Origin of the sequence: Pseudomonas sp. AE27 (assembly GCF_037113495.1) — a bacterium.
Lineage (GTDB): Bacteria > Pseudomonadota > Gammaproteobacteria > Pseudomonadales > Pseudomonadaceae > Aquipseudomonas > Aquipseudomonas palmensis.
The window spans coordinates 4591583-4706925 of the sequence record NZ_CP146966.1 but is presented as its reverse complement, the minus strand read 5'-3'; the positions used below and the strand labels follow the sequence as shown (position 1 = coordinate 4706925).

Annotated in this window: 92 protein-coding genes, 3 tRNA genes and 4 rRNA genes (2 of these 99 running past the window's edge); 55 read left to right on the top strand and 44 right to left on the bottom strand. The window is 64.8% G+C overall.

Annotated elements, in window-relative coordinates; all coding sequences use genetic code 11:
- The 4 genes from V9K84_RS21535 to zur form a co-directional block, all read right to left on the bottom strand.
- Positions 1-651, bottom strand: the 5' portion of a protein-coding gene (locus V9K84_RS21535) for a PA5502 family lipoprotein (protein WP_043862291.1). It extends 63 nt beyond the left edge of the window; only the first 651 of its 714 coding nucleotides appear in the window; its start codon is at positions 649-651; its stop codon lies beyond the left edge, outside the window.
- Positions 652-795: 144 nt separating this feature from the next.
- Positions 796-1578 (bottom strand): zinc ABC transporter permease subunit ZnuB, encoded by a 783-nt coding sequence (znuB, locus tag V9K84_RS21530; protein WP_043862292.1) that lies wholly within the window; start codon positions 1576-1578, stop codon positions 796-798.
- Positions 1571-2350 (bottom strand): zinc ABC transporter ATP-binding protein ZnuC, encoded by a 780-nt coding sequence (gene znuC, locus V9K84_RS21525; RefSeq protein WP_043862293.1) that lies wholly within the window; start codon positions 2348-2350, stop codon positions 1571-1573. The genes znuB and znuC overlap by 8 nt, the downstream gene beginning before the upstream one ends.
- Complete coding sequence (zur, locus tag V9K84_RS21520; protein ID WP_043862294.1) at positions 2350-2832, bottom strand: zinc uptake transcriptional repressor Zur; 483 nt, start codon at positions 2830-2832, stop codon at positions 2350-2352. Before zur ends, znuC begins: the two co-directional genes overlap by 1 nt.
- Positions 2833-2898: 66 nt before the next feature.
- Here zur and V9K84_RS21515 point away from each other — a divergent pair, with 66 nt between their 5' ends.
- On the top strand, positions 2899-3819 hold the full coding sequence (locus V9K84_RS21515; RefSeq protein WP_088514213.1) for a zinc ABC transporter substrate-binding protein: 921 nt from the start codon (positions 2899-2901) through the stop codon (positions 3817-3819).
- A 99-nt stretch (positions 3820-3918) separates the two neighbouring features.
- Here V9K84_RS21515 and V9K84_RS21510 read toward each other — a convergent pair whose 3' ends face one another.
- Both V9K84_RS21510 and V9K84_RS21505 read right to left on the bottom strand, forming a co-directional pair.
- Positions 3919-4869 carry a homoserine kinase gene (locus tag V9K84_RS21510; RefSeq protein ID WP_043862339.1) on the bottom strand — a complete coding sequence of 317 codons (951 nt, stop codon included), beginning with the start codon at positions 4867-4869 and terminating at the stop codon, positions 3919-3921.
- Positions 4870-4933: 64 nt separating this feature from the next.
- Positions 4934-5221, bottom strand: coding sequence for a DUF2782 domain-containing protein (locus V9K84_RS21505; RefSeq protein WP_043862296.1), 288 nt, complete (start codon positions 5219-5221; stop codon positions 4934-4936).
- A 74-nt stretch (positions 5222-5295) separates the two neighbouring features.
- Between V9K84_RS21505 and polA the strand changes: the two genes are divergently transcribed.
- Entirely contained in the window at positions 5296-8076 is a 2781-nt protein-coding gene (polA, locus tag V9K84_RS21500) for a DNA polymerase I (protein ID WP_088514214.1), read from the top strand.
- A 289-nt stretch (positions 8077-8365) separates the two neighbouring features.
- Here the strand turns inward: polA and yihA are convergent, their stop codons facing one another.
- Positions 8366-8998 (bottom strand): ribosome biogenesis GTP-binding protein YihA/YsxC, encoded by a 633-nt coding sequence (gene yihA, locus V9K84_RS21495; protein WP_054916024.1) that lies wholly within the window; start codon positions 8996-8998, stop codon positions 8366-8368.
- 417 nt (positions 8999-9415) lie between these two features.
- Here yihA and V9K84_RS21490 point away from each other — a divergent pair, with 417 nt between their 5' ends.
- The 6 genes from V9K84_RS21490 (at position 9416) to V9K84_RS21465 (ending at position 16190) form a co-directional block, all read left to right on the top strand.
- Positions 9416-10033, top strand: a complete 618-nt coding sequence (locus V9K84_RS21490) for a c-type cytochrome (protein WP_043862299.1) — start codon at positions 9416-9418, stop codon at positions 10031-10033.
- 164 nt (positions 10034-10197) lie between these two features.
- Positions 10198-10830: a thiol:disulfide interchange protein DsbA gene (gene dsbA, locus V9K84_RS21485; RefSeq protein ID WP_043862300.1), complete on the top strand. Its 633-nt coding sequence runs from the start codon at positions 10198-10200 to the stop codon at positions 10828-10830.
- A gap of 11 nt (positions 10831-10841) precedes the next feature.
- Positions 10842-11696 carry an endonuclease/exonuclease/phosphatase family protein gene (locus V9K84_RS21480; protein ID WP_043862301.1) on the top strand — a complete coding sequence of 285 codons (855 nt, stop codon included), beginning with the start codon at positions 10842-10844 and terminating at the stop codon, positions 11694-11696.
- Positions 11697-11719: 23 nt separating this feature from the next.
- A complete protein-coding gene (locus V9K84_RS21475; protein ID WP_088514215.1) occupies positions 11720-13654 on the top strand; it encodes a GGDEF domain-containing protein in 1935 nt (644 codons plus the stop codon).
- Positions 13655-13718: 64 nt separating this feature from the next.
- Entirely contained in the window at positions 13719-14495 is a 777-nt protein-coding gene (locus V9K84_RS21470; RefSeq protein WP_088514216.1) for an N-acetylmuramoyl-L-alanine amidase, read from the top strand.
- Positions 14496-14570: 75 nt separating this feature from the next.
- Positions 14571-16190, top strand: coding sequence for an EAL domain-containing protein (locus V9K84_RS21465; protein ID WP_088514217.1), 1620 nt, complete (start codon positions 14571-14573; stop codon positions 16188-16190).
- A gap of 42 nt (positions 16191-16232) precedes the next feature.
- Here the strand turns inward: V9K84_RS21465 and V9K84_RS21460 are convergent, their stop codons facing one another.
- A complete protein-coding gene (locus V9K84_RS21460) occupies positions 16233-18008 on the bottom strand; it encodes a KinB sensor domain-containing domain (protein ID WP_173925029.1) in 1776 nt (591 codons plus the stop codon).
- An 8-nt stretch (positions 18009-18016) separates the two neighbouring features.
- The gene (algB, locus tag V9K84_RS21455; RefSeq protein WP_043862306.1) at positions 18017-19363 is read right to left on the bottom strand and encodes a sigma-54-dependent response regulator transcription factor AlgB; all 1347 of its coding nucleotides are present in this window, start codon (positions 19361-19363) and stop codon (positions 18017-18019) included.
- A gap of 207 nt (positions 19364-19570) precedes the next feature.
- Here algB and V9K84_RS21450 point away from each other — a divergent pair, with 207 nt between their 5' ends.
- The 6 genes from V9K84_RS21450 (at position 19571) to V9K84_RS21425 (ending at position 25046) form a co-directional block, all read left to right on the top strand.
- Positions 19571-20404, top strand: a complete 834-nt coding sequence (locus V9K84_RS21450; RefSeq protein ID WP_088514218.1) for a BON domain-containing protein — start codon at positions 19571-19573, stop codon at positions 20402-20404.
- Between the two features lie 173 nt (positions 20405-20577).
- Positions 20578-20859: a hypothetical protein gene (locus tag V9K84_RS21445; protein WP_043862308.1), complete on the top strand. Its 282-nt coding sequence runs from the start codon at positions 20578-20580 to the stop codon at positions 20857-20859.
- Between the two features lie 57 nt (positions 20860-20916).
- Positions 20917-21081 (top strand): DUF1328 domain-containing protein, encoded by a 165-nt coding sequence (locus tag V9K84_RS21440; protein ID WP_009401691.1) that lies wholly within the window; start codon positions 20917-20919, stop codon positions 21079-21081.
- A gap of 2 nt (positions 21082-21083) precedes the next feature.
- The gene (locus V9K84_RS21435; RefSeq protein WP_058542001.1) at positions 21084-21554 is read left to right on the top strand and encodes an inhibitor of vertebrate lysozyme family protein; all 471 of its coding nucleotides are present in this window, start codon (positions 21084-21086) and stop codon (positions 21552-21554) included.
- Positions 21555-22282: 728 nt separating this feature from the next.
- A complete protein-coding gene (gltP, locus tag V9K84_RS21430) occupies positions 22283-23614 on the top strand; it encodes a glutamate/aspartate:proton symporter GltP (RefSeq protein WP_054916020.1) in 1332 nt (443 codons plus the stop codon).
- A gap of 202 nt (positions 23615-23816) precedes the next feature.
- The gene (locus V9K84_RS21425) at positions 23817-25046 is read left to right on the top strand and encodes a spore maturation protein (protein WP_043862311.1); all 1230 of its coding nucleotides are present in this window, start codon (positions 23817-23819) and stop codon (positions 25044-25046) included.
- On the opposite strand, the gene V9K84_RS21420 is transcribed toward V9K84_RS21425, so the two are convergent.
- The 9 genes from V9K84_RS21420 to V9K84_RS21380 all read right to left on the bottom strand — a co-directional run bounded on the left by V9K84_RS21420 (position 25028) and on the right by V9K84_RS21380 (position 35214).
- Positions 25028-25636 carry an ABC-type transport auxiliary lipoprotein family protein gene (locus V9K84_RS21420; protein WP_338792431.1) on the bottom strand — a complete coding sequence of 203 codons (609 nt, stop codon included), beginning with the start codon at positions 25634-25636 and terminating at the stop codon, positions 25028-25030. The genes V9K84_RS21425 and V9K84_RS21420 overlap by 19 nt on opposite strands.
- Entirely contained in the window at positions 25633-26571 is a 939-nt protein-coding gene (locus V9K84_RS21415) for an MlaD family protein (protein ID WP_043862313.1), read from the bottom strand. Before V9K84_RS21415 ends, V9K84_RS21420 begins: the two co-directional genes overlap by 4 nt.
- 1 nt (position 26572) lies before the next feature.
- On the bottom strand, positions 26573-27367 hold the full coding sequence (locus V9K84_RS21410; RefSeq protein WP_043862314.1) for an ATP-binding cassette domain-containing protein: 795 nt from the start codon (positions 27365-27367) through the stop codon (positions 26573-26575).
- Positions 27364-28521: an MlaE family lipid ABC transporter permease subunit gene (locus tag V9K84_RS21405; RefSeq protein ID WP_173925070.1), complete on the bottom strand. Its 1158-nt coding sequence runs from the start codon at positions 28519-28521 to the stop codon at positions 27364-27366. The genes V9K84_RS21410 and V9K84_RS21405 overlap by 4 nt, the downstream gene beginning before the upstream one ends.
- 43 nt (positions 28522-28564) lie before the next feature.
- Entirely contained in the window at positions 28565-29587 is a 1023-nt protein-coding gene (locus V9K84_RS21400; protein WP_054916017.1) for a DUF5924 family protein, read from the bottom strand.
- A gap of 158 nt (positions 29588-29745) precedes the next feature.
- A complete protein-coding gene (locus V9K84_RS21395) occupies positions 29746-31116 on the bottom strand; it encodes a pitrilysin family protein (RefSeq protein ID WP_088514219.1) in 1371 nt (456 codons plus the stop codon).
- 37 nt (positions 31117-31153) lie between these two features.
- Entirely contained in the window at positions 31154-32812 is a 1659-nt protein-coding gene (locus V9K84_RS21390; RefSeq protein WP_043862318.1) for a Na/Pi cotransporter family protein, read from the bottom strand.
- Between the two features lie 245 nt (positions 32813-33057).
- Entirely contained in the window at positions 33058-33831 is a 774-nt protein-coding gene (locus V9K84_RS21385; protein ID WP_043862319.1) for a TerC family protein, read from the bottom strand.
- A gap of 75 nt (positions 33832-33906) precedes the next feature.
- On the bottom strand, positions 33907-35214 hold the full coding sequence (locus V9K84_RS21380) for a CitMHS family transporter (RefSeq protein ID WP_043862320.1): 1308 nt from the start codon (positions 35212-35214) through the stop codon (positions 33907-33909).
- Between the two features lie 295 nt (positions 35215-35509).
- Between V9K84_RS21380 and V9K84_RS21375 the strand changes: the two genes are divergently transcribed.
- Positions 35510-35911, top strand: a complete 402-nt coding sequence (locus V9K84_RS21375; protein ID WP_043862321.1) for a GFA family protein — start codon at positions 35510-35512, stop codon at positions 35909-35911.
- A 6-nt stretch (positions 35912-35917) separates the two neighbouring features.
- Here the strand turns inward: V9K84_RS21375 and V9K84_RS21370 are convergent, their stop codons facing one another.
- The 15 genes from V9K84_RS21370 to V9K84_RS21300 form a co-directional block, all read right to left on the bottom strand.
- The gene (locus V9K84_RS21370; RefSeq protein WP_088514220.1) at positions 35918-36946 is read right to left on the bottom strand and encodes a hypothetical protein; all 1029 of its coding nucleotides are present in this window, start codon (positions 36944-36946) and stop codon (positions 35918-35920) included.
- A gap of 10 nt (positions 36947-36956) precedes the next feature.
- Positions 36957-40649, bottom strand: a complete 3693-nt coding sequence (locus V9K84_RS21365; protein ID WP_168186825.1) for a tubulin-like doman-containing protein — start codon at positions 40647-40649, stop codon at positions 36957-36959.
- A 110-nt stretch (positions 40650-40759) separates the two neighbouring features.
- A complete protein-coding gene (locus tag V9K84_RS21360; protein WP_054916013.1) occupies positions 40760-41164 on the bottom strand; it encodes a hypothetical protein in 405 nt (134 codons plus the stop codon).
- 15 nt (positions 41165-41179) lie between these two features.
- Positions 41180-42655, bottom strand: coding sequence for a hypothetical protein (locus tag V9K84_RS21355; RefSeq protein WP_043862324.1), 1476 nt, complete (start codon positions 42653-42655; stop codon positions 41180-41182).
- Positions 42643-44094 (bottom strand): hypothetical protein, encoded by a 1452-nt coding sequence (locus tag V9K84_RS21350; RefSeq protein WP_088514222.1) that lies wholly within the window; start codon positions 44092-44094, stop codon positions 42643-42645. Before V9K84_RS21350 ends, V9K84_RS21355 begins: the two co-directional genes overlap by 13 nt.
- A gap of 184 nt (positions 44095-44278) precedes the next feature.
- Complete coding sequence (locus V9K84_RS21345) at positions 44279-46234, bottom strand: DUF4105 domain-containing protein (protein WP_338792421.1); 1956 nt, start codon at positions 46232-46234, stop codon at positions 44279-44281.
- Complete coding sequence (locus V9K84_RS21340; RefSeq protein WP_043862327.1) at positions 46231-46551, bottom strand: DUF2388 domain-containing protein; 321 nt, start codon at positions 46549-46551, stop codon at positions 46231-46233. The genes V9K84_RS21345 and V9K84_RS21340 overlap by 4 nt, the downstream gene beginning before the upstream one ends.
- 27 nt (positions 46552-46578) lie before the next feature.
- Positions 46579-46872, bottom strand: a complete 294-nt coding sequence (locus V9K84_RS21335; RefSeq protein ID WP_054916009.1) for a DUF2388 domain-containing protein — start codon at positions 46870-46872, stop codon at positions 46579-46581.
- 114 nt (positions 46873-46986) lie between these two features.
- Positions 46987-47304, bottom strand: a complete 318-nt coding sequence (locus V9K84_RS21330; RefSeq protein WP_043862329.1) for a DUF2388 domain-containing protein — start codon at positions 47302-47304, stop codon at positions 46987-46989.
- A gap of 238 nt (positions 47305-47542) precedes the next feature.
- Positions 47543-47758 carry a DUF1127 domain-containing protein gene (locus V9K84_RS21325; RefSeq protein WP_043862330.1) on the bottom strand — a complete coding sequence of 72 codons (216 nt, stop codon included), beginning with the start codon at positions 47756-47758 and terminating at the stop codon, positions 47543-47545.
- Between the two features lie 319 nt (positions 47759-48077).
- The gene (locus V9K84_RS21320) at positions 48078-49571 is read right to left on the bottom strand and encodes an acetyl-CoA hydrolase/transferase family protein (RefSeq protein WP_043862331.1); all 1494 of its coding nucleotides are present in this window, start codon (positions 49569-49571) and stop codon (positions 48078-48080) included.
- A 178-nt stretch (positions 49572-49749) separates the two neighbouring features.
- Entirely contained in the window at positions 49750-51186 is a 1437-nt protein-coding gene (locus V9K84_RS21315; RefSeq protein WP_043862332.1) for an NAD(P)(+) transhydrogenase (Re/Si-specific) subunit beta, read from the bottom strand.
- 2 nt (positions 51187-51188) lie between these two features.
- Positions 51189-51506 (bottom strand): NAD(P) transhydrogenase subunit alpha, encoded by a 318-nt coding sequence (locus V9K84_RS21310; protein WP_043862333.1) that lies wholly within the window; start codon positions 51504-51506, stop codon positions 51189-51191.
- Positions 51507-51517: 11 nt separating this feature from the next.
- Complete coding sequence (locus tag V9K84_RS21305) at positions 51518-52639, bottom strand: Re/Si-specific NAD(P)(+) transhydrogenase subunit alpha (RefSeq protein ID WP_043862334.1); 1122 nt, start codon at positions 52637-52639, stop codon at positions 51518-51520.
- 409 nt (positions 52640-53048) lie between these two features.
- Positions 53049-53975, bottom strand: coding sequence for a LysR family transcriptional regulator (locus V9K84_RS21300; RefSeq protein WP_054916008.1), 927 nt, complete (start codon positions 53973-53975; stop codon positions 53049-53051).
- 152 nt (positions 53976-54127) lie between these two features.
- Here V9K84_RS21300 and V9K84_RS21295 point away from each other — a divergent pair, with 152 nt between their 5' ends.
- The 8 genes from V9K84_RS21295 to rrf (V9K84_RS21260) all read left to right on the top strand — a co-directional run bounded on the left by V9K84_RS21295 (position 54128) and on the right by rrf (V9K84_RS21260) (position 62461).
- Positions 54128-55309: an acyl-CoA dehydrogenase gene (locus V9K84_RS21295; RefSeq protein ID WP_054916007.1), complete on the top strand. Its 1182-nt coding sequence runs from the start codon at positions 54128-54130 to the stop codon at positions 55307-55309.
- Positions 55310-55323: 14 nt separating this feature from the next.
- Positions 55324-56544: a CaiB/BaiF CoA-transferase family protein gene (locus tag V9K84_RS21290; protein WP_043862337.1), complete on the top strand. Its 1221-nt coding sequence runs from the start codon at positions 55324-55326 to the stop codon at positions 56542-56544.
- A gap of 542 nt (positions 56545-57086) precedes the next feature.
- Positions 57087-58623 (top strand): 16S ribosomal RNA (locus tag V9K84_RS21285).
- Between the two features lie 84 nt (positions 58624-58707).
- A tRNA-Ile gene (locus V9K84_RS21280) sits at positions 58708-58784 on the top strand.
- Positions 58785-58791: 7 nt separating this feature from the next.
- Positions 58792-58867 (top strand) — tRNA-Ala (locus V9K84_RS21275).
- 224 nt (positions 58868-59091) lie between these two features.
- Positions 59092-61981, top strand: a 23S ribosomal RNA gene (locus V9K84_RS21270).
- A 138-nt stretch (positions 61982-62119) separates the two neighbouring features.
- Positions 62120-62235, top strand: a 5S ribosomal RNA gene (rrf, locus tag V9K84_RS21265).
- Between the two features lie 110 nt (positions 62236-62345).
- Positions 62346-62461: ribosomal RNA gene (gene rrf, locus V9K84_RS21260) — 5S ribosomal RNA — on the top strand.
- The 16S, 23S and 5S rRNA genes sit together here with 2 tRNA genes alongside, the layout of an rRNA operon.
- A 140-nt stretch (positions 62462-62601) precedes the next feature.
- Here rrf (V9K84_RS21260) and V9K84_RS21255 read toward each other — a convergent pair.
- The 5 genes from V9K84_RS21255 to V9K84_RS21235 all read right to left on the bottom strand — a co-directional run bounded on the left by V9K84_RS21255 (position 62602) and on the right by V9K84_RS21235 (position 68704).
- A complete protein-coding gene (locus V9K84_RS21255; protein WP_088513908.1) occupies positions 62602-63780 on the bottom strand; it encodes a PepSY domain-containing protein in 1179 nt (392 codons plus the stop codon).
- An 86-nt stretch (positions 63781-63866) separates the two neighbouring features.
- Positions 63867-66371 (bottom strand): TonB-dependent siderophore receptor, encoded by a 2505-nt coding sequence (locus tag V9K84_RS21250; protein ID WP_088513907.1) that lies wholly within the window; start codon positions 66369-66371, stop codon positions 63867-63869.
- 92 nt (positions 66372-66463) lie between these two features.
- Positions 66464-67432 (bottom strand): FecR family protein, encoded by a 969-nt coding sequence (locus V9K84_RS21245; RefSeq protein WP_043861333.1) that lies wholly within the window; start codon positions 67430-67432, stop codon positions 66464-66466.
- Positions 67422-67919: a sigma-70 family RNA polymerase sigma factor gene (locus V9K84_RS21240; protein WP_054915945.1), complete on the bottom strand. Its 498-nt coding sequence runs from the start codon at positions 67917-67919 to the stop codon at positions 67422-67424. The genes V9K84_RS21245 and V9K84_RS21240 overlap by 11 nt, the downstream gene beginning before the upstream one ends.
- 95 nt (positions 67920-68014) lie before the next feature.
- A complete protein-coding gene (locus V9K84_RS21235; RefSeq protein WP_088513906.1) occupies positions 68015-68704 on the bottom strand; it encodes a GntR family transcriptional regulator in 690 nt (229 codons plus the stop codon).
- A gap of 211 nt (positions 68705-68915) precedes the next feature.
- Here V9K84_RS21235 and lapG point away from each other — a divergent pair, with 211 nt between their 5' ends.
- Positions 68916-69608 (top strand): cysteine protease LapG, encoded by a 693-nt coding sequence (gene lapG / locus V9K84_RS21230; protein WP_088513905.1) that lies wholly within the window; start codon positions 68916-68918, stop codon positions 69606-69608.
- Between the two features lie 9 nt (positions 69609-69617).
- Positions 69618-71555, top strand: coding sequence for a cyclic di-GMP receptor LapD (gene lapD, locus V9K84_RS21225; protein ID WP_088513904.1), 1938 nt, complete (start codon positions 69618-69620; stop codon positions 71553-71555).
- 76 nt (positions 71556-71631) lie between these two features.
- Here the strand turns inward: lapD and V9K84_RS21220 are convergent, their stop codons facing one another.
- Complete coding sequence (locus V9K84_RS21220) at positions 71632-71943, bottom strand: hypothetical protein (protein WP_043861329.1); 312 nt, start codon at positions 71941-71943, stop codon at positions 71632-71634.
- Between the two features lie 168 nt (positions 71944-72111).
- Here V9K84_RS21220 and V9K84_RS21215 point away from each other — a divergent pair, with 168 nt between their 5' ends.
- The 12 genes from V9K84_RS21215 to V9K84_RS21160 all read left to right on the top strand — a co-directional run bounded on the left by V9K84_RS21215 (position 72112) and on the right by V9K84_RS21160 (position 83051).
- Complete coding sequence (locus tag V9K84_RS21215) at positions 72112-73011, top strand: TauD/TfdA family dioxygenase (RefSeq protein WP_043861328.1); 900 nt, start codon at positions 72112-72114, stop codon at positions 73009-73011.
- A gap of 20 nt (positions 73012-73031) precedes the next feature.
- Positions 73032-74051 carry an ABC transporter substrate-binding protein gene (locus V9K84_RS21210; RefSeq protein ID WP_043861327.1) on the top strand — a complete coding sequence of 340 codons (1020 nt, stop codon included), beginning with the start codon at positions 73032-73034 and terminating at the stop codon, positions 74049-74051.
- A gap of 4 nt (positions 74052-74055) precedes the next feature.
- Entirely contained in the window at positions 74056-74919 is an 864-nt protein-coding gene (locus tag V9K84_RS21205) for an ABC transporter ATP-binding protein (protein ID WP_043861326.1), read from the top strand.
- Between the two features lie 15 nt (positions 74920-74934).
- A complete protein-coding gene (locus V9K84_RS21200) occupies positions 74935-75804 on the top strand; it encodes an ABC transporter permease (protein ID WP_088513903.1) in 870 nt (289 codons plus the stop codon).
- A gap of 90 nt (positions 75805-75894) precedes the next feature.
- A complete protein-coding gene (locus V9K84_RS21195; protein ID WP_088513902.1) occupies positions 75895-76707 on the top strand; it encodes a tetratricopeptide repeat protein in 813 nt (270 codons plus the stop codon).
- A gap of 97 nt (positions 76708-76804) precedes the next feature.
- Entirely contained in the window at positions 76805-77257 is a 453-nt protein-coding gene (locus tag V9K84_RS21190) for a MarR family transcriptional regulator (protein WP_043861339.1), read from the top strand.
- Positions 77254-79344, top strand: coding sequence for an FUSC family protein (locus tag V9K84_RS21185; protein WP_088513901.1), 2091 nt, complete (start codon positions 77254-77256; stop codon positions 79342-79344). The genes V9K84_RS21190 and V9K84_RS21185 overlap by 4 nt, the downstream gene beginning before the upstream one ends.
- Entirely contained in the window at positions 79341-79553 is a 213-nt protein-coding gene (locus tag V9K84_RS21180; protein WP_043861322.1) for a DUF1656 domain-containing protein, read from the top strand. Before V9K84_RS21185 ends, V9K84_RS21180 begins: the two co-directional genes overlap by 4 nt.
- Positions 79550-80425, top strand: a complete 876-nt coding sequence (locus V9K84_RS21175) for an HlyD family secretion protein (RefSeq protein ID WP_088513900.1) — start codon at positions 79550-79552, stop codon at positions 80423-80425. Before V9K84_RS21180 ends, V9K84_RS21175 begins: the two co-directional genes overlap by 4 nt.
- A complete protein-coding gene (locus V9K84_RS21170; protein ID WP_043861320.1) occupies positions 80422-81822 on the top strand; it encodes a TolC family protein in 1401 nt (466 codons plus the stop codon). The genes V9K84_RS21175 and V9K84_RS21170 overlap by 4 nt, the downstream gene beginning before the upstream one ends.
- Before the next feature lie 278 nt (positions 81823-82100).
- A complete protein-coding gene (locus V9K84_RS21165) occupies positions 82101-82343 on the top strand; it encodes a DUF2789 domain-containing protein (RefSeq protein ID WP_043861319.1) in 243 nt (80 codons plus the stop codon).
- Positions 82344-82412: 69 nt separating this feature from the next.
- Positions 82413-83051 (top strand): hypothetical protein, encoded by a 639-nt coding sequence (locus tag V9K84_RS21160; RefSeq protein WP_054915884.1) that lies wholly within the window; start codon positions 82413-82415, stop codon positions 83049-83051.
- 3 nt (positions 83052-83054) lie between these two features.
- Here V9K84_RS21160 and V9K84_RS21155 read toward each other — a convergent pair whose 3' ends face one another.
- Together V9K84_RS21155 and V9K84_RS21150 are read right to left on the bottom strand one after the other, a co-directional pair.
- Complete coding sequence (locus V9K84_RS21155) at positions 83055-83495, bottom strand: CBS domain-containing protein (protein WP_043861317.1); 441 nt, start codon at positions 83493-83495, stop codon at positions 83055-83057.
- 104 nt (positions 83496-83599) lie between these two features.
- Positions 83600-84226 carry a LysE family translocator gene (locus tag V9K84_RS21150; protein ID WP_088513899.1) on the bottom strand — a complete coding sequence of 209 codons (627 nt, stop codon included), beginning with the start codon at positions 84224-84226 and terminating at the stop codon, positions 83600-83602.
- A gap of 124 nt (positions 84227-84350) precedes the next feature.
- On the opposite strand from V9K84_RS21150, the gene V9K84_RS21145 reads away from it, so the two are divergent.
- From V9K84_RS21145 to V9K84_RS21110, 8 genes are all read left to right on the top strand, one after another.
- Positions 84351-85769 (top strand): PLP-dependent aminotransferase family protein, encoded by a 1419-nt coding sequence (locus V9K84_RS21145; RefSeq protein ID WP_088513898.1) that lies wholly within the window; start codon positions 84351-84353, stop codon positions 85767-85769.
- A 58-nt stretch (positions 85770-85827) separates the two neighbouring features.
- Positions 85828-87825 (top strand): TonB-dependent receptor, encoded by a 1998-nt coding sequence (locus V9K84_RS21140; RefSeq protein ID WP_256582752.1) that lies wholly within the window; start codon positions 85828-85830, stop codon positions 87823-87825.
- 367 nt (positions 87826-88192) lie between these two features.
- Positions 88193-89965, top strand: a complete 1773-nt coding sequence (locus tag V9K84_RS21135) for a ShlB/FhaC/HecB family hemolysin secretion/activation protein (RefSeq protein WP_054915887.1) — start codon at positions 88193-88195, stop codon at positions 89963-89965.
- Between the two features lie 8 nt (positions 89966-89973).
- Positions 89974-90492, top strand: a complete 519-nt coding sequence (locus V9K84_RS21130; RefSeq protein WP_088513897.1) for a toxin-activating lysine-acyltransferase — start codon at positions 89974-89976, stop codon at positions 90490-90492.
- Positions 90493-90532: 40 nt separating this feature from the next.
- Complete coding sequence (locus tag V9K84_RS21125) at positions 90533-99613, top strand: hemagglutinin repeat-containing protein (protein ID WP_338792383.1); 9081 nt, start codon at positions 90533-90535, stop codon at positions 99611-99613.
- A complete protein-coding gene (locus V9K84_RS21120; RefSeq protein ID WP_043861310.1) occupies positions 99613-100227 on the top strand; it encodes a GAD-like domain-containing protein in 615 nt (204 codons plus the stop codon). Before V9K84_RS21125 ends, V9K84_RS21120 begins: the two co-directional genes overlap by 1 nt.
- Before the next feature lie 4 nt (positions 100228-100231).
- Positions 100232-100537 carry a hypothetical protein gene (locus V9K84_RS21115; protein ID WP_088513895.1) on the top strand — a complete coding sequence of 102 codons (306 nt, stop codon included), beginning with the start codon at positions 100232-100234 and terminating at the stop codon, positions 100535-100537.
- A 57-nt stretch (positions 100538-100594) separates the two neighbouring features.
- A complete protein-coding gene (locus V9K84_RS21110; protein WP_043861308.1) occupies positions 100595-101500 on the top strand; it encodes a hypothetical protein in 906 nt (301 codons plus the stop codon).
- A gap of 69 nt (positions 101501-101569) precedes the next feature.
- On the opposite strand, the gene V9K84_RS21105 is transcribed toward V9K84_RS21110, so the two are convergent.
- A tRNA-Arg gene (locus V9K84_RS21105) sits at positions 101570-101646 on the bottom strand.
- Between the two features lie 262 nt (positions 101647-101908).
- On the opposite strand from V9K84_RS21105, the gene gabD reads away from it, so the two are divergent.
- The 3 genes from gabD to V9K84_RS21090 all read left to right on the top strand — a co-directional run bounded on the left by gabD (position 101909) and on the right by V9K84_RS21090 (position 106153).
- Positions 101909-103351: an NADP-dependent succinate-semialdehyde dehydrogenase gene (gene gabD / locus V9K84_RS21100; protein WP_043861307.1), complete on the top strand. Its 1443-nt coding sequence runs from the start codon at positions 101909-101911 to the stop codon at positions 103349-103351.
- Positions 103352-103533: 182 nt separating this feature from the next.
- On the top strand, positions 103534-104814 hold the full coding sequence (gene gabT, locus V9K84_RS21095; protein WP_043861306.1) for a 4-aminobutyrate--2-oxoglutarate transaminase: 1281 nt from the start codon (positions 103534-103536) through the stop codon (positions 104812-104814).
- Positions 104815-104950: 136 nt separating this feature from the next.
- Entirely contained in the window at positions 104951-106153 is a 1203-nt protein-coding gene (locus V9K84_RS21090) for a response regulator (RefSeq protein ID WP_088513832.1), read from the top strand.
- A 96-nt stretch (positions 106154-106249) separates the two neighbouring features.
- Here V9K84_RS21090 and V9K84_RS21085 read toward each other — a convergent pair whose 3' ends face one another.
- Both V9K84_RS21085 and desA read right to left on the bottom strand, forming a co-directional pair.
- Complete coding sequence (locus V9K84_RS21085) at positions 106250-107239, bottom strand: sensor domain-containing diguanylate cyclase (protein ID WP_058541701.1); 990 nt, start codon at positions 107237-107239, stop codon at positions 106250-106252.
- 150 nt (positions 107240-107389) lie between these two features.
- Positions 107390-108574 (bottom strand): delta-9 fatty acid desaturase DesA, encoded by a 1185-nt coding sequence (desA, locus tag V9K84_RS21080; RefSeq protein WP_043861303.1) that lies wholly within the window; start codon positions 108572-108574, stop codon positions 107390-107392.
- A 150-nt stretch (positions 108575-108724) separates the two neighbouring features.
- On the opposite strand from desA, the gene dibA reads away from it, so the two are divergent.
- The 7 genes from dibA to V9K84_RS21045 all read left to right on the top strand — a co-directional run.
- Positions 108725-110620, top strand: a complete 1896-nt coding sequence (dibA, locus tag V9K84_RS21075) for a phosphodiesterase DibA (RefSeq protein ID WP_043861302.1) — start codon at positions 108725-108727, stop codon at positions 110618-110620.
- A gap of 207 nt (positions 110621-110827) precedes the next feature.
- On the top strand, positions 110828-111010 hold the full coding sequence (gene oscA / locus V9K84_RS21070; RefSeq protein ID WP_007941032.1) for a sulfur starvation response protein OscA: 183 nt from the start codon (positions 110828-110830) through the stop codon (positions 111008-111010).
- 46 nt (positions 111011-111056) lie between these two features.
- Positions 111057-112064: a sulfate ABC transporter substrate-binding protein gene (locus V9K84_RS21065; protein ID WP_043861301.1), complete on the top strand. Its 1008-nt coding sequence runs from the start codon at positions 111057-111059 to the stop codon at positions 112062-112064.
- Positions 112065-112151: 87 nt separating this feature from the next.
- Positions 112152-112970, top strand: coding sequence for a sulfate ABC transporter permease subunit CysT (cysT, locus tag V9K84_RS21060; protein ID WP_043859898.1), 819 nt, complete (start codon positions 112152-112154; stop codon positions 112968-112970).
- Positions 112971-112984: 14 nt separating this feature from the next.
- Positions 112985-113857, top strand: a complete 873-nt coding sequence (gene cysW / locus V9K84_RS21055) for a sulfate ABC transporter permease subunit CysW (protein WP_043859899.1) — start codon at positions 112985-112987, stop codon at positions 113855-113857.
- 3 nt (positions 113858-113860) lie between these two features.
- On the top strand, positions 113861-114850 hold the full coding sequence (locus tag V9K84_RS21050) for a sulfate ABC transporter ATP-binding protein (protein WP_043859900.1): 990 nt from the start codon (positions 113861-113863) through the stop codon (positions 114848-114850).
- A gap of 245 nt (positions 114851-115095) precedes the next feature.
- Positions 115096-115343, top strand: partial view of a transposase gene (locus tag V9K84_RS21045; RefSeq protein ID WP_088513811.1) — the start only. It continues 688 nt past the right edge of the window; 248 of the gene's 936 nt are visible here — the first part of the coding sequence; it begins with the start codon at positions 115096-115098; its stop codon lies beyond the right edge, outside the window.

Sequence of the window (115343 nt, the reverse complement as noted above, 5' to 3'; positions counted from 1 at the left end):
CTGCTGCAAGGCGAAGCTCGCATCGCGCTTGCTTACCCGCTTGGCCAGCAAGGTCTGTAGCCACGGCGCGTCATCACGGCGCGGCACCTGGAACACCACGTCACACTGGTAATTCACTACATCGGTGGCGATGTCATCCAGTTGTCGGCGAAGTTCTTCTATTTTCGTGATTTTCAACGCCACTACGGTGCTTGGCGCCGTGGGGTCGATGACTTTTGCCGGTGGCTTGGCTTCCGCCGCCTTGAGCGCGGCCTCGGCCTTGTCCAGCTCGGCCTTGCGCGCCTGGGTGATGGCGCCATTTACGCCGCCGGTCAGCGCCGGGGCCTTGGGCATCAGCGCACGGGCACGTGCCAGCGCGGTGGCTGCGGCATTCACATCGCCCTTCTGCAGCACGATCTGGCTGCGCTGCAGGTAGGCTTCGGCCAGCTGGCGCTGCATGGGTTCGAGGCGTGCATCGTCCGGCGACTGGGCCTGCAAGGTGGCCAGCTGGTCTTCGGCGGTGGCCAGCTCGCTGCTGGCGATGTTCTGCTCCAGCAGTTGCCAGGCATCGGGCTGCGCGGGCGGCGGCGGGTCGACCGGCGCGCTGGAACAGGCGGCCAGCAACACGGAAAACGCGGCAAGGAGCAGATAACGGGAGGCGAACGGCTTCATTCCTGCGACTCTCTATTTGCGCAAAAAGCGAGCAAGTCTACACCCAGCGCGCTGGCGCGAAAATAACTCTTCAGGATGTAGCGGCGATTAAAATGTCGCAGGGCGCGACCCTGTCGGCCGCACCCTGCCCATGGGGCTGCGCGCTCAGCGCCGGGGCAGCGCCAGGCTCACCAAGAATAGCACTGCCGCACACACCACGATGGATGGGCCGGCCGGGGTGTCCTTGAACCACGACAGGGCCAGCCCGCCACACACCGCCACTACGCCGATCAGGCTGGCGCCCAGGGCCATCTGTTCCGGCGAGCGCGCATGCCGCTGTGCGGCTGCGGCGGGGATGATCAGCAGCGAGGTGATCAGCAGCACGCCGACGATCTTCATCGCCACCGCAATCACCACCGCGATCAGCAGCATCAGCGCCAGGCGCAGCGCAGCCACCGGCAGGCCTTCGACCCGGGCCAGTTCCTCGTGCACGGTCACCGCCAGCAGCGGGCGCCACAGCGCCACGATCAGCAACAGGACCAGCGCACTGCCGCCCAGGATCCATGCCAGGTCGCCCGGACTGATCGCCAGCAGGTCGCCGAACAGGTAGGCCATCAGGTCGATGCGCACATCGTGCATGAAGCTCAGCACCACCAGGCCCAGCGACAGCGTGCTCGGCGCGAGAATCCCCAGCAGGGTGTCGGAGGCCAGCGGCTGGCGCTGCTGCAGGGTCACCAGCAACAGCGCCAGCAACAGGCAACCGACGGTCACCGCCAGCGTCGGGCTGACGTCCAGCACGAAGCCCAGGGCCACGCCCAGCAGCGCCGCGTGGGACAGCGTGTCGCCGAAATACGCCATGCGCCGCCACACCACGAACGAGCCCAGCGGGCCCGCCACCAGCGCCAGGGCCAGGCCTGCAAGCAGGGCATACAACAGAAAATCAGCCATGCTTGCAGTGGTCTCCGTGCACATGCCCGCCAGGGGCCGGGGTGACCACCGACCCGTGCAGGTCGTGGGCGTGGTCGTGATGATGGTGGTAGATCGCCAGGCTTGGCGCGTTGTTGCCGAACAGCTCGACGAAGGCCGGGTCGCCGCTGACCTGCTCCGGGTGGCCCGAGCAGCACACGTGGCGGTTGAGGCACACCACCTGATCGGTGGTGCTCATCACCAGGTGCAGGTCGTGGGAAACCATCAGCACGCCGCAGCCGTAGCGGTCGCGCAGGCGCGTGATCAGGCTGTAGAGCTCGGCCTGACCGGCCACGTCGACGCCCTGTACCGGCTCGTCGAGCACCAGCAGTTCTGGCTTGCGCAGCAGCGCGCGGGCCAGCAGCACCCGCTGCATCTCGCCGCCGGACACGGTCTGGATGGGGCTGTCGATGACGTGTTCGGCGCCCACTTCGTTGAGGGCCGCCAGTGCTGTCTTGCGGTCCACGCCCGGCACCAGGCGCAGAAAGCGCAGTACCGACAGCGGCAAGGTGGCGTCCACCTGGATCTTCTGCGGCATGTAGCCGATGCGCAGTCGCGGCTTGCGCCATACGCTGCCGGTATGCGGCGCCAGCAGGCCGAGTACGGCGCGCACCAGAGTGGTCTTGCCGGCGCCGTTGGGGCCGATCAGGGTCACGATCTGCCCGGGCTCCACGCACAGGTCGATGCTGTCGAGCACGGCCTGGCCGCCGAAGGTGACGCCCACCTGCTCGAGGCGGATCAACGCGTTGCTCATCAGGCGCTCCGGCAGGTGCCGCACAGACCGACCACTTCGACGGTCTGGGTCTCGACACTGAAACCCACATCATTGGCGCTGGCCACGATGGCGTCGCTGATGGAGGCTTGCTCCAGTTCGATTGCCACGTGGCATTGGCGGCAGATCAGGAACTGGCCCTGGTGGGCATGCTCGGGGTGGCTGCAGCCCATGAAGGCATTGAGCGACGCGATGCGGTGTACCAGGCTGTTTTCCAGCAGGAAATCCAGTGCGCGGTACACGGTGGGCGGTGCGGCGCGGCGGCCGTCCTGCTCGCTGAGCACGGCAAGGATGTCGTAGGCGCCCAGCGGCTTGTGGCTTTGCCATACCAGCTCCAGCACGCGGCGGCGCAGGGCGGTCAGGCGCAGGCCCTGACGCGCGCACAGCGCATCGGCCTCGGCCAGCGCGCTGTGCACGCAGTGGGAGTGGTCGTGGGGACGGTTGGCCAGCGGGGTATTGGGCATGGGCAGCGACGGTTCTGTTGAGAGACGTTATTATGTTACCCGTTCCTGCCCCGATGAGTGCCTATCGTGTCCCGATTTTTTGCCCTTTTTGTCGCTTTTGTCACAAGCAGCCTGTTGATGACCCCGGCGCAGGCCGAGGTTCAGGTGCTGACCAGCATCAAGCCGCTGCAGCTTATCGCTGCAGCGGTGCAGGACGGTGTCGGTACGCCGGATGTGCTGCTGCCACCGGGCGCTTCGCCGCACCATTACGCCTTGCGCCCTTCCGATGTGCGCAAGGTGGGCCAGGTGGACTTGCTGTACTGGATCGGCCCGGACATGGAGGGTTTTCTGCCCCGTGTGCTGGGTAGCCGCAGCAAGCCGACGGTGGCGGTGCAGAGCCTGCCGGGCCTGACCTTGCGCCATTTTGGCGAGGACAGCCATTCCCACGCGCAAGACGCCGACGAGCACGACCATGACCACCGCCCAGGCAGCCTGGATGCGCATCTGTGGTTATCGTCGGTGAACGCGCGGGTGATTGCGGCGAAGATGGCGGCGGACCTGGGCGCGGCCGATCCGCAGAACCAGGCGCGCTACACCGCCAACGCCAAGGCATTCGGCGAGCGCCTGGATGCACTGGATGCGCGGCTCAAGGCGCGGGTGAGCGCTGTTGCGGGCAAGCCGTACTTTGTCTTCCATGAAGCCTTCGATTACTTCGAGGCGGCCTACGGGCTCAAGCACACCGGCGTGTTCAGCGTGGCGGCGGAGGTGCAGCCGGGCGCGCAGCACGTGGCCGCGATGCGCAAGCGCCTGCAGGAAGTGGGCAAGACCTGTGTATTCAGCGAGCCGCCGCTACGCCCGCGGCTGGCCGAGACGCTGACAGCGGGGTTGCCGGTGACGCTGGCCGAGCTGGATGCGCTGGGCGGCACGATGCCAGCGGATGCCAATGGCTATGAGCGGTTGCTGGAGAACCTGGGCAATGGGTTGGCGGGGTGCCTGGAAAAGCTCTGACCCACCGATCTGTAGGAGCCGGCCTTGCCGGCGAAGGGCTGCGCTGCAGCCCAACGGCTCCGCCGGCAAGGCCGGCTCCTACCACCTAGAGTGGCTCAGTTACAACGCGAACGGCAGGGCGATGTCCACCTGCTGACGCGCCGCCAGGCGCACCTCGAAATCCGCCGGGTCGTGAATCAGCACGTCCATCCCGGCAAACGACTCGGCCGCAATCAGCCGCGACAGCCAGAACCGCACGCAGGCCACCCGCAACATCACCGGCCACAGGTGTGCCTCGGCTGCGGTGAACGGGCGCAGCGCCGCATATGCACCCAGCAACGCCCGCGCCCGCGGCGGGTCGATCTGCCCGGCGTCGTCGCAGCACCAGTCGTTCAGGGTGATCGCCAGGTCATACAGCATCGGCCCGGAGCACGCATTGTAGAAATCGATCAGCCCGGTCAGGTGGGTGCCTTCGAACAAGGCGTTGTCGCGGAACAGGTCGGCGTGCAGGTTGGCCCGCGGCAGCGCCATGATCTGGCCCTGGTGCGCGACGATCTCGTCCAGGCAGCCCTGCAGCAGCGCCTGTTGCGTCGGGTTCAGGCGCGGCATCAGTTCGGCGCCGGTGGCCAGCATCCAGTCCAGGCCACGGTCGGTCTTGCGCTCCAGCACCTTGTGCTGGGTCGCGGTGTGCAGGTGGCCGAGCAGTTCGCCCACCTGTACGCAATGCTGGTTGTTCGCCACCTTGATGTGCTTGCCCGGCAGGCGCGGCTGCAGCAGCGCCGGCTTGCCGGCCAGCTCGCGCAGGGCCACGCCGTCGCGGGTGCGCAGCGCATAGGGCACCGGCAGGTCGGCCTCGTGCAGCACGTCGAGCAGTTCGATGAAGAACGGCAGGTCCTGGATCGGCCCGCGTTCGACCAGTGTCAGCACGAACTCACCCTGTTCGAGGCTGACGAAGAAGTTGCTGTTCTCGGTGCCGGCGGCAATTCCCTGGAAGTCCCGCAGGCGACCCAGTCCATAGGGCGCCAGAAAGGTTTCCAGCTCGGGCCGGGTCAGTGGGGTGAAGACAGACATGGTCAAAAACTGCTCATTCGGGCACTTCCCGCAGGAAGTGCCAGGTGGATGGTAGGGGCCCGCATTACCACTCGAAGATTTTCCAGGAAGGAATCAGCATGTCGGGTTGGTCGGAACGGATGAAGTTGCCTTCCGAGCCGTCTGCGCGCACCAGAAAGTAAGGCTTGCCCCCTTTGGGGGTGACCTTGATGGCATACAGGAAACCGTTCTGGCGGTATTCCTGGATGGTCTTGTCGCCTTCCGTGCGAATGGTTACATCCGGATCGGCCGAAGGCGCTTCATCCGCCGCATTGGCTACCAGTGGAGCGGCAGCCAACACACCGAGCAGCAACAGGCGATTTAGTCTACGCATGATAACCTTGTCCCTTTGTCGTCAATGTTCCGGACATTCTAGCGCCGGGCCCGTTGAAAAGGTTGATTCTGCTCATGAGCCAAGCTCCCCTCGTCCTGGTGGACGGTTCGTCCTACCTGTACCGCGCGTTCCACGCGCTGCCACCGCTGACCAACTCCAAGGGCATGCCCACCGGCGCGGTGAAGGGTGTGCTGAACATGCTCAGGAGCCTGCGCAAGCAGTACCCGGACAGCCCCTTCGCGGTGGTGTTCGACGCCAAGGGCGGCACCTTTCGCGACGAGATGTACGCCGAGTACAAGGCCAACCGGCCGAGCATGCCCGACGACATGCGCGTGCAGATCGAGCCGCTGCACGCCAGCGTCAAGGCGCTGGGCTTCCCGCTGCTGTGCGTGGAGGGGGTCGAGGCCGACGACGTGATCGGCACCCTGGCCCGCAGCAGCGCCGCGGCGACCCGCCCGGTGGTGATCTCCACCGGTGACAAGGACATGGCCCAGCTGGTGGATGCGCACATTACCCTGGTCAATACCATGTCGGGCTCGTCGATGGACATCGAGGGCGTGAAGGAGAAGTTCGGCGTCGCACCCGAGCAGATCATCGACCTGCTGGCGCTGATGGGCGACTCATCCGACAACATCCCCGGGGTCAAGGGCGTGGGCGAGAAGACCGCCGTCGGCCTGCTGCTGGGCGTCAATGGCGGTATCAAGGAGCTGTACGAGAATCTCGACCTGGTGCCGAGCCTGCCGATCCGCGGGGCCAAGACCCTGCCGGCCAAGCTGCTGGAGCACAAGGAGCTGGCGTTCCTGTCGTACCAGCTGGCCACGATCAAGGTCGACGTGCCGCTGGAGGTCGGGCTGGACGACCTGCACCTGGGCGAACCTGACCGCGAAACGCTGCTGCAGCTGTACACCGAACTCGAGTTCAAGGGCTGGATCGACGAAGTTCAGCGCGAGAACAAGCGCCTGGAGCTCGCCCCGCCCCCTGCCGCCACACCCGACGCCGAGGCGCCCCCGGTGGCCGTTGCCGAGCCGGCAGCCCCTGTCGAGGCCACCTATGAAACCATTCTGGACAAGGCACGTTTCGACGTGTGGCTGCAAAAGCTCAAGGACGCCGAGCTGTTCGCATTCGATACCGAAACCACCGGGGTCGATGCACAGCAGGCCCAGCTGGTCGGCCTGTCGTTTGCGGTCAAGCCCCATGAGGCCGCCTACATCCCGCTGGCACACGACTACGAAGGCGCTCCGCAGCAGCTGGACCGCGAGCTGGTGCTGAACGCGCTCAAGCCGCTGCTGGAAGACCCGAACAAGGCCAAGGTCGGGCAGCACGCCAAGTACGACATCAACATCCTGGCCAACTGCGCGGGCATTACCGTGCGTGGGGTGGCCTTCGACACCATGCTCGAATCCTATGTGCTGAATTCCACGGCCACCCGCCACGACATGGACAGCCTGGCCAAGAAGTACCTGGACCACACCACCATCGGCTTCACCGACATTGCCGGCAAGGGTGCCAAGCAGCTGACCTTCAACCAGATCCACCTGGACAAGGCCGGCCCCTACGCCGCCGAAGATGCCGACATCACCCTGCGCCTGCACCACAAGCTGCACGCCGAGCTGGCGGCGCTGCCAAGCCTGGCCAGCGTGCTGAGCGATATCGAGATGCCGCTGGTGCCGGTGCTGGCGCGTATCGAGCGCGAGGGCGCGCTGGTGGATGCCGACCTGCTCAGGATCCAGAGCGGCGAGCTGGGCGACAAGATGGACGCGCTGGAGCGCGAAGCCATCGAGCTGGCGGGCGAGCCGTTCAACCTGGGTTCGCCCAGGCAGCTGGGCGCCATCCTTTATGACAAGTTCGGCCTGCCGGTACTGAAGAAGACCCCCAAGGGCCAGCCGTCGACGGCTGAAGAAGCCCTCGAGGCGCTGGCCGAGGAAGGTTTCCCGCTGCCCAAGGTGCTGATGCAGTACCGCTCGATGAGCAAGCTCAAGAGCACCTACACCGACCGCCTGCCCGAGCAGATCAACCCGCGTACCGGGCGTATCCACACTTCCTACCAGCAGGCGGTGGCTGCCACCGGCCGCCTGTCGTCCAGCGACCCGAATCTGCAGAACATCCCGGTGCGTACCGCCGAGGGCCGGCGCATTCGCCAGGCCTTCATCGCGGCGCCCGGCTACAAATTGCTGGCGGCGGACTACTCGCAGATCGAGCTGCGCATCATGGCCCACCTGGCCAAGGACGAGGGCCTGCTCAGCGCCTTCCGCAACGGCCTGGACGTGCACACTGCCACCGCGGCCGAAGTGTTCAAGGTGGAGCTTGGCGACGTGACCTCCGACCAGCGGCGCAGCGCCAAGGCGATCAACTTCGGCCTGATCTACGGCATGGGTGCAAAGAAGCTGGGCAAGGACATCGGCGTCGACAGCAAGACGGCCAAGGCCTACATCGACGTGTACTTTGCCCGCTACCCGGGCGTGCGCGACTACATGGAGCGCACCCGCAAGCAGGCGGCCGACCAGGGCTACGTGGAAACGCTGTTCGGGCGGCGCCTGTACCTGCCGACCATTCACTCCAACCGTCCGCAGGAGCGCGCTGGCGCCGAGCGTACCGCGATCAACGCGCCGATGCAGGGCACCGCAGCTGACATCATCAAGCGCGCCATGGTCACGGTGGACAACTGGCTGGCGAGCACTGCGCTGGATGCCCGGGTGATCCTGCAGGTGCACGACGAACTGGTGCTGGAAGTGCGCGAGGACCTGGTGGAACAGGTGGCGCAGGAGATTCGCGTGCACATGAGCGGTGCCGCGCAGCTGGATGTACCGCTGGTGGTGGATGTGGGCGTGGGGGCGAACTGGGACGAGGCGCACTGAAAAGCGTGCTTGGCGCCTACCAAAAACAGAAATTTGCTGCGGCATAAGGTCGCGGCAATTCCTGCTTTTTCGGCCTATGGAAAATAGTTTCCCGCGCCGAGGAACTAAACCGGTGAACCACGACTCAGAGTAACTGAATGGCTGGTGAAGCCCTTCGATGCTCCTATGTTGTGTTAAGTGTTGGCAGATATCTGGACCCCGCCCTAGCGGTCCGGAACTTGAACCCCGAACTTCCCCCTCCCCATACGAAGTCCGGGGTTTTTTTTGCCCGGCATTTGCCGGGCAGCCCTTATTCTGCGGGCTTGTCCGGCAGTTGCAGCCAGCGAGCCAGTACCGTGTAGGCCTCTTCCAGCCCCTGGCGCTTGGGCGCCGAGAACAGCTGGATGGTCACGCTGTCGCCCCAACCCTTGCGGATTTCGGCCTGTACCTTGAGCAGCGTGCCCTTGGCCGCGCCGAAGGTCAGCTTGTCGGCCTTGGTCAGCAGGATGTGCATCGGCATGCCGCTGGCCACGGCCCAGTCGAGCATCATCTTGTCGAAGTCGGTCATGGGATGGCGCACGTCCATCATCAGGATCAGGCCCTTGAGGCTCTCCCGACTGCCCAGGTAGGCCTCCAGGTGGCGCTGCCAGTGCTGCTTGAGCGGGATCGGCACCTTTGCATAACCGTAGCCCGGCAGGTCGACCAGACGCCGATCGTCGTCCAGACTGAAGAAATTCAACAGCTGGGTACGCCCCGGGGTTTTCGAGGTGCGCGCCAGGCTCGCGTGGGTCAGGGTGTTGAGGGCGCTGGACTTGCCGGCGTTGGAGCGGCCGGCAAAGGCCACTTCGAAACCTTCGTCGTCCGGGCACTGGTCGACTTTGGCGGCACTGAGGGCGAATTTGGCCTGCTGGCAGAGTCCGAGGATGGGGTTTTTGACTTGCATGGTATTTCCGATTGGGCGTTGCTCGAGGGGGTCTCGGCAAGCGGTGTCGTTTCCGTTTCAGGCACGGGAGTATATAATGCCCCAGTTTTTGTGTGCGCATTATCCCAGCGTAGGAGGATGTGCACGGGAGCTGCTTGACCAAGCTTGCGCAGTAGACGCAGTGCAGCCCCAACCCTGAAAGGGTCGTATTCGGCGCTCAGGCTACACAGGATCCCTACAGCGTGGAAGTCACGCCTGACATAAGGGACCGCAGAGGCTGTCGAAGCAGCTCCCCAGGGTTTCAAGGCTATGCCGCCGCGTGGTTTGTGCATGGACTGCAGTAACGAGGACGATCAGGCCACCCTGACCGGGTGAGTCAACAAGACAGGTTGCCTCGATACATAACTCTTTCACCCTTAGCCGTAGTTGGATTAGCTGATGAACAAACTATTCGTGAGTCTGCTGTTGACCTTAGGCATCACCGGGGCTGCCAACGCTGCCGGCAATATCGTTGGGGATGCTGCTGCCGGTCAGGCAAAAACCGCTGTATGTGGCGCGTGTCACAACCCCGACGGCAACAGCATGGCGCCGAATTTCCCGAAACTGGCCGGCCAGGGCGAGAAATACCTGGAGAAGCAACTGCACGACATCAAGTCGGGCAAACGTACCGTGCTGGAAATGACCGGCATGCTGGCCGCGTTCAACGATCAGGACCTGGCCGATATCGCGGCCTATTTCGCCAGCCAGAAAGGCAGCGTGGGCGCCGCCGACCCGGCGCTGGTCGAGCGTGGTCGCGCACTGTTCAACGGCGGTGATCTGGAAAAAGGCCTGCCGGCCTGCACCGGTTGCCACTCGCCCAACGGCGCAGGCATTGCCGCCGCCGGCTTCCCGCACCTGGGTGGTCAGCACGCAAGCTACGTGGCCAAGCAGCTGACGGACTTCCGTGAAGGCAACCGCACCAACGATGGCGATGCCACCACCATGCGCACCATCGCCAGCAAGCTGAGCAACAAGGACATCGACGCGTTGTCCAGCTACATCCAGGGCCTGCACTGAGCCCCGGTTTAACGCTGGGTTAATACAGCGGCGCAAAAATGAAAAGGGTGGCCCGGGCCACCCTTTTTGTGCCCGCTGCCGTTACACTAACGAACTCGGGCCTGCCCCGGCCTGTCTGAACCCAGGTCGCGACGAGGCGACACATCACTGCTCAGGAGTAACGCATGCGTAATCTGATTCTCGGCGCCGCGCTGGTCGCCGCCAGCGCCTTCGGTATGACGGTCCAGGCCGCAGACCCTGTGATCGCCGGCAAGGAATATGTCGAGCTGAGCAACCCGGTACCGGTGTCCCAGCCTGGCAAGATCGAAGTGGTCGAGCTGTTCTGGTATGGCTGCCCGCATTGCTACAGCTTTGAACCGACGATCAACCCGTGGGTCGAAAAGCTGCCTGACGACGTGAACTTCAAGCGTATCCCCGCCATGTTCGGCGGCCCATGGGACGCCCACGGGCAGATGTTCCTGACCCTGGAAGCCATGGGCGTGGAGCACAAGGTGCATGCGGCCGTGTTCGATGCCATCCAGAACCAGCGCAAGCACCTGACCAAGCCTGAAGAGATGGCCGACTTCCTGGCCACCCAGGGTGTGGACAAGGACAAGTTCCTGGCCACCTTCAACTCGTTCGCCATCAAGGGACAGGTCAACCAGGCCAAGGAACTTGCCAAGCAGTACAACATCAAGGGCGTTCCGAGCATGGTCGTCAACGGCAAGTACACCTTCGACCTGGGCACCGCAGGTGGCCCGAACGGCGTACTGAACGTTGCTGACCAACTGATTGCCAAGGAACGCGCCGCCAAATAAGAGGCGAAACTATGCGCCGCTGGAAATCCGAGCGCCTCGTCGGCCTGCACGAACCGCAGGTCAACGAGCACCATATCGATGCAAGTGGTCTACCGTCCGACGGTCGCTTGCGTCTGCTCAGCTTCAATATCCAGGTAGGCATCAGCACCGAGCGTTACCGGCACTACCTGACCCGCAGCTGGCAGCACCTGCTGCCGCACATGGGGCGTGCCGGCAACCTGCAGAAGATCGGCAACCTGCTGGGCGACTTCGACCTGGTGGCCCTGCAGGAAGCCGACGGCGGCAGCTTGCGCTCAGGCTACGTCAACCAGGTTGAACACCTGGCGCAACTGGGTGCTTTCCCCTACTGGTACCAGCAGCTCAACCGCAACCTCGGGCGCCTGGGCCAGCACAGCAACGGCGTGCTCAGCCGCCTCAAGCCGCAACTGCTCGAAGACCACCCGCTGCCCGGCCCGGCCGGCCGCGGTGCGATCCTGGTGCGGTTCGGTGAAGGCGAGGATGCGCTGGTGGTGGTGATGATGCACCTGGCGCTTGGCGCGCGAACCCGCGCCCTGCAACTGGGCTACATCCGCGAGCTGATTGGCGGCTATCGTCACCAGGTGCTGATGGGCGACATGAACACCCATGCCACCGACCTGTTGCAGCACTCCCCGCTGCGCGACCTGGGCCTGATTGCGCCGCAGGTCGAAGCGACCTTCCCCAGCTGGCGACCACAGCGTTGCCTTGATCATATTCTGCTCAGCCCGAGCCTCACCCTGGAACGGGTCGAGGTGCTGTCCCAGCCGATATCCGACCATCTCCCCGTGGCGGTCGAGATTCGTTTGCCTGATGCCCTGACTGTCGATACCCTTCCGGCCTTGCGTTAGTCCCCTTATCTGCGGACCTTGGCATGACCGACGAAGCTCAACGCTGGAAAGAAAAATACCTCAAGAGCATCGAGCAGCAGGAAAAGCTCGAACGCCGGTGGGACGCCCGTCTCGACCTGCTACGCCGCGGCCTGGTGCGCAGCACCCTGGCGGCCGAAGGCAGCGACCGCGCGGTAGACCAGTGCATGAAGGAAATGCGCGAGGTCATCCGTACCGACAACATGGACGCCGCCCTGGCCGGGTTGATCCCGCGTCTGGAAAAGGCCGTGCTCGATTCCGAGCAGCGCCGTGAAACCCGGATCGCCCAGGTAGGCACCGCGCTCAACGCGCTGGTGGCCCAGTTGCAGAAGCTGCCGTTGCCCAGCGAGGTCAGCCGACCGCTGAAGAAATTTGCCAAGCAGCTGGATGCGCGGGCCAGCCAGTCACGCGAGATGCCGTTGCTGCTGAGCGAGCTCAGTGGCTTGCAGGGCAAGGCGCTGGCGGTGCTGGAGCACCCTGAAGAGGCGAGCAAGCCGGGGTTTCTGCAGCGCTTGTTTGGCGGGCGTGAAGAAGAGACGCAGGTCGCTCAACCCGAGGCGCAGGCCCTGGAGCCGGTGGCGCAAGCAGTGGTCGAACCTGTGCATGAGCAGCCTGCGCCGGCTGCGGCGGATGTGGATGAACTGCAGCCGTTGCCCGAGCCCCAAGCCTTGGTCGACACAGAGGACGCCGAGGCTGCTGCGCAGCCCATCGCCGGCAATGCCGGCTCCTACACTGTAGGCGCCAGCCTTGCTGGCGAAGAGGCCCCAGCGCTCACACCGCCACCCACGCCTGCCCCGGTGCTGACCGAACACGCGGACGCTGTCGAAGTCGATGGGGCACCCGAACCCACCCCCGAAGAACTCCTCTACGCCCTCCCCGACGGCACCGAGCCTTCCTATAGCTCCGTCGCCACCCATATCGAGCAGACCCTGCTCGGTTTGCTCGACGATCTGACCCTGCCCGAACGCCACAAGCCCCAGGCCCTGGCGGTGCGTCAGCGCCTGGAGCACGGGCTGAACTGGTACGAGCTGCTGCCGGTGCTGGATGACCTGGCGGTACTGATGCTGGCCATCACCGACAGCGGCCAGCATGAATTCGAAGCCTACCTGCAACAGCTCAACGAGCGCCTCGAGACGTTCCAGAGCCACCTGCAGGAGGCCAGCGAAGGGCATGCCGACAACAGCTCCGTCGCCCGCGACCTCAATACCCAGCTGCGCGAACAGGTCGATGGCCTGCAAAGCAGCGTGCAGGGCGCTGCCGACCTCGACAGTCTCAAGCACATCCTCGAGAACCGCCTCGAGGGCCTGCTCGGCACCATGGACGAGCACCAGCATCAGCGTGACCTGCGCGAGCAGGAACTGGCCAGCCGCCTGCAAGGCCTGGCCGAGCGGGTCGCGAGCATGGAGCAGGAAGCCCTGGGCTACCGCGAGCACCTTGAAGAACAGCGCCAGAAGGCCCTGATCGACCCGCTCACCGGCTTGCCCAACCGCGCCGCCTGGGCCGAGCGCCTGGAGCAGGAAATGCTCGCCTGGCAGGAAAACGGCGGCCACCTGCTGATGACCATGCTCGACCTCGACCACTTCAAGCGCATCAACGACAGCTACGGCCACCAGGCCGGCGACAAGGTGCTCAAGATCGTTGCCAACGAGCTGCGCAAGCGTCTGCGCAGCCGCGATTTCATCGCCCGCTTCGGCGGCGAGGAGTTCGTCCTGCTGGTGCCGCAGACCGCGCTGGGTAGCGGCATCGAGCTGGCCGAGACGCTGCGCGGCGCCATCGAAGCCTGCCCGTTCCACTTCAAGGGCGAACGGGTGACCATCACCCTGTCCATCGGCATCACCGCGTTCCGCTCCGGCGAGCGCAGCGACGCAGTGCTCAAGCGCGCCGACGAGGCGCTGTACCGCGCCAAGCACCTGGGTCGCAACCGCGTCGAACAGGGGTGAACGGGTTTGCGCAGGATACGTTATGCTATTGCATTACCGACTGCCCAGGCCCTGCCCCATTTCCATGAAAGCCTTCCTTACCGCGCTTGTGATGCTGACATTGGCCGGTTGCGCCACTGGCCTGAAGATCGACCGTAGCCACCCCTCGGTCAACCAGGACAACCGCATCCAGTTCGTGGTGCTGCATTACACCAATGCCAACCTCGAGCGCTCGCTGGCCCTGCTGACCCACGGTGAGGTCAGCAGCCATTACCTGATCGGCGACAACCCGGCGACCATCTATCAGCTGGTGGATGAAAGTCGTCGCGCCTGGCATGCCGGCGACAGCCAGTGGGAGGGCCGGACCTGGCTCAACTCCACTTCCATCGGCATCGAGATCGTCAACCCGGGCTTCACCGACACCCCCACCGGGCGCGTGTGGCACCCCTACAGCGAGGCGCAGATCCAGGCGCTGATCGTACTGCTCAAGGATATCGTGCAGCGCAACGGCATCCAGCCGCGACACATCATCGGCCACAGCGACATCGCGCCCCTGCGCAAGCTCGACCCGGGCCCGATGTTTCCCTGGAAACGCCTGGCCGACGCCGGCCTTGGCGTCTGGCCCAACGCTCAGGCGGTGGCGCAGCAGCGCGCGCGCTTTGACATCAACCCGCCAAGCATCACCTGGTACCAGCAGCAACTGGCGCGCTTTGGCTACGCCATCGAGCAGACCGGCGAGCTGGACGTGAGCACCCGGCATGTACTGGCAGCGTTCCAGATGCGCTTTCGGCCACAGCTGTTCGACGGCCAGCCGGATGCCCAGACTGCCGCGATTCTGCAGGTGCTGAACAGCCAGCGCTGAGCGGTACCGCCCAACGGGCAGGCTGATTCGTCCGGCAGTTGCTATACCTCATGGTATTCAACGGGATGATTCTTGATGTCGCCTGCCCTTGCCACGTTGCGTCGCCTCCTCTATCGACCCTGGCTGCTGGCCACGCTTGCGGCCACGGCGAGTGCAACCCTGTTGCTGCTGGCCAGCCTCGGCGTGGCCATGCACCAGGTGCAGCAGCGCGAAAGCGCGCAGATGAACGCCAAGGGCGAGCGCTTTCTCGAACGCCTGGAGCAGATCTTCGGCCAACTGCGCGAAAGCGTCGACGCCCTTCAGGCACAGCCCCTGCGCGGGTGCAGCAGTGCGATGCAGGCAGCCTTGCAGCAGGTGACCTTCGACAACCGCTTCGTGTTCGAGGCCACTTACCTCGACGGCACGCAGTCGTGCTCCAACCGGCTGGGCAGCAGCAACTTCGACCCGCTGCGGGCACCGGACATCCAGGGCCCCACCTACAGCTACTGGCTCAATACCACCACCGAACCCGACGACAACCGCGCCGCACTGGTGCTGGGGCGTGGGCACTTTCGCGTGTCGACGTCGCGCGGGCACCTGACCGACGTGGTCGACCTGCCGTCCGGTGGCAGCCTGCTGGTGGTGCTTGACCACGGCGCGCGTGCCGTGCCGGTACTGGGCCCGGAGCAGCCGTGGCCGCCCGGCGATCAGTGGCCGCCACCGCCCAGGGTGGACCTGATGGAACTGCCCGATCGCCTGGTTTACCGCATGCCCACCAAATCGCCTGACTACCAGCTGGTGCTGATCACCCCGCGCGAAAGCCTGTCGCTGAAGATGAATGGCGTGCTCTGGCTGCTGTTCCCCGGCAGCCTGCTGTTGGCCTGGTGCATTGGCTGGCTGGTGCTGCAGCTGGTGCGCCAGAGCCGTTCGATGAGCTCGGAGCTGCAGGGCGCGCTGCGCCGTGGCGAAATGCAGGTGCTGTATCAGCCGATCTTCGAGCTGGCCAGCCGGCGCTGCGTGGGGGCCGAGGCCCTGGTGCGCTGGCGTCGCCCCGACGGCACGCTGACCAGCCCCGACCTGTTCATCCCGCTGGCGGAGAACACCGGGCAGATCCGCCAGATCACCGACTTCGTGCTGCAGCGTGTGCTCGAACAGCTGGGCCAGCTGCTGCGCGCCAACCGCCAGTTGTATATCTCGGTGAACCTGGCGGCGTGCGATGTGATGGTGCCGCGCATCGGCCGGGTGGCGGCGCGCCTGCTGGCCTTGCACCATGTGTCGGCCAGCCAGATCGCCTTCGAGGTCACCGAGCGCGGGCTGATCGACGTGGTGGTGGCGCGGGACAACCTGCAGGCCTTGCGGGCGGTGGGGCACCAGGTGCTGATCGACGACTTCGGTACCGGCTATTGCAGCCTGGCCTACCTGCAGACCTTGCCGGTGGACTGCCTGAAGATCGACAAGGCGTTCATCGATGCCCTGGGGCACGACGCGGCCAGCAGCGGCGTGGCCCCGCACATCATCCGCATGGCCCACGCCCTGCAGTTGCGGGTGATCGCCGAGGGTATCGAGTACGAGGACCAGGCGTTGCTGCTCAACAGCGAGGGGGTCAACTATGGCCAGGGCTGGTTGTTCGCGCACCCGCTCAGTGCGCGCCAGTTCGTCGAGCTGGTGACCCGGGGGCGGCGGCTGGGGCCGCGGCGGATCGATGACGAGGCGTAGCGCCCCTTCGCCAGCAAGGCTGGCGCCTGCAGGCGAAGGCGGTTACACCGGCAGCGCCATGTAGAACTGCGTGCCCTGCCCTGGCCGTGAGTAAACGCCCATGCGCCCGCCATGCAACTGCACGATCTCCTTGCACAGTGCCAGGCCCAGCCCGGCACCGCCTTTCTTGCGCCCAACCTGCACGAAGGGCTCGAAAATCCGCCCCTGCTGGCCATAGGCAATGCCTTCGCCATTGTCCTCGATACTGATGATCACCCGTTCGGCATGCCGCCGGGCATTGAGGCGGATACTGCCCGCCACCGGCGTATGGCGGATGGCATTGTCCAGCAGGTTGTCCAGCACCCGGTCCAGTTGCGCCGGGTCGGCCTGGATGCGCGGTAGTGGCGCGGCAAGCTCCACGCGCAACTCGATCTGCTTGTCGGCCAGTGCCGTTGCGAAGCGCTCGCGGGCCCGCGACAGCAACTCGTCGATCGCGCAGGGTTGCAGTTCGAGCTTCTGCAAGCCGCTCTGGTAGCGCGAAAAGTTGAGCAGGTCGTTGATCAGCTGGGTCAGCCGCTGCATCTCCTCGCCAATGGTGTCGAACAGGTCCGCCTCGCGGCTCTCGGCTGGAAACGTCAGGCGCTCGCGCAACAGGCCGAAGGCCATGTGCATGCCGGTCACCGGGGTGCGCAACTCGTGGGAGGCGCGCAGCACGAACTCGCTGCGCACCCGTTCGAAGGCGCGCTGCTCGGTGACGTCGTGCAGCACCATCACCGCGCCCAGGATCTGCCCCTGTGGATGGCACACCGGGGTCAGGCTGTAGGCCAGCAGGCGGGTTTCTTCATCTATTTCCAGGCTCAGGTCGTCCGGCACGCGGTCCAGGCTGCCGCCACGCAATATCAGGCGCAGCTGATCGTCCAGCTCCGGGCGTTGCAGCGCCTTGCCCAGGCCCTGGCCCAGGCGGCTGGCGTCCCAGCCCAGCTGGCGCTGGGCCACCGGGTTGAGGTGTTCCAGATGGCCTTCGCGGTCGATGATCAGCAGGCCGTCGTCGATGCTGTCGAGCACCGCCTGCAGGCGCTGCTGGCCGGCCAGCAGTTCGTCGACATTGGTGGCCTGATGCTTGCGCAGTGCCTCGGCCATCAGCCCGAAACGGCGGGTGAGCTGGTTGATCTCCACGGCCGGGGTTACCGGCAGGGTGACCTCGAAGTTGCCCTGGCCGATCTGGTCGGCGGCCTTGGCCAGCGCCTCGATCGGCTGGCCGAAGCGGCGTGCGATGCCGTGGGCAGTGATGAAACCCAGCACCAGCACGGCAAGCCCGAGCAGGCCCAGCATGCTGGAGACCAGCAGGGCACGTTCGCGGGCCTTCTGTTCACTGTGGTTGATATGCGCCAGGGCCTGCTTGTGCGAGTCGATCAGGTCGGTGCGCAACTGGTTGAAGGCTTCGCCCAGGGGTTGGTCCGGGCCCAGGTTGCGGCTGGGCTCGGGGCTGTCGCGAAAGGCCTTGAGGAAGGCCTGGTAATCACGGTTGGCGGTACTGAAACCCGCAAACCCCTCGGCCTGGCGTTCATGGCTCAGGCCCTCGTCGAGCAGTTGCTGAAACTTGTCCTGCAGCGGTTGCAGCGCCTGCACCTCGCTGTCCGGGTCCAGCAGCAGGGACAGCTGTTCACCCAGGTTCTGACGCAGCTTCAGGCCCAGGTCGAGGATGTAGGAGTTGTCGCTGATCAGCTTCTGCTGCGAGCTGGCCATCTGCTGCACGCTGACCAGGCCCAGAATCAGGCCCAGCAGGGCCACGGTGATCAGCGCCGAGATGCTGAGAAAAAGCCGCGTGCGCAGCTTCATCGCCAGCTTCACAGGTTGTACTGCTTGCGCTTGCGGTACAGCGTCGAGGCATCGATGCCCAGTGTCTTGGCGGCCTGGTCAAGGGTGTCGCTGGTGGCCAGCACTGCACCGATGTGCGCGCGCTCCAGCTCGTCGAGGCTCAATGCAGCCCCCACCCGCGGCGCGTTGCTGGTGGGTTGTTCGGCCATGCCCAGGTGGCTGACCTCGACCCGCTCCTGCGGGCAGATGATGCTCGCCCGTTCGATCACGTTGCGCAGCTCGCGAATGTTGCCCGGCCAGCGGTAGTTGAGCAGCGCGGCGCGGGCCTCGTCGCTGAAACCGCGGGCGGGGCGCGCGTATTCCTTGACGAAGCGGGCCAGGAAGCGGTCGGCCAGGGTCAGGATGTCTTCGCTGCGTTCGCGCAGCGGCGGCAGGTGCAGGGTAATCACGTTCAGACGGTACAGCAGGTCTTCGCGAAAACGCCCGTCGCGCACCATGTCCTCCAGGTTGAGGTTGGTGGCTGCCAGAATCCGCACGTCGGCGCGGCGCGTGACCGGGTCGCCGACCCGCTCGTATTCCTTGTCCTGGATGAAGCGCAGCAGCTTGGGTTGCAGGGTCAGCGGGAAGTCGCCGATCTCGTCGAGAAACAGCGTGCCGCCGTCGGCCTGGTTGACCCGGCCCAGGGTGCTTTCGCTGGCCCCGGTAAATGCTCCGCGACTATGGCCGAACAGCTCGCTTTCCATCAGTTCGGCCGTCAGCGACGGGCAGTTGATGGTCACGCAGGCCTTGCGCGAGCGCTTGCTCCAGCCATGAATGGCGCGTGCCAGCTCGCCTTTACCGGTACCGGACTCGCCAAGGATCAGAATGTTGGCGTCGGTGTTGGCCACCTGGCGCGCGGTTTCGAGTACCACCATCATGGCCGGGCTGTGGGAATCCAGGCCGTCCTTGGGTTTGCGCACTTCCCCTTCCAGGGCCTCCAGACGCGCCGAGAGCTGGCGCACCTCCAGTTGTTTGGCAGTGGCCAGGCGCAGCTGGTCAGGGCTGCACGGTTTGACCAGGTAATCGGCGGCGCCGGCCTGGATTGCATCGACTGCGGTGTCGACCGCCGAATGCGCGGTCACTATGACCACGCGCATCCACGGCGCCTGGATACGCATCTGCGCCAGTACGTCCAGGCCGTTGTCCTCGCCCAGGCGCAGGTCCAGAAAGCACAGGTCGAACACCTGGCGCTGCAACAGGGTTTCGGCCTGGGCGGCGCTGTTGGCCGTGGCCACGCTGTAGCCTTCATCTTCCAGGCAATAGCGGAAGGTACGCAGGATTGCGGACTCGTCGTCTACCAGCAGAATGCGGCCCTGATGTTCCGTGGCAGATTCCATTTTCCTACGCTCCTTTAAGAATGTTCTTGGTTAGTCTCGGAAAAATCGGGCAAGTTGCATGGTCGATTCTGATTGATTCCGCGCCCTGCATGCTAGCTCCCTGCTGCGAATATGACTAACTCATTGAAAATAATGAGTTTGTTTATTTTTTGAGCACTGGCACAACGATTGCGATGATGTTCCTTCTGACCAACAGGAGGCTTCATCATGCGTGCAATACGCCCGTTGGCAGTTCTGACTGCCGCACTTCTGCTCACCCCGCTGGGTGTCACCAGCGCCTCGGCGGCCGAACCCGGCCTGCAGCAGGCCCGTCAGGAAGGCGCCTTGCAGACCGCCCTGGCGCTCAACCGACTGCTCAACCCGTTCAAGATCGAAGTGGCCATCCAGGGTCAGACCGCCCGCCTGCAGGGCGAGGTGGAAAACGAGGTGGAGCGCGAGCTGGCGGCCCAGGTGGCACTGGCCACCGCCGGCATCGAGCAGGTCGACAACCAGTTGCAGGTCAACCCCGAGCTGGTGGATGAAACCCTGCAACGGCGCGCCTATGCCCAGCGCCTGGAGGACGCCACCCTGGGGGCGGTTATCCGCGCCCGCCTGCTGTGGAGCAGCCAGACCCAGGGCCTGCCCATCGAAGTCGACAGCCGGGCCGGGGTGGTCACCCTGCGTGGCCGGGTGACCAGCGCAGAGGCCAAGCAGATGGCCGGCAGCGTGGCGGCCTCTACCGATGGCGTGTACCTGGTCAACAACCTGATCAGCCTGGGCGTGAGCGACCCGGCCCAGGTCCGCGAGCAGGCCGCTGCGGCAGCGGCCGAGGTGCAGAGCGACGCGTGGATCAACGACAAGGTGCAGACCAGCTTCTTATATAGCCGCAACCTGGACGGGCCCAACATCAAGGTGGCGACCCAGGAGGGCGTGGTGCGCCTGTCCGGGGAAGTCATGAGCAACGAGCAGAAGACCATCGCCCAGGAGATTGCCCGCCAGATCCGCGGCGTGCGCGGGGTGGACGCCGACATGCTCAAGGTGGCGATCAAGGTGGAGGGCTGATCGTGCAAATCGCACGAGGCCCTGGGGGGCATCGTGCAGGATGCGTCCTGCAGCTGCCCTCGGCACATACATAAGATATTGATTTATGAGCGTTTTATTTGATTTCAAAAGCTGGCATGCAGGCTGCAATGACTCTATCAGTCAATAACAACGATGCAGCAGAGGAGCCCGGCATGAACCTGTTAACCGCCGCCCTAGTGCAGATTTCCCCGCTTCACGTACGCCAGTTGCTGTTTCTCTGCCTGGCGGCGCTTCTGACCCTGGTTGCAGGGCAGATGTACAGCATCTGGCAGTCCAAGCAGATCGCCAACCAGATGTCCGTACAGGCTTATCACGTGGCCCATGTGCAGGCCACGCGTGCTTCGATGCTGGAAGCCAGGACCGCGCCACGTACCCACTCGGTCGATGCGGCCACCGTGGAAACCGTCGTGCCGCAGGAACGCTGGGTGTTCTGACCGAGCAATGCCCCACATCTGACACAACCGCTTTCAAAAACGGTAAGGAGAAACACCATGTTAAGTTGGGCCATCACCTTCCTGATCATCGCCATTGTCGCTGCCGTACTGGGCTTCGGTGGTATCGCCGGCGCCGCTACCGGTATCGCGAAGATTCTCTTCATTGTCTTCCTGGTACTGTTCGTCGCTTCCTTCTTCTTCGGTCGTCGCGGTAGAGGTTGACTATGAAAGGGACGCTCTACAGAGCCCTGGCAGGCGCCCTGATGGTGGGGGCCTGTACAGCGGCGATGGCGGCCAATGACGGCCAGGTCCGGACCAGCCAACTGCTTGGTTCGGACCCCGAGTACCGGGAAACCTGGCAGAAAGTGGTCAAAAAGCAGGAGCGGCTGCCCGATTGGGTCATCAACCTCAGTGGTGCTTCCACCGAGCAGATGACGGCGATCGAGGAAGACGGCGACAAGTATCTGGTCGGCCCCTTGTGTGAGACCGAGCAGAGCTGCGACAGCAGCCGTCTTATCGTGGCCTTCAGCTGGGACAAGGATGAGGCATACGCGCTGTGGGTCCAGGTACCCGCCGGCCTGCCTGCCGACAAGTCACCCAGCCGTCACACCGACAAGCGTTGGTTGGGCGAGCCGAATGACGGCATGAAACAGATGCTCGAAGAGCAGCTGAAGAAAGACCCGAACTATTACTGAGTGTCGCCGGACGCATCAGTATCACCATGGAAGCTGAACCTTTTGCCTGTTCCAGTTTCTATGCTGCGCCCGCTCGAGGAGAGCGGACGCATGACCAGGGGGCCGGGCTGCTCTGATTGCTACAGGATCGGAGGGGCCTAGGGGTACAGGGAGTACCTCCTTCATGGGCCGGGTCAGGGTGGTAAACGGCAACACAGTCGTGGACCGGGGTCGCATGCCGCCAGGGCAGCCCCCGGTCAGACTTGTGCACCCGGCGCAAGCCTGATGCATTTCCCCGCTTGAAAGTGACAGATCGGCCAGACGGCTGACCACCCATCAAAAAAATTCCTGACTTCTTTGACCTGCCAAATGACGTTTTTCACGCATTCGGATTGTCGAACAACGCTGTTTTGCCGGTTTGTGGATACCGCTGTATCGGCCTAATCATGGCGCTTTGGCCTTATTCGGGATTCCGAACGGGTAGGTTTTCTGCCGCTGGGACGTCCGTTTCATGCCAAAAAGATCATGCCGATTCGGCATAGGGTAGTCATTTACGGCATTAGACTCAGTGCGCCTGCATCGGAATAGTTGCGCCTTTTTCGCTGGTCCGAGCGCCCCTTGCGCTCACTTGCGGTGACCTTCTACGGCGCATTGCCTGCACCATGAAAACTCCAGGGAATCGCTTTCAGCGGCTCTAGAATGCAGGTTTCAAGGCAGTGACCGTGTCCACTTGAACAAAGGGTAACGACATGAAGAAGGCAAAACTAAGCCTCGCCTGGCAAATCCTCATCGGTCTGGTATTGGGGATCGCCATCGGGGCGTTGCTGAACCATTTCAGTGCAGAAAAGGCATGGTGGATCAGTAACGTCCTGCAACCGGCAGGTGACATCTTCATTCGCCTGATCAAGATGATCGTCATCCCGATCGTGATTTCGTCGCTGGTCGTGGGTATCGCCGGGGTTGGCGATGCGAAGAAACTTGGCAGTATCGGCCTCAAGACCATCATCTATTTCGAGGTGGTGACCACCATCGCGATCGTGGTCGGACTGGTGTTGGCCAACCTGTTCCACCCGGGCGCCGGCATCGACATGAGCACCCTGGGCACCGTGGATATCTCCAAGTACCAGGCCACCGCCGCCGAGGTGCAGCATGAGCATGCGTTCATCGAGACCATCCTCAACCTGATCCCGTCGAACATCTTTGCAGCGCTGATGCGTGGCGAGATGCTGCCGATCATCTTCTTCTCGGTACTGTTCGGCCTGGGCCTGTCGAGCCTGCAGGCAGACATCCGCGACCCGCTGGTGAAAACCTTCCAGGGCGTGTCGGAAGCCATGTTCAAGGTCACCCACATGATCATGAACTACGCCCCGATCGGCGTGTTCGCCCTGATTGCGGTGACCGTGGCCAACTTCGGTTTCGCCTCGCTGCTGCCGCTGGCCAAGCTGGTGCTGCTGGTGTACTTCGCCATCGCCTTCTTCGCCTTCATGGTGCTGGGCCTGATCGCCCGCCTGTTCGGTTTCTCGATCCTGAAGCTGATGCGCATCTTCAAGGACGAGCTGATCCTGGCCTATTCCACCGCCAGCTCCGAGACCGTGCTGCCGCGCGTGATCCAGAAGATGGAAGCCTACGGTTCGCCCAAGGCCATCTGCAGCTTCGTGGTGCCGACCGGCTACTCGTTCAACCTGGACGGTTCGACCCTGTACCAGAGCATCGCGGCGATCTTCATCGCGCAGCTGTACGGCATCGACCTGTCGATCAGCCAGCAACTGCTGCTGGTGCTGACCCTGATGGTCACCTCCAAAGGCATTGCCGGTGTGCCGGGCGTATCGTTCGTGGTGCTGCTGGCGACCCTGGGCAGTGTGGGCATCCCGCTCGAAGGCCTGGCGTTCATCGCCGGTGTCGACCGCATCATGGACATGGCGCGTACCGCCCTGAACGTGATCGGCAACGCCCTGGCGGTGCTGGTCATCTCGCGCTGGGAAGGCATGTATGACGATGCCAAGGGCCAGGCGTACTGGAACTCGCTGCCGCACTGGCGCAGCAAGACCCCGGCGCCGGCTGGCGAGACCGCTCAGCACTAAGCTGCTGACGGCCTGAAACACAAGAGCCCCGACCCGTCGGGGCTTTTTGTTGCCTGCCAGAAGCTTCGCCGGCAAGGCCGGCTGCTACAGACGATGCCGAACCTGTAGGAGCCGGCCTTGCCGGCGAATGGGCCGCCGCCGTTTATGGCGTCTGCCTACCCACCCCGCTATCATGCGCTCCAACTTGCAAGGGAAACGACCAATGCTCAACGGCCTCTGGCTCGGCTTTTTCGTGGTGGCCGCCCTCTCCGCACTGGTGCAGTGGCTGGTGGGTGGCAACGCGGGCATCTTCGCCGCCATGGTCGAGAGCATCTTCGCCATGGCCAAGCTTTCGGTCGAAGTCATGGTGCTGCTGTTCGGTACCCTGACCCTGTGGCTGGGCTTTCTTAAGATCGCCGAAAAGGCCGGCATCGTCGACTGGCTGGCCAAGGTACTCGGCCCGCTGTTCCGTCGCCTGATGCCCGAGGTACCGCCCGGCCACCCGGCGCTGGGCCTGATCACCCTGAACTTCGCCGCCAACGGCCTGGGCCTGGACAACGCCGCCACGCCTATCGGCCTCAAGGCCATGCGCGCCCTGCAGGAGCTCAACCCCAGCTCCACCACGGCAAGCAACGCGCAGATCCTGTTCCTGGTGCTCAATGCCTCGTCATTGACCCTGCTGCCGGTGACCATCTTCATGTACCGCGCCCAGCAAGGCGCTATGGACCCGACCCTGGTGTTCCTGCCGATCCTGCTGGCCACCAGCGCCTCGACCCTGGTGGGCCTGCTGTCGGTGGCGGTGATGCAGCGCCTGCGCCTGTGGGACCCGGTGGTGCTCGCCTACATGGTGCCCGGCGCGCTGCTGCTGGGTGGCTTCATGGCGCTGCTGGCGGGCCTGTCGGCCACCGCGCTGGCCACCCTGTCGTCGATCCTGGGCAACCTCACGCTGTTCGGCCTGATCATGCTGTTTCTGCTGATCGGCGCATTCAAGCGGGTGCCGGTGTACGAAACCTTCGTCGAAGGTGCCAAGGAAGGGTTCGACGTGGCCAAGAGCCTGCTGCCCTACCTGGTGGCGATGCTGTGCGCGGTCGGCGTGCTGCGCGCCTCGGGGGCGCTGGAGTTCGGCCTGGACGGCATTCGTCATGTAATCGAATGGCTGGGCTGGGACACGCGTTTCGTCGATGCCCTGCCCACCGCGCTGGTCAAGCCGTTCTCCGGCAGCGCGGCGCGGGCCATGCTGATCGAGACCATGCAGACCCACGGGGTGGACAGCTTCCCGGCACTGGTGGCCGCGACCATCCAGGGCAGCACCGAAACCACCTTCTACGTGCTGGCGGTGTACTTCGGCGCCGTGGGTATCCAGCGCGCACGCCACGCCGTGGGCTGCGCGCTGCTGGCCGAGCTGGCCGGGGTGCTGGCGGCCATCGCGGTGTGCTACTGGTTCTTCGCCTGAGCCACGGTCCAGTCCACCAGTTGCGCCATCAGCCGGTCGGTGGCCTGGCCGAAGCCGCCGACCACCGCCGGTACCTGGGTCTGCGCCACCGGCTGGCGCACCTCGAAGCTGTGGCTGGCCAGCACGCGCTGGGTACGCCCCTGCACCAGTCGCGCATCCAGGCGCACCACTACTGCCAGCCCGGCATCGCTGTACTCGCTCTGGAACGCCTGCAGTTCGCCGACGATCTCGTAGTCGGCCTGCAGGTTGGCGTCGTCGGCACTTACCCGCTGTACCCGGCCGTCGCGCTGGAAGGCGTCGAGCATGCGGTTGCGCAGCAGTGCGGGCACCGGGTCGGCCCAGCGTGCGCCCTTGTAGCTGCTGATCAGGTTGCCTGTCGGCACCACGGCAATGCGCGGTGTGCCGAGGATCTCGCTGGCCAGCGGCTTGTTGATACGCAGGGTCCAGGCCACGGGTGCGGCGTTGCTGCGCACCGGTTGCGCCGCCGGCAGGCGGTACACGTCGGCCGGCTCCGCCTTGGGCAGGATCGAGCAGGCGCTGCTCAGGCTCAGCAGCGCGGCCAGGGCGAGGGTGCGGCAGGGGCGGCTCATGGGGTGAACTCCTTGTTTTTGTCGCGGCCCAGCAGGTAACCGCTGGGGTTGGCCTCCAGGCGCTGGGAGATGCCCTTCAAGGCAGTCAGGGTATCGCGCAGTTCGCGGATCGCCGGGGCCAGTTCGTTGAAGCCCTGGGCGCCGCTGGTGATCGCCTCGCGGTTGTCGGTGAGCAACGCGTCGATGGTGGCGGTGCTGCGCGCCAGCGACTGCATGGCCTGGTCGGCGCTGTTGACGATCTGCTTGCCGTCGCTGCCGAGCAGGCTGTTGGCGTTGCGCATCAGCTGGCTGGTCTGCTCCAGCGCCGCGCCGGCCTGCTTGCCCACCTGGGCCATCTGCTGGATGGCCAGGCGGATGTCGTCGCGCTGCCCGGCGATCGCGCCGGTGGTCTGCTCCAGGTTGGCCAGGGTGGCGCCCAGGCGGGTGGCATTCTCTTCGGAGAACAGCCGGTTGGCGTTGTGCAGCAGCAGGTTGATGTTGGTCACCAGGTCGCTGCTGTTGTTGAGCAGGCGCGCAATCGGCGATGGCGAGGCGACGATCACCGGCAGCCGGCCGCCCTTGCCTTCCAGCGGCGGGCTCTGCGGGGTGCCGCCGCTGAGCTGGATCAGCGAGGTGCCGGTGACGCCGGTCAGGGTCAGCTTGGCCTGGGTGTCCTGCTTGATCGGGGTCTCGGCGCTCAGGCGGATCTGCGCCAGCACCCGGCGGGGGTCGTTGGGGTCCAGGCGCAGGCTGATCACATCGCCCACCTTGATCCCGCTGTACTGCACCGCACTGCCCTTGGACAGCCCGGTGACGGCCTCGTTGAACACCACCTCGTAGTCCTTGAAGGTGCTGTCGACGCTCGACTTGGCCAGCCACAGGCCGAACAGCATGGCGCCGGCCACCACCAGCACGGTGACCAGCCCGATCAACACATGGTGCGCGCGGGTTTCCATTTCAGTTCTCCTTGAGCGCTGTGGCGGCCTGGTAGGCCGCACGGCCGCGCGGGCCATGAAAATAGTCGTGAATCCACGCGTCGTCGGTTTCCGAGACCTGGTCGATGGGGCCGGCCACCAGCACCTTCTTCTGCGCCAGCACGGCCACGCGGTCGGTGATGGTGTAGAGGGTGTCCAGGTCGTGGGTGATCAGGAACACGCTCAGGCCCAGCGCATCGCGCAGGGTCAGGATCAACTGGTCGAAGGCGGCCGCGCCGATCGGATCGAGCCCGGCGGTGGGCTCGTCGAGAAACAGGATGTCCGGGTCCAGCGCCAGGGCGCGGGCCAGGGCGGCGCGCTTGATCATGCCGCCCGACAGCGACGCGGGGTATTTGTCGGCCGCCGACAGCGGCAGCCCGGCCAGGGCCAGCTTGACCCCGGCCAGGTGCTCGGCGTCGGCGCGGCTCAGGCCGGCATGTTCGATCAGCGGCAGTGCGACGTTCTCGGTGACGGTCAACGACGAGAACAGCGCGCCCTTCTGGTACAGCACACCGAAGCGACGTTCCACCTGCGAGCGCTGCTGGTCGCTGGCCTGGCTGAGGTCCTGGCCGAAGATCCTCACCGTGCCTTCGTTGGGCCGGCGCAGGCCGACGATGCTGCGCAGCAGCACCGACTTGCCACTGCCCGAGCCGCCGACCACGGCGAGGATCTCGCCGCGGTACAGGTCCAGGTCGAGCTGTTCGTGCACGCTCTGGGTGCCGAAGCGGTTGCACAGGCCCCGCACCTCGATGACCTTCTCGCGGCTTGCCTCACTCACCAGCTCATCTCCATGAAGAACAGCGCGAACACCGCATCCAGCACGATCACCACGAAGATCGACTGGACCACCGCCGAGGTGGTGTGGGCGCCGACCGATTCGGCGCTGCCGGTCACCTTGAAACCTTCCAGGCAACCGATGGCCGCGATCAGGAAGGCGAAGAACGGCGCCTTGGCCAGGCCCACCAGGAAGTGCTGCACGCCGATGTCGCTTTCCAGCAGCGACAGGAACATCGCCGGCGAGATGTCCAGCGACACCGCGCACACCACGGCGCCACCGATGATGCCGCACAGCATCGCGACGAAGGTCAGCAATGGCAGCGCGATCAGCAGCGACAGCACCCGCGGCACCACCAGCAGCTCGACCGGGTCCAGGCCCAGGGTGCGGATCGCATCGATTTCCTCGTTGGCCTTCATCGAGCCGATCTGCGCGGTGAAGGCGCTGGCGGTGCGTCCTGCCATCAGGATGGCGGTAAGCAGCACGCCGAATTCACGCAGGAACGAGAACGCCACCAGGTCGACGGTGAAGATGCTCGCGCCGAAACTGGCCAGCACCGTGGCGCCCAGAAAGGCCACCACCGCACCCACCAGAAAGGTCAGCAGCGCGACGATGGGCGCCGCGTCCAGGCCGGTCTGTTCGATGTGCGCGACCACGGCGGTCATGCGCCAGCGCCTGGGTTGCAGCAGGCGCCGGGCCAGGGTGGCGATGATCAGGCCGATGAAGCCGAGCAGTTGCCGGGTGTCTTGCCACAGCACGTCGACTGCCCGGCCGATGCGGCACAGCAGTTGGGTCAGCACGGACGTTTCCGGCTGGCGCTCTGGCAGGCAGTAGTCCTGTAGCGAGCAGTACACGGTGTGCAGCAAGGCGCGGTCGGCGGCCGACAGCGGGCTGGCGTGGTCATCGGCCAGTTGCCCCAGGCGCTCGGCACCCAGCAGTTCGACCAGCAGCGAGGCGCCGGCGGTGTCCAGCTTGCCCAGCTGGGCGAGGTCGACCTGGGCGCTGGCATCGTACTGGCCGTGCAGGGCCTCGGTGCTGCGCTTGAGCGGCGTGTAGTTGGCCAGGGTCCAGTCGCCGGCGATGCGCAGGCAGGCCGGGCTGCGCGTGGTATCGAGGGTGGCGCTGGCGGGGGTGACGGTGGTGGTCATAGGCTCCAGACAGTCCGGCAGGCGCTCCAGTGCGCCGGGTCAGAGCATAGCGTCACTTGGCGACGGATGCTTGACCGTCATCAACCACCTCGAAGCGCAGCACGCCGATCACCTGGCCGTCTTCGGTGAGCACGCGCACCTGCCAATGCCCGACCGGGTTGCTGGGGAACACCTGCTTGTGGGTCCAGGCGCGGTAGCCTTCCTTGCGCCCGCCATTGATGTTCAGGGCAATGCGATCGACCTCTTTGCCGTCCTGTTTCCATACGTGGTAGATGCGTTCGTTGAGGCCGCGCGGGGCCTTGATCGCGGTATAGGCATAGAGCCCGGCGCTGCGGATCTGGCTGGCGCTGACCTGCTCCAGGCTGTCGCCGGGGGTGCGGTTCTGCAGCTGGGTGCTGATGGCCACTTCGGTCATCCACAGTGTCGCCGGCGGCACCCACGAGCGCAGCAGCCAGCCGCTGCCGCCAACGGCCAGGGTGACCAGCACCAGCATGGCGGCACGGCGCCAGTGATTGATCGGGAAGCTGCTGGCCAGGCTCGGGAACGACAGCAGCATGGCGATGCCCAGCGCCAGCTTGAAGCTCTGCGACGTGGTCAGGTGCAGGATGATCGGCAGCGCCGTGAGCAGCGCGGCGAACAGGGTCAGGGTGTGCAGGGCCAGGAACAGCCAGCGGCGCGGCGCCAGCCAGCGGTAGTACAGCGGGTCGACGATCGACACCAGCCCGGCGCCGGCCAGCAGGCCGGTGAACACCAGCTGGCCGCTGTTCCAGGTGGTGGTGACGAAGAAGAACGGCAGCACGAAGAACAGGCTTTCCTGGTGGATCATCTGCGTGGCGTAGCGCAGCAGCGGCTGCGGGATCTCGCGCTTGAACAGGCGGGTGAACAGCTGGGTGAAGGTGTTCTCGAACATCAGCCACAGCCAGCTCACCAGCAGCAGGATGGCGACCCAGCTGGCCAGGCCTTCCTGACGGTCTACCAGGATGAAACTGCCGATACCGGAAATGAAACCGCCGAGGGCGATGACCCCCGGGTAGCGCTTTATCAGGTCGATCAGGCGCAGGAGAAGTGCGGGCATGGTGGGGCGTTCGCTGGGTGAGGTAAAAATCTGTTACAGGATACGCTGCTTGCTGCGCTTGTAGGAGCCGGCGTTGCCGGCGAAGGCCGTTGCGCGTTCGGCGTGGCTGCGCGGTGCGGCATTCGCCGGCAACGCCGGCTCCTACATCCGCGGTAGCGTCAGCGGCGTCGCCGCCATAGCAGCATGCCCGCCAGCAACACCCCGACCCCCAACGCCCCCAGCCCCACCAGCTGGTCATACCCCAGCAACGGCTTCTCTACCCGCACATACCCAGGCTCGGCGAACAGCGCCTGCAGCGCCGCATCCGCATCCTCCAGGCTGACCTCGCGCAACCGGGTCTTCGCCTCGCCGACCCGACCGTCGGCATAGTCGTTCAACGCTCCCCAGTAGTAGTCGGCCAGCGCGCTGTTGCCCTGGCTGGTCCACGCTTCGCGGGCGATTGCCGCGGCCTTGATGCGCTCGAACGTGGCGCGGTCCAGGCCGTCCTTGCGCAGGCGCTCGATCATCTGCCCCAGGATCTGCTCGGCCGCCTCGACCTGATCGCTGTCCAGGTCGGCATTCAGGCTCAACAGGCCGGTGTCGCCAAAACGCTCGCGCTGCGCCGACGGCCCGTACGACAGGCTGTGCTGCAGGCGCAATTCGCGATACAGCGCCCAGTCCAGGTAGCGCTGCAGCAGGTCGTAGGTGGCGTCGTGGTTTTCATCCAGCACCGGCTCCAGGAACATCCAGTGCAACCGCGCACTGTCGCCCAGCCAGCCGCGGATCAGCTCGCGGCGTGCCTGGGCCTTGTGGGTCACGCCATCGAGTACCCGGCGCTCGCCCGGTTCCACCGGCTCCAGCAGGCCCCAGGTGCGCTCCAGGTAGGCGGGCAGCACGCGGTCCAGGCCGCCGACCACGATCAGGCTCATGTTGTTGGGGGCGTACCAGTGCTGGCGCAGTTCATTCACTTCTTCCAGGGTCATGTCCTGCACCGAGGAGCGCTCGGCACACTTGAGCCCCAGCTCCACCGCCAGCTGGTCGCTGGCGCGGTGGCCGAGGTCGTGGCGGTCCAGCCAGCGCTGCAGGTGGGTGTAGTGCCCGCCGTCTTCACGCTCGACGATGCTCTTCGACACCTGCAAGGCGTCGGCATCGATACGTGTGTCCTGGAGCACGGCCAGCAGCAGGTCGAGCACCTTGCGCTGGTTGCGCGCCGGGGCCTCGATGACGAAGGTGGTGTCGGCGCTGCTGGTGTAGGCGTTCCATTCACCGCCCAGGGCCTGCATGCGTTCTTCCAGCCCGCCTTCGCCCGTGTCGTCGATACCGCTGAACAGCAGGTGTTCGAGCAGGTGCGGCAGTTCCTGGCGCGCGCACGGGAAGTCGTCGAAGCCGATGCCCACCACCAGTCGGATCGACACATGGTCGCGCTCGTAGCCGGGCTTGAGCAGCACCTGCAGACCGTTGGGCAACAGGTAGCCCTCGACCTGGGTGCGGTCGAGGGCAAAGCTTGAAGGGGCGCTCAGCAACAGGCAGATGAACATCAGGCAACGCATCACAGGCTTCCTTGCACGGGTTCGGGGCAGCGCCGGGTCAAGGCGAATGGGCATCGTCCGGTACGCTGTCGATCATCAGGGCGCCGGTATCGCTGCCGCCCAGTACCGCATAGGCACTGCTGCAGAACAGCGAGTTGAGACGTTTCATGTCGGCGATCAGTTCCAGGTGCAGCGAGCTGGTCTCGATGCTCTGCACCACCTTGCGCTGCAGGCGGCTGACGTGGGCATGGGCCAGGCGCCGCTCCTGGGCGCGGAAGCGGCGCTTCTCGCGCAGCAGCTGGCGTGCGCTGTGCGGGTCGCCACTGAGGAACACCGACAGGCCCAGGCGCAGGTTGGACAGCAGCTGGGTCTGCAGCACGGTCAGCTCCTCCAGGCCCACCTGGGAGAACTCGCGGCGCTGCGACGTCTTCTGCTGCTGCACCTTGCGCAGCATGCGCTCGATCAGGTCGCTGGCCAGCTTGAGGTTGATCGCCAGCTCGATGATCTCGGCCCAGCGCTGGCTGTCGTGCTCGCCGAGGTCTTCGCGGGGCATCTGCGCCAGGTACAGCTTGATGGCGTTGTACAGGCCCTCGACGTCGTCGCTGAGGGTGCGCACCTGCTGGGTCAGCGCGGTCTGGCTGCCGCGCAGCACGTTGAGCATGGCATCGAGCATGCTGTCGACCAGGTCGCCCAGGCGCAGGGTCTCGCGCACCGCGTTGGCCAGTGCCAGGCTCGGGGTGTCCAGCGCGGCAGGGTCCAGGTGGCGGGGCTTGGCGTGGCCGTTGGTTTCCTCGCGCTCGGGCAGCAGCCAGCGGCACAGGCGCCCCATTGGCGTCGCGGTGGGCAGCAGGGCCAGGCAGCGCAGGGTGTTGTAGATGAGGTGGAAGCCGATCACCAGCTCTTGCGGGCTGAAGGTCAGGCTGTCCATCCAGTGCACCAGCGGGTCGAGCACCGGGATGACCACCAGCAGGCCGATCAGCTTGTACAGCAGGCTGCCCAGCGCCACCTGGCGCCCGGCGGCGTTCTGCATGCTGGTGCTCAGGAACGCCAGCAGGCCGCTGCCGATGTTGGCGCCGATCACCAGGCCGATGGCCACCGGCAGGCTGATCATTTCGGCGCCGGCCAGGGTGGCGGTGAGCAGCACCGCGGCCAGGCTGGAATACGAGATCAGGGCGAACAGCGCGCCCACCAGGGCGTCGAGCAGGATGTCGCCGGTCAGCGAGGCAAACAGCACCTTGACGCCCTGGGCCTGGGTAATCGGCGCAGCGGCCTCCACGATCAGTTGCAGGGCCAGGATGATCAGGCCCAGGCCGATGCCTACGCGCCCCAGTTGCCCGGCGCGGGTCTGCTTGCGCGAGAGGAAGAAGATCACCCCGAGGAAGATCAGCAGCGGCGACAGCCACGACAGGTCCAGGGTCAGCACCCGCGCCATCAGCGCGGTCCCCACGTCGGCGCCGAGCATGATGGCCAGGGCCGGGGTGAGGGTCATCAGGCCCTGGCCGACGAACGAGGTCACCAGCATCGCGGTGGCGTTGCTGCTCTGCACCATGGCCGTGACCAGGATGCCGGCGATGAACGCCAGGGGCCGCTTGGCCATGTTCTGGCTCAGCAATCGGCGCAGGTTGGAACCGTACACCCGCAGGATGCCGGTACGTACGATATGTGTGCCCCAGATCAGCAGGGCCACGGCCGAGAGCAGGTTGAGCAGGGTCAGCATACTTACGGCCCCCTGTTAAGGCGCCCCAGTGGGGCAAGTGGATGACGCGGTGAGCCTGGCCTGGTGACCGGCGGTTTTTTCCAGTGCTCACTTAAGCTGTAGTCGGCCAAGGGCCGTGGCGCCAGCATGGCATGCATGCACAGGCTTTGAAACCTCGCGCGCCGGTTCGGGCATCTTCGCTGGCGCGTTGCCGTCCCAAAAGACAAAAGGCCCCATTCGGGGCCTGTTGTTCAACGCAGCCAGTGTTACTGACCCGGAATGTCCTTGCGAAGTTTCACCGGGTCGCTCTGCTGTTTCTTTTTCGCCGCCGCGGTGCGCATCTTGATGTTGATCGCCTCCACCGCCAGCGAGAAGGCCATGGCGAAGTAGACGTAGCCCTTGGGCACGTGCACGTCGAAGGCTTCTGCAATCAGCACGGTGCCGACCACGATCAGGAACGACAGCGCGAGCATCTTCAGCGACGGGTGCTTGTCGATGAACTCGCTGATGGTCCTGGCGCACAGCATCATCACCAGCACCGCGACGATGATCGCCGCCACCATCACCGGCACGTGGGACACCATGCCCACTGCGGTGATCACCGAGTCCAGCGAGAACACGATGTCGATGATCGCGATCTGGATGATGGTGTACAGGAACTTGCCACCGGCCTTGCCGGAAGACGGCTCGTCGTGGGTTTCGTCCTCGCCTTCGAGGCCGTGGTAGATCTCCTGGGAGCTCTTCCACAACAGGAACAGGCCGCCGAAGAACAGGATCAGGTCACGCCCGGAAATGCCCTGGCCGAACACATGGAACAGGTCGGCGGTCAGGCGCATGACCCAGGCGATCGACAGCAGCAGCAGGATGCGCGTGACCATCGCCAGCGCCAGGCCGAAGATCCGGGTGCGCTGCTGCATGTGCTTGGGCATGCGGCTGACCAGGATCGAGATCATGATGATGTTGTCGATGCCCAGGACGATCTCGAGAGCCGTCAGGGTAAAAAAGGCAACCCAGATTTCCGGGTTGGTCAGCCATTCCATGTGTGTTCCTTCGAGCGTGTGGGGCGTTGCGCGCCGCAGGGGTCGACGCGCAAGCGTTGGGATGAAACGGATGAATTATAGGCTGCTGAACAGCGGGAAAATTCCCATCAGCAGCGCCGCGAACATGATGCACAGGCACACCAGCACCGCCCATTTGAGGGTGAAGCGCTGGTGATCGCCGAATTCTATACCGGCCAGGGCTACCAGCAAGTAGGTCGAGGGTACCAGCGGGCTGAGCAGGTGGACCGGTTGCCCGACGATCGAGGCACGGGCCATCTCCACCGGGCTGATGCCGTAGTGGCTGGCAGCTTCGGCCAGCACCGGCAGCACGCCGTAGTAGAAGGCGTCGTTGGACATGAAGAAGGTGAACGGCATGCTCACGATCGCGGTGATTACCGCCAGGTACGGGCCCATCGCTTCGGGGATCACCGCCAGCAGGCTCTTGGACATGGCCTCGACCATGCCGGTGCCGGACAGGATGCCGGTGAAGATGCCCGCCGCGAAGATCAGCCCCACCACCGCCAGCACGCTGCCGGCGTGGGCCGCGACGCGGTCCTTCTGCTGTTGCAGGCACGGGTAGTTGACCACCATGGCGATGCTGAAGGCGATCATGAACAGCACCGGCAGCGGCAGCAGGCCGGCGATCAGCGCGACCATCAGGGCCAGGGTCAATGCGCCGTTGAACCACAGCAGCTTGGGCCGGCGTGCGTCGGGATATTGCGATACGCTGATTTCACTGTGGTCGATTTCATCGCCCGGCAGGTGCAGTTCGCCCAGGCGGGCACGTTCGCGCTTGCCGTACATATAGGCGATGGCCAGGATGGCGAACACGCCGAAGGCCATGGCCGGGATCATCGGCACGAAGATGTCCGACGGGTCGACGTGCAGCGCGCTGGCGGCGCGGGCGGTGGGGCCGCCCCAGGGGGTCATGTTCATCACCCCGCCGGCCAGGATGATCAGGCCGGCCATGATCCGCGGGCTCATGCCCAGGCGGCTGTACAGCGGCAGCATGGCGGCCACGCAGATCATGTAGGTGGTGGCGCCGTCACCGTCCAGCGATACCACCAGGGCCAGCGCGGCGGTGCCCACCGAGACTTTCAGCGGGTCACCCTTGACCAGCTTGAGGATCTTGCGCACGGCCGGGTCGAACAGCCCGGAGTCGATCATCAGGGCGAAGTACAGAATGGCGAACATCAGCATCACGCCGGTGGGTGCCAGCTTGCTGATGCCCTGCAGCATCATCGGGCCGATCTCGCCCGAGAAGCCGCCGAACAGGGCGAAAATGATCGGTACCAGAATCAGCGCGATCAAGGCCGACAGGCGCTTGGTCATGATCAGGTACATGAAGGTGATGACCATGGCGAAGCCGAGGAAGGTCAGCATGGGGCAGTTACTCCAGGCGAGGCGCGTCGAGAAAGGGACGAACGGATCAGCGCAAGGTGCGCGGTGCTGGGAGTGACGGCGGGAGGGCAGGCAGAACGCGGGCGTGGAAGGACATCAGTATCACCATTGTTGTTGTTGATTGGGCCGGGCACTGCAGTAAAGTCAGAGCCCTGGCTGACCGGTCTTTTGCCGGAGGTGAGGCGATGCTAAGTGCCCAAGCTTTCAGCCAGCTTTCGGCAGCACAAAGGCGACAGAAGGTTTCATCAACCAGTGCGGGTCTGCAGGAGCGACGAGGATGGGCGAAGTGCATGAAGGCGGCTGCCATTGCGGCGCCGTGCGGTATCGGGTGGCGGGTGCGCTGGAGGATGTCGCGCACTGCCATTGTTCGGTGTGCCGGCGCGTGACCGGCGGGTTGCTGGTGACCTGGGCGACGGTGCGCTGCGAGGACTTCCAGTGGCTGCTGGGCACGCCGCAGCGCTACGACTCGTCGGCCAGCTGCGTGCGCTACTTCTGCAGCCGCTGTGGCGCGCACATGGCGCTGACCACCGACCTGAGCCCCGAAAGCATCGATATCACCATCACCACCCTGGACGCACCGGAGCAGGTGCAGCCGCGCCGGCATATCTGGACCGACAGCCGGCTGCCCTGGGTGCACCTGGACGAGCAGCTGCCGGGCGAGCCCGGCGAGACGCTATAGCGCGGGCTACTCGATGATCACCCCGCCCAGGCCCTTTGGCGTGTTGAACGACTGAGCGCGCAGCTGCTCGGCCTGGCGCAGGATGATCTGCGCCTGGCGGTTGCCAGGGTCCTGGCTGAGCACGCTGTTGGCCAGCGAACGGGCGGTGGCACCGTCACGACGGGCCAGGGCGCTGCGTGCCTGGCTCAGTTGCTGGCCCACCAGCCCGGCATTGGCTGCGCTGGCAGGTCGTTGTACGGGCGGGCGCGGGGTGGTGAGCGGACGCTGCTGCGCCGGCTGCACGACGCGAGCCTGTTGTTCCAGCTGTTGCTGGCGCTTGGCGAGCTGGGTTTGCTCGTCGCGTAGCTGCTGCTCCTTGGTGGCCAGTTCACGGGCCTGCTGCTCGCGTTGCGCCCGTTCGGCCGCAGCCTGACGAGCGGCTGCCGCACTGGCCGCGGCGGCTGCCGCCTGGGCCTTGGCCTGCTGGTCGCGCTGCTGGCCCTCGAGCCCGGCCTGGGCACGTTGCAGCAGGCTGATGGCGCGCGGGTCCTTGCTCTCGATGCGCAGCGCGCTTTCGGCTTTTTCCAGCGCACAGTCGAACTGGCTGCTGCGCAGGCACGCCTGGCCGGCGGCCAGTTCGGCTTCGAACTGCTGCAGCGACTGGCGCTGGCTGGCCTGGTAGGCACCGTAGCCGAGTACCGCCACAACCACACCGGCGGCCAGGGCAAGCTTGCGCCCGAGGTTGCGCGACTTGGCAGCCGGCGCCCCCTGCACTACCGGCGGTACGGGCGGCGGCGTCACTACCGGTGTGCTCACGATGCCTGCCGGGGCCAGCGTGTGCACCGGTTCGATCTCCGGCGCGGGCGCCGCTGCGGGCATGGCGGTCGGGGCCGCGCTCACCACGGCCACCGGCGCCGGCGCGGCGGGTGCAGCGGCCACAACCTGGCTGCTGGCGCCGCAGTACGGACAGAACGCCACCGGGCCGCTCAGGGGCTGGTTGCACGCGCTGCTGGCGCAGTTGAGCGGGAAGGCCGGATTTTTCGCGGATGCGGACATGGGGCCTTCCTCAGTTCACAGGCGGTGGCGCCATCGGCGCAACGGGCGGTGGGGTACCGACAGGCGGCGCTGCGGCGGGCGTCGGGGCGAACAGGTGGGCCAGCTCGGCGATCTGCCCGGCGCCCAGCCAGGCGGCCATGCCTTCGCGCCACAACAGGCTGTCGCGGGTCACCTGGCCGGTCTGCACGTACTGCTGCAGCTGGCTGGTGGTGTACGGGCCATAGTTGGTGCCGGCCACGCTCAGGTGGTAGCTGTACTGCGGTGCGGCTACCGGCGGTGGCACCATGCCGGCTGCGCCTGGTGGTGGCGGTGGCGCCATGCCCGGCATGGGGGCGGTAGCTGGCGTTGTGCTGGCGGCCGGCTGGAACAGGCTGTCGAGCCAGCCGCTGGTGAAGAAGTCCTTGAGCAGGGTGCGCTTCTCGCTGTGCTCGTCGTGCACTTCGTCGCGGTACACATCGGCGCGCGAGCCGCTGACCGGCTCGGTGAACTGCTGCAGCAACGCGCGCGCCTGCTCGACAAGGCGCTCGGCGTTGTCCGGGGCCTGGCGCTTGAGGCGGTTGTCGTACTCGTTTTTCAGCAGCTCGGCGATCTTGTACGGGAAGGTCTGGTACAGCGACGACACGCCGATTTCGTCCTGGCGCATCTGCGGCTTGTAGGCGCCGCGGCGCAGGTCTTCCAACAGCGCGACCATGGCTGCCAGTTGCTGCGGGCTGCGCAGTTGCTCGTAGCGTTGGCGCAGCTGGTCTTCGATGTCCTTGCGCTGCAGCTGGTTCAGGCCGTTCTGGCGGATCGCGAACTCGTCACCGACGCTGAAGTAGTCCTGGTCGATCATCAGTTCGTAGCGTTCCGACGGGTTGCGGCGCAGTACCCCCATCACGACCGCGTGCAGGTACAGCTTGAAGTCCTCGGCGAACTGGCGGTACTGCTCCTGGGTGAACTGGATCGGCTGCACGAACTGGCTGATGCGCTTGTGGCTGTGCAGCGGGATGGTGGTGCTTTCCTTGCGGTAGCTGGCCAGGTAGGTCGGCAGCGGGGTCAGCGCCGGCAGAGGGAAGCCGCTGAGCTCGGTAAAGCAGATCAGCTTGCCCGGGGTGCCCGACTCGACGAACTGGATCTGCCCGGCGGTCATGCCGGTGCCCTGTGGCAGGCACTGGCCGAGCATGGCGCCATAGGCGCGCTTGAACTCATTGGCGTCCTGCACGCCGACCAGGCAGGTGTAGCGGTCCTTGCCGATGCCGAAGCCGCCGGTGAGGTTGAGCGGGGTCCACGGCATGGCACGTTGCAGCAGCTGGCGGAACTTCTCGCGCTGCTCGTCCGGGGTCAGCGCGGCCAGCGCACTGAGCAGCGGGTCGGTGCCCTGGGTCTGGCGCGGCAGTTGCTGTACGGCCTTGGCGCGCAGCTTGGACAGCAGCTCTTCCTGGCCCTCCTCGTCCTGCAGCTTGCCGAACAGGGTCTTGGAACCGCCGAAGTCCTTGAATGCGTCCTTGGCCCACTCGCGTACCTGGGCGCCGTCCACCGGTTGCTCTTCGCTGTTCTGCACCAGCGCCAGGGGGATCAGCGTGGCGTGTTTTTCCTTGATGCTGGCGTCGATCTTGCTGATGTCGGTCTCGATCCGGCGCAGCAGCTGGTCGACTGCGTTGCGCCCGTCCTGCAGACGACCGACGAAGCCGTTCCACACCGCACGACCGCTCTGGTCCACCGACTCCTTGCGGCCCAGCCAGTCGGACAGCTCGCGCAGCAACTGGGCCGCCTCGCGCGCGGCCACATGGCGCACGTAGAACAACAGGCTGTCGCGCAGGGTGTCCTTGACCTGGGTGAGCACGGTCTCGGCCTGCTTGTCCTTGCCGCTGAGGCGGGCCATCAGGCCGCCGCCGGTGGTTTCCTTGAGGCGCTCGAATTCGCGGGCCAGCTCCGAGGACTCCAGCTTCTCGGCCAGTTCCTTGAAGCGTGCGGCGTTCTTTTCCAGCGCCGGGATGATGCCGCTGCCTTCGTTTTCCAGGCGGTCCTTGAGCATCTCGACCAGGGCCAGGGTGTAGTCCAGGCCACCGCGCTCATCGTCGTCCAGGCGACGGAAGAGTTTTTCCGGCAGGGCGTCTTCGCGCACCAGCTCGGCCAGGCGGCGCTGGCGGTTTTCCTTGATGCGCACCTCGTGGTTGCGCTCGGCACTGTCGATGTTGCTGCCCTTGGTGTCGCGTTCCAGCTGCTGCTGGATCTCGCGCACGTGGGTCAGCCACTGGTCCTTGTCGGCGCCGCCGCTGTGCAGGCGTTCGAACAACGCTTCGACCTTCTGCTCGATCTGGGCGGTGATGCTGTTGTCGCCTTCCACCAGCAGCAGGTCGTCGGCGATCTGGTAGTGGGTGAACTCGCCGGTGGCCAGGGTCAGCTCGACCTTGGACAGGAAGTCCGGCAGTTCGGTGAAGGTACGCGGGGTGACGTTCAGCTGCTCGCGCAGGAAGTCGTCACGCTCGCGGTCGGTAGGACGGTTGTCGTTGGCCGAGGCGTTGGCGATGCCGAAGAACGCCTTGAGCATCTGCTGTACCTGACGGCTCAGGCGCACGTTCTGACGCGCGTCGATCTGGGTGTCGAGCACGGCCTGGCCGAGCGAGGAGTACGAGCACGGGAAGCGCAGCTCGGTGTCGTCGCCGTAGTCCTGGGGCAGGCGCACAGTGTAGGAGCGGATCTTGTGCTGGTTCTGGTTGACCGCGATCGAACGCTTCTTGTTGGCGAAGTCCTGCGAGGTGAAGTCGGTGAACAGCACGTCCGAGAGCATCTCGTAGACGTCTTCCTGGTCGCTGGTCTTGGCCTGGGCGACGTTGCTGTTGTCGATGATGTAGACGTCATCGTACGGGCGGTTGTCGATGAACAGGTTGTCGGTGGCGTCCCAGTGCTTGACCAGGCGGTTGCCGCGCATGCTGGTTTCCAGCTCCATCAGCGCCGCGTAGCCGTTGGCCTGTACGCGCTCGGTGTTGTAGGCATGGAAGCCGCCGGGCAACACGAAGAACAGGTCGACCTTGCCGGCGATGTTGTGTTCCTTGAGGATCGCCTTGGCCAGGTAGCCCATGTCCAGGAACGAACCGGACCCGGTGCCGCCGGCCGCCGAGCCGCTGATGACGATACGGATCTTGCCGGGGTCGATTTCCAGGCCGAGCTTCTTGAGCTTGTCGGCGTTGCCGCCGATGTTGGCCAGCAGGCGCCCGACCTTGTCGCGCAGCTTGTCGCGGATCACCGGGTACTTGTCGTAGAAGTACAGGCGCGACAGCGCACGGATCTGCCCGGCGCCCTTGGAGGGGTCGATGCCCAGGGCGCGGATCTTGTCCGGGGTCAGCGGGAACCATTCGGCCACTTCACGGTGGCGGTTGAGCTCGTCCATCGAGTGGGTGTACTTGCTCAGGTTGAGCGGCTCGATGATCTTCTCTTCGGAGGTAAAGGCCACTTGTTCGGCCAGCACGTCGGTCTTGATCGACTTGCCGTCCTGGGTGACTTCGCCAGCATCCAGGTCGAAGTTGATGAACTGCACCAGGGGGAAGTCGGCAATCTGCTGCACCTGGTTGTTGCCGCCCCAGATGGCATTGAGAATGCGCCGGCGCAGGCGAATGTTGACCTTCATGCCGGTACCGCCCAGGGCGATGAACAGCGTCGGGTGGATCTTCTCGCTGACCATGTTCAGCGCTGCCGGGCCGGAAGGTTGTGCATTCTCGTTCATCTGAAACTCCATGAGCCCTGGCTGGGCTGGCCGAGTCGGGTCGGCGGGCTAAATCCGTGGATCAAATTGAAGCGTCAGGCCAGGCCTGACGCGGGCAGTGCAGGCCGGGCTCAGCGCTTGGCCGAGAAGGTCATCAGCCAGGCCACCAGCGAAATGCCGGCCACGCCAGCCAGTGGCGCAAGGTACAGCGGGGTGAGGAACTGACCGGAGTTGATCACCGCCAGCACGGCCATGGCCGAGACCAGCAGCAGGCCCAGGAACAGGAACCAGCCCGAGGCGTTGGCGCGGCTGGGGGCCACGCGCTCGCGCACGCGCCAGTTGGCGTAGGCGTTCTTGATCACGAAGAAGATCAGCGCCAGTACCACCAGCACGGCCACGCCGATCAGGGCGTCACGGCTGTCGACCTTTTTCGGGCCCAGGTCCATCAGCGGCGCCGGAACGCTCAGGGTGGAGGTGGTGGTGGCCGGTGCGGCGTCGTTTTCTACGGGGGCTGGCAGGGAGCTGGTCTGGGTCATGATCGGGGTCCTGGGTTATTTGAGGCGCACGGCGACGTCGGCGGCGAGTTTTTCGAGGGTGGCGCCGAACAGGCCGCGCTTTACGGTCGCGACCTTGTTCTGCCGGGCGTCATAGACGCTGGCGCTGCTGAACGGCTTGAGCGGGTATTGCTGGGCGATGCCTTCGACCATCACCGTGACCGGCTTCTTGCCGCCGATCAGGGCCTTGGCCAGCAACAGGCCGATCAACGCCAGCACCAGCAGGGCCAGCAGCAACAGCACCGGGCCCAGCGGGTAGCTGATCTGCAGCACGATCGGCAGGCGGGTGGCCGAAGCGCTGGCTTCGCTGGACGGCAGGAACACATCGGGCAGTGCATCGTTGGGGAACAGCTCGTTCATGCGCTCGATGAACTGCTGGGAAATCTGCAGTTGCTGCTCGCTCAGGCGCACTTCGATGGCCCCGGCACGCTGGTAGCCGCTGGACAGCAGCACTTCGCTGGACCACTGCGACGGCAGCGGCGGCAGTTGCAGGCTGATCGACAGCTCGTCGGAGCGGGCGCCGGGTTCGAGGTTCTCGATGCGGTCCATCGAGATCGCCGACTGCAGGGCTTCGCCGGGCATGTCCAGGCTCATCGCGACCTTGGCCGAGTGGATCTGGTAGGGGTTGAACTGGTTCTCGAAGCGGCCCAGCAACACCGCGGTCTTGGGCGAGCCGTCGACGTTGATGTTGAGCACCACGGTCTGCTGATCGGGGGCCAGCTCTGCACTGACGTCGGGGGTGTCCTTGACGCCGGTCGGGATGAAGCGCACGGCGGCCTGGGTCAGCGGCTTGAGGCGTACACGCGCGTCGTTCAGCAGTTTGGCCAGGGCCGGCTGGGCCAGCACCTGTTCCAGCGCGGCACCGGCATTGGCGCCGTAGGCCAGGGCGTAGATCATCAGGCCGTTGGCTTCGAAGTTGCTGCTCTTGACCGGCATCTTCTGCGGGAAGGCGGCGATGCGGCTGATCACGTCTTCCTTGTGCAGCAGGTCGTAGAACTCGCGGTTCTTGAGCTGGGTCTCGCTGCTGTTGTTGGGGCTGTTCTTGTTGTTGGTGACGATCCAGATGATGCCTTCGCGCCCTTCCAGGCCGGTCTTGATCGCGGCCAGCAGGGCTTCCTTGAAGTCGGTGTCGGCATAGGCGCCACTGGCCTTGCGTGCCAGTGCCAGGGCATTGACGCTGTCGCCGAGCTTGGCGTGGGTGCCGGGGCCGCGGTAGGTCCATTGCGGCGAGGGGTGGCTGCTGTCGGCCTGGTTGAAGGCGCCGATCACCACTTCGCCGTTGCCGGCGGCGGTGGCGGCCAGTTGCGTGATCAGCGGTTTGAAGCCCGAAGCCGGGTCGAGGTAGAACGGCTCCATCCAGCCGGAGTTCTGTACCAGAAACACCTGGCGCAGCGGTTGCGCCTGGGCGCTCAGGCACACCAGGCTCAGGGCCAGCAGCAGGCCACGGCGCAGCAGGCGGTTCATGCGTTCCATCGGTAGAGCGCTCCAGTCGAATCGATGTACAGCCACAGGGCGTTGTCGTGGAAGAACCACTGGGCGTTCCAGGGTTGGGCCACTTTGAGGGTGATGCTCAAGGGCGGCTGGCCCACGCGTTCCAGGCAGAACTGGCTGTCGATGGCCTGGTCGTTGCCGAAGAACTGTTGCAGGCTCGACGGCCACTCGACGCGCACCGACAGCAGGTACTGGCTGTCGATGAACTCGATGAAGGGGTAGACCACTTCGCGCCGGGTGGGGGTGTTGTCGACGTCGTGCTCGCCCCAGGGCGCATCCAGGCGCACGTTGAACATGTAGTTCAGGTGCCCGGTGCTCAGGCGCGAGCCTTTGACTTCCTTGCGTTCGTCCGAGTCCAGGCGCAGGCAGTACTGCTCGCTGCCCTCGAACAGTTGCTGCCAGATGCCGTAGCCGTTGACGAACGGCGGGCCGTATTCGGGGCGGGCCTGGGCACCGGCGGGCCAGCTCAGCCACTGGGCGTCCAGCTGGGCGCCGAGCTTGACGCTGAGGTAACCGTGGGCGCCGATCCACAGCAGGCGCCGCGAGGCCGGGTCGCGCAGTGGCGCGGACAGGCCCTGCAGGTGCGCCGGGTTGGCGTGGGCGATGGGGTGCAGGGTCCACTGTTCATTGTGGCGTGCCACCAGGCTGAAGCTGCCGTCGGGCATCTGCTGCGGGATCAGTACCTGGTCGTCGAGATCGCCGGGGGCGGCGATGGCACGGCCCGGGCAGCGGTCGACATGGTAGCGGCCATCGAGCGGGTCGACGCGCACCTCGGCGGCACCCTCGTCACAGGCCAGCAGCAGGCGTTGCTGTTCGCCCACCTCGCGCAGGCTCACGCCCCACGCCCAGCTGGGCAGGCTGCAACGGCCGATCGGGGTGCTGTGCGGCAACAGCGCCGCCCACTCCTGGGCCTGGCGCTGCCAGCGGAACAGGCTGCCGTCGCGGGCCAGCGCAAACAGCGCCTCGCGATGACCGCCCAGGTTGGCGACGAGAAAATTCAAGCCGTTCTTGCGTGGCAGCTGGTCGTACTTGTGCGCGGTGTTCAGGCTGCGCGGGGTAGCGCCGTCCAGCTTGCGGTACAGCGCGGCGAGGGTGTGTTCGGCACCGTCGAGCCGGCAACTGCCCTCCACCACCCGGCGTCCGCTGCCGTTGCCATAGGGCGGCAACCAGCGTTGCTGGCGGTCGAAGCGCACGGGTGTGAGGGCTGTACCGGTCTGCGGGCAATGGCGGAAGCTGGCCGGCAGCCAGCCCTGCGCACCGGGCGCCTGCTGCGCACCGACGAGAAAGTCCAGGTCGGGCTGCGCGTCTTCCAGCGCCTTGCCGGCGACGTGGGTCAGGGAGAACCTGCCATGGGCATCCTGCAACCAGCGTTGCCCATCCAGCGACCACTCGTACTCGCGGTCGTCTCCGACTACGTCCATATAATCCCACCATGCCAACGGTCGTCCGTGCGCGGCAGTGCCTGCTTGAGGTCAGGCCGTCACGTCGAAAGAAAGAGGTTCTGCGAAATGTCCCGGCGCCTTTCGGCGGGGCGCAATGGCAGCCAAATGCCATTTTTCAAGCGGCGAAATAGTGGCACAGGCAGTTACAAAGTCAACTACCGACTCAGGGCAATTGCAGCCCGCCAGCGGCCTTGTGCAATGCGCGCAGGTGTTCGCCGAGCTGCTTGAGGTTGGCTTCGACGGCGGCGATTTCGGCGGCGCGCTCGGGGCCGAGCAAGGCGCGTACTTCCTTGTCCAGGTCGCCGGTCAGGCGCTGCAGTTGCTGCTGGCGCTGGCTGCTGGCCTGCTCCAGCTGCTGGCGTTCGCTGGCCTGGGGCAGCCCGTAGCCGCTGCCGCTCAGCAGTTCGGCCGGTTTGCTGAGAAAGCCGCTGTTGGCAAGGATCTGCTGCAGGGTGCTGTTGGCCTGGGCCACGTTGGTGTCGTTGAGCTCGCGACCGCTGAGGTAGCGCTGCTTGACCTCGTCCTGGGCCAGCAGCAACTGGCGGCGCAGGCCGGCCTGTTCCAGCAGCAGCAAGGCCGCGCTGGTGCGCAGGTCGGCCTGGGCGAACCATTGCTGGCCCTGGGCGGGTGGCTGTTCGAGCCAGGCCTCCACGCTGGCCTGCGGCACCGGCAGGTGCTGCTTGAGCACCTGGAACATGGCCTGGTAGCGGTCGCGGTAGGAGTCGAAGCGGTAGCCCAGGCGCAAGGCTTCGCGCGGGTCGTCGAGCACGCTCATGTCGGCCAGGCCACGACCCTGCAGCACCTCGAGCAGGCCATTGGGCATGATGCTGTCGAGCCCGGCCAGGCGCGGGTTGCCGGTGCCGCTGCGCAGCAGCTTGAGGGTTTCGACCGCGCAGTTGTTGGACAGGAAGTAATAGTGGCCGTCGTAGTTCCAGTGCATCTCGGCGGCCTGGCGCACCAGGTCTTCGATTTCGTCCCGGTCGAGCTTGAGCGGGATCGAAGCCAGGCTGCGCAGTTCGGTCTTGGTGTACTCGTCGATCACCTGTGCCAGTGGCAGCACGAACAGGCGCGAGGGGTAGGCGCCGGTCAGGCCGTCCCAGCTCGATAGCTGCACGTCGTTGACGAAGGCACGGTACGAGAGCACCAGGTGCTGGTCCAGGTCCAGGCGGCAGTCCGGACCGCGTGGGCGCCCCGGCGCGCAGATCACCAGGCGCAGCATGCTGTGGCCCCAGCGGCTGACCCAGTTCTGGTTGGCTTCGGCCAGCAGGAAGTCCACGGCGTACACGCGTTCGGGGTCGACCTGGCCCAGCGGCTGCTTGTCGAAGTCGTTGCCGGCGTTGAGGAACGGCAGCCCCGGCGCGCACTCGGCAACGGCAGGCGCCCAGTCGAAATGCTCGCGCAGGTACTTGTAGAGGGCCGGGCGGCGACAGGCGTAGCTCGGGTCGAGGAGGAAGTACTCCATGTTGACCGCGATGAATTCCTTGGGGCTGCTCAGCTCGTAGCTGTCCGGGGTGCGTGCGATCTGGCGGTTGTGCTGTTCGCGCTCGCCACGCCGGCCCACGTATTGCGGCCAGCCGGCGAGGTCGAGCAGGCGCGGGTCGTCGCTGAGGGTGAAGCGGCGTTCGGTCTGGCCGCGGCATTCATCGGGCAGCCCCACCTTGCCCAGGCTGGTGTTCTGGCGCACGCAGCGGCTGATCAGCCGGCGCTCGGGCGCTGGCCACAGGCGGGCGCGGTCATACAGGTGGGTGAGCTCGTGGAGAACGGTAGCCAGCAGCTCCTGGTGCACCGTGCCATGCGGCCGGCCGGTCTGCGCGGTGGCAGCGCTGCCATCGGTGAGGCCCGGCAGCAGGCGCCGGTTGAGCTCCAGGCTCGATACCAGCGACGCCTGGCCATAGGCGTCTTCGGGCATGCGGGTGGTCCAGGAGACGTCGACGCGGCGGTCCAGCTCAGCCTTCAAGCGTGGCGGCAGGGCCTGCAGGGCTTCGTCGAGCAGTGCCTGGCTGGCCCGCTGCTGTTGCGGGTCGAGGCCGTCTGCCTGCAGGTGCAGTTGCAGGTCGGCCAGCGCAGGGGCGCCGAGCAGCGTCAGTACGCTGCCCAACAGCCAGGCAAGGGGTTTCACAGCGACAGGATGGCTTCGGCCAGCACCTGGTCGCTGGCGTCGCGTGCTTCGGGGACGCGCTGGCGCAGGGTATCGAAGGCAGCTTCCAGTTGCGCGCCACGGATATCGCCACGGCTGGCGACGAAGCTGGCGGCATCGTCACGGGCCTCGCGCACGACCTTGGAGTCGCGGATCGAGGTGGTGGTGTCGGAGGTGAAGTCGATCGAGCGGCCAAAGGCACGCACGATGATATTGCTGGTGGCCACCAGGGTTTGTGCCTGGACCACGTCGGCCAGCAGCATCAGGCCGAGGGTGGCGGCAATCAGCGGTTTACGCATGGAGCATCTCCGGAAAATCGGTTGTGATCATTGGACGAGAATTGCCTGCGCCAGTTCAAGGTCGCTGGCATGAAGTTCGGGGGTGTGCTGGCGCAGTGCGTTCAGGGCGGCTTCCAGCTGTGCGCCACGCAGGGCGCCGTCGCTGGCGACGAAGGCGGCGGCATCGTCGTGGGCGGCCAGGATCAGCTTGCGATCGAACGGGGCGGTGGTCACCTTGCTGGTGGCGTAGCCCGCAATCACAAGGCTTTGAGTGGTCAGGTCGAAGGCCTGGGCGGCAGTCGACGCGCAGAGTGCGAGCAGCAGCGGTAGCAAATAACGCATGAGGTCTGGTTGGCTGTGAAATCAGGCGGCAAGGCTATCCCAATGCGCGGGTGGGGACCAGCGCAGGGTACCCGGCTTTTACACGTTGTTACGTGTACCGGGCCCTTGCGCGGTTCAGATGGCCAGGATCGCCTGGGCCAGTTGGGCGTCGGAAGCCTGCAGGGTCGGGGCCTGCTGGCGGATGTGGGCGAAGGCGCTTTCCAGTTTCACACCGCGGATGGCGCCCTGGCTGGCGACGAAGCTGGCGGCGTCGTCACGGGCGGCGCGCACGATCTTGTCATCGCGCAGCGATGAGGAGGCATCGGAGGTCGCGTTGGTGGAGGCGGCAACGCCACGCACCACGGTATCGGTGGTGACCACGAAGCTGGATGCGTGGGCAGTGGAGGCCAGGGCCAGCAGCATTGCGGCGCCAAGCAGGCGGGTACGGGACATGGTCGATCTCCTGAATATGGGCCCGGCTATTATGCAGCAGGTGGTGCAGCGGCGTCTGCTTCGCCGGTTCCTGCAGCGCAGCTGTACGATTGTACTGGTGGTATTTTGGTTTATAAAAACTGTACTGGTATGGGGTTCGAATGCTCTGGCACGGGCCTTTCAAACAAAAAACCCGTCAGCAGTCACCTGCGACGGGTTTTTGAATTCGGGGTGCCGGCGTTGGCCGGCGGGCCCTGCATCAACGCCAGAAAGGCTTGCTCAGCTCTTCGTAACGTTGTGCTTCGCTGATACCGGCATCAGCCAGCAGACGCGAGTCCAGGCGAGCCAGTTGGTGGCGGCTGGCGATGCGGCGTTGCCACAGCATCAGGTTGGCCAGCAGGCGCAGTGGCAGCGAACCCTGGGATTGTTGAGCGTTGTTTTCAAAAGCCAGATCGGAACTGAGTGTACGTTCCATGGTGTCATCCTTCCGCTTGTGGCGGCATTAGGTAGTGATTTAACTGATGCCAATGATCCTCCTGTGTCGTCCATAACAGTAGATACAGTTCACCTGCATTGTGATGGGCCAGTTAACTGTTTATGCAGACTGTTGCACTCGGATTGGACGCAACTGTACCGGTCCGCACTGAAACGGTGCAATTTAGGGCCAATGAGGGGATTTTGCGTAGGAAGGTACCGTCAAAACTCCGGTACAGTAGAACAGTTTGTGTAACGGTTGAGCGGGGCAACTGTACAGCCGGTGCGCATTGCGCGCCACCGGCTGTACAGGGACGGCTTCAGCTGGCCAGCATGCGCCCGGTTTCTTCCAGGTTTTCATGCCACTGCAGGGCTTCGCGCAGGATGTGCGGGGTGTGCCCACCCTTTTCGCAGGCGCGGGTGAAGTAGTCGTTCAGTGCGTCGCGGTAGTCCGGGTGCACACAGTTGTCGATGATCACCCGGGCGCGCTCGCGCGGCGCCAGGCCACGCAGGTCGGCCAGGCCCTGCTCGGTGACGAGGATGTCCACGTCGTGCTCGGTGTGGTCCACATGGCTGACCATCGGTACCACGCTGGAGATCGCGCCGCCCTTGGCGATGGACTTGGTGACGAAGATCGCCAGGTGCGCGTTGCGCGCGAAGTCGCCCGAGCCACCGATGCCGTTCATCATGCGCGTGCCGCACACGTGGGTGGAGTTGACGTTGCCGTACAGGTCGAACTCCAGTGCGGTGTTGATGCCGATGATGCCCAGGCGCCGTACCACTTCAGGGTGGTTGGAGATTTCCTGCGGACGCAGCACCAGCTTGTCCTTGTAGCGCTCCAGGTTGCCGAACACGTCGGCGTTGCGACGGGTCGACAGGGTGATGGAACTGCCCGAGGCAAAGCTCAGCTTGCCGGCGTCGATCAGATCGAAGGTCGAGTCCTGCAGCACTTCGGAGTACATGGTCAGGTCTTCGAACGGCGAGTCGATCAGACCGCACATCACCGCGTTGGCGATGCTGCCGATGCCGGCCTGCAGTGGGCCGAGCTTGTTGGTCATGCGCCCGGCGTCGACTTCCTGCTTGAGGAAATTGATCAGGTGGTTGGCGATACCCTGGGTTTCGTCGTCCGGCGGCAATACGGTGGACGGCGAGTCCGCCTGCTCGGTGATGACGATGCCGACGATCTTGGCCGGGTCGATCGGGATCGCGGTGCTGCCGATGCGGTCATCGACTTTCACCAGCGGGATCGGCGTGCGGGTCGGCCGGTAGGTCGGGATATAGATGTCATGCAGGCCTTCGAGGTTGGCGTTGTGCGCCATGTTGATCTCGACGATGACCTGCTTGGCGAAAATGGCGAAGCTGGCCGAGTTGCCCACGGAGGTGGTCGGCACGATGTGGCCGTCTTCGGTGATCGCGACCGCTTCGATGACCGCGATGTCCGGCAGCTTGAGCTGCTGGTTGCGCAGTTGCTCGACGGTTTCCGACAGGTGCTGGTCGATGAACATCACCTTGCCGTCGTTGATGGCCTTGCGCAGGGTGCTGTCGACCTGGAACGGCATGCGACGGGCCAGCACACCGGCTTCGGTCAGCTGCTTGTCGAGGTCGTTGCCCAGGCTGGCGCCGGTCATCAGGCTGATTTTCAGCGGCGACAGCTTGGCTCGCTCGGCCAGTGCGTGGGGCACGGCCTTGGCTTCGCCGGCACGGGTGAAACCGCTCATGCCGACGGTCATGCCGTCCTCGATCAAACCTGCGGCATCGGCCGCACTCATTACCTTGCTGTGCAAAGAGGACAAGCGAATACGATCACGGTACATGGATTATTATCTCGGGCTACTAAAGCTAGATGCGCAGTCTATTGATTTCGCCTGTCGGCGTCCCGCGACCAAGGTCGAATGCGAAGGCCTGAAGTAGAGCCTTCTGTCGGCTGGGCGGGCACGAAAAAGCCCCAGCCGGTACCGCGCTGGGGCTATTTGTCACAGCCTTTTCAAGGGCTTATTCCACGGCTTTGACCATGTCTTCGATGACCTTCTTGGCATCGCCGAACACCATCATGGTCTTGTCCAGGTAGAACAGTTCGTTGTCCAGGCCGGCATAGCCGCTGGCCATGGAGCGCTTGTTGACGATGATGGTCTTGGCCTTGAAGGCTTCGAGGATCGGCATGCCGGCAATCGGCGACTTGGGATCGTTCTTGGCCGCCGGGTTGACCACGTCGTTGGCACCGAGCACCAGTACCACGTCGGCCTGGCCGAACTCGGAGTTGATGTCGTCCATCTCGAACACCTGGTCGTAGGGCACTTCGGCCTCGGCCAGCAGCACGTTCATGTGCCCGGGCATGCGCCCCGCCACCGGGTGGATCGCGTACTTCACGGTCACGCCGTTGTGGGTGAGCTTTTCGGTCAGTTCCTTGAGCGCATGCTGGGCACGGGCCACCGCCAGGCCGTAGCCGGGCACGATGATCACGGTGTCGGCGTTGCTCAGCAGGAAGGTGGCGTCGTCGGCCGAACCGGATTTCACCGGGCGCGCCTCCTTGGCACCGGCCGGGCCGGCCGCTTCTGCGGCGCCGCCGAAACCGCCGAGGATCACGTTGAAGAACGAACGGTTCATCGCCTTGCACATGATGTACGAGAGGATCGCGCCGCTCGAACCCACCAGCGAACCGGCAATGATCAGCATCGAGTTGTTCAGCGAGAAGCCGATGCCCGCCGCTGCCCAGCCCGAATAGCTGTTGAGCATCGAGACCACCACCGGCATGTCGGCGCCGCCGATCGGGATGATGATCAGCACACCCATCACGAAGGCCAGGGCCAGCATCAGGGCGAAGGCGGTCAGGTTGCCGGTGAAGGTGAAGATCAGGCCCAGGGCGATGGTGGCCAGGCCCAGCACCAGGTTGAGCTTGTGCTGGCCGCTGAACTGTACCGGCGCGCCCTGGAACAGGCGGAACTTGTACTTGCCCGACAGCTTGCCGAAGGCGATGACCGAACCCGAAAAGGTGATCGCACCAATGGCGGCGCCAAGGAACAGCTCCAGGCGGTTGCCGACCGGAATCGGGTCGCTGATGCTGGCCACGATGCCCAGCGACTGTGGCTCGACCACGGCCGCGATGGCGATGAACACGGCCGCCAGGCCGATCATGCTGTGCATGAAGGCGACCAGTTCCGGCATCTTGGTCATTTCGACGCGTTTGGCCATGATCGAGCCGGCAGTGCCGCCCACCAGCAGGCCGACGATCACGTAGCCGATGCCGTCGGTGGCCAGCTGCGCGCCCAGTTTGTAGATCAGGCCGACAGTGGTGATCACCGCCAGGGCCATGCCGAGCATGCCGAACAGGTTGCCGCGCCGCGAGGTGGTCGGGTGCGACAGGCCCTTGAGCGCCTGGATGAAGCACACCGAGGCGACAAGGTAGAGCAGGGTTACCAGGTTCATGCTCATGTTTACTTCTTCCCCTCAGCCTTCGCGGCCTTTTTCTTGAACATCTCCAGCATGCGCCGGGTGACGAGGAAACCGCCGAACACGTTGACCGCTGCCAGGGCCACCGCGAGGGTGCCCATGGTCTTGCCGAGCGGGGTCACGGTCAGCGCGGCGGCCAGCATGGCGCCGACGATGACGATGGCGGAGATGGCGTTGGTGACCGCCATCAGCGGGGTGTGCAGCGCCGGGGTCACGTTCCATACCACGTGGTAGCCCACATAGATGGCCAGCACGAAGATGATCAGGTTGTAGACGCCGTGAGAGATCAGCATGTCTTCCATTGTCTGGCTCCTTATCCGTTCTTGCGGATGACCTGGCCGTCGCGGCACATCAGGCACGCGGCGACGATGTCGTCTTCGAGGTTGATCGTGAGGGCGCCGTCCTTGTCGAACAGCAGCTTCATGAAGTCGAGCAGGTTGCGTGCATACAGGGCCGAGGCGTCCGCACCGACCTGGGCTGGCAGATTGGTGGGGCCGACGATGGTCACGCCGTTCTCGATCACCACCTGGTCGGCCACGGTCAGCGGGCAGTTGCCGCCCTGCGCGGCGGCAAGGTCGATGACCACCGAGCCCGGCTTCATCTGCGCCACGGTTTCGGCGCTGAGCAGGGTCGGTGCCTTGCGCCCGGGGATCAGCGCGGTGGTGATGACGATGTCGGCCTGTCTGGCGCGTTCGTGCACGGCCTGGGCCTGACGCTGCATCCAGCTGGCGGGCATGGGCCGCGCGTAGCCGCCGACGCCTTCGGCGCACTCGCGTTCCTCATCGGTTTCATACGGCACGTCGATGAACTTGGCGCCGAGCGATTCGATCTGCTCCTTCACCGCCGGGCGCACGTCCGAGGCCTCGATCACCGCACCCAGGCGCTTGGCCGTGGCAATGGCCTGCAGGCCGGCCACACCGGCGCCCAGGATGAGTACGCGGGCAGCCTTAACGGTGCCTGCGGCAGTCATCAGCATCGGCATGAAGCGTGGGTAGTGATGCGCGGCCAGCAGCACGGCCTTGTAGCCGGCGATGTTGGCCTGCGATGACAGCACGTCGAGGCTCTGCGCGCGGGAGGTGCGCGGCGCGGCTTCGAGAGCGAAGGCGGTGATCCCGCGTTCGGCCATCCTGGCAATCACGTCATTGTTGAACGGGTTGAGCATGCCCACCAGAACGGTGCCGCTGTTGATCTGGCCCAGTTCGCTTTCGTTGGGCGCCACAACCTTGAGTACAAGCTGTGCGCCAAACGCATCGGCAGCGCTGCCGATGGTCGCGCCTGCTGCTTCATAGGCACTGTCGGGCACGCTGGCATTGACGCCCGCGCCACGTTGCACAGTGACCTGATGACCCTGGCCGATCAGTTTCTTGATGGTTTCGGGGGTGGCAGCGACACGTGTCTCGCCCGTCTGCGTTTCGAGAGGAACACCAATGTGCACGTCAATTTCTCCTGCGTGATCTTTTGTTGGTAAACCAGCGCACTGCGGATGGTGCGTCTGGGGCGGCCGATCAGCACGATCCCGCCCTGAATCCGGGCGGGGCGCGGCATTTTGCAGGCGATCCTGAATCGCTTCAACCGGTTCTGAAGGGTGACGAACGATAAACTACAAGTCACCCTGTGACCGAATGTCGCAATAAACGGCCTGAAGCCCGCGAACCGTGGGCTTCAGGGACATTACGCAAAATTTGAAATTTTTTCAGACAAATTTCGCGAAAGCGCATTTGTGCACAGGCTTTATGTCGCGAAGGCCCCGTAAACAGCAGGGTTAAGGGGTGTTTTGGCGTGCACCGGAACAGTCTGCTCATTTGCGACATTTTCGTATATCTGTAGGGCTCGATATTTGCTGACTACGGGGTCAACAAACCGCTCTGATCCTTGTGCTGCGCGGCATAGCGCTGGGCCTCGGCTACCAGCCAGTCGCGAAAAGCACGCAGCGAGGCGGATTCCACCTTGCGCTCCGGGATCATCAGGTAGTACGCCTTGATGCTCGACAGCGCATGCGGGTTGGCAATCACCAGCCTGCCCTCCCCCAGTTCATGCTGGATGAGAAAGGGCGGGATCAACGCCACGCCCATCTCGTGCATGGCGGCCTGGGCCAACATCGAGAATAGCTCATAGCGCGGGCCGGTCATGTCGCGGGCCACGTTCATTTCCAGGCTGTTGAACCACTGGCGCCAGGCATAGGGTCGGGTGGTCTGCTGCAGCAGCGGCAGTTGCGCGAGGTCCTCGGCGCTAAGGCTAGCCTGCCCTGCCAGCAAGGCCGGGCTGCACACCGGCACGGGGTTCTCGCCCATCAGGCGGTGGGACTGGGTACCCGACCAGTCGGCGTCGCCAAAATAGATGGCGGCGTCGAAGTGGGTGTCGGCGAAAAGGAACGGACGGGTGCGGTTGGTCAGGTTGACGGTGACTTCGGGGTGCAGGCGCTGAAAGTCCTTCAGTCGCGGCAGCAGCCATTGCGTGCCGAAGGTCGGTACCAGGGCCAGTTCGATCACGTTGGCGCCCTGCTGGCCCATCACCGACAGGGTATCGCGCTCCACCGCGTCCAGCTGGGTGGCGACGCGGCGGCTATAGGACAGGCCGGCTTCGGTGAGCTTCACGCCACGGCGCGAGCGTCGAAACAGCTCCACATTCAGAAACTCCTCCAGCCCGCCCACCTGTCGGCACACCGCGCCCTGGGTCAGGGAGAGCTCCTGGGCCGCCTTGGTAAAGCTTTCGTGGCGGGCTGCAGCCTCGAAGCACACCAGGGCCGTGGTGCTGGGGATCTTGCGCCGCATATACGTCAACCTCACTAATCAGTCGTAAAAATGGCGGTTGGTGCCGTTACGAAGTGAGAAATTATCACAAGACTATGCGCAATCCTCGTTTGTCGCCACGCCCGTTACGGCCTAGGATCAACCCACGACAAAACGTTTCCGAGGATTCGCACATGGCTGGCAAGGCAAGCTTCAACTGGATCGACCCGCTGCTGCTCGATCAGCAGCTCACCGAAGAAGAGCGCATGGTGCGTGACAGCGCGTTCCACTTCGCCCAGGACAAGCTCGCCCCGCGTGTGCTCGAAGCCTTCCGCCATGAGCAGACCGACCCGGCGATCTTCCGTGAAATGGGCGAGGTTGGCCTGCTGGGTGCGACCATCCCCGAGCAGTACGGCGGCAGCGGCCTCAACTATGTGTGCTACGGCCTGATTGCCCGTGAAGTGGAGCGTATCGACTCCGGCTATCGCTCGATGATGAGCGTGCAGTCTTCGCTGGTGATGGTGCCGATCAACGAATTCGGTACCGAGGCGCAGAAGCAGAAGTACCTGCCCAAGCTGGCCAGCGGCGAGTGGATCGGCTGCTTCGGTCTCACCGAGCCCAACCATGGCTCCGACCCGGGCTCGATGATCACCCGCGCCAGGAGCGTCGACGGTGGCTATCGCCTGAGCGGCAGCAAGATGTGGATCACCAACAGCCCGATCGCTGACGTGTTCGTGGTGTGGGCCAAGGACGATGCGGGCGACATTCGCGGCTTCGTGCTGGAGAAAGGCTGGGAAGGCCTGAGTGCCCCGGCGATTCACGGCAAGGTCGGCCTGCGTGCCTCGATCACCGGCGAGATCGTGATGGACAACGTGTTCGTGCCTGAAGAAAACATCTTCCCGGATGTACGTGGCCTGAAGGGCCCGTTCACCTGCCTCAACTCGGCGCGCTATGGCATCTCCTGGGGCGCCCTGGGTGCAGCGGAAGCCTGCTGGCACACCGCGCGCCAATACACCCTGGACCGTCAGCAGTTCGGCCGCCCGTTGGCCGCCAACCAGCTGATCCAGAAGAAGCTGGCCGACATGCAGACCGAGATCACCCTGGCCCTGCAAGGTTGCCTGCGCCTGGGCCGCATGAAGGATGAAGGCACTGCTGCGGTCGAGATCACCTCGATCATGAAGCGCAACTCCTGCGGCAAGGCGCTGGACATCGCCCGCCTGGCCCGCGACATGCTGGGCGGCAATGGTATCTCCGACGAGTTCGGCGTGGCCCGCCACCTGGTCAACCTCGAGGTGGTCAACACCTATGAAGGTACCCATGACGTGCACGCGCTGATTCTGGGGCGTGCGCAAACCGGTCTGCAGGCTTTCTATTAATAAGGAGCCAGCCCATGGGCGCGCTATCTCATCTGCGGGTGCTGGATCTGTCGCGAGTGCTGGCCGGACCGTGGTCCGGACAGATCCTCGCGGACCTGGGGGCCGAGGTGATCAAGGTCGAGCGTCCCGGGGCGGGCGACGACACGCGCGCCTGGGGCCCGCCGTTTCTCAAGGACGCCTATGGCGAGAACACCAGTGAGGCGGCCTACTACCTTTCGGCCAACCGCAACAAGCAGTCGGTCACCATCGACTTCACCCAGCCCGAAGGCCAGCAACTGGTACGCGAGCTGGCGGCCAAGTCCGACATCCTGATCGAGAACTTCAAGGTTGGCGGGCTGGCGGCCTACGGGCTGGACTACGAAAGCCTGCGGGCGATCAACCCGCGGCTTATCTATTGCTCGATCACCGGCTTCGGCCAGACCGGACCCTACGCCAAGCGCGCTGGTTATGACTTCATGATCCAGGGCCTGGGTGGCCTGATGAGCCTTACCGGCCGCCCGGAGGGTGAGGACGGTGCGGGGCCGGTGAAGGTCGGGGTGGCGTTGACCGATATTCTCACCGGGCTGTATTCGACGGTGGCGATATTGGCCGCCCTCGCCCACCGGGATCACGATGGCGGCGGGCAACACATCGACATGGCGTTGCTGGATGTGCAGGTGGCTTGCCTGGCCAACCAGGCGATGAACTACCTGACCACGGGTGTTGCGCCGCGTCGCCTGGGTAATGCGCACCCGAACATCGTGCCTTACCAGGATTTTCCTACCGCCGATGGCGACTTCATCCTGACCGTGGGTAACGACGGGCAGTTTCGCAAGTTCGCCGAGGTGGCCGGCCAGCCGCAGTGGGCGGATGACCCGCGGTTTGCCACTAATAAACTGCGTGTGGCCAACCGCGCCGAGCTGATCCCGCTGATTCGCCAGGCCACGGTGTTCAAGACTACCGCCGAGTGGGTCAGCCAGCTGGAGCAGGCGGGTGTACCGTGCGGGCCGATCAACGACCTGGCGCAGATGTTCCAGGACCCTCAGGTGCAGGCGCGTGGCCTGGCCATAGAGATTCCTCACCCGTTGGCCGGCAGCGTGCCGCAGGTGGCCAGCCCTATTCGTTTGTCCGAGACGCCGGTGGAGTACCGCAATGCGCCGCCGCTGCTGGGGGAGCATACCGAACAGGTGCTGATGCAGGTGCTGGGGCTGAAGGGTGACGAGGTGCAGCGCCTGCGTGGCGCGGGTGTGCTGTAGGCGCCCTCTCCTATCTATATAGAGGGTGGCGAGGGCTGATTTGATAAAGTTTCAAATTAGCCCTTGACGCACGATTTAATCTCTCTATAATTCGCCCCACTTCCGGCGCAGTCGGAACGAAAAACTCCTTGAATATCAACGAGTTGGACGTTTCAGGTCAGGCTGGAGGTGCTTCGATCGAAAGATCGGCAGCGGTGAAAAAGGTGGTTGACAGCAGGTTGTAACGCTGTAGAATTCGCCTCCCGCTACGAGAGATCGAAGCGAGTCAAGTGTTTGAAGTGAAACGAAAAACTTCAAAATAAACGCTTGACAGGCTCTGAGGAAAGCGTAGAATGCGCGCCTCGGTTGAGACGAAAAGTTCTTGACCAACCGCTCTTTAACAATTGAATCAAGCAATTCGTGTGGGTGCTTGTGAGCTCAGACTGATAGTCAGAAAGATTATCAGCATCACAAGTGACTGCACGAAAATCGAAAGATTTGAAAGTAAGTCATTTGAGAATGCTGAGCCAAGTTTAGGGTTTTCTCAAAACCCAAGCAGTATTGAACTGAAGAGTTTGATCATGGCTCAGATTGAACGCTGGCGGCAGGCCTAACACATGCAAGTCGAGCGGATGAGAAGAGCTTGCTCTTCGATTCAGCGGCGGACGGGTGAGTAATACCTAGGAATCTGCCTGGTAGTGGGGGACAACGTTTCGAAAGGAACGCTAATACCGCATACGTCCTACGGGAGAAAGCAGGGGACCTTCGGGCCTTGCGCTATCAGATGAGCCTAGGTCGGATTAGCTAGTTGGTGAGGTAATGGCTCACCAAGGCTACGATCCGTAACTGGTCTGAGAGGATGATCAGTCACACTGGAACTGAGACACGGTCCAGACTCCTACGGGAGGCAGCAGTGGGGAATATTGGACAATGGGCGAAAGCCTGATCCAGCCATGCCGCGTGTGTGAAGAAGGTCTTCGGATTGTAAAGCACTTTAAGTTGGGAGGAAGGGCAGTAAGCGAATACCTTGCTGTTTTGACGTTACCGACAGAATAAGCACCGGCTAACTCTGTGCCAGCAGCCGCGGTAATACAGAGGGTGCAAGCGTTAATCGGAATTACTGGGCGTAAAGCGCGCGTAGGTGGTTCGTTAAGTTGGATGTGAAATCCCCGGGCTCAACCTGGGAACTGCATCCAAAACTGGCGAGCTAGAGTAGGGCAGAGGGTGGTGGAATTTCCTGTGTAGCGGTGAAATGCGTAGATATAGGAAGGAACACCAGTGGCGAAGGCGACCACCTGGGCTCATACTGACACTGAGGTGCGAAAGCGTGGGGAGCAAACAGGATTAGATACCCTGGTAGTCCACGCCGTAAACGATGTCAACTAGCCGTTGGAATCCTTGAGATTTTAGTGGCGCAGCTAACGCATTAAGTTGACCGCCTGGGGAGTACGGCCGCAAGGTTAAAACTCAAATGAATTGACGGGGGCCCGCACAAGCGGTGGAGCATGTGGTTTAATTCGAAGCAACGCGAAGAACCTTACCAGGCCTTGACATCCAATGAACTTTCCAGAGATGGATTGGTGCCTTCGGGAACATTGAGACAGGTGCTGCATGGCTGTCGTCAGCTCGTGTCGTGAGATGTTGGGTTAAGTCCCGTAACGAGCGCAACCCTTGTCCTTAGTTACCAGCACGTTATGGTGGGCACTCTAAGGAGACTGCCGGTGACAAACCGGAGGAAGGTGGGGATGACGTCAAGTCATCATGGCCCTTACGGCCTGGGCTACACACGTGCTACAATGGTCGGTACAGAGGGTCGCCAAGCCGCGAGGTGGAGCTAATCTCACAAAACCGATCGTAGTCCGGATCGCAGTCTGCAACTCGACTGCGTGAAGTCGGAATCGCTAGTAATCGCGAATCAGAATGTCGCGGTGAATACGTTCCCGGGCCTTGTACACACCGCCCGTCACACCATGGGAGTGGGTTGCACCAGAAGTAGCTAGTCTAACCTTCGGGAGGACGGTTACCACGGTGTGATTCATGACTGGGGTGAAGTCGTAACAAGGTAGCCGTAGGGGAACCTGCGGCTGGATCACCTCCTTAATCGACGACATCAGCTGTCTCATAAGCTCCCACACGAATTGCTTGATTCATTGAAGAAGACGATTAGGTTAGCAACCTTCGATTGGGTCTGTAGCTCAGTTGGTTAGAGCGCACCCCTGATAAGGGTGAGGTCGGCAGTTCGAATCTGCCCAGACCCACCAATTTGCTGGGGCCATAGCTCAGCTGGGAGAGCGCCTGCCTTGCACGCAGGAGGTCAGCGGTTCGATCCCGCTTGGCTCCACCACCCCGCTTGCTAATTTGTCAAAGCTTAGAAATGAATATTCGCGTCGAATATTGATTTCTGAACTTTATCAGAATCGTTCTTTAAAAATTTGGGTATGTGATAGAAAGATAGACTGGACAGCACTTTCACTGGTGTGTGTTCAGGCTAAGGTAAAATTTGTGAGTAATTACAAGTTTTCGGCGAATGTTGTCTTCACAGTATAACCAGATTGCTTGGGGTTATATGGTCAAGTGAAGAAGCGCATACGGTGGATGCCTTGGCAGTCAGAGGCGATGAAAGACGTGGTAGCCTGCGATAAGCTTCGGGGAGTCGGCAAACAGACTTTGATCCGGAGATCTCTGAATGGGGGAACCCACCTGGCATAAGTCAGGTATCTTGTACTGAATACATAGGTGCAAGAGGCGAACCAGGGGAACTGAAACATCTAAGTACCCTGAGGAAAAGAAATCAACCGAGATTCCCTTAGTAGTGGCGAGCGAACGGGGACTAGCCCTTAAGTGGCTTTGAGATTAGCGGAACGCTCTGGAAAGTGCGGCCATAGTGGGTGATAGCCCTGTACGCGAAAATCTCTTAGTCATGAAATCGAGTAGGACGGAGCACGAGAAACTTTGTCTGAATATGGGGGGACCATCCTCCAAGGCTAAATACTACTGACTGACCGATAGTGAACCAGTACCGTGAGGGAAAGGCGAAAAGAACCCCGGAGAGGGGAGTGAAATAGATCCTGAAACCGTATGCGTACAAGCAGTGGGAGCCTACTTGTTAGGTGACTGCGTACCTTTTGTATAATGGGTCAGCGACTTATATTCAGTGGCGAGCTTAACCGAATAGGGGAGGCGTAGCGAAAGCGAGTCTTAATAGGGCGTTTAGTCGCTGGGTATAGACCCGAAACCGGGCGATCTATCCATGGGCAGGTTGAAGGTTAGGTAACACTGACTGGAGGACCGAACCGACTACCGTTGAAAAGTTAGCGGATGACCTGTGGATCGGAGTGAAAGGCTAATCAAGCTCGGAGATAGCTGGTTCTCCTCGAAAGCTATTTAGGTAGCGCCTCATGTATCACTGTAGGGGGTAGAGCACTGTTTCGGCTAGGGGGTCATCCCGACTTACCAAACCGATGCAAACTCCGAATACCTACAAGTGCCGAGCATGGGAGACACACGGCGGGTGCTAACGTCCGTCGTGAAAAGGGAAACAACCCAGACCGTCAGCTAAGGTCCCAAAGTTATGGTTAAGTGGGAAACGATGTGGGAAGGCTTAGACAGCTAGGAGGTTGGCTTAGAAGCAGCCACCCTTTAAAGAAAGCGTAATAGCTCACTAGTCGAGTCGGCCTGCGCGGAAGATGTAACGGGGCTCAAACCATACACCGAAGCTACGGGTATCACTTAGGTGATGCGGTAGAGGAGCGTTCTGTAAGCCTGTGAAGGTGAGTTGAGAAGCTTGCTGGAGGTATCAGAAGTGCGAATGCTGACATGAGTAACGACAATGGGAGTGAAAAACTCCCACGCCGAAAGACCAAGGTTTCCTGCGCAACGTTAATCGACGCAGGGTTAGTCGGTCCCTAAGGCGAGGCTGAAAAGCGTAGTCGATGGAAAACAGGTTAATATTCCTGTACTTCTGGTTATTGCGATGGAGGGACGGAGAAGGCTAGGCCAGCTTGGCGTTGGTTGTCCAAGTTTAAGGTGGTAGGCTGAGATCTTAGGTAAATCCGGGATCTTAAGGCCGAGAGCTGATGACGAGTTGCCATTAGGCGACGAAGTGGTTGATGCCATGCTTCCAAGAAAAGCTTCTAAGCTTCAGGTAACCAGGAACCGTACCCCAAACCGACACAGGTGGTTGGGTAGAGAATACCAAGGCGCTTGAGAGAACTCGGGTGAAGGAACTAGGCAAAATGGCACCGTAACTTCGGGAGAAGGTGCGCCGGTGAGGGTGAAGGACTTGCTCCGTAAGCTCATGCCGGTCGAAGATACCAGGCCGCTGCGACTGTTTATTAAAAACACAGCACTCTGCAAACACGAAAGTGGACGTATAGGGTGTGACGCCTGCCCGGTGCCGGAAGGTTAATTGATGGGGTTAGCTAACGCGAAGCTCTTGATCGAAGCCCCGGTAAACGGCGGCCGTAACTATAACGGTCCTAAGGTAGCGAAATTCCTTGTCGGGTAAGTTCCGACCTGCACGAATGGCGTAACGATGGCGGCGCTGTCTCCACCCGAGACTCAGTGAAATTGAAATCGCTGTGAAGATGCAGTGTATCCGCGGCTAGACGGAAAGACCCCGTGAACCTTTACTATAGCTTTGCACTGGACTTTGAATTTGCTTGTGTAGGATAGGTGGGAGGCTTTGAAGCGTGGACGCCAGTCTGCGTGGAGCCATCCTTGAAATACCACCCTGGCAACTTTGAGGTTCTAACTCAGGTCCGTTATCCGGATCGAGGACAGTGTATGGTGGGTAGTTTGACTGGGGCGGTCTCCTCCTAAAGAGTAACGGAGGAGTACGAAGGTGCGCTCAGACCGGTCGGAAATCGGTCGTAGAGTATAAAGGCAAAAGCGCGCTTGACTGCGAGACAGACACGTCGAGCAGGTACGAAAGTAGGTCTTAGTGATCCGGTGGTTCTGTATGGAAGGGCCATCGCTCAACGGATAAAAGGTACTCCGGGGATAACAGGCTGATACCGCCCAAGAGTTCATATCGACGGCGGTGTTTGGCACCTCGATGTCGGCTCATCACATCCTGGGGCTGAAGCCGGTCCCAAGGGTATGGCTGTTCGCCATTTAAAGTGGTACGCGAGCTGGGTTTAGAACGTCGTGAGACAGTTCGGTCCCTATCTGCCGTGGACGTTTGAGATTTGAGAGGGGCTGCTCCTAGTACGAGAGGACCGGAGTGGACGAACCTCTGGTGTTCCGGTTGTCACGCCAGTGGCATTGCCGGGTAGCTATGTTCGGAAGAGATAACCGCTGAAAGCATCTAAGCGGGAAACTTGCCTCAAGATGAGATCTCACTGGAGCCTTGAGCTCCCTGAAGGGCCGTCGAAGACTACGACGTTGATAGGTTGGGTGTGTAAGCGCTGTGAGGCGTTGAGCTAACCAATACTAATTGCCCGTGAGGCTTGACCATATAACACCCAAGCAATTTGCGTCGAAAGGCCAGATTGCGGTGTTGTGAAGACACAGTAAGCCGAAGATTTGTAACTCACAAACATCACATACCCGATTCGCTGGAGTGTCTGAACAAGACCTTCTGGCAACAGAATTTCTTGACGACCATAGAGCATTGGAACCACCTGATCCCATCCCGAACTCAGTAGTGAAACGATGCATCGCCGATGGTAGTGTGGGGTTTCCCCATGTGAGAGTAGGTCATCGTCAAGATTAAATTCCGAAACCCCTATCTGCATCTGCAGGTAGGGGTTTTGTCTTTAGAGTAGAAGCATCAAGAATTCGCCGGCACGTCGCAATGTACGGGCCAGCACACAGAATTTCTTGACGACCATAGAGCATTGGAACCACCTGATCCCATCCCGAACTCAGCAGTGAAACGATGCATCGCCGATGGTAGTGTGGGGTTTCCCCATGTGAGAGTAGGTCATCGTCAAGATTCAATTCCAGAACCCCTGTCTGCGCTGCAGACAGGGGTTTTGTCTTTTCAGGGGCTAGGGTAGCGGGTTGTTCCTGCCACCCTCTGCATCGGCCAGGCCGGCCCCTGCACTCAATGGGCTGCAGGAGCCGACCTTCAGTCTATGCAGTGCGCCGAGTCCGGCCACTGCGCCGCGCCAGCAACTTGCGCCACCAGATATACACCCCTGTCACCGACAGCACCGCGATCACTACCCCCAGCACCGCGATCATCACCTGACCTGTAGTGCCGAGGATCCTGCCGCCATGTATGGGTAGTTGCAGCCGGTAGAAGCGTTCCCCGAGGGTGCCCTGGCCAGCGATCTCCTGCCCCAGCAGGCGCCCGTCGGTGCCATGGAAGAACAACCACGACTTGCCCTGGGCATCGGTGTCGTGCTGTCCGAAACCGGCGCCATAGAAGTTGTACTCGAAGCTGTAGTACAACTCGCCGATCGGCGCCGTCAGCCCCAGCCGCTGGCCCTCCTGCTGCGCCAGCTGATGGGCTTGATGCCATGTCAGCTGGGTCTGCCCCAGTTCTTCTCTGGGCAGCCTGCCACGGGCCTCATAGACGCTTGGTTCCACCGGCGAGAACAGCGACACTGCCGGCTTGAACACCTGGCTGGGCAGGTTCATCGCCACACTGCTGACGGCCACCGGCAACAGCAGCAGCCACAGCCACAAGCCCCCAGCCCTGTGGATATCCATGTTCAGTCGATACGCATGCCCGCCCTTGATCTTCCAGGCCGTGCTCCATTTGCGCCAGAACGGACGACCACGGGGCAGGGTCAGCAGCAGGGCGATGAAGCAGTCGAGCACCCACAGGATCGCCACCACGCCCATCAGCCACAGCCCCCAGTTGCCCGGCAGGGTCAGGTTGTAGTGCAGCTCGAGGACGAACGGCATGAAGTTCTCCCGCGAGAAACAGCACTCGCCCCAGTAGCGCTGGCCCAACGTCTGGCCGCTGACCGGGTCGAGGTAGAACACCGTGTTTTTCTCGGCATACGGCTTGTCGGTGGCCGGGTCGTTGCGCGGCACCATCGCCAGCAACGCCGAATGGCCGGGCTCGTCGGGGTATTCCATGTACCACACCTGCAGGCGCGGGTGTTCGGCCTGCACTTTGTCCACCAGGTTGCCGGGGTCCTGGCGGGGGCCTTGCGCCGGGGCTTCATAGAACGAAGGGTTCAGCCATTCGTCGATCTCGTGGTTGAACGCCAGCACGCTCCCGGTGAGCCCTGCCAGGGCGAGGAACAGCGCGGTGGCCAGGCCGATATAGCGGTGCAGCAATACGTAGAGGTGGCGCATACAAAGGGATTCCAGATCAGGTCGCCAGATGCGACAAAGCCAGCGCCTGGAATCAGGCACTGGCTTTGCGGCTCACGGGGGTGTGGTCAGAACTGATAGCTGACCGTGGCGCTGACATTGCGCTCTTCACCCATGTAGCAGTAGTTCAGGCTCGCGCACGAGGCGATGTAGCTCTCGTTGGTGAGGTTGTTGGCATTGAGCCGCACATCCACGCCCTTGAGCCCGACCTTGCCCAGGTCGTAGCCCACCGACGCATCGAACAGGGTGTACGACGGTACCTTCATGGTGTTTTCCGCATCCACCCAGCTGTGGCCCACGTAACGCACGCCACCGCCTACGCGCACACCGTCCAGCACCCCCTGGCGGAAGTTGTAGTCCGCCCACAGCGAGGCCATGTGCTTTGGCGCCTGGGTTGGCGAGTTGCCCTTGTTGTCGAGTGTGCTGCCAGCCAGGGTGCTCGGCATCGTCTTGCTGTACTCGATGTCGGTGAAGGTGTAGCTGCCCAGCACCTTGAGGTTCTCGCTCAACTGCATGTGCGCTTCCAGCTCCAGACCCTGGGAGCGTACCTGCCCGACCGGGTAGTAGAAGTCGTCCTGCGGCTGTTTGGTGGCCAGGTTTTCCTGCTCGATGCGGAACACCGAGGCGGTGAACAGGTTGTCGGTGCCCGGCGGCTGGTACTTGATACCGGCCTCCCACTGGGTGCCTTCGGTCGGTGCCAGCGGGTTGCCGGCGGCATCGGCGTAGGAGTTGGGGTTGAACGACTCCGAATAGCTCAGGTAAGGCGCAATACCGTTGTCGAACAGGTACAGCACGCCCGCGCGGCCGGTGAGCTTGGTGCGGTCATCGCTGATCTTGGTGCCCAGTGGGCGGGTAGGCTCGGCGATACGATTCTCATCCGAGGTCTTCACCCAGTCCTGCCGCAGCCCCAGCGAGAAGCGCCACTTGTCCATCTCGATCAGGTCCTGGGCGTAGATGCCGGTCTGCTGCAGGCGCCGGGTGTAGCTGGTCGGTGCGTAATAGGTGATCTGCGAATTGCCGTACTGCGGGTTGAACGCATCGATCGACGCCAGGCCGCCGCTGCTCCAGTCCACCACGGTCTTGCGTCGCTGGTAGTCCAGGCCCACCAGCGTGGTGTGCTTGGCCGCGCCGGTGAAGTACTCGGCCTGCAGCATGTTGTCGATGATGTAGGAGTGCAGTTTCTCGTCGGCACCGGTGTAGTAGCGGTTCAGCTTGTTGCTGGTGGGCGACTCGTAGCCCCAGGCGTACACCTGGTCCATCTTCACCGTCGAGTCCAGGTAGCGGAAGTTCTGGCGTGCGGTGAACACGTCGTTGAAGCGATGCTCGAACTGGTAGCCGAACGACTGCTGATTGCGCTCGTAGCTGTCGATGCCCGGCTCGCCCTCGAAGAAGTGCTCCGAGATACGCTGGCCGTTGCGTTTGTGCAGCGCGCCATCGGCGGGCACGCCGGCGTGGTAGCCGCCTTCCGGATCGTTCTGCAGGTAGGCCTGCAAGGTCAGCGAGGTGTCCTCGGTGAAGTCGATGCTCAGGGTCGGCGCCAGCGCATAGCGCTTTTCTTCGTTGTGATCGAACTGGGTGTCGGACTGATGCGTCAGGCCGGTCAGGCGATAGGCGATACGCTTGTCGTCTTCCAGCGGGCCGCTGAAGTCGAAGCCCACCCCACGCTGGCCCTGGGTGCCGACGGTAGCCTGCACCTGGCGGAAGGTCTCGTACAGTGGCTTCTTGGTGGTCAGCGCCACCAGGCCACCTGGCGAACTGCGGCCATACAGCACCGACGACGGACCTTTGAGAATATCCACGCGCTCGAGGAAGTACGGGTCGATCTGCATGGTGCTGAAGGTGCCGCTGTCACCCATCGACTTCAGGCCGTCGATGTAGATGTTGTCCACCGAGCCATCGTTGAAGCCGCGCATGGCCACATAGTCATAGCGGTGGGTCGCGCCATACGGGTTGGTCAGCACGCCCGGGGTGTAGCGCATGGTCTGCGAGACCGTCTGCGCGCCCTGGTCGTCCATCTGCTGGCGGGTCACCACAGACACCGACTGCGAGGTCTCCAGCAGCGCGGTGCTGGTCTTGGTCGCGATCTGGCTGTGGGTGGCGTTGTAGCCCTCCATGCTGCCCAGCGCGTTGCCCAGGGCAAAGCCGCGCACGTCGGTGGTAGGCAATGCCAGTGCGGCGTCCTGCGGGGCCGCATGCAGCACATAACTGGTGCCATCCTGGCTCACCGCCTCCAGCCCCGTGCCATTGAGCAACTGGCGCATCGCCTGGTCGGTGGCGTAGCTGCCCTGCAGGCCGGGCGATTGCGCGCCCTGGGTCATCTGCGGGGTGCTCGACAGCGTGATGCCGGCCTGGCGTGCGAACTGGTTCAGCACCTCGTCCAGCGAGCCGGCGGGGATGTTGTACTGCTGGCTGGCGCTGCCCGCAGGTTCGGCCATCGCTACCATCGGCACGCTGGCCAGGCCCAGCGCGGTACCGAACAGTGCGGCGCGCACCGCCTTGCCCAGGCGTGAATCTAAGAGAGGTTGAAACTCATTACTGTCAGTGAGCCGCGGCTGGGCCAGGGTATCGCGCATGAAGAGCATCCGTAGGGTCGGTAAGGGCAGAAGGGAGTCGCTTACTGTCCTAGCCGGACGTGCCGACAAAACCCGCCAAAAAAATCAGCGCATCACGCCTGGCGTTCCAGGCGTACCCACCAGCGCGTGCGATAGCTGACATGCACCGGCAGGGTCTGCGGCAGCAGGTGCAGCAGCTTGTCGGTGTCTTCCAGGCGGAACACCCCGGACAGGCGCAGGTTGGCGATATCGTCGGAGCAGCTCAGGTAGCCGTGGCGGTAGCGCGCCACCTCGTCGATGAAGTCCCCCAGGCGCATGTTGCGCGTGACGATCAGGCCATCGGCCCAGGCACCGGGGTCCATGTTCTGCTGCGCCACGGGTGTGGCGCCCTGGGCATTCACCAGAAAGGCTTCGCCAGCAGCCACCCATTGCAGCCCGGCGGGGCCGGGGTGATGGATCGCCACCTTGCCCTGGCTGACCGTGACGCGGGTGCAGTCGCGCTCCTGGCGCACCACGAAGCGCCCATCGAAGCCTTCGAGCAGCGCATCGCGGCTCTGCACCAGCAACGGCCGCCCAGCCGGGCCGAGCGGGTGTTCGGCGCAGGTCAGCATCAACTCCCCGTGCTTGAGGCGCACCAGGCGCTGGCGGCTGTCGAAGGCCAGGTCCGCGGCGGTATGGGTATTGAGATTGAGCAGGCTGCCATCGGGCAGGCGGACGCTGCGCCGCTCGCCGGTGGCCGTGGCGAAATCCGAGGTCCACGGGTCGAGCAGGCCAACGTCCTTGCTGACCCAGGCCGCTGAGCCAAGCATCACCACGCCGCCCAGCAGCTTCAGGGCCTGGCGCCGGTGCAGCCGCTGCTGGCTGTTCTCCAGGGTCTGCAGGGCGACGACACCGGCGCCCGGCACCGCACGCAGGTTCATTTCCTGCTGCAGGCTGTGCACCCGTTGCCAGGCCAGTTCGTGCTCGTGGCTGGCGCTGCGCCACTGCTCGCACTGGGCCTGCAACTGCGGGCTGGCGCCGTTCTCGCGCACCCGCAGCATCCAGTGAATGGCCTGCTTGACCACGCGCGGGCTAGGGTTCATAGCGCAGCAGGTAGCAGTGATAGAGGGCGTCGGCCACATACCGCTCCACCGAGCGCAGCGAGATACCCATCTGCTCGGCGATCTGCTTGTGGCTCAACCCTTCGCACTGGGCCAGCAGGAACGCGGTGCGCACCTTGGGCCTGAGGCCGTCGAGCAGGCACGCAATGCGTTCCAGTAGCTCCAGCAGCAGCTCGCGGGTCTCCGCTGATGGCACCTCGGCCTCGGGCAGCTGCGCCAGGGCTTCGAGGTAGGCACGCTGCAGCTCTTCGCGGCGCCAGTGATCGATCACCAGCCCGCGCGCGATGGTGCGCAGAAACGCACGCGGCGCATTCAGCTCCAGTTGTTCGCGCCGCTGCAGCAGGCGCACGAAGGTGTCCTGGGCCAGGTCCGCGGCATCGGCCGCATTGCCCAGGCGGCAGCGCAGCCAGGTGTTCAGCCAGCTGTGGTGTTGCTGATAGAGCCTGTGCACAGAGTCGTGGGAGGACATGAAGGCGCGCTGCAACCAAGGTCATAAATGATAATTAGTCTCATTGTTATGGGGCCTTGCGCAATTTGCAACCACTGACCGACCCGGCGGCGCGTTCAGCCCTGCGGCTGGCTGGCCAGGTACTGCCTGATGGCCTGCATGCCCTTGTCCAGGTGCTGGGTCAGAAGCTGTACAGCATCGTCCACCTGGCCGGCCTGGGCTGCGTCCACCAGCGCGATGTGATCGTCCTGGGTCAGCTTGCCCAGCCCCATCGACGACAGATGAAACCGCAGGAAGCGCGCCTCTTCGCTCAACTCGTTGTCGATCAGGCGCAGCAACTTCTGATTGGGCGCCTTGCGGTACAGGGCCATGTGCAACAGGCGGTTGAGCTGGCCCATCTCGGCGTGCCGGGTCTCGTTCTGCAGTTGCTCGATGTAGCCCCGGGCCAGGGCGATGTCCTCGGCGTCCAGCAGCGGGATCGACTGGCGCAGCGCCTCGCTCTCCAGGATCACCCGCAGCCCGTAGGAGTCCATTGCATCTTCGCTGATCAGCGGGGCCACCACCGCGCCCTTGTGCGCAACCACCTGCAGCAGCGACTGCGCCTCCAGCTGACGCAGGGCCTCGCGCACCGGCATGCGGCTGACCCCGAACAGCGTCGCCAGCTCCTGTTGGCGCAACGCCATGCCGGGTGCCAGGCGTCCGTCGAGGATGGCGCTGCGCAGGCGCTCTTCGATCACGCTGCGCGCCAGGTGAGCAGGCACCTGCTCGTCACCCAGAATGCTCAGGAGTTTGATTTTTTCGGCCACGCTGACTGCCCTGCTAGCAAAGATTGGATCCAATGACCCTAGTGATGACGGTTGCGCCTGTCAAATTCAGGCCGGCGCGGGCCTGCGGGCGTTCGCGGCGGCTATCCTGAATGAAGTCGCAGCGCTTTGGAAGCTTGCCGCCGTGCGCCATTGTCTTTTGCCCGCCCAGCCTGCACCATCGCGATTCCACGATCTGCATGGACCGCCGGCCTTGGTGATACGTTGGGCTTTGCCTCTGACCCCGCGCCGGGCTGGCCTGGCGCTGTTGCTCGGCTGCGTATTGCTGGGCAACCTGCGCGCGGACTGGGACTTTTCCCAGATCAGCCGCAAGGCCCAGGCCCTGTACGGCCCCCTTGGTGCCGGCCAGCAGCGTATCGATGCCTGGCAGCAGTTGCTTGCCACCCAGCGCCAGGGCAGCGAAGCCGAGCGCCTGCAGGTGGTCAACCAGTTCTTCAATCGCCAGTTGCGCTACGTCGAAGACCCCGAACTGTGGCAGCAGGCCGACTACTGGTCCACCCCGATCCAGTCACTGATCAAGGGCGCCGGCGACTGCGAAGACTACGCCATCGCCAAGTATTTCAGCCTGCGCCGCCTGGGTATCCCCAGCGAGAAACTGCGCATTACCTACGTCAAGGCGCTGCGCCAGAATCGCGCGCACATGGTCCTGACCTACTATTCCACTCCAGAGGCGATGCCGCTGGTGCTCGACAGCCTGATCGACACCATCGAGCCGGCCAGCCAGCGCACCGACCTGCTGCCGGTGTATGCCTTCAATGGCGAGGGCCTGTGGCTGACCGGGGCGGGTGGCAATCGCAAGGTCGGCGACAGCAAGCGCCTGTCGCGCTGGCAGGATCTGTTGAAGAAGATGCAGGCCGAGGGGTTTCCCACCGAGCCGGCTTACTGAGGATTGCGGATGTCACTGTTCAAGCAATTGTTGCTCGCCATCTGCCTGTTTCTGGTGGTCGCCTTCAGCGGCAGCTTCATGGTCGGCCTGGAAAGCTCGCGCAGCCAGTACGTCAATCAGCTGCGCGCGCATGCGCAGGACGCCGCCACCGCGCTGGCGCTGTCGCTCACGCCGAACATCGACGACCCGGCAATGGTCGAGCTGATGGTCAGCTCCATCTTCGACAGCGGCTACTACGCCAGCATCCGCGTGATCGACCTGGGCCCCAATGCCCTGCTGGTGGAGCGTCACGCCGAGCCGGACAGCAGCGGTGTGCCGGCCTGGTTCATCCGCCTGATCAACCTGGAGCCGGCCGGCGGCGATGCCATCGTCAGCCGCGGCTGGCAGCAGGCGGCGCGGGTCGAGGTGGTCAGCCACCCGATGTTCGCCCTGGCCAAGCTGTGGCGCAGCGCGCTCGGCAGCTTGGCCTGGCTGCTGGCCTGCGGGGTGGTCAGTGCACTGCTGGGGGCGCTGCTGCTGCGCCGTCAGCTGCGACCGCTGGACTACCTGGTGGCGCAGTCCCAGGCCATTGCGCGTCGCGAGTTCCTCAGTGCGCCGCGCCTGCCGCGCACCCCGGAGCTGCGCCGGGTGGTGCAGGCCATGAACCAGATGGTCGAGAAACTCAAGGCGCTGTTTCTCGAGGAGGCCCAGCGCAGTGAAGCCCTGCGCGCCGAGGCCTGGCAGGACAGCCTGACCGGCCTGGGCAACCGGCGCTTCTTCGAGATGCAGCTGTCTGCCCGGCTCAGCGCCCAGGACGATAGCCCCGGCTACCTGATGCTGGTGCACGTGCAGGACCTGGCCGGGCTCAACCTGCGCCTGGGCGGCCAGCGCACCGATGCCCTGCTGCAGGCTCTTGCGCAGCAGGTGCAGCGGGTGTGCGCGCACTATCCCAAAACCCTCGACCTGATCGCCCGTAGCCGTGGCGGCGAGTTCGCCGTGCTGGCACCGGGGCTGGTGCATGACGAGGCCGTGCACCTGGCCCAGGAACTGGAGCAGACCCTGCACAGCCTGTACGACACCGGTGCTTCCGACCGTAACCCGGTGGCCTGGATCGGCCTGGCCCCCTATAGCCCGGGCGACGCCCCGCAGGCCCTGCTCGAGCGTTGCGACGAAGCCCTGGCCCAGGCGCAGAGCCAGCAGCTGCCGACGTGGGTCTGCCTGCCCGCGCACGCCCCGGCGCTGCTGGACCACGACTGGCATGCCCTGCTGCAACACGCCCTCGACCAGCGCCGCTTCGAGCTGTTCTTCCAGCCGGTGGTGGCGACGCACGAGCTGGGCTGCGTATTGCAGTACAAGGTGCTGTCGCGCCTGCCCGACGGGCATGGGCAAACCCTCCCCGCCGGACGCTTCCTGCCCTGGCTCGAGCGTTTCGGCTGGTCGATCCGGCATGACCTGCTGATGCTCGAACAGGTGCTGGCCCACCTGCAGCGCCATGACCAGGCGCTGGCGCTGAACCTGTCGGCGGCCACCCTGGCCGACCCCCAGGCGTTGCAGGCGGTGTACGGGCTGCTGGGGCGTCATGCGGCGCTGGGCCCGCGCCTGACCCTGGAGATCGGCGAAGAGCAGTTGCCCGACCAGGCCGCGCTCGAGCATCTGGCACGGCAACTGGGCGCGCTGGGCTTCAAGCTGAGCCTGCAGCACTTTGGCGGGCGCTTCAGCATGATCGGCAACCTGGCGCACCTGGGCCTGGCGTACCTCAAGGTCGACGGCAGCTTCATCCGCGCCATCGATCAGGAGCCGCACAAGCGCCTGTTCATCGAGGCGATCCAGCGCGCAGCGCACAGCATCGACCTGCCATTGATTGCCGAGCGGGTGGAAACCGAAGGTGAACTGGAGGTGCTGCGCGAAATGGGGATTTTCGGGGTGCAGGGGCGCTTGATCGGCGAGCCCCGGCCCTGGGCGCCGTAGTGGCTTCTTCGCCGGCCAGGCCGGCGCCTGCAGGCGGCGGTGAACCCCGCAGGCGCCTGCCTGGCCGGCGAAGCTGCTAGATCAACGGCCGCTCCTCATCGATCAGCTTGTTCAAACCCCCCATGGTCTGGCGCGCGCTCGAACGGCTGAGCAGCTTGGCCTGTGCGCTCGCCGGCAGGTCGGTGATGCTGATCACGCCCTTGCTGGTCAGTACCTCGATCAAGTCCTCCAGCACCCGGATCATGTCCAGGTCGCTCTGCTGCAGCTTCTTGGCAAACCAGGCCTGGGCCTCCGGCGAATCGTTGGGCAGTGCTTCGTTCTCCTCGGCAAAGGGCGTCGACTCCAACCGCACGATCTGCCCACGGGTGTCGCGTTGCACATAAAACATGGCTTTTCCCCCTGATGACATCTGCTTGATGGCCTCAGCAGCATAGGCCACGCGAGGCGGACAACCCTCTCTATGCTTATTCTCTAAAGGTATTTAAATTATTTTTCTTATGCATTTATATTTATTTCCACGCGCAGTTACCGACCCGACACGTGGGAGTGAAAAGATATGTCAGCGGCCCCTGGCGCCTTGTCGTACACCGACAGCGCCCAACCCCAAGCCTTCGAGATTCGTCCGTTTGCCGGTGCCGTGGGCGCCGAGATCATCGGCCTGGACCTGAGCCGTCCGGTCAACGCTGGCGATTTTGCGCGCATCCACCGCGCGCACCTGGACCACCATGTGGTGGTGTTCCGCGACCAGCGCATCACCCCCCAGCAGCAGATCGACTTCAGCCGCCGTTTCGGCGTGTTGCAGATCCACGTGCTCAAGCAGTTCCTGCTCGGCGGCCACCCCGAGATCCTGATCGTCTCCAACATCATCGAGAACGGCCAGAACATCGGCCTGGGCGATGCCGGCAAGTTCTGGCACTCGGACCTCTCCTACAAGGAATTGCCCAGCCTGGGGTCGATGCTGCATGCCCAGGAGCTGCCCAGCGAGGGCGGCGATACCCTGTTCGCCGACATGCACAAGGCCTGGGACCAGTTGCCCGCCCACCTGCGCGCCGCCGTCGAAGGCCGCAGCGCCGCGCACTCCTACACCGCGCGCTACAGCGAAACCAAGTTCGAAGGCAACTGGCGCCCCACGCTCACTGCCGAGCAACTGGCCCAGGTGCAGGAAGTGATCCACCCGGTGGTGCGTACCCACCCGGAAAACGGGCGCAAGGCGCTGTTCGTCAGCGAGGGCTTCACCACCCGCATCGTCGGCCTGCCCGAGGACGAAAGCCGCCAGATCCTGGCCGAGCTGTACGCCCACAGCGTGCTCGAACACAACATCTACCGCCACCAGTGGCAACCCCACGACCTGGTGTTCTGGGACAACCGCTCGCTGATCCACCTGGCCGCCGGCTGCCCCGCGCACCTGCGCCGCAAGCTGTACCGCACCACCATCCAGGGCGACGCCCCGTTCTGACCCGTCTTCAGGAGTACCGCATGCGCAACTCAATCAGCCGCCTGGCGGCCAGCATCGGCCTGGGCGTCAGCCTGCTCGCCGGCAGCCTCGTCGCCCCCGCCACGGCCCAGGCCGAAGGTGAAATCCGCATCGCCGAACAGTTCGGCATCGTCTACCTGCTGCTCAACGTGGTGCGCGACCAGCACCTGATCGAGAAGCACGGCAAGGCCCAGGGCATCGACATCAAGGTCGACTGGACCCAGCTCTCGGGCGGCGCCGCGATCAACGACGCGCTGCTGTCCGGCTCGGTGGACATCGCCGGTGCCGGCGTCGGCCCGTTGCTGACCATCTGGGATCGCACCTACGGCCGCCAGAACGTCAAGGCCGTGGCCTCGCTGGGCAACTTCCCGTACTACCTGGTCAGCAGCAACCCCAACGTCAAGACCATCGCAGACTTCACCGAAAAGGACCGCATCGCCCTGCCGGCGGTTGGCGTCTCGGTGCAGTCGCGCTTCCTGCAGTACGCCGCCGCCCAGCAGTGGGGCGACAAGGACTACGCGCGCCTGGACAAGTACACCCTGGCGGTCCCGCACCCCGACGCCACCGCCGCGCTGCTGGCCGGCGGCACCGAGCTCAATGCGCACTTCTCCAACCCGCCGTTCCAGGACCAGGCGCTGGCCAACAAAAGCGTGCACGTGGTGCTCGACACCTACGACCTGCTCGGGCCCAACTCGCCCACCGTGCTGTTCGCCACCGAAAAATTCCGCAACGACAACCCCAAAACCTACCAGGCCTTCGTCGACGCCCTGGCCGAGGCGGCCGACTTCGCCCAGCACGACAAGGGCGCGGCGGCCGATACCTACATTCGCGTGACCAAGGCCAAGATCGACCGCGAGGCGCTGCTCAAGATCATCGACAACCCGCAATACGAATTCAGCGTCACGCCGAAGAACACCTACAAGCTGGCCGACTTCATGTACCGCATCGGCGCGATCAAGCACAAACCCGAATCGTGGAAGGACTACTTCTTCCAGGACGCCAAGCCACTGCAGGGGAGCTGAGCGCATGACCGCCCGCTTGCCAGGCCACACGGCCAGCAACCTGAGCCCCGTGAGCGCACCGGCGCTGCTGCAGGTGGACAACCTCAGCCTCGAATACCGCACCGCCCAGCGCGTGGTGCGGGCCACCCACCAGGTCAGCTTCGAAGTGGACAAGGCCGACCGTTTCGTCCTGCTCGGCCCCTCCGGTTGCGGCAAGTCGACCTTGCTCAAGGCCGTGGCCGGCTTCATCGAGCCCCGTGAGGGCGCGATCCGCCTGCAGGGCCAGCCGGTGCACGGGCCGGGCCCGGACCGCATCGTGGTGTTCCAGGAGTTCGACCAGCTGCCGCCGTGGAAAACCGTCAGGCAGAACGTGATGTTCCCGCTGCTGGCCTCCGGCACGCTCAAGCGCGCCGAGGCCGAACAGCGCGCCCTGCATTACCTGGACAAGGTCGGCCTGGCGGCATTTGCCGATGCGTACCCGCACACCCTCTCCGGCGGCATGAAGGCGCGCGTGGCCATCGCCCGGGCGCTGGCCATGCAGCCCAAGATCCTGCTCATGGACGAACCCTTTGCCGCCCTCGACGCGTTGACCCGGCGCAAGATGCAGGAAGAACTGCTGCTGTTGTGGGAGGAGGTGCGCTTCACTCTGCTGTTCGTCACCCACTCCATCGAGGAGGCGCTGGTGGTGGGCAACCGCATCCTGCTGCTGTCGCCGCACCCGGGGCGCGTGCGCGCCGAGATCCACAGTCACCAGTACGACCTGCACAGCCTGGGCGCTGCCGACTTCCAGGCCAGCGCGCGGCGCATCCATCGTCTGCTGTTCGACGATGATGCCGCCGCCGAGCAGGACGCCGCCCTGGATTTCACCGACATCCGCATCGCCTACTGACCGGGAGCCCCACCGATGACCACCTCTGCACCGGCTCCGCGTCAGGAGTACGAAGTCACCCTTGAACCCCTGCTCAGCGTACCGCTGGAACGCGAGCTGCCCCTGGGCCAGCGCCTGTGGCAACAGGGCTGGCTGCGCAAGAGCCTGATCCTGATCCTGCTGGCGCTGGCCTGGGAGGCCGTGGCGCGCTATCAGGGCAACGACCTGTTGCTGCCCAGCTTCCTGCAAACCGCCGCGGCGCTGTACGACGGCCTGCTCAGCGGCGAACTGCCGGCCAAGGTCGGGGTGTCGCTGGTGGTGCTGCTCAAGGGCTACCTGCTGGGCATCGTGCTGGCCTTCGGGCTCACCAGCCTCGCCGTGTCGACCCAGTTCGGCCGCGACCTGCTCAGCAGCCTGACCTCGATGTTCAACCCGCTGCCGGCCATTGCCCTGCTGCCGCTGGCGCTGCTGTGGTTCGGCCTGGGCGACAACAGCCTGATCTTCGTGCTGGTGCACTCGGTGCTGTGGGCGCTGGCGCTCAACACCTATGCCGGCTTCATGGGTGTGTCCGAAACCTTGCGCATGGCCGGGCGCAACTACGGGCTGCGCGGCTTGCGTCTGGTGGTGCACATCCTGATTCCGGCGGCGCTGCCGTCGATCCTGTCGGGGCTCAAGATCGGCTGGGCATTCGCCTGGCGTACCCTGATCGCCGCCGAACTGGTGTTCGGTGCCACCAGCGGCAAGGGCGGGCTGGGCTGGTACATCTTCCAGAACCGCAACGAGCTGTACACCGACAAGGTGTTCGCCGGCCTGGCCGTGGTGATTCTCATCGGCCTGCTGGTCGAGAGCCTGGTGTTCAATACCCTCGAGCGCGTCACAGTACGGCGCTGGGGCATGCAGCGCTGAGCGCATCGGGGCGACAAAAGTGCGTGTCCTTGTCTAGGCTTGCCTCACAGGGTGGCATGGGCCACCCACCGGTCAGTCAGGGATGAACCGTTGTCTGCTGCCAGCACCATCTACCCACTGCTCGCGCGGCTGTTGCCCAGGGTGATCGCCCCCGATCCGGGGGGGCAGACCCAGCGCCACACGGCCGGCATCGGCATGCCGGCCCAGCGTGCGGTGCTCGGCAGGGGCTTCTGCCTGGTCAACCGCCTGGACGAAGCCGTCGACCTGCAGGCGGTGTATGCCGACCTGCGCCAGCAGGCCCTGGATGGCAGCGTGGTGGCGCTCAACGACCTCGGCTGGGTATGGCTCAACGGCAAGTACTGGCGTGCCGAACCGGCCCTGGCCGGGCGCCTGCTGCGCATGGCGGCGCTGCAGGGCAGTGCGGTGGCCTGGTACAACCTGGGCCAGCAGCACTATTTCGGCAAGGGCGTGACCATCGCCTACGCCAGCGCCGCCGAGTGCTACCGGCAGGCGTTCGAGCGCGGCCTGGACGAAGCCGCCGCGGCGCTGGGCGACCTCTACGAAGAAGAGATCTGCGATACCCACCTGCAAACCTGGCAGGTCGATCCGCAGCGCGCCTACGACTGGTTCATGCAGGGCGCCCAGCGCGGCGATGGGCGCTGCCGGTTCGAGATCGGCTACCGCCTCCTGCATGGCCAGCAGGTGCGGGCCGATGCCAGGCTCGCCGTGTACTGGCTGGAGCTGGCGGCCGCAGCGGGGGTGATGCCGGCGGCCGAGGAACTGGCCATGCATTTCAGCGTGGCCGGCAACCCCATGCGCTACCTGTTCTGGCGCGACCGGGCGATCAGCCTGGGCAGCCCGCGGGCGCTGACCCTGAAACACGAAGACCAGTACCGGCGCTGACCTCGGCCGACGGATGCCGCATTGCCGCTATTGACGCCCGGGGCGTTGATCGAAGAACATTGATAGTTAGCAAACTATGAATCTCGACACCTTGCCCATGAATCTTGATGCACTGCAACTGAACATCAGCAGCGGCATGGTCGCGGCCAGCCGTCACTGGCGGCGCATCTGCCAGGCCACGCTGGTCGGCTACGGCATCTCCGAAGCCTGCGCGGTACCACTGCTGATGATCGTGCGCCTGGGCGATGGCGTGCACCAGGTGGCGGTAGCCCAGGCCGCAGGGCTTGAAAGCCCGTCGCTGGTGCGCCTGCTCGACCAGCTGTGCAGCGCCGGTTTCGTATGCCGCAGCGAAGCCCCCGGTGACCGCCGCGCCAAGGCCCTGAGCCTGACCCCGCGCGGGCGCGAGCTGGCCGAGGCGATCGAGGCCGAGCTGGTGCGCCTGCGCCGCCAGGTGCTGCACGACATCCCGCCCGCCGACCTCGAAGCGGCGCTGCGCGTGGTGCGCGCCTTCGAAGACGCCGCGCAGCGCTCGCCGGGCGTGCCTTCATGAAGGACTTCTTCAGCTCCATGCCGCCGGCGCGGGACTGGTTCTACGGCGTGCGCACCTTCGCCGCGTCGATGATCGCCCTGTACATCGCCCTGCTCATGCAACTGCCGCGCCCCTACTGGGCGATGGCCACGGTCTACATCGTCTCCAGCCCGTTCGTCGGGCCCACCAGCTCCAAGGCCCTGTACCGCGCCCTGGGTACACTGCTGGGCGCGGCGGGGGCGGTGTTCCTGGTGCCGCTGCTGGTACAGACCCCGGTGCTGCTCACCTGCGCCATCGCCCTGTGGACCGGCACCCTGCTGTTTCTCTCGCTGCACCTGCGCACCGCCAACAGCTACGCGCTGATGCTGGCCGGCTACACCCTGCCGATGATCGCCCTGCCGGTGGTGGACAACCCGCTGGCGGTATTCGACATCGCCTCCTCGCGGGCCCAGGAAATCTGCCTGGGCATCGTCTGCGCGGCGGTGGTCGGGGCGATCTTCTGGCCGCGCCGGCTCACCCCGGTGGTGGTCGGCGCCACCGGCAACTGGTTCGCCGAGGCGATCCGCTACTGCGACACCTTTCTTGCCCGCCAGGCCACGCCCGAAACCGTGGGCGGGCTGCGCGCCTCGATGGTCACCACCTTCAACTCGCTGGAGATGATGATCGGCCAGCTGTCCCACGAGGGCGCGCGGCCGCAGACGGTCAAGAATGCCCGCGAGCTGCGCGGGCGCATGATCCACCTGTTCCCGGTGATCGACGCCCTCGACGACGCGCTGCTGGCCCTCGAAGGCCGCGCCCCGGCCCAGGCGGCGCAACTGCAAGGCTTGCTGGAGCAGGCCCGCAGCTGGTTGCAGGCCAGCGCCGAAGACGCCTCGGTGGCGCGCTGGACGGCCCTGCGCGAGCAGCTCGAACGCCTGCAACCGAGTGTCGCCGCCCTCGACGAGCGCCCCGGCCTGCTGCTGTCCAATGCCCTCTACCGGCTGGGCGAATGGATCGACCTGTGGCAGGACTGCTGCAGCCTGCAGCACGCCATCCGCGACGAAGACCTGTCGCCCTGGCGCGCGGTGTACCGGCACTGGCGCCTGGGCCGCCTGACGCCGTTCTTCGACCGTGGGCTGATGCTCTACTCGGTGTTCTCCACCTTCACCGCGATCCTCGCCGCCACCGCGCTGTGGATACTGCTCGGCTGGCCCGACGGCGCCAGCGCCGTGATCCTCGCGGCGGTGGCGTGCAGTTTCTTCGCGGCCATGGACGATCCCGCGCCGCAGATCTACCGGTTCTTCTTCTGGACCACCCTGTCGGTGGTGTTCGCCAGCCTCTACCTGTTCCTGGTGCTGCCCAACCTGCATGACTTCCCGATGCTGGTACTGGCGTTCGCCGTGCCGTTCATCTGCGTCGGCACCCTCACCGTGCAGCCGCGCTTCTACCTGGGCACCTTGCTCACCATCGTCAACACCGCCTCGTTCATCAGCATCCAGGGCGCCTACGACGCGGACTTCCTGACCTTTGCCAACGCCAACCTGGCCGGCCCGGTGGGGTTGCTGTTCGCCTTCATCTGGACCCTGGTGGTGCGCCCGTTCGGCGTGGAGCTGGCGGCCAAGCGCCTGACCCGCTTCAGCTGGCACGACATCGTCGGCATGACCCGCCCGGCCAGCCTGGCCGAACACCGGCGCCTCGGCGTGCAGATGCTCGACCGCCTGATGCAGCACCTGCCGCGCCTGACCCAGACCGGCCAGGACACCAACAGCGCGCTGCGCGACCTGCGCGTGGGGCTCAACCTGCTCGACCTGCTGGCCTACATGCCACGGGCCACGCCGCCGGCACAGGCGGCGCTGGCGCAGGTGATCGCTGAGGTGGGTGCGCACTTTCAGGCGTGCCTCAAGGCCCGCCGCCGCCTGCATGCGCCGGCCGACCTGCTGCGCAGCATGGAGCGTGCGCGTCATGCCCTGAACCTTGAGGCCATGGCCGACTGCGGGGAAACCCGCGTGCACCTGCTGCATGCCCTGAGCGGCCTGCGCCTGGCGCTGCTGCCGGGGGTGGAGGTGGTGCTGGAACCGTCCGACGATCAACCGCAACTGCCCTACGGCATCGATGGAGCCCCCCTGTGATCGGTGAACTGGATATCAGCGGGGTATTTCTGCCCACGCTGCTGGTGATGATGGTGTTCACCTATGTGCTGTTCCTGGGGGTGCACGCGGTACTCACGCGCCTGCACTTCTACCGCCTGGTCTGGCACCGGGCGCTGTTCAACGTTGCTCTCTACGCCGTGCTGCTGGGCACGGTCGACCACTTTTGCCGAAGCCTGATGCTGCCATGAAAAAACCCTTACTGACCCTGGGCCGCGTGGTCCTGACCCTGCTGGTGGTAACGCTGGCAACCGTGCTGGTGTGGCAGATGGTGCTGTACTACATGTTCGCCCCCTGGACCCGCGACGGCCACATCCGCGCCGACGTGATCCAGATCGCCCCCGATGTGTCCGGGCTGATCCAGCAGGTGTCGGTACGCGACAACCAGGTGGTCAAGCGCGGCGACTTGCTGTTCAGCATCGACCAGGACCGCTTTCACCTGGCTCTGCGCCAGGCCCAGGCGACCCTGGCCGAGCGCCGTGAAACCCTGGCCCAGGCGCAGCGCGAGGCGCGCCGCAACCGTGGCCTGGGCAACCTGGTGGCGCAGGAGCAGCTCGAAGAAAGCCAGTCGCGCCAGGCCCGCGCGCAATCGGCCCTGGCCGAGGCGCAGGTGGCGGTGGACGCGGCGCAGCTGAACCTCGACCGTTCGGTGGTACGCAGCCCGGTCGACGGCTACCTCAACGACCGCGCCCCGCGCGCCCACGAGTTCGTCAGCGCCGGGCGCCCGGTGCTGTCGGTGGTCGACAGCAACTCCTACCACGTCGATGGCTATTTCGAAGAGACCAAGCTGGGCGGCATCCATATCGGCCAGGCCGTGGATATCCGCGTGATGGGCGACGACGCGCGCCTGCGCGGTCGCGTGCAGAGCATCGCCGCAGGCATCGAGGACCGTGACCGCAGCAGTGGCGCCAACCTGCTGCCCAACGTCAACCCGGCCTTCAGCTGGGTGCGCCTGGCGCAGCGCATACCGGTGCGCATCGCATTCGACGAGGTGCCGGAAAACTTTCGCATGATCGCCGGGCGTACTGCCACGGTGTCGATCATCGAGGATGCCGCCCGATGAAACGCTTTGCGCTGCTGGGCGCAGGGTTGCTGCTGTCGGCCTGCCAGATGGTCGGGCCCGACTACAGCGTGCCCAAGGAGGCGGCGGTCAATCGCGGCGACCTGCAGGGCGCGCTGCGCAGCGACGCCGATAGCGTGGTCTCGGCGCCGGTGCCCGCCAACTGGTGGCACCTCTACCAGGACCCGCGTCTCGACGCGCTGGTCAACCAGGCGCTGGCCGCCAACACCGAACTGCGCGTGGCCGCGGCGAACATCGCGCGGGCGCGGGCACAGGTCGAGGAGGCCGAGGCCCAGGGCGGGTTCAATGGCGGGGTCAAGCTGGGTGCGCAGCGCCTGCAGGAGTCCGGCGAAGCCTTTCTGCAACCCGACAAGGTGCCGGTGGCCAACATCGGCGAGGCGATCCTCAGCGCCTCGTACCAGTTCGACCTGTGGGGCACGCTCAAGCGCGGCGTCGAGGCCGCTCAGGCCCACGCCGACGCCACCCAGGCTGCCGCCGACACCGCCCGCATCACCCTGGTGGCGGATGTGGTGCGGGCCTACACCCAGGTGTGCGCGGCCAACGAGGAGTACCACATCGCACGGGCCTCGCTGGACCTGCAGGAGCAGAGCGTGACCCTCACCCAGCGCCTGCGCGATGCCGGGCGCGGTGACGAAACCCAGGTGACGCGCACCGAGACCCAGTTCAAGTCGCTGCGCGCCGAACTGCCGCGTTACCAGGCCATGCGCGAGGCGGGCCTGTACACCTTGTCGATGCTGCTGGCCAAGCCGGTCGAGCAACTGCCGGCGGGTACCGCGCACTGCGCCGAGCTGCCGCACATCGCGCAACGTGTGCCGGTGGGCGATGGCGCCGCGCTGCTCAAGCGCCGCCCCGACATCCGCCAGGCCGAACGCAGCCTGGCGGCGGCCACTGCCGGCATCGGCGTGGCCACCGGGCAACTGTACCCGGACATCAGCATCGGCGCGCAGGTGGGCACCATCGGCATCCTCGAGAACCTGGGCAAGCCGGCGACCAACCGCTGGGGCTTTGGTCCGCTGCTGACCTGGACCGTGCCCACCAATGGTTCGCGGGCACGCATTCGTCAGGCCGAGGCCTCGACCCAGGCGGCGCTGGCGCATTTCGACGGGGTGGTGCTCAACGCCATCCGCGAGACCCAGACCAGCCTGGCGCAGTACAGCGCGCTGCTTGACCGGCGCGACGCGCTGGCCGAGGCCGAGCGCTCGGCGCAACTGGCGGCCGACCAGACCCACCGGTTCTTCAAGGCCGGGCGTGAATCGTTCCTGGCCGACCTGCAGGCCACGCGCACCTACACCGACATGCGTGCGCAGCTGGCGGCGGCCAATACCCAGGTCGCGATGGGGCAGATCGGCTTGTTCCTGGCGCTGGGCGGCGGCTGGTAGCAACCGCTATCTTGCAGGGCCATTCTGGCCCGCTCCCACATGGGCAGCGGTGATCCTTGTGGGAGCGGGCTTGACCCGCGATTGGGCCGCAAAGCGGCCCCCACCCACCCTCGAGCGACGCCATCGGCATCGGAACGTCTGCATGTACCGCAACTGCAGCGACTAAACTCCAGCGGTCGGGACCGGCGGTGAAATTAAACGCCAACCCGACTGACCTCGAACGACCTGTGCGCTGTCTACCTCATTCAACCCGGCCTGACGCCCAGAAGGAGTGACCCATGGAAGCACCTACCCACAGCTTTAGCGCCCTGTTCAAGCAGCTTGGCCTGCCCGATGATCCCAAAGGCATCGACCAGTTCATCACCAGCCACTCGCCGCTCAAGGGCGACATCAAGCTGGTGGATGCGCCGTTCTGGACGCCGGCACAGCGCGAATTCCTCAAGGAGGCGATTCTGGAGGATGCCGACTGGGCCGTTCAGTTCGACCAGCTCAACGAGGCGCTGCGCAATCCCCGCAAATAAGCGCTGAGCGGCACCTGTACCTGCAGTTGGCGTTGCTATGCTCAGAAAAACAATAAGGGGATGGCGCCAATGAAAGATCCCTACGCACCCGGCTTCTGGGCGGCCGTGACCGCCCTGGGCCTGCTGAGCACCGGCTACTTCTACGGCGTTCGCCAGCTCTACCAGCTGGTGGAGGCCATGCACTTCATGTACGCGGCCGCCGCCGTGATTGCGGCGCTGGCCCTCACGGCCCTGGCCTGGAGCAGCTGGCAGCAGCTCAAGGTGCGCAAGCGCCAGCTAGAGCAGGGCCGCACCCTGGTGGCCATCTGGAACACCAAGGTTGCCCTGCGCCGGGTCGAAACCGTATTCGACCGCTACTTCTGGGGCAGCTACTGGCAGCCGGGGCGCACTTTTCAGGAAGTGATGGGCGAGCTTGAAGGCACCCCGCTCGAACAGAGCCTCGAAGCCCTCAAGCGCCAGTGCCAGCAGCTCGACCAGCAGACCCGCGGGCGCCACCGCTACTGGCTGAACAACGCCCGCGAACTTTCCAGCGTGGCCACGGCCATGGCCCGCGAACGCTACCAGCTCGACCTGTGCGACTCGCAGCAGAGTGCCGGGCGCGGCAGCGCCGTGCTCAACCGCGACCTCGAAGTGCTGGTGTACACCTGGTCGGCGCGCCTGCGCAGCTTCGACCACCAGCTCGACGAGCTGGAGGGCGAATACCGCTGAGGTTCATTCGCCGCGGATGTACTGCTCCAGTTGCAGGATCAGGTTGGCCTGTTCGGCAATCGCCGCCTTGACCAGGTCGCCAATCGACAGCAGACCGATCAGCTGGCCGTTCTCCACCACCGGCAGATGGCGCAGATGGCTGTTGGTCATCAGGTTCATGCACACCTCCACGCTCTGGTGCGGGTCTACCGTGACCACCGGTGCGCTCATGATGTCGCGTACCGGCGTGCCCACCGACGAACGCCCCTTGAGCACCATCTTGCGGGCGTAGTCACGCTCGCTGATGATCCCGACCACCTGGCCGTCATCGACCACCGGCAAGGCGCCGACGTTCTTCTCGCCCATCACCATCAGCGCCTCGAGCACCGTCTGGTGCGACCTGATGGTGTGTACCGCATGGTGTTTTTCTTCTTTGGTATTGAGCAGCTCTTTCACGGTTTTCATGTGCAGCCTCGGCGGTGGATAAGCGGCGATGCCTATCCCCTAAGAATCGTGCACGGATGCCCACTCGGCAAGGTTGAAAACGCCATGGGGCCGATTGAAAAACGTCATGCTCCGTCGAAACCGCGCATCAGCATCAACGCCACGCCTGTCAGCAGCACCGCCGTGGCCCGTTGCAGCAGGCGCCGACGCGCCGGCTGCTGCAGCACATGACGGATGCGCTGGCCGAAATAGCAGTACAGGCAGCCGCTGGCAAATTGCAGCAGCAGGAAGGTCAGGCCGAGTACGGCGATGTCGCGGGTGTGGCTGGCAAACTGCGGGAACACCGCGCTGAACATTAGGATGCTCTTGGGATTCGACAGCCCGGTCAGCAGGCCCCTGGCGAACAGCGCCCGGAAACCCTCCAGCGCCGGCCCGCCGCTATCGCCCAGCGCCAGCCCGGTACTGGTCCACTGCCGCCAGGCCAGGTACAGCACATACGCGACCCCCAGGGCCTGGGTCAGCTGGCGCACCAGCGGGTAGCCCTGGATCAGCGCCGAAAAGCCCAGTGCAAACACCAGAATCGACAGCAGGTAGGCCACGCTGGCGCCCAGTTGCGCCGGCAGCGACTGGCGCAGGCCGGCCTTGAGGCCCAGGCTCAGCAACAGCAGGGTCATCGGCCCGGGGCTGAAGGTCATGCTGGCGCAGAACACCACGAAGTAACCGAAAGAGGAGGGCGTCAGGCCGAGGCTCATGGGGCAGTGCTCACAGTGCAAAGGCCGCAGTCTAGAGCGCGGGCCACGCTGCGGGCAGGCCAAGCAGCGGGCAATCGCACCCGACTTTACTGGTAGGATTACCGGTAAACCTGTGGAGACCTGCATGCTGCCCTTCATCGAGTTCTGCCCCGGAACACCCAAGGTCCAGCAGATCGCCGAAGCCTGGGCGCGTGCCATCGAGGCCGGCGAGCTGCCGGCGGGCAGTCGCCTGCCGCCGGTGCGCGAACTGACCGCGCAACTGGGCGTGAGCAAGTTCACCGTGATCGAAGCGCTGGACCGCCTGCGTGCCCGCAACCTGATCACCTCCAGCCAGGGCCGCGGGCACTTTGTCGCCAGCCGTCACGCGCCGAGGGTGCCGGGGGGCGACACCGACTGGCTGCCGCAGGACCTGGCCAGCGTGCTGCGCCGCTCGCTGCTGGCCGATGACAACAGCCTGCGCCCCGGCAGCGGGCACCTGCCGCCCGACTGGCTGGAGCCCGGCAACCTGCGCCAGGCATTGCGCGCCGTGGCCCGCTCCACGCGCCTGCGCATTGGCGGCTACGGCACGCCGGCCGGTTACCTGGCGCTGCGCCAGACCCTGCAGACGCGCCTGCTCGGCCAGGGCATCGCCGCGCCGCTGGAGCAGATCGTCACCACCAGCAACACCGTGCAGGCGCTGGACATGCTGCTGCGGGTGATGCTGCGCCCGGGCGATTGCGTGGTGCTCGACAGCCCGTGCTATTTCAACTTCCACGCCAACCTGGCCCTGCACGGCGCGCGCATCGTCACCGTGCAGCGCACCGCCGAGGGCCTCGACCTGGCGCGTTTCGAACAGCTGCTGGCGCAGCACCGGCCCAGGCTGTACCTGACCACCAGCGTGCTGCACAACCCCACCGGGCACTCGTTCACTGCAGGCCAGGCGTTCGCGCTGTTGCAGCTGGCGCGCCAGTACGACTGCCATGTCATCGAGGATGACCTCTACGCCGACCTGCACCCGCAGGCGCCGGCCCGCCTGGCGGCGCTGGCGGGCCTGGAGCAGGTGACGTACCTGTCCGGGTTCTCCAAGACCCTCAGCGCCAACGCCCGGGTCAGCTATGTGGTGGCCGCGCCGCAACTGGCCGCCAGCCTCACCCACATGAAGCTGATGAGCGGCGGCATTACCTCCGAACTGCTGGAGCAGGTGGTCGACCAGTTGCTTACCGATGGCAGCTACGACAAGCACCGCAAGCGCCTGCAACTGCGCCTGCAGGAGGCGGCCGGGCGCGTCGAGCAGCGCCTGCGGGCGCTGGGCTGCGAGCCGCTGCAGGGGTATGCCGGCGGCCTGTTCATCTGGGTGCGGCTGCCCCCCGGTTGCGACGCCCAGGCCCTGGCCCGTGCAGGCCTGGCGCGGGATGTGCTGCTGGGGCCGGGCAGCCTGTTCGGCCCCGAGCCCGGCCTGTTGCAGTGCATGCGCTTCAACGTCGCCTGCAGCGACGACCCGCAGCTATGGTCGGAGCTGGCGGTACTATTGGACAGTTTTGCCGACCCGGCATCTGCGTTATAACGAACCCCCAAAAACGTCGGCACAGTGTGTAGCCGGCGGCCACCTTCAAGGAGTCACCATGTTGCCAAGGCGGCCCACCGTCCTCACCTTCCTGTTGCTTGGCGCGGGCTCCGCGAGCGCCGACAGTGTCGACCTGGCGCCGCTGGAAGTCACCTCCACCCGCGTGACCTCCGAATGGTTGCAGACCCCGGCCGCCGTCAGCTCGGTGAGCGTCGCCGACAAGCCCGGCGAACAGATGCTGACCCTCGACAGCCTGCTGATGGCGGTGCCCGGCGCGGTGCCGCAAAGCCGCTACAACATGGCCCAGGGCATGCGCCTGTCGATTCGCGGCTTTGGTGCCCGCTCCAGCTTCGGCATGCGCGGCATCCGCGTACTGGTCGACGGCGTGCCGTTGACCATGCCCGATGGCCAGACCGAGATGGACGGTGTCGACCTGAGCCTGGTGGAAAACATCGAAGTGATCCGCGGCTCGGCCTCCACCCTGTACGGCAACGGTGCCGGCGGCGTACTGGCGATCACCACCCGCGAGCCCTCGCTGGAGCCGCGCACCCTCGTGGACGTGGGTGGTGGTGCCGACGGCTATCGCCGCGTGCGTGCCGAAACCAGTGGCACCTCCGGCAACCTTGGCGGGTTGCTGGCGCTCAACGTCACCAACATGGACGGCTACCGCGATCACGCCGCCTCCGAAGCGCGCAACCTCACCGGCAAGCTGCGCTGGCAGGCCGATGCCGGCGTGCTGGGGGTAACCTTCCAGGCCCTCGACAACCGCTCCGAAGACCCTGGCGCCCTGACCCTCGCGCAGGTGCGTGACAAGCGCAGCCAGGCGCGCCCGCAGAGCCTGCTGTTCGACTCCGACGAACAGATGAACCAGCAACGCCTGGCGGTCAACTGGACCAGCCAGCTGAGCGACACCGACAGCTACCAGCTGCGTACCTGGCTGGGCCGGCGTGACTTCGGCAACCGGCTGCCGCTGCGCGCGGGCGGGCAGACCACCTACGAACGCCTGTTTGCCGGTGTCGGCGGGCAGTACACGCACCTGGCCAACTGGTTCGGCCTGGGTCATCAGCTCACCACCGGCATCGACATCGAGCAGCAGCGCGACGACCGCGAGCGGCACAACAACGAAGTCGGTGGTCACACCGGCAACCTCACCCTGCGTCAACGCGAAAAGGCCGGTGGCTATGGGCTGTACGTGCAGGACAGCATCGACCTCACCGAGCGTCTGCAACTGACCCTGGGCGGACGCTATGACGCCACGCGCCAGTCGGTCGACGACCGCTTCCCGAGCGACGGCGACGCCTCCGATGCGCAGCGTTTCGAAGACTTCAACTACAGTGCCGGCCTGAGCTACCGCCTTACCGAGCACACCATGGCGTATGCACGGGTGGCCACCTCGTTCGAGACCCCCACCCTCAACGAACTGAGCAACCCGACCGCAGGCGGCTTCAACACCGGGCTGCAACCGGCGCGGGCGCTGACCCGCGAGCTGGGTGTGAAGGGCGAGTGGGACGACCTGCGCCTGGAGGCGGTGGTGTACAGCATCCTGCTCAAGGACGAACTGGTGGCGCAGAGCACCGACCGCGGCAACACCTACAGCAACGCCGGCAAATCGCGGCGTGACGGCTTCGAGTTGAGTGGCGAATACCGGCCTGTGGATAACTGGCGCCTGTCGATGGCCTACAGCTACAACGACTACCACTACACCCGTTTCGAGGGCTATGACGACAACCGTCTGCCGGGCATTCCCCGGCAGATCTTGTTCACCGAGGTGGGCTACGAGTCGGATGCGTTCTATGCACGGGTCAACATGAACGCCTATGGCCCGCAGTATGCGGACAACGCCAATGAGGCGCGGGTGGCGGGCAATGCCTTGTTCAACCTGCGCGTGGGCACGGTACTCAAGCTTCAGGGCCAGGAGCTGGAACCGTACGTGGGTGTGGATAACCTGACTGACCGGCGTTACTACGACAACCTGCGCATCAACGACACAGGCGCCCGTTACTACGAGCCGGGCCCAGGTCGGACCTTGTACGCGGGCATCCGCGCGAGCTTCTGAAGACCTGACGCCGAGCGAACAAGGCTGGCACCGCCGATCCTGCAGGCCATGGCGCGTTGCAATCGATGCAGGAGCCGGCCTTGCCGGCGAAACGCCGCGCGGGCGGCGCTCGATCTGATGATCGCCGCAGAAGCAGCGGCTGGCACCTTGTGAGGGCACATCTGGTGCCATCCCCTGCAAAACCTTGAACCCCATCACGTTTCCCACACCCCGTTGCAACTTTCTCGCGATATCCCCGTCAGAGCGGTGCGGAAGAGGTTGTAGGACAAATCACCGTCCCTCCCAGCAGGCTTGAACATTCAGCCGCGCACAACGCTCCGCCCCCCGATAACACTCCCCCAAGAATTCCGGCCCACAAGGATGTGCCATGCTGCCGATCGCCCATTGCCGGGCGTTGACGACACGTGTTGCCCACTGCTTCGTCAGCACCTCGCGCCCCACTCCCGCTGCCGCACTGCTGCTGGCCCTCGCTGCCTGGGCCGCCGGTGCCGGCACCGCCGCACACGCCGCCGACCCGAATGCCGAGCTGCTGCGCCAGCGCGACCGCGAGCGGGTGCAGCGCGAGCAGCTCGAAGCACGCCCCGACGTGCGCCTCGAAGCACCGCTGGCCGATGAAGGCGACGGCCGCCTGCCCGCCAACGAAACCCCGTGCTTCCCCATCCGCCAACTGCGCCTGGTGGGCGATGCGGCCGAGCGCTTCCAGTGGGCGCTGCGCGCCGCCAACCCCAAGGATGACCCGGCCACCGGGCGCTGCCTGGGCAGCGCGGGCATCAACCTGACCATGAAGCGCATCCAGAACGCGATCATCGAAAAAGGCTACGTCACCACCCGCGTGCTGGCCCAGGCCCAGGACCTCAACAGCGGCGAACTGACCCTGACCCTGATTCCCGGGCGTATCCGCGACATCCGCTTCGCCGAAGGCACCAGCTCGCGCGCCAATGCCTGGAACGCGCTGCCGGCGCACTCGGGCGACCTGCTCAACCTGCGCGACATCGAACAGGCCCTGGAGAACTTCAAGCGCGTACCCACCGCCGAAGCCGACATCCAGATCGCCCCGGCCCAGGCCCGCGACGCCGGCCCCGGCGAGAGCGACATCGTGATCGCCTGGCGCCAGGCCTTCCCGGCGCGGCTCAGCCTGTCTGTGGATAACTCCGGCAGCAAGACCACCGGCAAGTACCAGGGCAACCTGGCGTTGTCGCTGGACAACATCCTCTCGCTCAACGACCTGTTCTACGCCAGCGCCACCCACGACCTGGGCGGCGGCGAGTCGGGCAATCGCGGCTCCAAGGGCAACACGCTGCACTACTCGCTGCCGTTCGGCTACTGGCTGCTGGGCTTCACCACCAGCGAGTACGACTACCACCAGCAGGTGGCCGGCGAGAACGAGACCTACCAGTATCGCGGCGAAACCCGCAACAACGAGCTGCGCCTGTCGCGCCTGCTGTACCGCGATGCGGTGCGCAAGACCACGGCCTGGGGCAGCCTGTGGACGCGTACCTCGGAAAACTTCATCGACGACACTGAAATCCAGCTGCAGCGCCGGCGCATGGCCGGCTGGGAAGCCGGCCTGAGCCACCGCGAATTCATCGGCGCCTCCACCCTCGACCTGAGCGCGGGCTACCGTCGCGGCACCGGTGCCCACGGCGCATTGCAGGCGCCAGAAGAACTCACCGGCGAAGGCACCTCGCGCTCCAAGATCATCAGTGCCGATGCCCAGCTGCAGGTGCCCTTCATCGCCTATAACCAGCGTATGCGCTACATCGGTGGCTGGCGCGCGCAGTGGAACCGCTCGGCGCTGGTGCCGCAGGACCGCTTCTCCATCGGCGGGCGCTACACCGTGCGCGGCTTCGACGGCGAGAACATCCTCTCGGCCGAACGCGGCTGGACCCTGCGCAACGAGATCGGCCTGGCCCTGGGCGATACCGGCCAGGAGCTGTACACCGGCGTCGACTACGGCGAAGTCAGCGGCCACTCCAGCGAGTACCTGGTGGGCAAGCGCCTGGCCGGTGCCGTGGTAGGGGTGCGCGGCGGCTACAAGGCGCTGTCGTATGACTGGTCCTGGGGTACGCCGCTGAAGAAGCCCGACGGTTTCGAAACGGCCAACATCACCAGTGCCTTCACTGTCTCTTTGTCGTTCTGAGGCCCGCCATGCGTATCGATCGCTTCGACATCATCGCCCCCGGGCTCTTCGACGAGCCCTGGAGCGAGGCCACCGTACTGGGCTCGGCCACCTGGCTGTGGATGCACTCCACAGCTCACCGCGACGCACCGCTGCACAGCCTGGCCACCCTGTTGCTGCCGGCGCTCAAGCACCGCCAGTTCGTGCTCGGCAGCGAGGCCGGCAAGCCGGTGTTCTACCTGTCCTGGCTCAACCTCGACGGCGCCGCCGAGCAGCGCTACATCCAGCGCTCGCCTGTTGAGATGGCCGATGCCGACTGGAACAGCGGCGAACGCCTGTGGATAAACGACTTCGTCGCCCCGTTCGGGCATGCGGCAACGCTGGCGCGCCTGGTGCAGCGCCAGCTGTTCCCCAACCGCTGCATGCGCGCCCTCGACCACCAGGGCGAAGTGCGCGGCCTGCGGGTCAAGACGCACCTGGGGATCGGCGTGATTCCCGAACAGGCCAAGGCCTGGTTTGCCGCTCACCCGCTGGAACTCACAGCGTAACCCTGACTTCTGGCGGTCTGGCACCGCAAATGGAATTGCAATGAACAAGCATCTCTACCGTATCGTTTTCAACAAGGCTCGCGGGCTGCTGATGGTGGTTGCCGAGAACGTCGCCAGCCAGGGCAAGGCGCCGGGCACCACCACCGGGCCCGTGGCCGGCTCGGCCGGCACACTGGCCGAACTGGGCCGCCTGCGTTTCGCAATGATGCTCGCCCTCGGCCTGGTGGCGCTGGACGCTGCCCCTTCCTGGGCCGCCGGGGTGGTTGCCGATGGGCGCGCGCCAGCAGCCCAGCGCCCGAACGTGGGCCAGAGTGCCAACGGCACGCCGCAGGTGAACATCACCGCCCCCAGCGCCGCCGGCGTGTCGCGCAATACCTACAGCCAGTTCGACGTGGACAAGCGCGGGGTCATCCTCAACAACGGCGTCAAGGCCAGCCAGACCCAGCTGGGTGGCTGGATCCAGGGCAACGGCAACCTGAGCAAGGGCAGTGCGCGGGTGATCCTCAACGAGGTCAACGCCAGCAACCCCAGCCAGTTGCGCGGCTATGTGGAAGTGGCCGGTCAACGCGCCCAGGTGGTGATCGCCAACCCGGCCGGCGTCACCTGCGACGGCTGCGGGTTCATCAACGCCAACCGCGCCACCCTGACCACCGGCCAGGCGCAGCTTGAGAACGGCCGCATCACCGGCTACCAGGTCAAGGGCGGTACCCTCAGCATCCAGGGCAAGGGCCTGGACAGCGCCGACGCCGACTACACCGACCTGATCGCGCAGAGCGTGCAGGTCAACGCCGGCATCTGGGCCAAGGACCTGAAAGTCACCGCCGGGCGCAACCAGGTCAACGCCGACAATACCCGCGCAACCCGGCTGGCAGGCAGCGACGAGGAGGCCCCCGCAGTCGCCATCGACGTGGCCAAGCTCGGCGGCATGTACGCCGGCAAGATCATGCTGGTGGGCACCGAGGGCGGTGTGGGCGTGCGCAACGCCGGCACGATCGGTGCCGGCGCCGGCGAAGTGGTGATCAGCGCCGACGGCAAGCTGCTCAATAGCGGCACCCTCAGCAGTGCCGGCGCCACCCGCGTCGCCGCCAAGGGCGGGGTCGACAACAGCGGCACGGTCTATGCCAAGGGCGACCTGCAACTGAGCAGCGCCGGCGACCTGAACAACAGTGGCACCCTGGCCAGCCAGGCCAATGTCGAACTCAAGGCGACCGGTGCGCAGTCGACCATCACCAGCAGCAAGGGCTCGGCACTGGCTGCCGGGCTGGACGAGAGCGGCAAGCTGGGCAAGGCCGGCAACCTGACCCTCACCGCGCAGCGCGTGCAGGCCCACGGCGAACACCTGGCCGGCGGCGACCTGCAGGTCAGTGCAGGCGATGTCGACCTGAGCGCCAGCCGTAACGTGGCCGGCAACATCACCCTCACCGGCGGCGACATCAACCTCGCCAACGCCAGCGTCGATGCCAGCAAGACCCTCAGTGCCACCGCCCGCCAGACCCTGCGCAGCGACGCCGCCAAGGTGGTGGCGGGCAACCTGCAAGTACGCGCCGGCGAGCTGTCGAACGTGGGCGGCGAGCTGACCCAGAGCGGCAAGGGCAGCACCTCGATCAAGGTCGACGGCACCCTCGACAACCGCAGTGGCCGCATCGCCAGCAACGCGACCCATGCCACGCTCAGCGCCGCCACCGTGGTCAACACCCAGGGCCGCGTCGAGCATGCCGGCGCCGGCACCCTGCAGTTGACTGCCACGACGCTCGACAGCGCGCAGGGCACGCTGGTCAGCACCGGCACCCTGCAGGTCAAGGCCGGCCAGGTACAGCTCGACGCCGGCGTGGCTCAGGGCAAGGACGTATCGATCGAGGCCGACACCCTGTCCAACCGCGGCGGCAAGGTCCTGGCCACCCAGGGCGGCAGCCTTGCGGTCACCACCCAGGGCCTGCTCGACAACACCGGCGGCACCCTTGCGGCCAGCGGCAACGGCGTGTTCAACGCCGGCACGCTGGACAACCGCAGCGGCACCGTGAGCGCCGGCGGCACACTGTTTGCGGGCGCTGGCGAGCTGTTCAACACCGCCGGCACCTTCGCCGCGACCCGCCAGATGACGCTGACTGCGGCGCACCTGAACAACAGCGGCGGTACGGTCGGCTCGGTACAGGGCGCCCTGCTGCTGACTGCCCGCGACAGCCAGCTGGGCAACGTGGGCGGGCGCCTGGAAGCGGCGGGCGACATCGTGGTGAACGCTCAGGGTATCGACAACAGTGGCGGCGTGATCAGCGGCCTGGCACTCAACCTGAACAGCAATGGCCAACTGCTGCAGAACGCCCAGGGCACCCTGGATGCGCGCAGCACCCTGGATCTGCGCAGCGGGCGCCTGGAAAACGCCGGCGGGCTGATCCAGTCCCAGGGCAGGCTGTACATCGATACCGGCGAACAGGCACTGGTCAACCTCGACGATGGCAGCGGCAAGGGCATCATCAGCCAGGGTGCGCTGGAGATTCACAGCGCGCACCTGAGCAACGCCGGCGGTTACGTCTCGGCCAAGGGCGCGATGCAACTGCTGGCCGCCGACGTGACCAACGCCGGCGGGCGCATCGTCGGCGCCGACAGTGTGCAGGTGCAGGGCCTGCGGCTGAACAACCAGGCCGGGCAGATCCAGGCGCTGGGCGCCATCGACGTGGCATCGGCCGAACGTGTGGACAACCAGGGGGGCCTGATCCGCTCCGCCGGTTTGCTGCATGTGTCGACCAGCACCCTCGCCAACAACGCCACCCAGGCCGACAACCAGGGCCTGCAAGGGCACGCCCTGCGCCTTGAGTCCGACGTGCTGGGCAACCAGGCCGGTGTGATTCGCGCCGACACCACGCTGGACATCGGCGTCAGCCAACTGCTGGACAACGCGGGCGGGCTGATCAGCTCCAGCCAGCACCTGAACATTACCGACCGTGACCCCGCTGCGCGCCGCCAGAGCATCAGCAACCTCGACGGGCGCCTGCTGGCCGGCCAGTCGCTGAGCCTGAACGCCGCCTACTACAGTGGCAACGGTCAGGCCGTGAGCCTGGGCGACCTGACCCTGCGCCTGCTCGCAGGCCTTGAACTCAGTGGCCTGCTGCAGGCCAACGGCACCCTCGACGTGCAGACCGGCGGTGCGCTGAACAACAGCGGCAAGCTGCTGGCCGGCCGCTCCATGCTGCTCGACGCCAGTACCCTGGACAACCGCGCCGAGGGTGAAATCAGTGCCGACCAGGTGCGCATCACTGCCCACCAGAGCCTGACCAACCGTGGCCTGATCGACGGCCAGAAGGTACGCCTGCAAACCGGCGTGCTGTACAACCTGGGCACCGGTCGCATCTACGGCGACCAGCTGGGCATCGCTGCCGGCACCCTGGTCAACGCCAACGAGGGCGACCGCTCCGGCGCCATCGCCGCCCGTGCGCGCCTGGACATCGGCGCCACGCAGATCGACAACAGCGAAGCGGCGCTGATCTTCAGTGCCGGCGACATGGCCATCGGCGCCACGCTGGATGACGCCGACCACGCCAGCGGCCGCGCCGCGCTGCTGACCAACGCCAGTGCCACCATCGAGTCGCTGGGGCACATGGCGCTGGACGTGCAGACCCTGCGCAACCTCAACAACCACTTCAGCACCCGCGACGTGGAAATCAGCCGCCAGAGCTTCCAGGAATTCCAGCTGGCCGGCTCGCCCAACCGCTACCAGGCCGACCAGGTCACGTTCCGCCACAACGAAGTGCAGTACCTGATCACCCCCGAGGGCCAGAAGGACAACTGGAACCGCTACGACGTGACCCGCGTGGTGCGCGAAACCCAGATCGCCACCTCGGCGCCGGGGCAGATCCTGGCCGGTGGCAACCTGGTCATCAACGCCGGCGAAGTGCTCAACGACAAGAGCCGGATCATCGCCGGCGGCCTGCTGCAGGGCGCCATCGGCAGCCTGGTGAACACCGAGTTCAAGGGCCAGCAGGTCACCACCGACAGCGGCACGGTGACCAACTTCTACCGTATCCAGCGCAAGGGCCGCGACCGCCAGGGCGCCCGCGTGGCCGGTTATGTGCCCGCGCCGCTGATCCAGGAAATCTCGCTGCAGCCCACCGTATGGCAGGAGCTGGCCGCCGTCACCGGCAGCGGCACCCAGCTCGGCGGCCATGCCAGCCAGCTGAGCGACCAGCAGGCCGCCGGCGCCGGCGCGGTGGACAGCGCCGCCGCCAATGCCTACCAGGTGGCGCCGATCATCGAGGTGGCGGCGCAGGCCGGGCTCGATGCCGAAGGCGTCGGCGAGCAGATCCGCACCGGCGGCCCGGTGCTGACCCTGCCGAGCAACAGCCTGTTCGACAGCAACCCGCAGGCGGTGCGCAATTATCTGGTGGAGACCGACCCGCGCTTTGCCGGCTACCGCAACTGGCTGTCGTCCGACTACATGCTGCAACAGCTGCACCTGGACCCGGGGCAGACCCTGCAACGCCTGGGCGACGGCTTCTACGAACAGAAGCTGATTCGCGAACAGGTCGCTCAGCTCACTGGCCGGCGCTTCATCGACGGCTATGCCAACGACGAGGAACAGTACCGCGCGCTGCTCGACAACGCGGTCACCGTGGCCAAAACCTGGCAACTGGTGCCGGGTGTGGCGCTGAGCGCCGAGCAGATGGCCCAGCTGACCAGCGACATCGTGTGGCTGGTGGAAAAACAGGTGACCGTGGCCGGCGGCGAAACCCGCAGGGTGCTGGTGCCGCAGGTGTACGTGCGGGTGCAGCAGGGCGACCTCAACGGCGCGGGTGCGTTGATGGCCGGCCAGCAGCTCAAGCTCGACGTGAACGACACCCTGAGCAACAGCGGCAGCCTCGGCGGGCGCAGCATCCTGGCGCTGACCGCGCAGAACGTGGAGAACCTCGGCGGGCGTATCCAGGCCGACAAGGTGTCGGTGCAGGCACGCGAGAACCTCGACAACCTCGGTGGCCTGATCGGCGCCGTGGACAGCCTGGCGATCAGCGCCGGCAACGACCTCAACGTCATCTCCAGCACCCATGACAGCAGCAGCGAGCAGGGCACGCGCAGCAACCTGTCGCGGGTGGCCGGGCTGCTCGTCAGCGGCGCCGGCGGTACGCTCACGGCCTCGGCCGGCAACGACATCAACCTGGCCGGCGCCCAGGTGGTCAACGCCGGTGCCAACGGCAGTACGCAACTGGTGGCCGGCAACAACCTGAACCTGACCACCGTCACCGAGTCGCACCAGCAGTCGATCACCTGGAACAGCAGCAACTGGCGCAAGGACGCCAGCCGCACCGAGGTGGGCAGCAATGTGCAGGGCACCGGCGACGTCAGCCTCAAGGCCGGTCAGGACATCAACCTGCGCGCCAGCCAGGCCAGCAGCGAGCAGGGCATGGTGATGGCCGACGCCGGCCGCGACGTGAACCTGATGGCCGGGCAGAACTACCAGTTCGCCGACGAGGCGCACAAGGTCACTGGCGGCAACGGCATGTTCTCCAAGACCACCAGAACCACCCGTGACACGCTCAGCGAAACCACCGCCCAGGGCTCGACCCTCAGCGGCGAGCACACCTACGTGCAGGGCGGGCGCGACATCAACCTGCAGGGCGCCAACGTGGTGTCCAGCCAGCAGACCATCCTGGTGGCGGGCAACGACGTCAACATCGCGGCGGCCAGCGACAGCCGCAGCGAGCGCCACGACAAGACCGAGAAGACCAGCGGCCTGTTCAGCGGTGGTGGCATCGCCGTGACCGTCGGCACCCAGGAGCAGCGGGTCAAGGACATGACCACCAGCACCACCGCGGTGGCCAGCACCGTCGGCTCCACCGAAGGCGACGTGCTGATCGAGGCCGGCAAAAGCTATCGCCAGGTCGGCAGCCAGGTCATGGCGCCCAGGGGCGACGTGGATATCCGTGCCGAGAAGATCGCCATCGTCGAGGCGCGCAACACCAGCGAGCGTGAGCGTCAGACCCTGTTCAAGCAGACCGGCGTGTCGCTGACCCTGACCAACCCGGTGATCAGCGCCATCCAGACCACCCAGCAGATGAAGCAGGCCTCGGACAAGACCGAAGACGGACGCATGAAGGCGCTGGCCGCGGCCACCGCGGCACTGGCGGCCAACAACGCGGCCACCGCGGTGGCCACCGATCCGGGTTCGGCGGGCGGGATCAACCTGAGCCTGTCGCTGGGCACCAAGAAGAACCAGAGCACCACCGAGCAGCACAGCGATACCGCTGCCGGCTCGACCATCGTCGCCGGCAACGACGTGCGCCTGATCGCCACCGGCGCCGACGAGGACAGCACCCTCACCGTGCGCGGCAGCCAGATCAAGGCCGGCAACAATGCCAGCCTGCTGGCCGACGGCGACATCAACCTGCTGGCCGCCACCAACACCAGCACCCAGCAGACCGACAGCACCGGCAGCAGTGCCAGCGTCGGTATCGGCCTGTCGCTGGGCGGCACACGCAACGGCTTCACCCTCGACCTCGGGGTGTCGGGCAATCGCGGCGAAGCCGATGGCGAGGACCTCACCCATACCAACACCCATATCGATGCCGGCAACCAGCTGGTCATGGTTTCGGGCGGCGACACCAACCTCAAGGGCGCGGTGGTCAGCGGCAAGCAGGTGGTGATGGACGTGGGCGGCAACCTCAACATCGAGAGCCTGCAGGACACCAGCACCTACACCGTGGACGAGAAGAGCCTGGGCGTGGGTATCAGCCTGTGCATTCCGCCGTTCTGCTATGGCATGAGCTCGGTCAGTGGTGCCAGCGGCAGCTTCGGCGCCACCGACATCGACTCCAGGTACGCCAGCGTCACCGAGCAGTCGGGGATCAAGGCCGGCGACGGCGGCTTCGATATCTACGTGGCCGGCAACACCGACCTGGTGGGCGCAGTGATCGCCAGCAGCGACAAGGCCGTGCAGGACGGCAGCAACCGCCTGGTCACCGCCAGCCTGACCAGCCGCGACATCAAGAACGAGGCCGAGTACAAGGGCAGCAGCCTGAGCCTAGGCGGCGGTTACCGCGAGGTCGGCAAGGACCAGCAGGGCAACGCCACCAGCGGCGCCACGCAAACCCCTGGCACCGACCTTGCCAAAAACGAGAACGACATCGGTGTGAGCATGCCGATCGCCATCAGTGCCAGCGATAGCGCCAGCAGCGTGACCCGCAGCGGTATCAGTGGTGGCAGTATCGTCATCACCGATGCGGCCGAGCAGCACAAACGCACCGGCAAGAGCGTGGACGAGGCCATAGCCAGCCTCAACCGCGACGTGTCCAGCGACCGCGATGGCAGCAATGCGCTGAAGCCGATCTTCAACGAGGAGCAGATTCGCGCCGGGTTCGAGATCGTCGGCGCGTTCGCCAACGAGGCGGGCACCCTGCTCAACAACAAGGCCAAGGAAGTCGACGCCAAGCGTAACCAGGCCAAGGAGGCCGAAGCCAAGGCCGCCAACCCGGAACTGGGCGACGGCGAGCGTACTGCCTTGCTGCTGGCGGCCAGCGACCTGCGCCATCAGGCCGACGGCATTGCCGAAAACTGGGGCGCCGGCGGCACCTACCGGCAGATCACCACCGCGCTGGTGGGCGCGGCCAGCGGCAACATCAGCGCCGGCAACACGGCGTTCATGCAGGGCCTGGTGGTCAACTACGTGCAGCAGCAGGGCGCAGGCTATATCGGCGAGCTGGTGGCCAACGGCAGCCTTATCGAAGGCTCGCCGGTACACGCGGCGCTGCACGGCATCCTCGCCTGCGCGGGCGCGGCGGCCAGCAGCCAGAGTTGTGGCAGCGGTGCGGCCGGGGCGGCGGCATCGAGCGTGCTCACCGGGTTGTTCTCCGAAGCCAGCCCCAACGAGTCCGAGGCGCAGCGTGAAGCCAAGCGCAACCTGATCACCAGCCTGGTCACCGGGCTGGCCGCCAGCACCGGCCTGGATGCCGCCACCGCCAACACCGCCGCTGGCGCCGCCACCGACAACAACTGGCTGGCCACCCAGCAACTGGTGCAGGCCAAGAAGGAGCTCAAGGAAGCCGAGGGCCTGGCGGACGAGCTCAAGGTCATTGCCAAGTGGGGCTTCATCAGCAAGAAGCAGGACCTGCTGACCCAGGTTGGCGTGGGGCGTGGCCTGGTCGAGGCCGGCATCAACGATATCGAGGGGCTGGCGCAGTTCATCGCGCACCCTATCGATGGCCTCAAGGGCATCAAGGAACTGATTTCCAACCAGGAGGCGCGCGACAAGCTGGGCGCCGATGTGGTGGATGAACTCAACGCCAAGATCGACCGCGTGACCCTGGCGCTGGAGGTGGGCGGTGACGAGCACGCCATGCAACTGGGGCGTGACCTGGGCGAGATCGTGTGGCAGGCCGGCAGCATTGCCACCGGCGTGGGCGGCGCGGCCAAGGCCGGCGTGACGCTGGCCAAGACCGGCATCAAGATGGGCCGGGCGGGTCTGGAAAAAATGGCCGCCAAGGCCGAAGTGCTGGTCAAGGAAGCGCCGGTGGCCAAGGTCGAGCTGCCCCCTGCCGGCAAGCCGGCGGCGGGCGCGGGCACCGTGGCCACCGTCGAGCGCCTGGACGAACTGCCCGTGAAGCAGTTCAACCCCTATGACAACCCGCGCTACAAGGAGATGACGCCCACCGAGCAGCAGGCGTACCTCAAGGAATACAACAAGCAGTTGCAGGCCCAGCAGGACGCCATCAACAACATGACCGCCGACGAGTTCAAGTTCGCCCGCGAGGCGTTCGACAGCACCGGGCGCAACCCCGACGCGGTGGCGCTGCAACGCAAGTTCGGCCGCGAATTCGAGCGCAGCGTGGCCGAGAACATCCAGAAGGGCCTGGTCAACAACGGCGTCGACCCCAAGGTCGCGGCGCAGATGGCCAAGGCACGGGCCAAGGAAATCAAGTCGAACCTGGCCGCACTGCACGAGCCCGACATGGTGGCTGGCGGGTGGGTAAAACCCGACCCTGTTAGAATGGGCAATTCGAACGTCAACTCGTCGATCGGCGCCAGCTGGTCGAGCCGGCTGCCGCTGCTGGACGAGACCGTGCGCAAGGCGGTGGAGGCGGGCAACGGCAGTGCCAAATTGAACATCAGGTTAGAGCTAGCCAGGGGAGCCAGTCAGTGATGAAGGACGCATTTCTCGAGATGTTTATCGAGGCCATGGGCGAACCTGCCCATCAGCGGCCCGTGCCGGCCGAAAGCATCGCGCAGTACCGTGGCCGCCTGCCGGACAAACTGCTGGAGTATTGGCAGGAGCAGGGGTGGGGCAGCTATGCCGACGGCCTGTTCTGGCTGGTCAACCCGCACGACTACCAGCACCTGCTGGACATGTGGCTGCAAGGCACCGAGTTCGAGAAGCTGGACACCTACCATGTGATCGGCCGCACGGCCTTTGGCGACCTCTATGCATGGGGCGAAACCTATGGCCGCAAGCTGATCGTGCTGTGTGCGTACAACCGCGTGTACGCCATGAGCAGCGAAAAGAACGTGCCCTGCAGCAACCCGGACCTGGAGCTGCAGTCGTTCCTGTCGATGGTCGAGCGCGAGGACTTCGACATGGAGGACGCCGATGGCGAGTTCCTGTTCGAGCGTGCGCTGCAGGCCCTGGGCCCGCTGGGCGAGCAGGAGCTGTACGGCTTCGAGCCCGCGCTGGTGATGGGCGGCAAGGCGGTGCTGGGCAACCTGCGCAAGCTGCAGCTGGATGTGCACCTGACGATTCTTCGCCAGTTCGGTCGCTGAGCGCATGACCCTGCTCGATGACTGGATAGCGTGCCGCGAAGGTCGCGTCGTGCTCGACAGCTCGCATTTTCTCGGCTTGTTCAAGGAGCATGGCAGCGACGCGGAGCTGGCGCAGATCTTTGCCGGCTTTGCCCAGGCCGATGCCTTGCAGGCGCGGGCGCAGCAGGTGCTGGCGGCAGGTTCGCTGGACAGCAGCCTGTACCTGTTGCCGCAGCGCGGCTGCGATGAAGGCCGGCTCAAGGCCGCGGCGCTGGCCTGGTGGAACGAACAGGCCCGCACCGCCTGCCAAAACCTCCGGCACTGCCTGTAGACTCTCCAGCGCCCCGCACCTGTGCGGTTGATCGATCAAGCGTTGAGAGGATAGAGAATGAGTCTCTGGGATGACCTGAAAAAGAAAGCCGTCGACGCCAACCCCGAACTTGCCGCCAAGGCGGCCCAGGCGCTGACCAAGGCCAGGGAACTGGCCGTGGAGGCCGGCCAGAAGGCCGCGCCGGTGCTCAAGGAGGCCAGCGAAAAGGCCGCTGCCTACGCCCAGGAGAAAACCCCGATCCTCAAGGCCCAGGCGCTCAAGGCCATCGACGACGCCAAGGTGCGCCGCGCCGAGCTCAAGGAGCGCGCCAGGCACGACAAGGCCGCGCGCGAGGAAATGGTGCGCACCATGTATGACATCAGCCTGTCGCCCGACGACCCCAATTTCATCGACGAGCCGTTCAACCACTACGATCGGCAGTTGCATTTCTTCGTGGTCACCGGCGAGATTCTCGACACCCAGAAGCGCAACCAGACCCACCTCAGCGCCAGCCACTCGCACCATTCCGGCGGCGGCTACATGATCGACGGCTACGGCTCCATCGGCGGCAGTTCGTCGTCGATGCACGTGAGCAGCCACAACATCCAGGAGCATGAGTTCTGGGTGAAGCTGCGCGATGGCAGGGAAGCATGTTTCCAGTTCGCCGACAGCGCCGTGCGCATCCGCACCGGGCAGACAGTGAGCATGCTGTTCGCGCGCCCTGCCGACACCCAGACCGGGCAGATGGTGGCGCTGTACAACCACAGCTCGCAGGAAAACCATGTGATCGCCGGGCCGGCCGCGATCAACCAGATATTCAACCTGTATACCGTCGAGCCCGGGCTGTTCAACGGCAATGAGGTGACCACCCGGCGCAACCGCCTGCTGCAGGAGCTGGATCGGCGGCTGGGGCAGTTGGCCAGGTATTCGGCATTGCATGGCAACAGCCAGGGGCAGCTGATAGAGGGCGAGCGCACGGTCTGAGCCCGGCCTGCCCCTTTTTCGCGCCCATGAAAAAAGGCCCGGGTTTTCACCTGGGCCTTTTGTCGTAGATGGCGCACTCGGCGGGATTCGAACCCACGACCCCTGCCTTCGGAGGGCAGTACTCTATCCAGCTGAGCTACGAGTGCAACGCGGGCGCCATGATACCCATCTGCACCCTTGCCGTCCATCGCCAGTAATGTTGTGTTCGATTCCGAACACTCGCTGGCGCAAAAGTGACGTTGATCTGAAATTTCAGGGTCTGCTAGGCTTTTTGTTCTTTTTTTCGAACACCCTATTGTCCTTTGTTCCCGTTGATCCTAGGATTCGTTTGAGATTTCAAACGCTCTCCTTTTTCTACAAATCAATAATTCGCCCTGTGTTCGCACGGTGCAGTTAAGGAAGCCCGACATGCAGCTCAAAGACGCCCAGTTGTTCCGCCAGCAAGCCTTCGTCAACGGAGAGTGGCTGGACGCGGACAACGGTCAGACGATCCAGGTGACCAACCCGGCCACCGGTGAAGTGCTCGGCACCGTGCCTAAAATGGGCGCCGCCGAAACCCGTCGCGCCATCGAGGCCGCCGACAAGGCCCTGCCGGCCTGGCGCGCACTGACCGCCAAAGAGCGTGCTGGCAAGCTGCGCCGCTGGTTCGAACTGATGATCGAGCACCAGGACGACCTGGCCCGCCTGATGACCTCCGAGCAGGGCAAGCCATTGGCCGAAGCCAAGGGCGAAATCGCCTATGCCGCCTCGTTCATCGAGTGGTTCGCCGAAGAAGCCAAGCGTGTCTATGGCGACACCATCCCGGGCCACCAGCCCGACAAGCGCCTGATCGTGATCAAGCAGCCGATCGGCGTTACCGCGGCCATCACCCCGTGGAACTTCCCGGCTGCGATGATCACCCGCAAGGCCGGCCCGGCCCTGGCCGCTGGCTGCACCATGGTGCTCAAGCCCGCTTCGCAGACCCCGTACTCGGCCCTGGCCCTGGTCGAGCTGGCTACCCGTGCCGGCATCCCGGCTGGCGTGCTGAGCGTGGTCACCGGCAGCGCCGGCGACATCGGCAGCGAACTGACCGGCAACCCGATCGTGCGCAAGCTGTCCTTCACCGGCTCGACCGAAATCGGTCGCCAGCTGATGGCCGAATGCGCCAAGGACATCAAGAAGGTTTCCCTGGAGCTGGGCGGCAACGCTCCGTTCATCGTGTTCGACGACGCCGACCTGGACAAGGCCGTCGAGGGCGCGATCATCTCCAAGTACCGCAACAACGGCCAGACCTGCGTCTGCGCCAACCGTATCTACGTGCAGGACGGCGTCTACGACGTGTTCGCCGAGAAGCTCAAGGCGGCAGTCGCCAAGCTCAAGATCGGCAACGGCCTGGAAGACGGCACCACCACCGGCCCGCTGATCGACGGCAAGGCCGTGGCCAAGGTGCAGGAGCACATCGCTGACGCGGTGAGCAAGGGCGCCAAGGTACTGAGCGGCGGCAAGCTGATCGAAGGCAACTTCTTCGAGCCGACCATCCTCGTCGACGTGCCGAAAAGCGCTGCCGTGGCCAAGGAAGAAACCTTCGGCCCACTGGCTCCGCTGTTCCGCTTCAAGGACGAGGCCGAAGTCATCGCCATGTCCAACGACACCGAATTCGGCCTGGCCTCGTACTTCTATGCCCGTGACATGAGCCGTGTGTTCCGTGTCGCCGAAGCCCTCGAATACGGCATGGTCGGCATCAACACCGGCCTGATCTCCAACGAGGTCGCGCCGTTCGGTGGTATCAAGGCCTCGGGCCTGGGCCGCGAAGGCTCCAAGTACGGCATCGAGGACTACCTCGAAATCAAATACCTGTGCATCAGCGTCTGATCGCAGCGTAAGGCTTTACCTCTGCCAGCGGGGCGCGAGAGCGCCGTCCCGCTGGCCTTTTTTACACCGTGACATCCGGCCGCCTGGGCCCCTGCAGCAGTCGATCAACGCATGCTGCTGCAGTCGAATACCGGCCGCCCCGATCGAATCGCGCCACCTGCGTGTGGCGAAATGAGGACATTATGAGCAAGACCAACGAATCCCTGATGCAACGCCGTGTAGCCGCCGTCCCACGTGGCGTCGGCCAGATCCACCCGATCTTCGCCGAGTCGGCCAGGAACGCCACCGTGACTGACGTCGAAGGCCGCGAGTTCATCGACTTCGCCGGCGGTATCGCGGTACTCAACACCGGTCACGTGCATCCGAAAATCATCGCTGCCGTTGAAGCTCAACTGCACAAGCTGACCCACACCTGCTTCCAGGTACTGGCCTACGAGCCGTATGTCGAAGTGTGCGAAAAGATCAACGCGCTGATCCCGGGTGATTTCGCCAAGAAAACCCTGCTGGTCACCACCGGTTCCGAAGCCGTTGAAAACGCCATCAAGATCGCCCGTGCCGCCACCGGCCGTGCCGGCGTGATCGCCTTCACCGGCGCCTACCACGGTCGCACCATGATGACCCTGGGCCTGACCGGCAAGGTCGTACCGTACTCGGCCGGCATGGGCCTGATGCCAGGCGGCATCTTCCGCGCCATCTACCCGAACGAACTGCACGGTGTGAGCATCGACGACTCGATCGCTTCGATCGAACGCATCTTCAAGAACGACGCCGAAGCCAAGGATATCGCTGCGATCATCCTGGAGCCGGTCCAGGGCGAAGGCGGTTTCTACGTCGCGCCTAAAGAGTTCATGAAGCGTCTGCGCGCCCTGTGCGACCAGCACGGCATCCTGCTGATCGCCGACGAAGTACAGACCGGCGCTGGCCGTACCGGTACCTTCTTCGCCATGGAACAGATGGGCGTCGCGCCTGACCTGACCACCTTCGCCAAATCCATCGCTGGCGGCTTCCCGCTGGCCGGTGTGTGCGGCAAGGCCGAGTACATGGACGCCATCGCTCCAGGCGGCCTGGGCGGCACCTACGCCGGTAGCCCGATCGCCTGCGCCGCGGCCCTGGCCGTGATGGAAGTGTTCGAAGAAGAAAAACTGCTGGACCGCAGCAAGGCAGTCGGCGAGCGTCTGGTCACTGGCCTGCGCAAGATCCAGGACAAGCACCCGATCATCGGTGACGTGCGTGCCCTGGGCTCGATGATCGCGGTCGAGGTGTTCGACAAGGCCGGTTCCCACACCCCTAACCCGACTGCCGTTGCAGCCGTCGTGGCCAAGGCGCGTGACAAGGGCCTGATCCTGCTGTCGTGCGGTACCTACGGCAACGTGCTGCGCATCCTGGTTCCGCTGACCTCGCCTGACGAGCAGCTGGACAAGGGCCTGGCCATCATCGAAGAGTGCTTCGCCGAACTGGCGTAAGTGTGACGCGATAGGAAAAAACCCGCCTCGGCGGGTTTTTTTTCGCCCAAAGCCCGACAAGGGCGCTAAGGTTTGCACAGGAGCTACCTTGGAAGACGCCCTGGATGGCGTGCATCGAGATGTCAGGAGAAGCCCGATGACCGTTTCAAACCCACCCACCGCACCCTGTGTGCTGATTGCCGAAGGCGACCCGTGGGTGCGTGACATGCTCAAGGACATGCTGCTCAGCGTGCGCTGCGATGCCCGCCTGCACGTCTGTGCCAATGGCCACGAGGCGTTGTCCGCGCTGGCCAGCCAACCCGATCTGATCATCGCCGCCCGCGAGCTGCCCGGCATCGACGGCCTGGACCTGCTGCGCAGCGTGCGCGCCAAGCGCCGCAGCTTGCCGTTCATCCTGATCAGCAGCCGCAGCGATGTGGCCAGCGTGCGCGAGGCGCTGCCGCTGGCGCCCACGGCGTACCTGAGCAAGCCGCTCAATGCCGAGCTGCTGCGCCAGCGCCTGGAGGAGCAACTGCTTGGTGCCGGCGAGGCGGTGGCCTGCCCGGTGCCGGCATTGCGCCCGGGCATCACCTTGTCGCGGTTTCTCGAAGACCACCGCAGCACCGCCGATGGCGGGCCGTTGCTGGCTGATGTGAAGCAGGCGATCAAGCACGCGCTCAACCCCGAGGGGCTCAACCTCAAGGCACTGGAAGAAGAGATCCGCAACGACCCGCAGATCACCGCGGTGCTGATCGCTGCGGCCAACAGCGCGGCGCTGCATCGTGACGGTGCGGTGCAGACCCTGCTGCAGGCGTTGAACAAGTTGGGCACCACCCAGAGCATGAACCTGATCATGGGCCTGGCACTCAAGCGCAGCGCCAGGCTCAGCGACCCGTTGCTGTCACGCCATGCCGAGCATTTCTGGGGCCTGTCGCTGCACACGGCCGAGTATGCCGCCAGCCTGGCGCGGTCGATGGAGCTGGACCAGGAGCGTTGCTACTGTGCCGGCTTGCTGCATTGCCTGGGCGACCTGGCGTTGCTGCGCTGCCTGCAGGAGTGGAGCCTGGCCGGGGGCGAGCTGGACGAGGATGCGGTGCAGTTGTCGTTGAACGAGTATGGCGCTGCGTACGGCTCGGCGCTGCGTACCCGCTGGCGCTTGCCGCTGGAGCTGCGCGAACTGATTGCCTCGGTGTATCAGTTGGGGGGCGGGGTGTACTCGCGGGAGAACCTGATCCTGAACCTGGCCGGGCAGCTGGCGCGGCTGCCGGCCGAGCAGGGCCTGGAGCAACTGGCCGAGAGCAAGACGGCGCGCCTGCTCAAAGTGGGGTTGGCGCAGTTGGAGCTGCTGCGCAAGGCCTGAGACCGCTTCGCCGGCAAGGCCGGCTCCAACAGACGCCACCGCCGCTCGTAGGAGCCGGCCTTGCCGGCGAAGCGGCCCGCCCGGGCAACCAAGCTCTCAGCCCCTGACAATCTGGTTCTTGCCCTGCCGCTTGGCCTGATACATCGCCGCATCCGCCCGTGCGAACAGGCTGTCGAGCACTTCATCCTCCTCATCGATGCCGGTCAGCCCCTGGCTCACCGTCACCCCGAACACCTGTTCGTCCTGGCTGAAGCTAAGGCGCTGGATCTCGCGCTGCAGACGCTGCGCCACCTGCAGCGCCAGCTCCGGCGTGCACCCGGGAAACACCGCCGCGAACTCTTCGCCGCCAATGCGCCCGAACAGGTCGCCACGGCGCAGCACCGCCTTGCCGCTGTCGGCGATGCGTTGCAGCACCTGATCACCCGTCTGGTGCCCGTAGGTGTCGTTGACCTGCTTGAAGTCATCGATGTCCAGCAGCAGGAACGCCATCGGCGCCTGCTCCTGGCGTGCCTTTTCGAAGGTGTGGTGCGCGCATTCGAAAAAGTGCCGGCGGTTGCTGCTCTGGGTCAGCACGTCGGTGGTAGCCAGGCGCTGCAACTCGCCTTCGAGCTGCTTCTTTTCGGTGATGTCCTCGGCCATGCCGACCACGATCACGCCCTGTGCGCTATCGGCCTGCTGGTTGATGAAGCACTTGTCGCTGAGCCAGCGCACCTGCCCGTCGGCGGCGATGATGCGGTACTCGCGGTCTTCCACCGCGCCCTTGACCAGCACCTCGGCCAGGCTGCGTTCGGCGTACTCCAGGTCGTCGGGGTAGATGCTGTCGCGCCACTCGTTGTGATCGGCCAGCAGCAGACCGGCCGAGCGCCCGAAAATCCGCTCGTAGGCCGGGCTCACGTACAGCACGCGCCGGGTTTCCCAATCCATGGCCCAGAGCACCGCGTTGACACTGTCCAGCAGCGAGCTGAACAGCTGCTCGCGCTCGCTCAGGCGCGCGACTTCACCCTGGGCATGCAGCAGGGCCAGCAAGGTGTGCGCGGGATGCGACGGTGGGCTGAACGACGGGGACGGCGGGTTCTTGTTGACCATGTGCACGAAGCGTCTCGAAAAGCGGAATCGAAAGGCGAAGGGCGTGCGGCCTGACACGGCCCGCCACGCGGGCGATATGCCAGTCAGAGTGAAAATCGAAGGGAGAGTTCCTCAGGCGCGCCCCAGGACGGGGCGCGCCGATCAACGGCGTCAGGCCAGGGCAGGGCGCAGCGAATAGGTCTTGAGCTGTGCGGCGAAGTCGCGCAGCGACTGGATACCGCTGGCCTCGGCTTCGTGTACCCAGTCCTTCATCGCGGCCAGCATGTCGTGGCCGTTGGCACTGGTGCGTGCCCAGATCTGCTGCAGGGCCAGGCGCTTCTCGTAGATGGTCTTGAGTGCCTGGCTGTGCGCCAGCATCGACTCGATGCGCTGGTGGTGGCGGTCTTCGAGCAGGCTCGGCTCACGCGAAAGCAGGCGCTTGGCGCGGCGGAACTGGTGGCGCACCGAGTCGTCCACGCGCATCAGCTCCTGCTTGACCAGCGGCGCGATCACCAGCTTGCGGTACTGCGCCATGATCTGGAAGCGGTTGTTGAGGATCGCCATGGCGGTGTCCATGTCGAGCTGGCCCTTGCCCTCGACGCGGTGCGCGATGGGTGCCACGCGCTGCACCTTGGCCAGGCGCAGCCAGGTGAACAGCTTGATCCACGCCCAGCCCATGTCGAACTCCCAGCGCCTGACCGAAAGCTTGGCCGAGTTGGGGTAGGTGTGGTGGTTGTTGTGCAGCTCTTCGCCGCCGATGATGATGCCCCACGGCACCAGGTTGGTGGCGGCATCGCGGCATTCGAAGTTGCGGTAGCCCACCGCGTGGCCCAGGCCGTTGACCACGCCGGCGGCCCAGAACGGAATCCACATCATCTGCACTGCCCAGATGGTGATGCCGATGGTGCCGAACAGCAGCACGTCGATCAGCGCCATCAGCGCGATGCCGCCCAGCTTGTAGCGCGAGTACAGGTTGCGTTCGATCCAGTCCTCGGGGCAGTTCTTGCCGTAGATGCGCAGGGTCTCGGGGTTCTGCGCCTCTTCGCGGTACAGCTCGGCACCCTTGCGCAGCACCGTGGACAGGCCCTTGATGACCGGGCTGTGCGGGTCGTCGACGGTTTCGCACTTGGCGTGGTGTTTGCGGTGGATGGCGGTCCATTCGCGGGTATTCTGCGCCGTGGTCAGCCACAGCCAGAAGCGGAAGAAGTGCTTGAGCCCGGCATTGAGCTCCAGGGAGCGGTGCGCGGAATAGCGGTGCAGATAAACCGTGACCGCGACGATCGTCACGTGGGTCATCAGCAGGGTGACGGCCAGCAGTTGCCAGGCTGACAGGTCGAGAAAACCGTTGTACCACATAGGCGGGTGGGCCCTCGTAAAGCGAAAGAAACAGCGCAAAGTATTATCCCTACCCTACTAAATAAAACCAGTCGGCGTTTTAGATAGGAGGTCACGGGATATTTCTACCCCTATAATGGCCATCATTTTGCCCTGGGTTCCAGCGACTCTATGTCTGTATCCGTTCGAGACGCCCTGCGTATGTCCGCGCTGTATCTGGTGCTGTCGGTCATGTGGTTGGTGCTGTCTGATCAAATACTGAGCAATCTTTTCGATGATCCCGCCCAGCTGGCACGCTGGGAGCTGATCAACGCCTACGCGTGGATGGGCTGCAGCGCTGCGCTGATCTTCGTGTCGCGCTGGCGCCTGCTCAATTTCATCGGCGTGGGCGCGCGCCTGCGCCGCGAGGACCGCGAGCGCCTGCGCATGGCCGCAGCGGTGTTCGACAGCACCCTCGAAGGGGTGCTGGTGAGCGACCGCGACGGCCTGATCGTGCACGTCAACCGGGCGTTCATGCAGATCACCGGCTACCAGAAGGACGAGGTGCTGGGCCAGCGCCCGAGCAAGTTCAAGTCGGGCCGCCACGACACCGCGTTCTACCAGCAGATATTCGCCACCCTGGCCGAGAAGGGCGAATGGAGCGGCGAAATCTGGAACCGGCGCAAGAACGGCGAGATCTACCCGCAGTGGCAGACCATCTGCGCCATTCACGACGACAGCGGCCAGCTGACCCACTACGTGGCGGTGTTCAGCGACATCAGCGCAATCAAGCACACCGAGCGCGAGCTGGCGCACCTGGTGCACCACGACCCGCTCACCGACCTGCCCAACCGCCTGCTGTTCAACGACCGGGTCAAGCAGACCCTGGCTGCGGCCCAGGCCAACAAGCGCGGCTGTGCCCTGTTGCTGCTGGACCTGGACCACTTCCAGAGCATCAACGACAGCCTCGGCCACAACACCGGCGACCAGTTGCTCAAGGCCGTGAGCGAACGCCTGCTGGCCCAGCTGGGCACCGGCATGACCCTGGCGCGGCTGGGCGGCGACGAGTTTGCCGTGCTGTCCGAGAACTGCGCCCAGGTCGGCCAGGCCGCTGCCTTGGCGCAAGGCATCATCGATTGCCTCAAGGAGCCGTTCGAGCTCGACCACCATCGCCTGTTCACCAGCGTCAGCATCGGCATCAGCCTGTTTCCCAGCGATGCGCTGAGCGCCGAGCAATTGCTGCGCAACGCCGACTCGGCGCTGTTCAAGGCCAAGGGCAATGGCCGCTCGGGGTACGCCCTGTACACCGAGGAGCTGACCGCCCATGCCCAGCAGCGGGTCGAGACGGCCGGCGAGTTGCGCCGGGCCTTGGAGCAGCAGGAGCTGCGGGTGTACTACCAGCCGGTGCACGACCTGCTCACCGGTGCCATGATCGGCGTCGAGGCACTGGTGCGCTGGCAGCACCCCGAGCGCGGGCTGGTGCCGCCGGGCGAGTTCATCCCGATTGCCGAACGCACCGGGCTGATTGCCGAGATCGACACCTGGGTGATGCGCCAGGCCTGCCAGCAGATGGTGCAGTGGCAGGCCGAGGGCAAGGCCCTGAGGTTTGTCGCGGTCAACGTGTCCAGCCGCCTGTTCGGCAAGCGCAGCCTGTACCAGCTGGTGGCCCAGGTGCTGCACGACACCGGGCTGGACCCGGCGCGGCTGGAGGTCGAGGTGACCGAAAGCGCGGTGATGGAAGACCCCGAGGTGGCGCTGGAGCAGTTGCACCGCCTGCGCGAGCTGGGCCTGCAACTGGCCATCGACGATTTCGGTACCGGTTACTCCTCGCTGCTGCGGCTCAAGCGCCTGCCGGTGCAGAAGCTCAAGATCGACCAGGGCTTCGTGGCGGGCCTGCCCCACGACGATGATGACGTCGCCATCGTGCGGGTGATCATCGCCCTGGCGCGCAGCATGGGCATGCAGATCCAGGCCGAGGGCATCGAAGAGGCCGAGCAGGCGCGCTTCCTGCTGGAGCAGCAGTGCGACATGGGCCAGGGCTACTGGTACGGTCGACCGGTGCCGGCGCAGCAACTGCGCTGGTCCTGAGGCCCTCTTCGCCGGCAAGGCCGGCTCCTACAAGGATCACCGCCCGCTGTAGGGGCCGGCTTAACCGAAAATGTTTTTGGTTATATAAAAATTCTTAAATAGTATTTTTAAGAATATTCCACCCTCTCTAAGATTGCCCTCAAGCCAGGCGCAGTCGTCCCCTTCAGATGCAGCTGCACGGCACCCCTTATTTCCAGGAGCACGAGCATGAGCGCATCTCTGCGTAGCGTTGACGGACAGGACGAAGCCACCATTCTGCGCGAGATCCAGAGCGCATTGCGCGACCTGCGTTTCGGCGCGGTGGAAATCACCGTGCACAACGCCCAGGTCGTGCAGATCGAACGCAAGGAAAAATTCCGCCTGCAGAATCCAGGCAACAAGCCCAGCTGATTCAGCCCTCTAATTAGAAAAAAATACGCCAATCGGGAGCTTCACCATGTCCATCCGCCGTTATGCCCTGGCCGCACTGGCCAGTGCCGTGTTTGCCGGTTCCGCCATCGCCAAGGACTACGAGCTGTTGAACGTGTCCTATGACCCCACCCGCGAGCTGTATCAGCAGTACAACGCCGAATTCATCAAGCACTGGCAGCAGGCGCACCCGGACGACAAGGTCAAGATCCAGCAGTCCCACGGTGGCTCGGGCAAGCAGGGCCGTGCGGTGATCGACGGCCTGCGCGCCGACGTGGTGACCCTGGCCCTGGCCGGCGACATCGACGAAATCGCCAAGCTCGGCAAGACCCTGCCGGAGAACTGGCAGACCCGCCTGCCCGACGCCAGCACCCCGTACACCTCGACCATCGTGTTCCTGGTGCGCAAGGGCAACCCCAAGGGCATCAAGGACTGGGGCGACCTGATCAAGAAGGACGTGTCGGTGATCACGCCCAACCCGAAAACCTCCGGTGGCGCGCGCTGGAACTTCCTCGCCGCCTGGGCCTACGGCCTGAAGGCCGGCGGCAGCGAAGCCAAGGCCCAGGAATACGTGCAGGAGCTGTTCAAGCATGTGCCGGTACTGGACACCGGCGCCCGCGGCTCGACCATCACCTTCGTCAACAACGGTCAGGGCGACGTGCTGCTGGCCTGGGAAAACGAAGCCTTCCTGGCCCTCAAGGAAGACGGTGGCGCCGACAAGTTCGACATCGTCGTGCCGTCGCTGTCGATCCTGGCCGAGCCGCCGGTGGCGGTGGTGGACAAGAACGCCGAGAAAAAGGGCAATACCGCGATCGCCACCGAATACCTCAAGTACCTGTACAGCCCGGCCGGCCAGAAGATCGCCGCCGAGAACTTCTACCGCCCGCGTGACGAGAAGGTCGCTGCCGAATACGCCAAGCAGTTCCCTAAACTCGAACTGGTGACTATCGACAAAGACTTCGGTGGCTGGAAAACTGCGCAGCCCAAGTTCTTCAACGATGGTGGTGTGTTCGACCAGATCTACACGGCGCAGTGATGCGTGGCCGTTAGGATAATCGCCATTCAGTAGCCAGCATGGGCCCGGGATTCGTCTCGGGCTTCGTGCGTTAAACCAGGGACTTCTATGTCGCGTCGTATCTCCCCCGTCATACCCGGCTTCGGGCTGACGCTGGGCTACACCTTGGTGTACCTCAGCCTGATAGTGCTCATACCGCTGGCGGCCATGTTCATCCATGCCGCCCAGCTCACCTGGGACCAGTTCTGGACCATCGTCACCGCACCCCGGGTGCTGGCCGCGCTCAAGCTCAGCTTCAGCACCGCGTTCTATGCGGCGCTGATCAACGGCGTGATCGGCACGCTGCTGGCCTGGGTGCTGGTGCGCTACACCTTCCCAGGGCGCAAGGTCATCGATGCGATGATCGACCTGCCGTTCGCCCTGCCCACCGCCGTGGCCGGCATCGCCCTGACCGCGCTGTATGCGCCGTCCGGTCTGGTGGGCCAGTTCGCCACCGACCTGGGCTTCAAGATCGCCTACACGCCGCTGGGCATCACCCTGGCGCTGACCTTCGTGACCCTGCCGTTCGTGGTGCGCACGGTGCAGCCGGTGCTGGCCGACATCCCGCGCGAGGTCGAAGAGGCCGCCGCGTGCCTGGGGGCCAAGCCGCTGCAGGTGTTCCGCTACGTGCTGGCGCCGGCGCTGCTGCCGGCCTGGCTGACCGGCTTCGCGCTGGCCTTCGCACGGGGTGTGGGCGAGTACGGTTCGGTGATCTTCATCGCCGGCAACATGCCGATGAAGACCGAGATCCTGCCGTTGCTGATCATGGTCAAGCTCGACCAGTACGACTACACCGGCGCCACTGCCATCGGCGTGATGATGCTGGTGGTTTCCTTCATCCTGCTGCTGCTGATCAACCTGTTGCAGCGGCGCATCGAAACCCCGTGAAGGAGGCCTGACCCATGTCTGCATCATCTGTTGGTGTGGCCGCTTCGGCCAACGCTGCCCGCCGTGGCAGCGCGATTTCACGGCGCGTGCTGATCGGCCTCGGCTGGCTGATCTTCGCGCTGTTTCTGCTGCTGCCGCTGTTCATCGTGGTGTCCCAGGGCCTGAAGATGGGCCTGGGCACCTTCTTCGAGGCGATCTTCGAGCCCGACGCGCTGTCGGCGCTCAAGCTCACCCTGATCGCGGTGGCCATCTCGGTGCCGCTGAACCTGGTGTTCGGGGTCAGCGCGGCGTGGTGCGTGAGCAAGTACAGCTTCCCCGGCAAGAGCATCCTGGTGACCCTGATCGACCTGCCGTTCTCGGTGTCGCCGGTGATAGCCGGTCTTGTCTACGTGCTGATGTTCGGTGCCCAGGGCTTCTTCGGCCCGTGGCTGCAGGACCATGACATCCAGATCGTGTTCGCCCTGCCCGGCATCGTGCTGGCGACCATCTTCGTCACCGTGCCGTTCGTGGCGCGCGAGCTGATCCCACTGATGCAGGAGCAGGGCACCCAGGAAGAGGAGGCTGCACGCCTGCTCGGGGCCAACGGCTGGCAGATGTTCTGGCACGTCACCGTACCCAACATCAAATGGGGCCTGATCTATGGCGTGGTGCTGTGCACGGCGCGCGCGATGGGCGAGTTCGGTGCGGTGTCGGTGGTGTCCGGGCATATTCGCGGGGTGACCAACACCTTGCCGCTGCATGTCGAGATCCTCTACAACGAATACAACCATGTCGCGGCCTTCAGCGTGGCCAGCCTGCTGCTGATCCTGGCGCTCTTCATCCTGCTGCTCAAGCAGTGGAGCGAGTCCCGCATTAACCGCCTGCGCCACAGCGCCGCGGAGGAATAATTCATGTCGATCGAAGTTCGTAACGTCAGCAAGCGCTTCAACGCTTTCCAGGCCCTGGACAGCATCAACCTGGATATCCACAGCGGCGAGCTGGTAGCGCTGCTGGGCCCGTCCGGCTGCGGCAAGACCACCCTGCTGCGCATCATCGCCGGGCTCGAGACGCCGGACCAGGGCAGCATCGTGTTCCATGGCGAGGACGTGTCGGGGCACGACGTGCGTGATCGCAACGTCGGCTTCGTGTTCCAGCACTACGCGCTGTTTCGCCACATGAGCGTGTTCGACAACGTCGCCTTCGGCCTGCGCATGAAGCCCAAGGGCGAGCGCCCGAACGAGACGCGCATTGCCGAGAAGGTCCACGAGCTGCTGAACATGGTGCAGCTGGACTGGCTCAGCGACCGCTACCCCGAGCAACTGTCCGGTGGCCAGCGCCAGCGTATCGCCCTGGCGCGGGCGCTGGCGGTAGAGCCCAAGGTGCTGCTGCTGGACGAGCCGTTCGGTGCGCTGGACGCCAAGGTGCGCAAGGAGCTGCGTCGCTGGCTGGCGCGGTTGCACGAAGACATCAACCTGACCTCGGTGTTCGTGACCCACGACCAGGAAGAAGCCATGGAAGTGGCCGACCGTATCGTGGTGATGAACAAGGGCGTGATCGAGCAGATCGGCTCGCCGGGCGAGGTATACGAGAACCCGGCCAGCGACTTCGTCTACCACTTTCTGGGCGACTCCAACCGCCTGCACCTGAGCGAGGACCATCACGTGCTGTTCCGTCCGCACGAAGTGTCGCTGTCGCGACAGGAGGTGGAAGGCCACCACGCAGCTGAAGTGCGTGACATCCGCCCGTTGGGCGCGACCACGCGGGTGACGCTGAAGGTGGAAGGGCAGAGCGAGCTGATCGAGGCCGAGGTGGTCAAGGACCACGACAGCCTGACCGGGTTGGCCCGTGGCGAGACGTTGTTCTTCAAGCCGAAGGTGTGGCAGAAGGTCGGCAATATCTGAGGCCTTACGGGCCTCATCGCGGGTCAAGCCCGCTTGTGTCTTGAGGAGGGGTTAGAATCTGAAGTGAGAGCGGTGAATGGCAAGCTGATAGCCCGAGGTGCCCTGAGCACGCGTGGGAGCACAAGCTGCCATTCACCGTTCTACTTTGGCGAGAGCCCGAACAGTTGGATGAGGGCCAAATCTCGAATCACAAGCGTGGGCCAAGCCAAAGTACTCTCACACCTTGAGTCTAAGAGGGTTTGGCCATGTCTTCCTCTGTCGGTATCGATGTTTCCAGTGCCACGCTCGCCGTTCACATCCGCCCCGAGGATATTAGTTTCAATGTTTCCAATGACTTGAGTGGATTTAAGCAGCTCGTCGAAAAACTTGGCGAGTACCAGGTTTCAGCCATTTTGCTTGAAGCAACCGGCGGTTATGAATGCAGTGCCCTTCGGGCACTGCAAGGTGCTGGTTTCCCGGCCTTCCGAATCAACCCCAATCGCGCCCGGGATTT

Coding starts and splice junctions, on each gene's coding strand:
- V9K84_RS21395 (WP_088514219.1), bottom strand. CDS start 31,116: ATGCGTTGCCTGATGTTCATCTGCCTGTTGCTGAGCGCCCCTTCAAGC.
- V9K84_RS21155 (WP_043861317.1), bottom strand. CDS start 83,495: ATGAAAACCGTGAAAGAGCTGCTCAATACCAAAGAAGAAAAACACCAT.
- V9K84_RS21420 (WP_338792431.1), bottom strand. CDS start 25,636: ATGAGCCGCCCCTGCCGCACCCTCGCCCTGGCCGCGCTGCTGAGCCTG.
- V9K84_RS21130 (WP_088513897.1), top strand. CDS start 89,974: ATGCGTATCGATCGCTTCGACATCATCGCCCCCGGGCTCTTCGACGAG.
- V9K84_RS21240 (WP_054915945.1), bottom strand. CDS start 67,919: ATGTCCTCCCACGACTCTGTGCACAGGCTCTATCAGCAACACCACAGC.
- V9K84_RS21175 (WP_088513900.1), top strand. CDS start 79,550: ATGAAAAAACCCTTACTGACCCTGGGCCGCGTGGTCCTGACCCTGCTG.
- V9K84_RS21150 (WP_088513899.1), bottom strand. CDS start 84,226: ATGAGCCTCGGCCTGACGCCCTCCTCTTTCGGTTACTTCGTGGTGTTC.
- V9K84_RS21090 (WP_088513832.1), top strand. CDS start 104,951: ATGACCGTTTCAAACCCACCCACCGCACCCTGTGTGCTGATTGCCGAA.
- V9K84_RS21365 (WP_168186825.1), bottom strand. CDS start 40,649: ATGAACGAGAATGCACAACCTTCCGGCCCGGCAGCGCTGAACATGGTC.
- V9K84_RS21295 (WP_054916007.1), top strand. CDS start 54,128: ATGGCTGGCAAGGCAAGCTTCAACTGGATCGACCCGCTGCTGCTCGAT.
- znuB (WP_043862292.1), bottom strand. CDS start 1,578: ATGGCTGATTTTCTGTTGTATGCCCTGCTTGCAGGCCTGGCCCTGGCG.
- cysT (WP_043859898.1), top strand. CDS start 112,152: ATGTCGCGTCGTATCTCCCCCGTCATACCCGGCTTCGGGCTGACGCTG.
- V9K84_RS21330 (WP_043862329.1), bottom strand. CDS start 47,304: ATGTCCCGTACCCGCCTGCTTGGCGCCGCAATGCTGCTGGCCCTGGCC.
- V9K84_RS21200 (WP_088513903.1), top strand. CDS start 74,935: ATGACCACCTCTGCACCGGCTCCGCGTCAGGAGTACGAAGTCACCCTT.
- V9K84_RS21465 (WP_088514217.1), top strand. CDS start 14,571: ATGTCGCCTGCCCTTGCCACGTTGCGTCGCCTCCTCTATCGACCCTGG.
- V9K84_RS21435 (WP_058542001.1), top strand. CDS start 21,084: ATGAAAGGGACGCTCTACAGAGCCCTGGCAGGCGCCCTGATGGTGGGG.
- V9K84_RS21255 (WP_088513908.1), bottom strand. CDS start 63,780: ATGCGCCACCTCTACGTATTGCTGCACCGCTATATCGGCCTGGCCACC.
- V9K84_RS21400 (WP_054916017.1), bottom strand. CDS start 29,587: ATGCCCGCACTTCTCCTGCGCCTGATCGACCTGATAAAGCGCTACCCG.
- V9K84_RS21325 (WP_043862330.1), bottom strand. CDS start 47,758: ATGGAACGTACACTCAGTTCCGATCTGGCTTTTGAAAACAACGCTCAA.
- V9K84_RS21310 (WP_043862333.1), bottom strand. CDS start 51,506: ATGGAAGACATGCTGATCTCTCACGGCGTCTACAACCTGATCATCTTC.
- V9K84_RS21300 (WP_054916008.1), bottom strand. CDS start 53,975: ATGCGGCGCAAGATCCCCAGCACCACGGCCCTGGTGTGCTTCGAGGCT.
- V9K84_RS21460 (WP_173925029.1), bottom strand. CDS start 18,008: ATGAAGCTGCGCACGCGGCTTTTTCTCAGCATCTCGGCGCTGATCACC.
- V9K84_RS21140 (WP_256582752.1), top strand. CDS start 85,828: ATGTTGCCAAGGCGGCCCACCGTCCTCACCTTCCTGTTGCTTGGCGCG.
- V9K84_RS21320 (WP_043862331.1), bottom strand. CDS start 49,571: ATGTACCGTGATCGTATTCGCTTGTCCTCTTTGCACAGCAAGGTAATG.
- V9K84_RS21450 (WP_088514218.1), top strand. CDS start 19,571: ATGCGTGCAATACGCCCGTTGGCAGTTCTGACTGCCGCACTTCTGCTC.
- oscA (WP_007941032.1), top strand. CDS start 110,828: ATGAGCGCATCTCTGCGTAGCGTTGACGGACAGGACGAAGCCACCATT.
- V9K84_RS21415 (WP_043862313.1), bottom strand. CDS start 26,571: ATGGAAACCCGCGCGCACCATGTGTTGATCGGGCTGGTCACCGTGCTG.
- V9K84_RS21445 (WP_043862308.1), top strand. CDS start 20,578: ATGAACCTGTTAACCGCCGCCCTAGTGCAGATTTCCCCGCTTCACGTA.
- V9K84_RS21385 (WP_043862319.1), bottom strand. CDS start 33,831: ATGGAATGGCTGACCAACCCGGAAATCTGGGTTGCCTTTTTTACCCTG.
- V9K84_RS21340 (WP_043862327.1), bottom strand. CDS start 46,551: ATGCGTAAACCGCTGATTGCCGCCACCCTCGGCCTGATGCTGCTGGCC.
- V9K84_RS21250 (WP_088513907.1), bottom strand. CDS start 66,371: ATGCGCGATACCCTGGCCCAGCCGCGGCTCACTGACAGTAATGAGTTT.
- V9K84_RS21480 (WP_043862301.1), top strand. CDS start 10,842: ATGCGCCGCTGGAAATCCGAGCGCCTCGTCGGCCTGCACGAACCGCAG.
- V9K84_RS21160 (WP_054915884.1), top strand. CDS start 82,413: ATGAAAGATCCCTACGCACCCGGCTTCTGGGCGGCCGTGACCGCCCTG.
- V9K84_RS21165 (WP_043861319.1), top strand. CDS start 82,101: ATGGAAGCACCTACCCACAGCTTTAGCGCCCTGTTCAAGCAGCTTGGC.
- gabT (WP_043861306.1), top strand. CDS start 103,534: ATGAGCAAGACCAACGAATCCCTGATGCAACGCCGTGTAGCCGCCGTC.
- V9K84_RS21335 (WP_054916009.1), bottom strand. CDS start 46,872: ATGCGTTATTTGCTACCGCTGCTGCTCGCACTCTGCGCGTCGACTGCC.
- V9K84_RS21440 (WP_009401691.1), top strand. CDS start 20,917: ATGTTAAGTTGGGCCATCACCTTCCTGATCATCGCCATTGTCGCTGCC.
- V9K84_RS21115 (WP_088513895.1), top strand. CDS start 100,232: ATGACCCTGCTCGATGACTGGATAGCGTGCCGCGAAGGTCGCGTCGTG.
- V9K84_RS21145 (WP_088513898.1), top strand. CDS start 84,351: ATGCTGCCCTTCATCGAGTTCTGCCCCGGAACACCCAAGGTCCAGCAG.
- V9K84_RS21210 (WP_043861327.1), top strand. CDS start 73,032: ATGCGCAACTCAATCAGCCGCCTGGCGGCCAGCATCGGCCTGGGCGTC.
- lapD (WP_088513904.1), top strand. CDS start 69,618: ATGTCACTGTTCAAGCAATTGTTGCTCGCCATCTGCCTGTTTCTGGTG.
- V9K84_RS21425 (WP_043862311.1), top strand. CDS start 23,817: ATGCTCAACGGCCTCTGGCTCGGCTTTTTCGTGGTGGCCGCCCTCTCC.
- polA (WP_088514214.1), top strand. CDS start 5,296: ATGAGCCAAGCTCCCCTCGTCCTGGTGGACGGTTCGTCCTACCTGTAC.
- V9K84_RS21475 (WP_088514215.1), top strand. CDS start 11,720: ATGACCGACGAAGCTCAACGCTGGAAAGAAAAATACCTCAAGAGCATC.
- V9K84_RS21215 (WP_043861328.1), top strand. CDS start 72,112: ATGTCAGCGGCCCCTGGCGCCTTGTCGTACACCGACAGCGCCCAACCC.
- V9K84_RS21375 (WP_043862321.1), top strand. CDS start 35,510: ATGGGCGAAGTGCATGAAGGCGGCTGCCATTGCGGCGCCGTGCGGTAT.
- V9K84_RS21505 (WP_043862296.1), bottom strand. CDS start 5,221: ATGCGTAGACTAAATCGCCTGTTGCTGCTCGGTGTGTTGGCTGCCGCT.
- V9K84_RS21355 (WP_043862324.1), bottom strand. CDS start 42,655: ATGGAACGCATGAACCGCCTGCTGCGCCGTGGCCTGCTGCTGGCCCTG.
- desA (WP_043861303.1), bottom strand. CDS start 108,574: ATGTGGTACAACGGTTTTCTCGACCTGTCAGCCTGGCAACTGCTGGCC.
- dsbA (WP_043862300.1), top strand. CDS start 10,198: ATGCGTAATCTGATTCTCGGCGCCGCGCTGGTCGCCGCCAGCGCCTTC.
- gltP (WP_054916020.1), top strand. CDS start 22,283: ATGAAGAAGGCAAAACTAAGCCTCGCCTGGCAAATCCTCATCGGTCTG.
- V9K84_RS21190 (WP_043861339.1), top strand. CDS start 76,805: ATGAATCTTGATGCACTGCAACTGAACATCAGCAGCGGCATGGTCGCG.
- V9K84_RS21510 (WP_043862339.1), bottom strand. CDS start 4,869: ATGTCTGTCTTCACCCCACTGACCCGGCCCGAGCTGGAAACCTTTCTG.
- V9K84_RS21135 (WP_054915887.1), top strand. CDS start 88,193: ATGCTGCCGATCGCCCATTGCCGGGCGTTGACGACACGTGTTGCCCAC.
- V9K84_RS21120 (WP_043861310.1), top strand. CDS start 99,613: ATGAAGGACGCATTTCTCGAGATGTTTATCGAGGCCATGGGCGAACCT.
- zur (WP_043862294.1), bottom strand. CDS start 2,832: ATGCCCAATACCCCGCTGGCCAACCGTCCCCACGACCACTCCCACTGC.
- V9K84_RS21170 (WP_043861320.1), top strand. CDS start 80,422: ATGAAACGCTTTGCGCTGCTGGGCGCAGGGTTGCTGCTGTCGGCCTGC.
- V9K84_RS21050 (WP_043859900.1), top strand. CDS start 113,861: ATGTCGATCGAAGTTCGTAACGTCAGCAAGCGCTTCAACGCTTTCCAG.
- V9K84_RS21185 (WP_088513901.1), top strand. CDS start 77,254: ATGAAGGACTTCTTCAGCTCCATGCCGCCGGCGCGGGACTGGTTCTAC.
- V9K84_RS21065 (WP_043861301.1), top strand. CDS start 111,057: ATGTCCATCCGCCGTTATGCCCTGGCCGCACTGGCCAGTGCCGTGTTT.
- V9K84_RS21125 (WP_338792383.1), top strand. CDS start 90,533: ATGAACAAGCATCTCTACCGTATCGTTTTCAACAAGGCTCGCGGGCTG.
- V9K84_RS21205 (WP_043861326.1), top strand. CDS start 74,056: ATGACCGCCCGCTTGCCAGGCCACACGGCCAGCAACCTGAGCCCCGTG.
- V9K84_RS21470 (WP_088514216.1), top strand. CDS start 13,719: ATGAAAGCCTTCCTTACCGCGCTTGTGATGCTGACATTGGCCGGTTGC.
- V9K84_RS21290 (WP_043862337.1), top strand. CDS start 55,324: ATGGGCGCGCTATCTCATCTGCGGGTGCTGGATCTGTCGCGAGTGCTG.
- V9K84_RS21085 (WP_058541701.1), bottom strand. CDS start 107,239: ATGGTCAACAAGAACCCGCCGTCCCCGTCGTTCAGCCCACCGTCGCAT.
- gabD (WP_043861307.1), top strand. CDS start 101,909: ATGCAGCTCAAAGACGCCCAGTTGTTCCGCCAGCAAGCCTTCGTCAAC.
- cysW (WP_043859899.1), top strand. CDS start 112,985: ATGTCTGCATCATCTGTTGGTGTGGCCGCTTCGGCCAACGCTGCCCGC.
- V9K84_RS21360 (WP_054916013.1), bottom strand. CDS start 41,164: ATGACCCAGACCAGCTCCCTGCCAGCCCCCGTAGAAAACGACGCCGCA.
- V9K84_RS21245 (WP_043861333.1), bottom strand. CDS start 67,432: ATGAACCCTAGCCCGCGCGTGGTCAAGCAGGCCATTCACTGGATGCTG.
- yihA (WP_054916024.1), bottom strand. CDS start 8,998: ATGCAAGTCAAAAACCCCATCCTCGGACTCTGCCAGCAGGCCAAATTC.
- znuC (WP_043862293.1), bottom strand. CDS start 2,350: ATGAGCAACGCGTTGATCCGCCTCGAGCAGGTGGGCGTCACCTTCGGC.
- algB (WP_043862306.1), bottom strand. CDS start 19,363: ATGGAATCTGCCACGGAACATCAGGGCCGCATTCTGCTGGTAGACGAC.
- dibA (WP_043861302.1), top strand. CDS start 108,725: ATGTCTGTATCCGTTCGAGACGCCCTGCGTATGTCCGCGCTGTATCTG.
- V9K84_RS21390 (WP_043862318.1), bottom strand. CDS start 32,812: ATGCTGACCCTGCTCAACCTGCTCTCGGCCGTGGCCCTGCTGATCTGG.
- V9K84_RS21380 (WP_043862320.1), bottom strand. CDS start 35,214: ATGCTGACCTTCCTCGGCTTCGCCATGGTCATCACCTTCATGTACCTG.
- V9K84_RS21110 (WP_043861308.1), top strand. CDS start 100,595: ATGAGTCTCTGGGATGACCTGAAAAAGAAAGCCGTCGACGCCAACCCC.
- V9K84_RS21490 (WP_043862299.1), top strand. CDS start 9,416: ATGAACAAACTATTCGTGAGTCTGCTGTTGACCTTAGGCATCACCGGG.
- V9K84_RS21220 (WP_043861329.1), bottom strand. CDS start 71,943: ATGTTTTATGTGCAACGCGACACCCGTGGGCAGATCGTGCGGTTGGAG.
- V9K84_RS21315 (WP_043862332.1), bottom strand. CDS start 51,186: ATGAGCATGAACCTGGTAACCCTGCTCTACCTTGTCGCCTCGGTGTGC.
- V9K84_RS21350 (WP_088514222.1), bottom strand. CDS start 44,094: ATGGACGTAGTCGGAGACGACCGCGAGTACGAGTGGTCGCTGGATGGG.
- V9K84_RS21370 (WP_088514220.1), bottom strand. CDS start 36,946: ATGTCCGCATCCGCGAAAAATCCGGCCTTCCCGCTCAACTGCGCCAGC.